The organism is Fontibacillus forbon (genome assembly GCF_046559655.1).
In the GTDB taxonomy this organism is placed as follows: Bacteria; Bacillota; Bacilli; order Paenibacillales; family Paenibacillaceae; genus Fontibacillus.
Genome location: NZ_JBKGFV010000004.1, coordinates 173,015 through 286,260 on the forward strand (window position 1 = coordinate 173,015; position 113,246 = coordinate 286,260).

A 113,246-nucleotide genomic window follows, 5' to 3' on the forward strand; every position below is an offset into this window, starting at 1 on the left:
AGATGTCGAATGGAATCAGCAAACCAAGACGGTAACCATTGGCGCTGTCAAAGCTACGGAAAAGCCGGTAAACTTGGACCAGTTTAATCTTAATAGCGGCTCTTCCAACTGGACCTGGAGCAAACTGCTTGACTCCGTGGCTGTGCAAGAAGAAAGAAAACAACCGTCCGTCAACTTGCTGACGACAAGTACCGGTCAGGAAGAAGCGAAGGCCGTTTATCAATTGAACGGGGAGTACGAAGAGTTGAAGGGTAATTTTGCAGTAACCAATTTCAATTCGCAAGGGCTTACTTATGGGGCAAACTTTATTATTAAAGGCGACGGAAAGAATTTATTCGAATCCTATAATGTTACCAAAGAAACGAAGCCGTCAGAATTCAAAATCAACGTCAGCGGTATTCAAAAACTCGAGATCATTGTAGCCAAGACTTCATCGGGAACAACTTATCCGTCTACGGCGCTATGGGACGTAGTTTTGACGCCAATGAAATAATAAGTAAAGAGCCTGCAAACGCAGGCTCTTTAGCTTTTGCCCTCGTTGTCCGGGCCACTGTTGAGTGAATAAGGAATCAGACCTCTGATCGCGGTCAACTCATTCTCCAGCTTAATCCTTCGGCTATGCAATTCCTCTTCCTGCTGCCTCAGATCATTCACATGCGCTGTTAACTTGTCATAGACCTGCGTAATAAAATTCTGATCGCCACAATGAAATGCCCGCTTCAGATCAAACAAAATCTGAATGTCCTTCAGGGATAAGCCATACTCCTTTAGTTCGATAATGACGCCGAAATCCGAGATTTCCTTTTCCCCGTATTCCCTATAATTGTTGGACCATGCGGGGGTAAGCAAATTCAGTTCTTCATAGTGACGGACCGTATCTTTGGTCGTATGCAGCAACGTTACGAATTCACCGATTTTCATCTTATTCTCCCCTAAAAAAGACATTGACGCGGGGTTTACCCCACGCCCTTTAATGGATTCATGACTTATTAATTCTGAGAGGGTGGATCAAATGACTTTATTTTGGGTAGCCGGTGCAGCTTTGGCCGTGATTTATGGACTATTGTGCGGATTCAGCGGTATCATTCAGATGAAAAAAAGAGAGATCGCCTTGTGGTCTGCTGCAGGCATGATGATCTCGGGAGCTAGTGTTGCGTTTTTTGCCCTATTACTAAATCGGTATCCACAATTATTGGCGCTGCTCATTGGATGCCTATTGTCGATTCACATTCTAACCATAATTAACGGACTCCATTTGTACAATAAAATTAATATCAAACATCATCTAGTCCGGTTCATAATTTCAGCTGTAATCATAGTCTTACTGCTAATAAGTTAGTCGAAAAAGCTATCGGCCACTGCTCCAGGCTCTATACTTCATCGTCAGGAAAGACCAGATGCAGCTGATCTTCCGATACCACTTTAAATCCCTCTTTTTTAAGCAAAGCAGCCGTAACTCCATTGCCAGCGATTACGCCGTTTGCAAAGCTTCCTTCATAGATCCGGGAACTTCCGCAGGAAGGACTGGACTCTTTTAGGACGATAGCCGTCGCTCCTGCTTCTTTCGCGATTTTCAAGGCTTCATAAGCTCCTTGGATGAACTGATGACTGACATCCTCACCGGAGCGGTTCACGACTCTTGCTTTTCCCAGGAGCACATCCTCCCCGGTCCCGCCGACAATTTCGGCCGGCTCCCGCGGCGTGGCAAGACCGCCTAAAAGTTCCGGGCAAACGGTGATCGCCTTCTTCTCGGCAACCCATTTCGCGATACTTTCATCCAGGCAGTCCTTACCATTGTAACGTACCTTCATTCCTGCCAGGCAAGAGCTGACAATAATCATGTTACGCCTCCTCATGCAGTTGAATTGCCGCCGTTCCCCCTATTATGTCAGCTCTCCGCAAAAATGGGCAAGGCTTTTCCATATAGTTCTTTGGGATTATTCCCCAATTTTTTGATTGACTAATTAAAATTTGCAGTATAACATACGCATTAGCTTAACTACGTAACTCCTCTCTAAAACCGCTCCAGTATGGAATCTTGCTTTCCCTTTTGCGCAAACGTTTGCTCTACGATTTGAACTGCAAAATATGAATCGCTACGGTTATTGGCTGCCCTCCGGCGACGGATCCATCTTGCAATTGTTCAACATCTATGGCGCCTAGCTTCTTGAACGAACAAGCCTGCAGACGGATTGGCCCATAATCGCTCTAATATCCTCCAAAGCAGTCACGCCTTGGCGAGAACAATGATCTTCCCAGTAAAACAACTATATTCGGAAAGGAGGGACCAGGATTTATACAAAATCATTATTGAAAGCGCATTATATGTAATTAAGCCCAATAAGAGGAGTGATGACGCGCAATGAAATTCAGAAAAGCATGGTTTGGCATATTCATGGCTTTCATTCTTGTTTTATCAACCTTCACCCCCTCCTTCGCCGATCCGGCCGATCCAGTCGATCAGTCGATCACCGCATCGAATGAAGCAGCGGCGTCGGCTAGTTTAAAGGTGCATTTCAAAAAACCTGGAGGCTGGGGCACTCCCCAACTTTATTACTACCAAACCAGTCCAAGCGTCACCGAGCCCGCCTGGCAATCATCTCCGGCCATGAATGCGGAACAAGGAGACTGGTATGGTTACACCATTGAGGGAGTCGCCAGTGCGAGGGTGATTTTTAAAGACAGCAACGGCAATCAGACGCCGGGGAGCGGCCAGCCCGGTATGTTTAGGGACAAAGAAGGATGGTATGACGGAAATAATTGGAGCGATAGCAACCCCGATGCCGCAGATACGGTCCCCCCGGATGTACCCTCCGGCTTGACGAGCACGACCAAAACGGACACCACCGTAACGCTCTCGTGGGCTCCCGCCTCGGATAATGCCGGAGGCAGCGGCTTGTCCGGTTATCTGGTCTACAGGAACGGGTCGCAAGTCGGCTCGGAAACAGCCGCTGCCACCTTTACGGACACCGCGCTTAGCCCCGAGACGGATTACGTCTACACGGTTAAAGCGAAAGACAAAGCGGGAAACGTGTCCGCCGAAAGCAATGCTTTATCGGTGACTACCAATCCCGCGGGGAGTTCAAACCAAGTAACCATTTACTACAAAATCGGTTATGCAACGCCTTACATCCATTACCGGCCTGCTGGCGGCAGTTGGACGGCAGTCCCGGGCATCAAAATGGAGAATGCCGAAATGCCGGGATATGCCAAATCGATTATCGATATTGGAGCCGCGGCCCGGCTTGAGGCCTGTTTCAACAACGGAAGCGGGCAATGGGACAGCAACAACGGCAACAATTACTTTTTCAATCCCGGAACCTGGACTTACTCCGCTGGAGTAATCACCCCCGGCGCTCCTTCCGGCGGTTCGACGGACACCACGCCTCCCGCCGTGCCGGCCAATTTGGCCGTGACGGGCAAGACCTCTTCGACAGTGGCAATATCGTGGTCCCAAAGCTCGGATAATGAAGGCGGAAGCGGCCTTCAAGGGTACGAGGTTTACCGGGACGATACCCTGGTGGATGCCAATGTAACAGCGACATCTTATACATTTAATGGACTGACGGCCTCTACCGCTTATTCGTTTACGGTACTGGCCAAAGACAAAGCGGGGAATAAATCCTCCCAGTCCTCCCCTCTTTCCGTGACAACTTCAGAAGCGGGCGCCGGGAATCAGGCTATCGTCTACTATTACACCAAGACGCGAGCCTGGTCGCAGGTCAACATTCACTACTCCCCTGCCGGAGCCGCATGGACGACTCCTCCGGGAGTGAAAATGGCGGAAGAAGCCTGCAGCGATTGGACCAAAATCACGATCGATCTTGGGGAAGCAACCAGCATGAAGGCCACGTTTAACAACGGTTCGGTTTGGGACAATAACAACGGCCAGAATTATGTTATCGGTACGGGAATTACCACCGTCAAGGACGGTGTAGTTACTTCCAATACGATCAGCCCGTGCGCCCCTTTGCCCGAAGACAAACTGCCCCCTTCCGTACCGGAAAACGTGAATGCGGTTGCAAAAGACCTTAGCGTTACCTTGACTTGGAGTCCTTCGGTCGACAATGAGAACGGAAGAGGCGTAGCCGGGTATGAAATCACGCGCACAGGCGGGACTCAAGGCCAAAAGGTGTATACGACTACCCGGACCGATTTCACGGAAACGAAACTTGAAGCGCAAACGACGTACACCTATACGGTAAAAGCTTTTGATAAGGCGGTCCCTTCCAACAAGTCGGCTGCCAGCCAGCCGGTCTCCGCCAAGACGGGCGATGCTCCGCTTCCTCCAGTCGGCGGGACGCCGCTTGGAGGCGATGCCCGCGAAGATTCTATTTACTTTGTCATGACCGCCCGCTTTTACGACGGTGACTCCTCGAATAACCGCGGCGGGCAGTATAATGTACCTTCGGGAAATGCGGCCAACAATGACCCTATGTTCCGGGGCGATTTTAAGGGATTGATGGAAAAACTCGATTATATCAAAGCTCTCGGATTCTCGGCGATCTGGATTACGCCCGTCGTGCTGAACCGCTCGGATTATGATTTCCACGGTTATCACGGTTACGACTTCTACCGGGTAGATCCTCGTCTGGAGTCGAGCGGCGCAAGTTATCAGGATCTGATCAACGAAGCCCATAACAAGGGAATCAAGATCATTCAGGATGTCGTATACAATCACTCCAGCCGGTGGGGAGCAAAGGACTTGTTCACGCCTACCGTTTTTGGTATTCGCGATGCGCAGTGGAGCTGGTATTACGACGAGAAAATTCCTGGCCTGGAGTATGACGGCCTTTATCCGAATGACGTTTCCGCCAAAGCTTACAACGGCGATATTTGGTCAACGGAGGAGCCTGCCGGGAACACCTGTCAGAATTGGGGAACGCCTACACAGTTCTACAGCAAGGAAGGTTATCGTATTTACAACTGCCAGTGGCCTAATGCAACTTCCGGTATGTTCCCTACCGAATACTATCATCCATGCTGGATCGGTAACTGGGAAGGCGAAGATTCCCGCAGTTGCTGGCTCCACGAGGATCTGGCCGACTTCAACACGGAAAGCAAGCCTGTGCAGGATTATCTGATTGGAGCCTATAACAACTTCATCGATATGGGCGTGGACGGTTTCCGGATCGATACCGCCGTCCACATACCGCGGGTGACGTGGAACCGACATTTCCTTCCTGCCGCCCAGGAGCACTCCGCTGCGAAATTCGGCGATAAGGGAGAAAACTTCTTCATGTTCGGCGAGGTCGGGGCGTTCGTCAACGACAAGTGGAATCGCGGCTCGGTCAACCATTCCGCCCAATTCTTCACCTGGAAAGAGCGCAAAGAATATAGCGCCAACGATGAAGTCGCGGCTTTAGAGCAATTCAATTACGAAAATCAGCTCGGGACGGCCAATCAGCCTACCTCGGACAATGCTTTCCTCAGAGGAAACAATTATCATGAGCCCGACCACAGCAAGTTCTCCGGCATGAACATCATCGACATGCGGATGCACATGAATTTCAGCGAAGCGGTCAATGCCTTCCATAACGGCAAGGATTCGGACGATTCGACCAATGACGCCACCTATAACGTGGTGTACGTCAGCAGTCACGACTTCGGTCCGAACAAATCGAGCACGGCCTACAATGGGGGAACCGGCACTTGGGCGGAAAACATGAGCTTGATGTGGACGTTCCGGGGCATTCCGACCATCATGTACGGCGATGAAATCGAATTCCAGGCGGGTGAAAAAATCGACTGTGGGCCGACCTGCCCGCTCGAAGAAACGCGCCGCGCCTATTTCGGCGATGAAATTGAAGGAACCGTGGTGGCAAGCGACTTCGGCAAGGTGGCTTCCGCTTCCGGCAAGGTCGCCGATACGCTGCAAAAACCGCTGGTCAAGCACTTGCAGCGGTTGAACCAAATCCGTAGGCAGATTCCTGCATTACAGAAAGGCCAGTATTCAACCGAAGGCATTACGGGAAAAATGGCGTTTAAACGCCGATACACGAATGCCGCCGAAGGCGTCGACAGCTTTGCGCTTGTGGCGATCAGCGAATCCGCGACCTTCAACGGTATTCCGAACGGCACTTATAAAGACGCCATTACAGGCGACGTGAAAACCGTGACGAACGGTAATTTGTCCGTTTCCTTATCCGGTATTGGCAACCTTCGCGTCTACGTGCTGGATCTGCCGGGCAACCCGGCTCCGGGTAAGATCGGCGAAAACGGTCCGTATCTGAAATAGCCCGAAGGATATAAACAAAAGCGAGGTCTCCGTGAAGATCGGAGGCCTCGCTTCTTATGCCCATTTTTTGGAATACTTCTATTAATACGCGGTCCAGCCGGCATCGGCCGTAATCACTGTTCCGTTCACGAAACCGGAGTCGTCCGACGCAAGGAACAAGGCCACCTTGGCAATCTCTTCGGGCTTGCCCACACGCGGATTAATTGCCATGCCGAGTTGCTGTTTACCGAAGCCGAATTGGCTAGTACCTTGCATGGAGGCCCCGATGTTCGTTTCCACGCCGCCCGGAGCGATCGCATTACAACGAATACCTTCGGTAGCATACATATAACCCGTGTTTTTGGTGAAACCGACAACGGCATGTTTCGAAGCCGTATAAGCTGCGCCTGCACGAGCACCATTAAGTCCGCCTGCCGAAGCCACGTTGACGATGACCCCTTTTTTCTTCTCAAGGAAAATCGGCAGCACTTTACGGGTAGAACGCATCACGCTGGTCGTGTTAATCGCAAAAACTCTTTCCCATTTATCATCGTTAATTTCACCAGCCGGCTCCATGCCGTCCATAATTCCGGCGTTGTTGACAAGAATATCAACGGTGCCAAAATTTTGTACTGTCGTATCAATCAAATTCTGAATGTCTTCTTCAACGGCCACGTTTGTCTTAATGGCAAACGCCGTGCCGCCCTGGGATTTGATTTCTTCTACCGTAGCCTGAGCTCCTTCCAGGTTCAAATCCGAAACCGCCACTTTCGCTCCTTCTTTGGCAAAAAGCAGAGCAATTTGTTTACCCATACCTGAAGCTGCACCGGTTACTACCGCTACTTGGTTTTGAAGTTTCACTCTCAAATACCTCCCGAAATATTCACAATTCATAGGTTAGACTGTGAATAATGTTATTGCGTTATGCATCTTCAGTATAGATAAAGCCTAATTCCTCCACAATCATTAATCGCTCAATAAATGTTCATTAACAGACATCATATGATGGTTTGTACATTATCTTTTATTAATTTTGGTGGAAGTCGGCTTCCAGTTAATCATTCGGACCAACTGATCCTGCATATAATCCGGCGAATAATTGAATCCATTCTCAATCCAGTGGAAGACAAGGCCTAACAGGGCATTCATCGAGTAGATCAAAAGGAATTCCCGGTTAATCGAATCATGGGTATAGTCCAAATCCTCCGCGGCGATCTGCATTAGCGAGGCGAATATCTTCTCTTTGAACTTAGTCAATACCTCGCTTTTAAACAAGATCGTATAAACGGAAGAGTTCCGATAGAAATGTTCAAATATTTTCACCGAATTCGCAGGCAACTCGTCGATCCGGAATATTTCCGCTTCCTCGTACGGCGCGCGGAAGGACTGCTTCAGTTCATCGATCAATTTCGAAAAAACATCGTCCAGCAGCATTTCTTTGCTTTCATAGTGGGCGTAAAACGTTCCCCGGTTATATCCCGCCATCTCGACGATTTCCTTGACCGAAATGGCATGAAAAGCTTTGATCGACATCAGATCCAATAAGGCTTGTCTAAGCGCGGCCGTGCTTCGGGAAATGCGTTTATCTGTTTTTGCATCACTCATGGACGTAACCCCCTTTATATCTCACTCATCTCATTCTATACAAAAAACGCGGCCCCCGGAAATTCCGGAAGCCGCGCCGTGCTTGAATCTTTAAGATGCTGATGAAGGGATTCGAACCCCCGACCTACGCATTACGAATGCGTAGAGATATATTTCCCTTAGGTTCCCCATATCCCCGCAACGCTTCTTTTTTAGTTTTTCCAGCAACCATCATCCCCCTATCAGTTCCTAGTGTTTCCCGATATGGGTAGAAGATTTGGTAGAAAGAATATCCTTAGTAGGCTACCGTTGTTATGAGTTTTTGAGTGAGATCTTATTTTAGCAGTTTTGTTATAAACCGAGCAACTAATAACTGGTCCAATAGCTGGTGTTTCCACCCTTCCGCTCAGCAGTCGATTTCGCCATGGTTGTATCCCTTTCCCACGCCTCCAAGATGACGATCGTATCCAGCACCGGCTTGTCTGGCCAGAATATGTATTCCTTTTCTACCAGGCCTGTCAAACCATGCTCGATATCTTTGTACCTCCGCCCGATCATTCGTTCTAGCTCTGCCTTCGCTGGTATTCGATTGGTTCGAAGATTGAAGTTCGCCAATACTCGGAGTAGCTTTCTTTCTAGATCGCTAAGCATTCTATACACCTCAAAAGTAAGAACATTTGTTTGTATTATATACGAACTTGCGTTCTTAACTCAACAGTAAGCATCTTTAAATTAACATTTTCATTCTTTCTTGAGATAAAATTTTACAGAATATATCTAATAAGGAGGATAATTGTATAAACTCATCGAAAATTGTACTACCACTTTAGTCTGGTGCGGACAGGTCTTTAGTGGGATCCGCGATAACGCTCGCCAGTGCACAGCGGACGTATTCCATAGATATTTTGATTAACAGGAGTGTTCGCCGTGGAGTTAATCCGCATGATTGAAGAGCTCCGGTTGGAATTGAATAAACTCGCTGTGTACAAACGCCTGGCCGACCGGGAAATATTAATCCTAAGCCAAAAACTTGATCGACTATTAAACGAGTATCATCAAGAAGCTAAAGAAGTAAAATGAAACAAAATAGGGAGTCGCGAAAGCGGCTCCTTTAAGAAGGAGTTGTGAACTTTGTATAGAAGTTTAGTAAAGGCAATAAAAGCTGACCAGGAAGTCATCTTTTCGTTGTTAGATGGATCCAAGATTTCCGGGTTTCCGAGCTGGGGTGTGGATCGGAGCAGAGTGCGGATAAAGTTGGCAGACACAACGGTTTGGGTGCCGCTAGATGAGGTAGAACATGTAACTATCGTACATAACTTAAACGCAAAAAAGACCACTGACCATATAGGTTAGTGGGCCTTTCTTTAATTGAGTGTTTTTCGTTAAACCCAACCAAACGCTTTGGCAATAGCCACCCCAGCAGATGAAGCTTGGACAGTTTTTGTAAGCAGATCAAACAGAGTCTTAGCAGTGTTCATTTGGCCTTTTTTAGCATTTTCCTTAATAGACTCTATAGACTTTAAATCTCTTTCATCGGAATTATCTAATGCAAATCGATGCAAATCTTTGAAAAGCCTTTCCATTTCAATTTCACTTAATCCATTTACTTTTTGTTGGATATTCCCGTGATCACCAAAGTTAAAGTTTTGATTATTTCCAGACAATCCACTTATATTAAAATTTCTATTATCGATGACGACCACTCCTTGTTCTGGGTCAAATATTTTAAACATCTCTTCAATTATAAGATCCTTTATACTCTTTGTGGAATCAAAGTTTTCTTTTGGCCTCTCAAAGGCAACCGTGATTGGACTTTTTTTTTAACATCTTCGATGAACTCTTTGTTAAAGTTAAAAACAATGAAACTATGATCTAAATCATTTAATATTTCCTTACCACAAATATGGCAGCGGGGAAGATCGAACTCGTCTATCTCCTCTTCCAAATCAGACAGGTAAGCTTTGTGATTTTCAGAGCATAAATAGATTCTACCCGCACTAATTTCAAACCCTTCTTTAGACATTAAGAACCTTAATACGTAGTCATAGGTTGCTTCGTACTTTATAGCATAAAGTACATTTTCAACGGTGAAATCAATTACAGGAGGTGTCAAAGTAGCCCAGGACTCCAGCAAATCATTAATTATTGCAATTGGTTTGCCCACAAAGACACCTCCTGTCTAATGTTTATATTATCAATTCTTCTGCCTCATTTTTATCAAGAGTAGCTTGCTTGTTTAAAAAACACACAGTAACTATGGCATCAAAGACATGATCAATTACTGATTGTGTAACTAATGATTTAAATTTAATACTACCCGATTTTATATTTATGTCAAAGGTCACAGGAAATGTTATTTTTGTAGTTCTGTCTTCAAATTCATCCAGGTGACATGTGACATCCATGCGATCGTCTGATGGAAGCTGATTCTCTTCAAAAAACTTTCGAATCTTTATGGCCAATTCATCATTTTCAAGATCGTAAGTTCCTCTTGAGCTATTAAGTCTAACACTCCCGACTGTAGAAGGAAGAGCTATGTGCTCAGAAGAGTAATTTGCCTGAAGTAATGTTTTAATTGCATTGGCATCAGTAGTTGTAACTTTTGTTAATGTCTCACACTCGATATTGCTATCTTCTTTGTATTCAAGAAGATCTAATACAAATTTTTTAACATTTGCATAATAAGTTGGAGTTGTGCGATATTCAATAATTGAATTTGAGAAATGGATTGCAACTGGTATGATATCAGCATAAGAGTTTGTGGTTGAGCCATTCCACCCACTTTTTACGCTTGTATATTTCCTCTGTACTGTGTTTAAATATATGACATCTCCTACATGGAGTATGCCACAGATTCTTACGTTATCGTCATATTGAAGTTCCCAATTTAATTTACTTAATGAATCGGTGGAGATCTTTTCTCTTTCAAGTAATAGCTTAATAAACTTTTCTGGAGTGTTGGCCTCTTCTGGAAAGGGCTCTAGCATTCTTTCGATAATTAATCCACAACTACTCTTGGTAAAAGCAAATTCGGTGGCCAAATAATCTAAGTCATTCTTGTGACCAGATTGAATAAGATCGTCAATTATTTCTTCCTTAGATTTGCCGTTTAATTTCTTTAAATTCTTTGCTTTAGCCAGTTTTCTGACAATAGTTTGAGGTACCTTATCATACGGATCCATTTACTTGCCTCCAATTTTAGTTGAAGACCCTAAAAAAAAAGTATATAATAAATTTACGGATAGACTAGGGCCTATGGTTCTGGTCTTTTTTTTATTTTATACCAGATTATAGGAAAAATCTAAACTTATATTTCCAATTCCTTAAATTGTATAGGCAGATTTACCTATATGCATCTACTAATAATCAACCTTCTTCTACAATTTTGTTTTGCTTGTTTCTTATTAAGCGAAATCGAATATTTGAGAGCACTTTCCTTTTCTATAGAATTACTATCAAAAGCCCCAAGAGTTATTTACCTCTCGGGGCTTCTACCGATGCCTTCGGATTTATTATCAGAAGTTATTTAAAAGATTCAAGTGTATCGAAACGCTGTCTACAGGTTATATCCGGAGCTGTCCGGCTTAGTAGGGTTACTGATAATGCCAAGAGTGGCCAGCAGACCTAGTACTACGTTTACGATCGTCAAGATGTCCTGCTTCAGCACATCGGTGATTTCAAACAGATTAGTCAAATGACCGAGTAACTGTAGGAGCAGCAGCCCCTGGGAAACGATACTGATCCATAACGCATAGTTCCGCCATCTTTGTTTTTTCATAATACTTTCCCCTATTCGATTGGAATTCCTGCAGCCCGCCGCAGGTGATTTGCGTTTGCGTTAAATTGATTGGCCAGTGCCGTATTGCCATCGGCCTTGGCTTTAAACCAGCCTGGGGACAGCCACCGGAAGATGATCTCCTGAGCATTGCTCTTGTGGAGCTTTTGTAACGGTAGCGCTGCTTTACCAGGAAGCAACGGAATACCTGCAGCCATCCGGAGGTTGTTGGCCAGATTATGAAAGTGCGTCTTGCCGACCTCATCCCCTGCTCGCTGCGATTCATACCAAGCCGGGGAAATATACGTGTCAATCAAATGCTGTGCCACCACTGCCGGCAGTTTTACAAAGTCAGGGACCACTATCGGAGCGACCAGCTCAGCCGCAACATCGTTGATCAGGTCCTTAAGCGTCTTTCCGGCGGAAGCCAACGCCTGCTCACAATCTGATTTTCGGCCCGGGTCCAGCTGCTTATGGCTGGCAATGTGTATGGAGGGGTTCTTGCCCCACTTGTCACAGCAGTAAGCCAGGTACCATACAAAGCGTTTGTACGCCTCAGAAAAATTGATCGCTTTGCCCTTGCTGTTGGTCCCATAGCACAGCTCCACACCAAGCGCAGCGTCATTGGCATCGTATCCAAAGCGATCGTTATCTGTTGTGACGTTATAAATGACATGGTGTGCCTTTTCTGTCGGTTCCGAACCTGTACCTGTAGGAATAATCTCCAGGATCTTTGTATCATCGATAAACACCTGCGCAGATGCCGAACGGTCCGTCAGTTTGTTAAAATATGTGTAATGATTGTCGGCCGTCGCACCGGGGTTCCCGGTATCATGGGCAACAAAAAAGGCCGGGCTGCCCGTTTTAAGTCGGGTGCCTGGCCTTACATTCGGACGTTTATTGATATAGCGCCGTTCAATCGGATATTTGTTCTTGTCCAACTTGATCCTCTCCCTTCTTGTCGACCCTCCGCAAAAACAGGAATAGGTCATACCGCTTCCGCCATGTCAGCCAGGCCAACGAGGCTAGGCCGGCAGTTGTGCCAATCTGGGCAGCCGTCCATCCATAAAGTAGCCACTCATCTAGCTGCGGCGAATTAAACCTAAACGCGATGGCTGAACGCATCAAGAGCACGATCATCATCTTGAACGTATATGCTGCCAAAAAAAAGAGCATCGCCAGCATAAACACGCTGACAACGCCCGACCTGAATCTTTCTTGATAGTAGGACCTGTGCCAATGGATAATAAAAACCGAGCATCCGATCGCCACAACATACAGCAACAGCAAAATGATATCAATGACCCCCATGACTATCCCCCTTATCGTAGAGCAAATACCGCGCAAACCGGTTTCTCTCTATCTCCCTTTGCAGCTCCATAGATGCATTCTGGTACCGACTGATGGATAATGACACGCTGCTGGATGCCCGGCTCAATTCAATCTCCTTGTCGCGGTGTTGGGGGAACAGGCGCTGAAACAGTTTTGTCAACATGTTCATCCTCCCCTGTCCTCGTCCTTCTTTAAGTTTTTAACCATTTCCAGCAGCGGTGCCATAAATCCTTCCCGCTCTTTGTCCAAGATCGCCTGCAGGCGGTCCCGATCATCCTCTGCTTTATCCAGTAGACTCCGCGGTACTAGGTCCCCCTTGATGATCATCTTGACCAACACAGCCAGGATAACCAGTAGGATAAAAGTAAGCACCACCGCCAGACCGTATTTTTCGGCGAGCGGCAAGAACTCCTTGACCCCATTGATCTCTTCTTGTCCCATCACCTCGCTCCCCTCTCTCTGTTTAGCCTTTATCTGTATTTGCTTGATCGGACTGATCGGTTTGCTGTTCCTGTGATCTTTCCAACTGCGCCACCGCCATACCAACCTCCTCGTCGATCTGGCGCAAGATTTCAATCTCTCGGCCGGGGTACATGCTCAGAATTAACGTAATAACGTCAATTACTTCCTGAGCCGGCTGCTTCAAGTCCAGTGAAACGTCTATCTTTGTTATTAATGCCAAGGATCTTCCTCCTTTCTGGCAAAACAAAAGAGCCTGCGGGGATCGCAGACTCCTATCTTTTGCTATTTAACTTTATTGATTTTTAAGCGCCTCCAGAGCTTCATTCACCAACCGTAGTTCCTCAGTCGCCTTTTCAATGAGGGCGTCGTATTCGGCGAGTTGGTTTTCTTTAATAAGACAATTAGTTTTTTTCAATTATTAATAAAGGCTCACATCAAGCATTCTTTATTACTAACCGGCTTGTGTTTTTATTGACATACACCTTATCAATATCAGCCACATAATTATTCAATAACCGCTGAGATTGTATAACCTGAGAGGGTGTACTATACCCTGTTTGCCCTAGAAACTCAGTTAATTTTTCTACTAATCTTCCATTTCCTAACTCATCCTCAAAATCCTCAGAATTTAATAAAAATGTGTAGGATAAATTATCAGCTTGAGGAAAATACCGTTGAAATTCAAGGGTGATAGAACTTATTGCATAGAATTCAATTTCCCCATTTAAATTGATTCCCCCAAAAGCCAGTATTGCTTTGTAACCTGACTGCTTCAAAGCAACTTGATTCTGAGCTAAAATCAGTTTTATTTTCTCTAACCAAAAGGTATAATCTTCTTTTTCTCCTTCATAATGCTTGAAGTTATTGGCAATAGACTCACAAATGTGTCGCGTTCCAGCATAGGCTATAAAAGACTTTTTCCCTATTCTTACGAACTTCTGATAGTCTTCTTCTAGAACCTCGTCTTCTAAACCTACGACTCTTCCGTCGCACATAACTGTAAGAAAACTTTTAGAACCAACTACTGAAACAAAGCTCACTATTCCCTCCTCCTATCAAAATCACTTAATCGATTTTATCTGTGCTTCAAGTTGCTTAATTTCAGCTTCGGCGGCTTTGATTTTAGCTTGCAGATCGTCAATGGCCGTTTCGGCTTCAATTAATTTCGTTTGGGAACCGGTTGTTGTCATTGTAGGAGCGTCAGCAGGTTTAGTTGCATTCCAATCAATCGCTTCCTCGATGGATTTTCGCGCTTGAGCGGCAGTTTCTTCATATCCCACTAAAGACGCTTTCCAAAACGTAATACTCCCACGCAATATGCTAATTTGATTTTCAATTTTCAATTCTCTTACTACTTCATCCTCAGTGCGATTAATTGTCTCAGGTGCTGTCAATATAACCTCTCCCTTCCCTACTTTTACAGAGTAACCGGAGGCTTCAGAGAAACTTCGTACGGGGGCGTAAGTTGTTCCGTCAATAACCACTGCATCCTTAACTTGTTTCCCATCTACCTTTACAGAGACAACGGACTGCACCTTTTTCCCGATTAAAGAGTTTGTCGCTGCCGAAACTCCCACTGCTAATGATCCCAAAAGTAATAACGAAATAATTGACGAATAAACAATCTTTTTCATGAATTTACCTCCATCGACATGTTTACCGGTAGTATACCTTATATATAATCACTTTGGGATATTAACTATAGCTAATGTGTCTCCGGTTATACTGTAAAGTTTTAAGTTTCTGGTTGTAGGGTCGAATGTCATATTTTTAGCTGTTTCGCTTCTATTAGGTTTATCATTTACTAGCGACCTTATGTTTGATAACTCCGTTTGAAGTCCAGAAATACTAGACATTCCAATTCCACTTACACTGCTATTGAACTGAACGCTGTCTCTGAAATACGTACTTCCTTGCACTTGGACATTCCCGCCTAAAGATGCTAAAAATAATGTTCCAAAAGATTCAAGTGTTAGGCCAATATCGGTACCATTAATTGTTCCAGACCCACTGCCATTAGATTTATTGAAATTAATTGCATTCATCCCGTACGAGTTATTTATGGAAATACTAATTCTTTCACGGTTATTCGAGTCATAGGTATGCCATCCGGACGAATCCGCTTCGAATCGAGCCCCGCTTACTGCGGTTCTGAACAAAGCCCCTGTAATTGTGCCCCCAGAGAACAGTCCACCTTCTGCATAAGCGTACCCCGCCTTACTTACAATAAATTTCCCGTTCCCCACGTTGATGGATGAGCCAAGAATTTCGCCATCGGAGAAATTTGAGCTCTTGATCTGTGCCGAATTGGCCGTCAACTTGTTTGCAATCAGGTTCCCCTTCATATCGACGCGAAACGGAGCGCTGTTGAAGTCAGCGTGGCCGGCTGCTATGCCCTTCGTATTGATCTGAGTGACGTCATTTCCGCTTCCAATCAACATCGATACAAATGCACCGAGCTGACCAATTACAGTTTCAGCCAGTACCCCACGGGCGGTAATTGCGGATCTGATTGTCTTCCAGCCATCTGTCGATATTCCGAGTCCCTTGGAGGTCAAACGGACTTGTTCTAGTGGATTCGTCTTCTCCTGGGCGAGGATACCGCCCTCTGGCGGATAAATTAATTCAGTCTTACTGTTATCGATGTCGATTATAGCTTGCCGGGCGAATGCCTCAAATACGTCCGTGCGGATACGGCCGCCGGAAAGAAGATTCTCCATCACCTTTCGCGATTTCTCTAAATCTGCGAGTAGATCAATGTCATCCTTCAATGCAAAGTTGGCCAGCGTGACCTTCGAGTGCTGGTCAATGGAGTACGGGTACTCGGTCAATTCCACGATCCGGACAGCGATCCGGTGCATTTCCATCTCCGGATCGTAAACTGTCGCTGCATCACCCAGATCCGGAGGTCGCTCGTCTCGGTCGATTTTGTGTAGATCGGCTGCGCTAAGGTTGATCTCCAACTCCGGCATTTCCTTCTTACGCAGTTCTTCCCGGGTAGATTTCAGGAGCTCCACCGGATCCTCAATGTCCTGCTGGATGTTTTCACCGGCGAAAAACGGAACGCTGTCACTGCCCCAGTAATTAACGTAAGGGGAAAGAAGGTAATTGACCATGACCTTCCCGTTCTGGATCGCGCCTGGGATGGACTGGAGCAAGCTGCGTTCCTCGGCCGTAAGATTGTCAGCGGACATCCCGACCCATGTCCGGCCATCTTTCATCTGAGCATGCATTTTGGTAACAAGCCCGGTCCCGTCGTCTTTGAACGAATCGGAAATGATGTTCTTTTTTGTCCGGAATTCGTACCTCTCCGTTTGAGAGCCGGTCTTTTTGTGGATATGAATCACGAAGTTATCCGGGCGGATCTCCGCTTTGTATGTGTTTATCACTTGGTTAAGCGCGGCAAGTACAGTCGTCCGGCCAAAATCTTTAATGTCCCAAAGGTCAAACGTGTCATGCACCTGGAATGTGAACCGTCCTCCGGTCCACGCGCTGATTTTGTTCAGCAACGTCGATATATGGACACCATATGCCTCCGTGATGTAATCATCATACGGTACCTTGTAATCGTTCATCTTGAACATAACATGCGTGGCCGTAATCATAGCCGTCAGGGTTTTCTTCGATCGATCCCGCTTCCGGCTGTTAATCACGTAAAACTGGCCGCGCTCGTCTTGGAAATGACCTTTCATCTGGATTTTCTCCAGATAATCATCTGAGGTCATAGGTACTAAAAAAGACAGCTCATAATCGGAATTGAGCCGTCTTCTTCGTTCGATGCTATAAGCATCAATCAGAGTACCGGTGCGCTTGAAATTTTTATCGAATACTTGCATTGTTTTAGGCATCTTTTCAGCCCCTTAATACAGAAACTTATCCCGGTGAGTAATCCGGAATAGGATTGTCCGCCCAGTGGCAGGATCAGTCCAGGTCAAATTGTTGGTGCCGAGGTTCAGGTCAAAAAAGCCCCCTTCATATAGATGGGAGACGTTCTGGCCGTTCCGGGTTATCTTTAATTTCCCGCTGTCTATGATAATCACATCACCAGGCTTAAAGGTATCCGTGAACTCGATGTAATCTACATGGTACTTCGTTGCTTCCGCCCTTAAACGTCCTTCCCCAGATAATCGGGCCGAATGCCTGATCTCCCGGATAAAGGAAGCTGATAACCGACCTTCACCGGACATCCGCTCTGGATCCAGGGAATATTCCCGGATGTATTCAGCAGTTATCCGGCCATCGCCAGACAGGTGGGCCGTCGCGGCCATTTCCATTGAAAACTTATCAACCAACACTCGGCCCTCTCCGGATAAGCGGGCTTCCATATCCACGATGTTTACCGCATCCTCTGTAGCTGAGTTAAAGGCTAAATCATTAAAGTTTCCGCCAAACATCTCCCCCCTCCTTTCAGGTAAGGAAAATTTTCCTTTGCATCATTAAGCCTTATAATCCTTGCCAGTGATTACCTTGAACTCCGATGCTGAAATGGTTCCAAACTGAACATAGAGCTTGAGTTGTACATCGGAAACCCACTTTTTTTCGTAAAAATAAGACAAACGTTCGAAGTCACTATTAAACATTCACTTCGCCCCCTGTTCCATTTGCTAAGAGCTTTAATTCTAGTGCCGCCAGCATTTGCCCGAGAACCTGATTTTGCATGTACAAATCGAGGATCGATATATCCTTTTTGACCAGTTCAGCACCGAGTACACCGTTCTGCTGTTTGAGGTCAAGGGTCGATAGATCCTGCTTAATTTGCTCCATTCCCAGCGTGCCGATTGTCTGCTGCTGTTCTTCACTCTCCGACTTCACTTGCTCCAGTTCCAATCCTGCGCTGTCGATTGCTTTCTGCTGCTGCTCGTTTTGCTGCCGTATGTCCGAGACTTCCGTTTGCAACTGCTCAAACTCGGTCGGCTCCTGTGGTGGATGCAGTGCTTCGATCTCCTCCGGTGTCAAACCTTCGGCCCATAACTCAGGCTGAGCTGGTGCAATATATACCGGTGGCTCCCCGCGCTCATCCTCGGGTTGCGAGGACCATTCGGCATATGCAGCTTGATATTCGTCGTTTGCCTCGGCAATAGCATCCTGATACGCCAGCCATCCCACCAAGTCAAAGCGCGGCAGATACAGTCCGGACGGAACCGGCACTCCGACAATATAACCGGCTGGCTCCCTCTCCTCTTCCGGCTGCTCTTCCGCCGCATCTTCATCGGTTTCAGGCGACAAGTCAGGTTCCGGTGCAGGTGGATCGGCATAAAAAGGGACGATACCTGAAAAGGCATCGTCCACGATTACGTCCTCGATATAAAGGCCGTCCATGTTTATTTTAGGAACTGCTTTCAATTTGAACCCTCCTTATTGTTCGGCCGAAAATGTAGGGATACATAATGACAGATATCCGTTATTGGCTCCCCTAAGTATATTTACTTCTCCGAGAGGCGTAACAACCAGGAACGTCGAGCTAACTGTGAGTCCGTCAATTGATCCCATGGCTTGCAATGCTTTATGTTTCTTTGGGCGGTATCCTTCAGGTAATCGAAACAAGACTGTTCCTGGTGTAACTGCACCACCACCTATCATTCCTCTAAGATGGACCTCCCCAAAAGAATCCTTGTAAAAACCGACAGGATCATATTGGCTTAAATCATAATTGATCCACCCGTTAAGCAGCGTCGGCGTGATCCATACCGGAGCCGGAGAGTCCTTCTCCGCCTTCTTCTGTTCGACAACGGAAACGCGCTGTAACGCCTCGGCCACTCCCGCCGTCAGGTCGCTGATCTGCGCCTTTTCATTCGTGGCCAGGCTACCAGTGATCGACTGGATCGGAGATTTGTCGAGTTTGGTGTATGTGACGGAGTATGCGGCGAAAGGATCAAAATTTGCAGCAAGAATAACCGCTGATACAGCCCCGTAAGAATACGGAGATACCGCTGCAATGTTCCATTTAAAGTCTTGTCTAGAATCCCTATAAACGGCTAATATCTTACCGGTTTTAGATTCTAGCTGATTTGCCAAAGATGTTAGGCTATCTACGATATTTATCCAGTATTGGTTTGTACCACTTTCTAGCTTCGGATTCGCCCGTTCCCTTAGCACAATCACCGTCCCGACTTCAATTAGGTTTCCGCCTTCATTCAACCGGAGCGCACCCTCGGAAACGACAGGTTCGACGGTTTCCTTTGCGAGACGGTAGAGGAGTTGGTAAGGCGTGTATCCGTCTTTATTGGGCGCTTGATCTGTAGGTACTGTTGTTCGATTGTATTGGGCATCGTATGCGTCGTTAATTCGCGTAATTGGATACCAATTCTTTGTGCCAGTCCCATTATACGGGTCGATCCGGCTACCCCCGGCAACGCACATTTTCCAGCCCATAAAATACGCCTTAATCTCGTCTGCTGTAGGTATATAATCAACACCCCACCCACTTTCAGAGTTAGATATAGAAATCCACAAATCTCCCGCATTTATTTGCCATAAGTCTGCAACTTTCCAAGACAAGCCGACCGACCCAAACAAATTTCCCATCCTTACCCCATTCCACTTAACAAGCGTTCCTTGGCCCTGAGCATTCAATGCGTTAGTTGCATAGGATGGAGATCGCAATACTTTTGCGTCTGTTAAATTTAAGGAGTGAATCCAGTTCAGCGAACCGTCCAGTGTGTTTCTTTTCCACTTAGCCAGTTTGAAATATTGCCCTTCACGCTCGAACAATACATCAGGCTCGCTGCCGTCCGCCGGATTCGCGTATAACTCCGTTTGTAGCGCGAGCATCGTGTTCCGCTGCGGCTTAAATGGTTTCAGCTCGGAACCTATGACGAGCATCGGATTCTTAATCCTATATTCTCCTGCGACTCCGCCGGACGCCCCACCGTCCACGAAACCTATATTTATCGCTGTAGCATCGCCTGAGTTGAACGTAACATAACCAGCTCTTACATTGGAAGCTATAGTTCCCTTTCCTGGAGCGTGTATATTCAGCCCGGCGTTATGCTCTGCGGAAAAAGTGTATGTTGTATTCCTCAAAACTGGATATGATGGGAGATGTACGAACTCTTGAGCGGTTCCGGATGTTCTTAATACAATTTCATAGTCAGATATAATCGACAAACTTGCGTTTGTGGATGCGGCCCATGAATCATAGAACGGTGGCAGCAAGTTCTCCCCGTAACCGATGGCATACGGATTTTCGACGCCGACGATGCCGGACCCTGTGTACGGGTATTTAGCCGCGACCTGCTCGGCTGTCATGCTATCGATTTCAGCGTATTGTGTTGCGTTAATTTCATAAATACGGATCTCGTCGCCGTAAACGTATTGCCCTGCCGCACCATTAGCAATAACTGCCACACTCACGCCGGATGCCGAAAAACCTGTAACTTTGCGATAGACGAAGTTGAACTTCGTCGTATCAGTTACAACACTCGTTTTTGTCGCATCAATGTTGGCTTGACTTCCTGAAATAGCAAGCGCTCCGCTGGTTGCGGTCCCATTTTTAATCCATCCGCAAATTAAATAGTGTTTACTTGTGCTCATATCAAAAAGCATGTTAGTTCTAGCAGACCCAATTGTCGTTGATGCTCCAATTGTAACTTTTATGCTACTACTACCACTCACCTTGTTGTTCGTGTCTACTACGACAATTGCCGGGTTTGCCGCTGTCCAAAATGAAGCTGATTCGCAGTCCCCAGCATTCCCCAACAGATTAATCAGCGTCCGGCCTTTAATCTCACCCAGCCGGAACCGAGCGTCCCGTTCAGCATGGATCACCTGTAAGCCTGGCTGAAGCGTTACCGGGTCAGTGTTCGCGATGTCGAGCCGGTCTGAGAGCGCCGTGATGTCCGTATCATGCTTCTCAATGTTCGCCTTAAAAGTATTATGGTCGTAGGCCGTGAAGTTTCGAGCCAGCCTGGTCCCTGTCGCCCAAGGCTTTGCAGTCCCCTGAAATCCCCGGATACAGCCCTTAAGGACATTACCATCCACTTCGGTGTATCTGATGGTTTCTGCGCCTTCGCCATTTCCGATAACTGCCAGACCTTCAGGCTGGAGTAATACGGATGAATCGGATACTTCGATTTCAGTGTCAACTTCGGTGATCGCCACAACCAGCTCTGTCTTCGGAGAGTTTACAACGGCTTCAAACATTTTTTGCATGGTCAATCACCCCTCATCGATTACAAGTTGTCCGGCTAAAAAGCGAATCAAGTCGTTCTCCAGGATAGTCCGCGGTTTTTTAACAGCTCCGTGATAGAGCAATTTTCCGCCCGTGGCTGCGTCACGGATACCGACAAAGGACGCAATCCCTTGATCGCCGGTAGCAACCGGGAACGCCACATCCGCTGTATTACTGGTTACAGCTCTACGAGCTACGATGGTTGGAGCACTGAATACAACTTCCGCCCTGGCATATCCCCCGCCAGTGATTTCTTGCCCTGTATCAGCATCTGTTGGGTCGGATGTGTAAAGAGAAATGTAGACCTTGGATGGAGGCGTAAACGGTGTGCCTCTAAGTGCCGCATTCAGACAGGCCGTTTTCCAATAATTCGATTTAGATAGCAAAATTTCGTCTGCCATGATTGATCCTCCTATTCGGTTTTATATTTCGGTTTTATATTCGTTTTTGATGGTAAAACCATTTAGCGTTGTTGAGCCGACATTGGTCAGTACAATGATCGGGCTGGCCCGCTCATCACCAAGAGATTGGACGGATACCACCTGCGGTGATCTTGTGATTTCCAGTTCTTCGATCCTCTCATCACTCTCTGGAAACGGGTCGTACATTTTAAGCGGGATATCGATCACCCGGTTCCCGGTCGATTCGTCCCAACTCATGGAACCGCGGTATTGAGCAAAATAATGTTTCTTTGGCCGATCAGAAAAGACTATATCTAGCACGCCTCTCCGGATGTTGAATTTTCGCATAAGTAGCGAGACGGTAGAATCATAGTCACCGACAATAAAAAAGCCCAGGCCTACTGGCCGGGCTCCATACGTGCTACCGAAATCAATCTCTCCATCTCGCTCAGCAACCTCCACCGTGTTATCCTTGGTCTCCGGAAGCCCTGGGATACTTCGGCTAACCAGTACCGCCCCAGTAATCTCAGAGATCCATTCACCATTAACCGATACATCAAAGTCTTCCATCTACTTCCCGCCTCCTATCGTCGCAAGGCGACGTGCTGTCCGCTCGCGTTCGGTGTACAAAATTTGAGCATCCGGCTGGTCTTCGATCTGTACCGTACCGACTGACATATCAAAGTGGTTTTCGATATGTTGCTGAACAGGTGTAGCCGGCTGGCTCAATGCCGGAGAAGCGATGGGCGCCGTCAACCGGCGGAACATGTTTTCAAACTGGCTAGGGTTTGTGATAATCTCCCCGCCGTGAATGATCGCCTGCATCGGTGCTCCGATCGGACCGGGGACCACACCGCCCACATCAAAACTCGGGAGCTTTCCAGTATCCTTTTCAATACCATATAGCTTCCGTATCTCCTCATTCCGAGCCGTCAATCGGGCCATTTCGGTCTTGTCTCCGCGCGCCTTCGCTGCATCCCAGGCGTCCTTATTGGCATTGTACTCTGCAAGATCAAGGGAAGCCTGGGAAGATGACGGACCAACACTGCCAGAGCCACCGGTCCCTGTGACTGCGGAAATCGAAACAATTTCTGACATCCGGCTCCGGTATTCAGAAACGAATAGATCCAGATCGGACAGGATCTGAGTATTGGCTTCTTGATTCGCACCAATACGGAAATTCTTAATAGCCGACTCGATGAACTCGATATCATCCTGGTGTTCTTGTAACGCCTCGGTCAGCGCATCATAACGTGCCTCTGTGAGTCGTTTCTCTTCATCGTAGGCATCTTCTTTTTCGTCCTTCTCTTCCTCAAGTTTGTCCTTTTGGTCTTGGAGGTCACGTTTCCGTAGCTCGCGGCTATGTTCGAGTTGCATGCGCTCAATCTCGGCGATAAGGTCAGCCAGTTCCTTTCGGCCTTCCGGGGATACTGCGGTACTGAGCAATTCCTTACGAGCCACTTTTTCAGCAAGGAGGGTCTCATAGTCAGCGTCTGCATTGAGTTCTTCTTCCTTCTTGATCAGAGCATCGATCGCTGCAATCTTTTCGTCCTGAGCAGCTACGTATTCCTTCTTCCGCTTATCGATTGCATCCAGTTCAGCCTTTTTCGCCTTGTCGATAGCCTTGAGTTCAGATTTAAGGAGGTCGTCGTTCTGCTTCTGGTATTCCTTAACGCGCTCCTCCCGAGCTTTAGTCGCTTCTTTCTCGGCCTGCTCCTGAAGCTTGACCAGATCCTTTCGAGCTCGATATAACGCTTCGTCAGCCTGTTTATACTGCTCGCTGTCCTTGGCGTACCGATCCCGCACTCGGGTCCATGCATCGATCTTCATTTGAGCGATCTCGATCTCCGTCTTCCCGGACTCCTCCATTCGACGCTCTTCCTTGGTGATCCACTCGCTCGAAAAGTCATACCGAGATTTAATGCTATCCTCCTGCAGGCGTTTGATCTGAAGATTTAACTGCCGCTCGTCTTCAAGAGTTTCCTTCAGGTGCTGCTTGTGTTGCTTCCGTATCTTTTCATAAGCGGCAATCTGCTGCTCTGCTGTCCAATCGTACATTTCAGCCTGATATTGCACCGTGGCAATGGCAGCGTCGTATGCATCTTTCCTGAGGTCAGCTGCTGTCTTCCCTTTCTTATCCTTTTTCTTCTTATCGTTTTCCTCAAACAAACTCCCACTCCCGCTTGATGGGAGGAAGGAATCAAGACCGCTTGAATCCAACGAACTTGCAATTTTCCTTAATTCAAGTTGAGCCTTGGCGTATTCATTATGTTCATCGTACAATTCATTTAACTTGTCCTTCGTCGGCTGAAGATTGTCTTTTGCATATTTTTCAGTGTAATTCCCCAAGAGAGGATTCGCCTGTTTGAGAAGCGATGTACTAGACTTTGAGCCGGACACAGCCTGCATAGCTTGCAATAGTTTCTCGTAATTCTTAATCTGCGTTTCAACGGAAACTCGCTGTGCGTCCGCCATCTTCTGCAGGTTGGTGATGTAAGCCTTTGCCGAATCGACAGAGCCCTGAATCAGTCCTCTTTCAACGCCGATCTGTTCTTCAATGTAATCGATGTTTTTGATCCGGATCTGGCCTTCTTTGTCCATAAGGGCATGTAGGTCTGGATACTCTGATTTGAGCTGATTGGTAATGCTGATCAATTCGGTTTTCTGAGTCTGATCCAGCTTTTGTACCCCGCTCAGCTCATTGTATCGAGTAACCAACTTCTCCATTGAAGAAATTTTCTGATTCTTGGCGGCGAGGTCTTGCAACTCAGCTCGCTTCATATCGATTAAGGCAGGGACGGCTCCGTCCATTTGCTTCTTTAAATCCGCCAGCACTTTGTTGGCTTTATCAGGCGTCTCGGCACCGAACACTTTCAGATCATCATTGATGTCCTCCAGTTTCGTTTGGAGCTCCGTTAATTCGCTCATTCGTTTTTGGAGATCTGAGTTCATTCCTCGGGCCTGACCTGCACCTTGAAGGCCGATTTGCTTCTTCAGGATCTCTTCCTCGAGCTTGGCGCGTTCCTCCAATAACTTATTAAGCGTGTCATAATCTGCTTGAAGATTCTTGACGTCCTGTTGAGACCTATTTAACGGGGACTCAGCTAATTTTTTGTTGAGTTCTTCTTGGCTCTGCGCAAATTTCCATACAGAGCCTGAAGCAGCATCAGCTGCTTGGCTGTATGCTATCGTCCCAGCTGCAACAGCACCGATTGCCATTAGGATCCATCCTACTGGACCCATAGCTGCATTGAGCATGAGAAACGCTGCCGAGAGTGCTCCGACGACTGCAATTAGTGCAGTAATCGCAATGGCTGCGGCTCCCATTCCTGCAACAACTTCCTTGTTTTCACTCGTCCACTCGGTAAACCCCTTAACCATCGGCACGATTTCTTCCGTAATTTTCTGGATCACAGGAAGGAACGCCTCACCTAGTTCTACCCGAGCCATCTGCATGGTCTGGTTAAATGTCGCTTGCGTTCCGGTGTAACCTGTCATTGCTGAATCAGCATTCCCGGCAAAGATTGCTCCTTCTTGGAGCATGCCGTTGTAAACCGCCTGTATTTTTCCGGCTTCCGTCAGCTTCCCCGCCGTCGTCCCAATAGACTTGGCGAAACGATCATACATTACAGAAAGATTCGTCGTGATACCGGCTGCGTCAGTCAAATTGGAGTTCCCTGATTTGATACCTTCAGCAACTTGCTTAATCGCTTCATCCCAAGATAAATGAGCTTGCCTATTGTACGCTGCGGCATCTGCTGTGGCCGTGATGAGCTTTTCAGTATCTGCAAGAGTGAGGTTCATGCTCAAATACGTTTTTACAGTGTCCGCCAGGGTAGCTTTATTCAGGCCCCAGCGATCGGCCAATTTATCAGCCAATTCAACAGACTCTTGTGAATCAACATTGAATTTGTCGGATACAACAGAAAGACCTCTGTAAGAGTTGGCCAATTGATTAGTTTCATTCGCCAACGATTTCATGACATTCGCAAGTTTTACCGTTGCGGCACCGGCTCCTAGTGAAGCAAGGCCAGAAGCTAACCCGCTGATACCTTGTTTTGTCTTATAGGCCTCTTGCTCAGACTCACGTAGTTCATTTGTGATTTTTTCAATCTGCTTGCTGTCAACCCCAAGCTTTCTAAGGGCAGCACTTAATTCATCCAGTTGACGATCGAGTTTTGCCGGATCCGCTTCATCAAGATGCCTCTTTATGGTTTTGATTTGATCTGCGTTAAGTCCAATTCCTTTCAGGGCATCATCAAGTGTATTCAATTGAGCCGCTACTTGCTGACCACCTGCGCCGGCCTGATTCAAGCTATCCTCCAAAGCCCAAATTTTCTGGGCAGTTTGATCAGACGTTTGGGTAAGCCGGATCAATACACCTTCTGTGTTTACGATTTGCTCTTGCAGCTTACTCTTTTTCGCCTCATCGAAGGTCGCTTCATAGGATTGTTTGAGTTCGGCGAGTTTTCTCTGTTGGATCTCAATTTTCGCATTCACGTTTTCCAGTACAGACGTGAGGCGGTTGATTTGATCTTTGTTATTCCCCAACTGTCCAAGAGACGAGTTCAAATTATCAATGTCATCGGCTGTCTTTTTCCCTTGCTCTCCTAAATCGGAAAAATCTTTCTTCGTCGCTCTTATTTCAGCCTTGAGTTCTTGAGCTTCTGCAGTCATTCGTGCCCGAAGTTCACCAATTTCAACAGCCATAACCTCACCGTCCTTTCATCCGCGCCAGTTGCGCTTGGTATTGATCCTCTGCCGACTTCGGCGGCTCTACCGGCGGTTTCGGGAGCGGACTCGTAATCCGCTTGATTATAGCCTCCCTATCTTTCTTTTCAGTAAGATGAGGGAAGGTAGCAATATCAATATTCTCCAGCAACTCCGATGCTCTGATCTGGTCCTTCAGCATGAGCAGTTCTGGCAGGTCCACAAAATTGTATTCATTCTCAACTTCATGCTGCGTCTTCCCGAGCACAGCACAGCACCGGAGCACAAAATCATCATGTGTGATTACTTTTCGGCCCGATTCATCCGACTGACGATGCTCTGGACGAACTGTTGAGCCACCGGAGGAATCAGGCCGCCTAAGTTTTTTAGGGCTTCATTCATATCGTTCTTCTCCCAAGCAAGCCGAAGAAACTCGGTACATTCCGAAAATGCAGCATGCTCATCCAAGTATTCGATAGGTAGATCGCTCAGGAGCGAAGTTAATTCGTAAATTTCATCTATGGAAACGTCCGCAGCCGCCACAATAAACACCGCACGATCTTTCTCAGGAGTCAGGAATAACTTTACGAGGTAGTCGCCGATCGATCCGATGTGATCGGTCAATTTCTTCAATCGGTTTCTGGTCAGTTTAGGAACCTGAACACGTTTAGTGCCGAGCATTACAACGTCTTTTTTACCAAGGTTGAACATTTTCATCATTCCTTCCAAGGAAATAAGAAAAGGAGAAGGCACGAGCCCTCCCCTTGTTCAGTGAATTGAATTTATATTATACCGTAGCTGTGATATCTCCCCATGTGTAAAGCAGCCCGCGCGGTGTTGCGCTGAGATCCGGATACGCCGTCGCGTTGATTGTAAACTTCTGGTTGTCATCAAGTTGGTAGTTCGCGTTAGCGTCGAACTTCACACCACAAGACTCGATATAAATAAATCGAGAAGGGTCTGTTACTCCCTGCGGCTGAATCATTGCCCGTTTCCGAGGCAACTCCTTGCCGGCAAGTCCAGTGACTTGGTATTTCACCTTATCCGGATTCGTAGCATCCGTAACCTTGGAAGCGTTGGCGTTAAACTTTACGACTTTCTCAAAATCAGTATCAGGGGTATCAAACTCTACTCTACCCACAGTCCCGGTCGTGAATGACTTCACCGGCGCCGTCCCGGTTTGGTCGGTCGTTGGTTCAAAATACGTTGTTTCCGTAAAGAACCGGATGCCGCCTTGTGTCAGGTCGAAAACAACAGCATCGACATCTAGTGTGCCGTCCTCCTTAACCCCCCAAGTAAAAATACCAGGACCTGCATAAATCTTATCTACGTCTGCCATCTTTATTTTTCCTCCTTCGTATAAAACATAAAATTGGTCGAATACGTCGGCCTATCCTTATCGTCCAGACCAAGTGGAATCGGCTGCTGCATGGCTTTGCTCGAAAACACATGAGTTTGGCCGATCTTATAATTTGGCTTGCGGTGAAGAAGTTTGACCAGGCTTTTCGCAAGCTTCTCCGCTGCTGCTATGTTCGCCGGCAACGTTTTGTAAGACTTCCCCTTAACGATGACTTGGAAGGTCGGCCGCTCGGTCGGCACATAATCATGCGGAGCAAAGCCACCGCTGCCAAACACAAAGAGACAAGGTAGCTTCGTCTCCGGTAGGTCCGCCGGGATAAAGTTCGCATCCGGATAAACGGTAAATCCCGCCCCGGTCAGAAATTTGATCAAGTCATCTGCAAGCACGCATCACCCCTCCAGTACCTTGGAGAGTTCTTCCAAAATGAGCTCTTCGTTCATTTTCAAAGCGTTCTCCAGATATTTTTTCCCCGGCATGTAACCACCGTGAGCAGGTTTACTCATAGTCTTCGGACCAGGCGTCATTTCGACGAGCTTGCCGCCCTTCGTTTTTCGGAAGCCCTCATGCTGCACGACGGCGTAGTCGTCGACTTCCGGGCTCGTTCCGAGATCGATGTACATGCCAGCAATGGTCTGCATTACCTCACCGACTATGAGAGCTGCTTCAAGATCACCCTCGTCGATCGGTGCCAACTTCTTAGCATCAGCAATTACCTTTAACGCTAAACTAGTGAGCGTTTCTTCGAGACGGCGATCCAGATCATCCTCCAGCCGATCCAAACGATCGATCATAGCCTCAATCCCCTCGAGGCTGAAGCTAAATATTTTGTGGTCGGCCATAAACGATCACCTTCTTCACGTCGTCGGTGCCGAGGTATTTCTTCACTTCGAAATGAGCGACATCGCAGCGGATCTCAAGACCAAGAGCATTGGTATAAAAAAAGTAGTCATCGAAGCCGATCGGAATAGCACCTTCCACATGGATTTCGTAGGCGATCTGAACCTCTTCACCCTTGGCATTCTTGATCAATTTCTGTTCTTCATCGACCTTGGCAGCCCTAGCGGTGCTGGTAGGCGGCAACGGCCGCCCCCAATCATCCACCTCAGAGTGGTAATGAATAACCGTCGCCGGATACCCAAACAGGCTCATATCAATGCACCGCCATACTGCGGCTGTAACGCCCCCGCGACTTCTTCCTCGGCCAACTCATCAGCAGTAGGGCCAAGCAATTGCCGAACATCCGGGGCAACGACATCACGGGGCACATCCCTAAAATTGACCTGTTCACCCTCGTCTGTGACGCTTTTGACGCCCTGTTTCTGGTATTTGAGCGCCGGATCAATGCCCTGCAGTTCCCAGACCGCTTGAAACGCTACGATGGAAACGGCCATAGGTTGGATATCCGGATACCAGATAGCGAGATTTCGCTCGGCCTGGACGACAGCGACAGCCTGCTTTTGTTCGGAAGCCCGGTCCCAAGCATCTGTATCCAGCATGTTGGCGGCGATCCAGTCAGCAACTTCTTGCCTTTCCACATCAATCACCTACTTTTGCTCAGCAGCCTTGATTTCAGCGGCCAGCGTTTCGGCATCCTTATCCTCGACACCCTCGATACCGAGTTCAGCGGCTTTCTTGCGGAGGTTCTTAAGCTGCTTGTCGGCTTCTTTCTTCGCCTTTTCTTCTGCGGTTTTCCGCTCAGCCTCTTCCGCTTCTGCTTTTGCCTTTTCAGCTGCCGCTTCTTCCGCCGCGATCTGATCAGGAGTCTTTTCTACCTTGATGCCGGCACTGATCTCGATGATGCGCTCGCCTTCCACCTCACCCAAGCCAGAAATGACATCATTCGGGCCGTACCATTTGCCGTTATGCTTTACGGTACCGGTTACTTTGATATCCACTTCATTCACCCTTTCCGTTTTAGTAAAAAGAAAAGGAGCCCTCGAAAAAAGAGCTCCTACAATACTTTTGCCGATACGACCGAATCAGCCCAGGCAAACGCCGGGAAGTTCAGAGCAACACCAGCGGTCCGCAGACGGATCGGGTTCTTGGTGACGTCGCGGAAGACGAACAAACCCATGTCGCCGGTTTGCTCCGCCTCGATTTCGGCCATCATTTCCTCCGTCGTCTTAGCCCACAGGTAGTTACCCAACGGACCCTCTGGAAGAAGGATAAAGCGATCTTCTGGCACCATGCGGATCGTCGTAAGGGAAAGCTTGCCGCCGGTCAGAGCGCGGTCCTCGGTGCGGGCCTGCGCATCGTATGCGACAAGCGTCGGGAATTCCATGGAATCAAATACCGTATCCAGTTGGGCCTTAGTAAGCTGTGGCGGTTGTGCGCTACCACTTGGATCGCCGTGGTATGCCTTCCGGACCGACAAGTTCCGGCGAAGCAGCGTGATAATCTTCTGGGATGTCATCGCGCGGCGGAGACGGATGCCCTTAGCTCTCCATTGATCGACCCAAAGTTGAATATCATCCAACGGCGTAGAGTTGGTGATGTCGCTCCATAGATCGGTGCCGGACAGGACCGGCTTTTGGTCGGAAGTATAGCCGAAGTCGACATCTACCTTTACGTTGCCTTCGGTATAGACCACCTTGCCGCTCCAAATGGATGTCATGGCGATCCATTCACGGCGAGCGCGGATTGCGTCAACGGCATACTGAGCATCGTTCAGTTGCCGGGTGCGGAGCTGGTTACGCTCCTCATTACGGAGACCAAAGCTTTGGGACGCCTGCAAGGCTAAACGGACCAGCTTTTCGTCCATATAACGACCGCGCTGAATCTTCGGAATCTCGATTCGAGATCCCTTCAAGCCTTCCCGGGAACCGTACTCGACTTCAGTACCAAGCTCGGCAATTTGGGCCATGACCGGCAGCCGCGGCGACTCTTCCTGAATGACATCGACCGTCAGCTCTGCCGTTTCGTGCGGAGGAAACAGAAGCGGATGCAGATATTCATTCGAAGTCTCGAGGTTGCGAGAGTAGACCAACAAGTCGTCACCGGTCAGTGCCTCCTCAAGCGTCAGATCAATGGGATCGTCCGCAAATGTTTGGAGATCCAGCTTAAAGCGAAACTTCGGAGTCCCGCCGAGTGCTAAAATAATATGTTTCTCTGTCATTTATTTTTCATCCTTTCTTAGTTCATTGATTAGGCAAATACAATGTGCGGCATCTTGCCGCGCAAAGTGTTATCAACGGTGACGGGGATCCGCTCGGTAATGACCTTGGCCACTTCGTAGCCGCCAACTACATGATCCCCGTCTTTAACGTTGACCGTGTGTTTCAGGATGACGGTCGGGTTCTGGCTGCCGTCAGTGCCGGCCGAATTGTATGGAACAAACTTACCGCTAGCAGTCAGCTTCGCCATTGGCATGCCTTTTTTGATAATCTTGTCTCCGTTTGCGTCAGCCGTAACAGCAGCAGAATCAATCGTGATGCCGTTCGTAACCTCCCGGATCACTTCGAACGATGCCAGGATTTCCGGCTCGTCCTGTACAACAACACGTGGTCTTGGTTGCAATCTCATAGATTCTTTCCCTCCTTAGTTTTTCGCCCAAGGGTCATTTACGGCTTGTCCGCCGATTGTCCCGCGGCTTTTAGCTAAATTAATCATTTCTTCTTGGCGTTTCTTTTTGTCCCCGGGCGCTCCGCCGCCGATATCAGCGCCGAACCGACCGCCGCCCTGCCGCGATTTGAGCAGATGTGGCTTAATCTTAGCCAGAGTTTCGAGAGCTTCCTTCACGCCCTCCAGCTCGCCCTTGTCGTTTTCCTTCACTGCGGTCAGATCGGCCAGGGCCCGGGCATCCTCCCAATCAGCGAATCCGAGTTCATTCGCCAATACCTTTACCTCGGCATTAAGCAAGCGGTTGAAGGTCTTTTGGTTCTGTTCCTTTTCCCGCTCCTTGATTCGCTCGTCTAATAATTTCTCGACATCAGCAGGGTCAAGTTTCCCATCATCCTTCTTGTCGCTTCCATTGTCCTTCTTCAAGGCGGCCTGCATGGCATCGACCGAATCAAAGCCCAGTTCCTTTGCCAGTGCCTTCTGTGCGGCCTTTTCAGCTCGCGGCAGGCGTTGTTGGAACATAGCGTCAACTTCAGATTGGGTAAACGTCTTGCCGCCTCCGCCATCGCCACCATTACCGCCATTATCACCGCCATCGCCCCCTTCTCCTCCTTCGCCGCCTTCAGCAAACAATTGCAGGTTTAATGGGTAACGAAAAGGGAAATGCAATGATTTTTCGATATATTTGCTCATCTTTATCCTCCTGTTTGAGTCCGGGTGGACTGCCTACCGCAGCTTTTATAACGTCATCACGGTGTTTTGGACAAAAGAAAAAGCCGCCTATTCGGCGACTTCATAGTTCAACACCCCTTTCAGCAAACAAAAAGCGCCTCACACATGTGAAGGGCGCTTCAGTAGCTGTATTCAGTTTGATCAACAGTAACGACCCGATCCCGCAGGTTCACCGACATTTTACCTGCGGCGATCCGCGGCAGATGCCACCACCACCGCTGCGGGGGATGCTCCGCAAAGATGATATCCGGATCCCCGTATTTAGCAACGAAAGCTCTGACCTCGAGAGCTCGGCTGAGGAACTGTTCGTCCAGCAATTCTACCTGCTCACGGTCAACTGGTGCCAATGAGGCGGTGTACAATGAATCCCGACTCACAAGTGAAACCTGAAACTCCGGCATGCTCAGTAACTCGCCTGTGGCCGCGTCCTCATAATCTTCAAACTCCTTTTTCAACACTTTCTTCCACCTCCTTCAGAGTTCCCAGGTATGTGTATCCTTTGTCAACGGTCAGATAATTTCGGTAATTCGCCGGTGAGTCGTGCGGGAAAGCCGTCTCCATCTTCCCGTCCTGTCCAAGGATTGCAATCCACTTGTCGCCGTCTCCGAAAACATAATAATTCTGTTCAAAACCTTCCTGATGGTACCGATAGACTTGACTGGATGGATTAGTGATTAACTGCGTGATTTTTCCATCATACTCTCGCATTGTCCAATCTTGTGGAACATGCTTTCTCTTTATGCGTTTGGCTAGATGCGATTCTGCCAGTCCTTGCCGCTTCCACTGCAGCCCTGTCGATGCGACTGAACTCTTCACCATTATAACATTTCGGCCAAAATTTTTAATCGCCACATTGTTCTTGGGCAAGAGCATCTCCTTGTTTATTACGTTGGCCTTACGGTAAAATTCCTGCAGGTTCTTGAATGTCTGACCGTCTCTTGCCTTTAAACTGGCGAATGTACGAAGATCCGGAGTATCATTCGGCAGTACCGCCTTGTACCGCATCCATTGCTTCCTGGTCTCGTTCTTCCGGGCCTTGTCCCGCTGGATATCGTTATACTTTCGGATGTTCGCTTCCGTCCGGTTGTCCGTAAAGGGTCGGTTAGATGTCGCGATCATTCGTTCTACCTCTTCCGGTGGCTGGTACTCCTCGATCCAAGTACTGATTGAATGAACGCAATGTGCATGGTACGGCGGACGAATATCAAGCTTCGGGAAACGAGGATCCGCCCCGCTGATGCTGTAAACGCGCCCTTGGTACTTGGCACAGTATTCGCAAGTAATTCCGACAAAGTTCACATAGACCAGGTCGAGCCCGTTCTGCTTGATCGTGTTCTCGGCCCCGGTGACATGCGCTTTACGCAGGTTGTACTGGACAACACCGTTCATGTACTTGTCCGCCGGAATCCGCGCGCCATTTCTGGCCACAATCCCGGTGATTCCTTGTTCCGTCATGCGGGCAACGGCTTCCTTTGTCGCCTGCCGCCGGTTGAAACCCTCCGTTAGCATTCGCTCCGTAGCCGTTCGGACCCTTTCCTCAATCCGCCGCTTAACGTCCTGGGACATGTTGTCGGTAGCTTCGAGGATCCGGAAAAATGTATCATCCATTATGGCCTGAACTGCCTGCTGGTGTATCAGCGGTTCCAGTACAGTGTTAATCCGTTCTTCAGGCACACCTTGAGCCGAGATACTGTCCGCCGCTTCGCTGACACCTTCCTTGTACGCTTGGGAGATCAGTTCAGACATGCTCTGAGCCGCCCCGTCGGTCAGCCCGGCCAGTATCTCGTCCACTTCCTTCAGGAGACTTTCCTTGCGCCTTCGGCTGTAATTCCCTTCCTCCAGCGATCTTATGAGCTCAAGTAACCGTTCACCGGCCCGAGTATAAAGCGCGATTAGATTCTCAGCGTCCGCCATTAGCTACCACCCAGGTTCACTCGGGGCGGCTGCGTATAGGTTGGGTTCAAGCTGCCTGTTGCCTGTTCGTCCTGAATCTTCTGGATTTCAGCCGTGATCGCCTCCTCTGACCAATCCGGATGCATCCGGCGAACTGTAGTCTCAAGCGATTGAACGCCATCAGCGTAATTTTTCCGCTCTTCGTCGTTCTTTTCAGATTCAGCCTTCGGCAGCATATCTCCCCATTCAATCACTGGATTCTCCGCCTTAAGTCCGCCAGACCCGAGTGCGTTCTCCAACAGCATGCACTTACGGATGGCGTCCTTAATCGCTGCATCGAATTTCGACTGGATCGCTTCGGCTTTAATAACTGATTGAATCCAGAGATACAGCAGCGCAACACCGGAGTCTCCTTTGCCTTCTTCCAGCCCGGCTGCCTGCGGGGATGTTTTACTGATTGCCAGCATGTATTGGATCAGCCTGGTAACATGTTCAAAGGACTGGGCTGTCTTGGCGTCCCAGGTGATGTATTGCGGCACTGCCCCGGTCTTCTCATCAAAGGAAACGACCTCAAGGTCAGAACTCCGAACAAAACGGCCGCCATAATCCCGATGGTTCTGATTGGCAACTGTGTCCCATAGCCCCTTTGGTATAGCTAATTTCGGCTTTCCATGCTTTTCAAAGACAATAGAATCCCGGGTGATCGTCCAGTTGATCTCCTCCTGCAGCACGTCAATATTCCTAAGAGCTGACCGGCCCCGGGGATGGAGTAGGGTGTCATCGTTGGTAATTGCACCGCAAAGCAGCTCGTTGACGCCAGTGAGCAGAGTATCCTCAGGAATCTCAAGACCATGATCGGTGGCGTAAGGCTCGATCTCCATCTCATCCGCAACATTGTCGCCTTCCATTTTAAAGACGAGCTGTTGAATCGCGAGCCCACCAGATTCAAGCCGTTGCCGTTCGACACGGAGGAACCGATCTTTCCGGTCGTTATCACCCCATTCTTCGATCCAAGCGATGTCCGCGCCGCGCCCATCATCATGTGGAAGATACTTGTCGCCAAGGATCCATTCAAACCATACGGCGCCGGATTCATCCCGCCGTACTCGGTAAGCGACTATGCCGTCGACCTGGTGCTGCGAGACCGCCGCCCAAATTTTCTCGTTCGGCTTGCTGGCCGTCACAACGGAAGAAATAAATTCTAGTTCCGGCCCTTCTTCCACGTCCGCCGAGATATTCCCGAGCGATCGGTTGAGCAGATCCGCTGGGACCTCGGCAACCAGGCTGCTGAAGTTGGCGACGATGTACTGGTTGTCGGCGCTGAACACTTTCTCGACTTGGCGCCAAGATCGGACGCCAACACGTCGCCGAACCAACCGCCGCTCCTTCGTAACCGTCTGAGCCCGCGGAAAGATTTCGGAGTGATCTCCCTCGTAGAGCAGCCGGTAATACTGCATCATACCGATCTCTTGGTCGTAGGGCGGCGGCGGAAAGCTCCTATTCGAATATACGATTGTCACGTCCATCACCTTCTTTCAGAGCAAATAAAAAAAGTCGCTCATTTAAGCGACTTCGTGAGTTTCTTGTTAATAATTTGGATTTGCTAGCTCAAGTTTCACAGCTTCCCATAAGGAATCCGCAAATTCACGATTAAATTGAATGCAGTCATATTGAATACAGTCGCTGATAAATTGCCACGTCCTCGATCTGCTCAAAATATATTGGATCATTTGTCCAATGGAGAGAAGCGGCTCGCATTTCTGTTTAGGAATAAGTTCTCCAATTGATTCAATCCCTTCATCTGACGCAGCTTCCACAATTAATACAAGATTACGATCTGTGAAAAAGAACAAATCTCCTCGAATAGGGTTCCACCACTCTAGCATTCTTCGCTTCTGAACATCATCTAGTTCAGAATATTGCTGAATATCGATATTCTGCTTCATCTGATCACTCCTTTCCTCCATATTACCATACTACCAGCCCGCAGGCCGTTGATTGCTGTATACCATTTCCGGCTCGGTTACAAATGACAAAATGACCGCATCGGCTCGGTCTGGAGAATCAAGCCCACGCTTCTTCATGTCTTCCTTACGTTCCAGCGCAAGCCGTCCTTTGCTTGTCATCCGGTATTTCCGTTGAGTGAGCTGTGTAACAAGACGCTCATCAGACGGCAGCTCAATACTGACTGGTTCGCCCTGCAAATGTTTCGAAAAGGCTTCTTGGAGCAAGTCCCGCATGATGGCCCAGGCTTCAGTCCCTCGGTTCTCATAATGTTCCTCGCTGTCATCTGATGGCCGGCTTCCGTTATTAACCGGAATTACCCTCCACCCGATCAACCTTTCCTCTTGGATGACCTCGTTCAGTCGGTCTGTTACTCCGCCGCCAACGCCGCTATCGTCGACTTTGATCTCAACAAAATGCAAGTTTGGATCCTCAGCCTGCATTTCCTTACCCGCCGCTACTATACGCCCAACAGTCGCCATTGTGTCTTGCTTGTTATAGCAAAGCAACTGAAATACTTTCATACCAACACGTGGTGCTATGACAGTTTCATCGTCACCGAAGCGTGCAACGTCAACACCGAGATGAAGAGTATCGCCACGAGGTTGCACCGTTGCATTAGCGGCTAGTTCGGCCAACTCCAACGCAATGAAAGCGTCGGCCTCAGCCTTTGGAAACTCCCCATATACCCGGACGCGAACAACATCACTCTCAGCTCCATACTTGTCAATGAGCATTTGGATGTTCGTTTTACTAGTTCGCTTGCTGTCACGGCTATCGACTTTGTGCGTCCGGAAGCGGCTGCGATCCCGGTTGTGTGAATCGTAAAAAACCCCGCTCGTTCGAGTGGGGTTACCGCACATCAATAGTTTGTTTTCGTCACCTGACAACGTACCAAGAATAGCCTCCATGATCGGATCAGTTACGCCGGAAGCCTCGTCCACGATGAACAACATGTAGTCTTCGTGAAAGCCCTGCATATTCTCGGGCTTTGTGGCTGTTCTGGCCGTTGCAAACCAGCGTTTTTCATGGCCGATCATATATACTTTAGTCTTAGTCCATTTGAGCAGGTTCTTTACCATAGAATTCTCTAACCATTTTGCCACTTCAGCCCAAAGCACATCGTTGAGCTGTTGCTTGGTAGGTGCAGTACAGACAACACGACAATTTGGCCGGCAACACAGATACCAAATTACCAACACTGCTTCGAAACCAGTTTTCCCAACCCCTTGCCCGGACCGCACACTGGTCAGCGGATAATTGGCCACATCCATCATGGCTGCCCGCTGCCATTCGTCTGCTTCAAAGCCGAGCATGTCCTCTCCAAATGAAACCGGGTCATCCCAATATAAGTCAAGGAGCTGCACAATATCTGCAACGACATTATAAGGCTTACTCATTTGTGACCACCTCAGAACGGCGTGTTTTACGCCGCTCGGCGATTTCCTTCAGGGCATCGGTCCAGCTTTGCGTTGCACCGGCTCCACCTTGAAGTTGTTGCAGCTCTATCTGAAGGATGGCTGTCCGGACCCGCTTTTCCTCATCGATTGCCACAAGCTTATTCTTCAGATCGATCGCCTTCAGCTTTTTGTCCTGGACACGGGTCAGAGCTTCTTCTAAGGATATGATATCTTCAATAGCCCGGTAGGAAGTCTCTTCGATCTGTGATTCTACCAGGTCGTTCCTTGTAACAGGGATCGTCTTGGTTATGCCGGTCTTCTCATCATGTACCGTCATAACTTCCTTGATCGCCTTCAATTCATACAATACTCGCCGTTGCTTCTCCGTCAGACCGTTCATCAACTTACTGATACGTTGTAGCATACGTCGTTCTCGGATCGTCAGCAGCTTAATAGCCTCATCGGCCTGTTGGACCGGATCCGTATCAATCTGGTCAACCAGCTCCTGTTCATCTTCTTCTAGCGCGTCCATCCAGATCGTCTCATATTCACCGGTAGTGACCGCCTTCTTGTTACCATAGGGCCCGCCTGCCCCGCCGCTGTTCCCCTTCGCATTTTGATTGCCCGGAGGAGCACCGCCGCGGTTACCGACAGCATTTTTGTTCCCTTTAGGAGCTCCACGACGTGGAGCGCTCCCTTTGGATTCAAGTGGAGCGCTCCCTTTCAGTTCAGCTTTCCAATTGTCCAGTGCCTTCCACTTTCGGACCTTGCTATCCGCAATAAAAAGAGCAGTAGCGATGTCCTTAAGCTTCATCGTCCCGCCGCTCTCCAACCACATTTGTTTTGCCTTATCCCGTTCAGGGCTACGCTCTCTGGCCATTACATGTATCACCACCCCCGTAAATGTTAATATTTCGCTTCATATACACCGATATAATCATAAAAATAATGGAGGATAAACATATGTCATATACTAGAATTTACAAAATTGAAGAGGAACTGAGATCGATAAAAGTAGTTGCCCCAGATGATATTGAAGATGCAAAAATCAAGTTGCAGAATTATTTAAACCACAATCAAATCAGTAAGGAAGAACTGAAAAATACGAAAATAAAATATCAGAGCCAGTTAGTCACCCCGCCTGCATTATCAAATTCATTAGCGATCACTGCCATCGTCCTCTCTTTCGCAATAGTATCATTTAGTTTAAGTACAATTGATAAGGGTACCCTAGCGATAGTTTACTTAATCCTCTTGCTAAGCATCACAGGATTGTTGACTATTTTTCTTAATATTAATAGCAAGGTCTATAAACAGTGTGCTACATACACAATCATCATAAATCTCATTGATGAAGTATTAGAATAATAGAATTCTTACGGTCAAAGTTCATCCTTCTGCAGCTCGATATCTATCTCGATAAGCTTCTTCAGGTCATCCACCGTCTTGATCTCAATACGGCCGTCCTGAAAGTCCTTGACCCACTTGGCAATTCCCGCCTTAATGATCTTGCGGTACTGCGCCTTCGACTCCAGTATTCCTTCCATCACCGCAAGTTCATGCTGCAGCAGGATGTCCTTTTCTTCTGGTGTTCCCATTGTCGTTCCCCTCGGCTTTCCGTTATGATGGAATGCGAGATAGCGGATGTCTGGAAATGCCACGCGTGGCGCGCCGCTATCTCAGCCGGGGGATACCCTGGATGAATGGGAGGACGTTCGCGCGTCCTCCTTTTATTTTGGATAAGGTTTATGCAGATGACGAATCTTCTTACGCATTTTTTTGTTCATCGGCATGAGGTACTTGTGCTTGCCGACTGTGATATATATTTCTGCATTGGGGTCCAAATTGTTCCGGATCCACTCTATCCTTTGGCTCCCCTTACCGTATTTTGAATGGATCGACTTCGGGTGAGTTTTCTTACCTTTGATGATGAAATAATGCTCGCCATCGGTTTTTCCCTCATAGATCCAGTTAGTCGCCTGATAAATGCCGCCGTGATGGTTTTGTTCAACATCAGCGTAGCTTACGATCAACTGAACGTTGGGGGATTGCTCCTTAAGGAACTTAATAGCCTTGGCCAAAATCTCCGAAACAAACGACTTATGGTTTGTTAATGCAACCCGCGTCAGCTCGCAGCATTCTTTTTGCGTCAGGCCATATGGTGAACCAATATGTTGCGTAGCACCCCTGCTGAAGATCACCACGCCGATAAATTGACCATCCTCCCAAGCCCCGACCTTTACGGATTTCCCTGCGGGCAAAGACTTGCTGTAGTGGAAGTGTTCGCACGCGAACTTCGCCGCCTCATGCGTTGCCCAAGCAACTTTTAACTCGGTCATTCCCGTTCAAACTCCTCTCCGCAATGCGGGCAAGTTACCAGTTTGGAACTCAAAACCCCCAAGTCTCCTTGGTCATCCGCCGTTCCTTCATTGAAATTCGGGACCTCAATTTCACCAAGCACCTGCTTCAATTCCACCTCATCAAATCCAGATAAATCAATGTCGGCGCCGTATTCTCGTAGTTCCGAAAGTAATTGAACCAATGCATCTTCGTCCCAACGGCCGGAAACCTTGTTCAAGGCAATATTCAGCAGCCGTTCCTGCTGATCGTCCAGGTCAACGACACTGACAGCCAGCTCCGTATGTCCTTGCTCGTTGACCATGATTTTATACCGCTGATGCCCGCCGACCATGTTGCCGGTCCTCTCATTCCAGACAATCGGCTCCACGTAGCCGAACGAAAGGATAGATTGCTTAAGCTTCTCATATTCCGGATCTCCAGGCTGAAGGTCAATCCGAGGGTTATAAGTTGCTGCGTTGATTTGATCGATAGGTATGATTCTGATGTTCATTTGTACCTCCAAATATTTTATTAACTGTCCTTAAATCTCCCACTAACGGCTCGTATAAAAATTACGAGAGAGTTTGCAACTAAAAGCCATCTCATTCCGATAGTTACACCGAATAAACAGAGAGAGGAGGAATCGAACATGACGACCGCAATGGTTCTCTTTTTCGCAATGTTCGTCTACGCAACTCTGCTAGCCAAGAACAACAAGTAAAAATCACATTGAGAAAGTGAGGTGTTCCTCGTGCGTGACCCACCTTAACATTGAGTTGAGTCGGTTTTCGTATACGGGTATGCAAAAACAGGGCCGTACGGCTTCGCCGTGGCCCCTGCCTGCCCTTCTATGATATTCCTGCTACATTCGAACACCCAGAACGAAAATGCCTGTATTAAGCTTGTAGTTCGATTATTTGAGCAAAGAAAAAGCACCCTCAGGTGCTCGACAAAAATAGTTTACATTTCTTCATTCCAATTAATATTTATACTTTTTCAACAGTTTTTCTAGTTCATTAGATTTCTCTTCACCAAATGACGTTATTTTTTCACGATATTTATCAAAGAAACCAGCAAGTTGACCAGGTGCGAAAATAGTTCTACCGTTACCTTCATTTAGATCAAGATGCCAAATATTTAAGTCTAACCAAGACTTCACTGCTAGGAAATCCTTGTAAATTTCTTGAGGGATGTAATCATCATTAATATTATTTAAGCTAGCCAGGCATAGCCGAAGGGAGCTGAGTTGATGATTGATCTGCTCCTCCTTAAACTCTCCCTCCTCCATGTCCATTAACTTTAAAACAACCCCCAATAGTGCAGCGGCGTTTGATAATTGAATATCAATAACATAATAGCTTTTTACAAAGTTCTGTAATTCATTTCTTCTGATTCGTTTAGCATCAAGTTTTGCTTGTCTTTTGAATAGAAATATAGCTATTCCACCAGCAAGAAAACCACCAATAATTCCTCCGAGTGTCTGAATCCATGCATTTGCATCAATACTATTGAAAAAAATCGCCAAACCTATCCCTCCTTAACAAGTCACATTTCGACATCAGGAAGGATTTCCCTGCTTTACACATCGCTGTTTATTGCAGAATTGCTTCGTCCCGGTCCACGAACCCCACACGCATCTTTTGCACTTCGTAGGCGGTTTCGGGAGGTCCTTGAGTGAGAGGTATATGTTATTCTTCTTTTCCGCCATAATCAGTTCCCTTCCCCTGATAAAAATGAATGTTTCTGCTTGTTACGAACTGAGGCATTGATCCCGAATCAAGAGCCTCCTGAATGTTCTTCTCCCACGCTTCCGATCCAATGTTGCCTATTTTCCGGAACAATTCCGGCCTTGTCTTGGTAAGCAATGTCAAAGTCGTGGTCTTAAGCGATTTGCATATATCGCCGATGATCGCGCTGTTGTTGTCATTCAACATATACGCGAGCAGTCGCTGTTCCTTATTATTGAGAGCATGCCGTTTCGCAAGATAAGAAGCGACGCTTTCGCATAACAACTGTTTATAATGGTCATTCACACGAGATCCACCCTTTCGTGCAAATTAAAAAGCCGCTCCTGGAAGGAACGACTTCGACTTATGTATTGTACTGTTCTGCAAAGAGATCTGACGGATCACTGCGACCGTGCCGGCCGCCGCAAAAACGCTGCGCTCTTTGCTTAAAAGAATACGTACCTAGTAACTAGATATGTATGACAAGACCATTATATTGATCGTTGAAGAGCAAGGTCAAAAGCCGAAATCACTGAATCCCTAAGTTTATCCCCGCTCGCGTGAAGGAATCTCCTTTTTACTCACTATTTCATTATCCAACCTGGCTTTTCTTCATGTAACGACATTTTGGAAAGCTGCTGCAACCATAAAACTGACCTTTTGCGCTGTTCCGAAGGATCAATTTATTCCCGCATTTAGGACAAGTCATCGCGTCCACCGGTGCCGCCGCCATTACCGCTTTTGGTGTCGGTGCGGATCCAGGATTCATAGTAAGGATCATTTCGACAAGCGCTTCACGATTTATTAAGCGGACCCGATTCGACTTTGCAAGGTCATAAGCAGCTGCAGTAAAATCACTATTTGTGACCACCCAAGCTTCTGCAGCTCCGTAGTGAGCAATAGCGGCCTGTGCCTCTTGTACCGCCTTGATCCCGACGTTCTTGCTATACCTTTTCGCCTGAACGACTATCTTGCTGCTCGACTTTTGAAGAATTAAATCCGCGCCAAAGTCGCCTGCAGCCTTTGTCACCTGAGTCTTATATCCCTGTGCCTGAAATAAATGGCCCAGGTATTGTTCAAACTGAACTCCCTCCATCTTATCGATGTCTGCAATCCCGGATCGCTTTAAGCGTTCAGTTCGCTTCATACCAATCATGATAAGTACAGCTATGAACACGGCCACGGCCAGACCAGTGACGATAATGGTAGCCTGAAACGATTTCGTCAGACCAAATGTCCCGAAAATTGATGCGAACATAAGAAGACCGAATAACGCCTGGATAAACTCCTCTTGCTGCTTTGCCTTGCTCTTTCTTCTTGCCATTTGAAAATCCCCCATCGAGTATTATGCCTCAATATTCGACATATGGGACTTTATTCCTGCAAGAAGACAGAAAAGGCGAGAAGAGTTACGCCCCGGTTTCAATGCCGCATTCATGCGGCCGTGCGTGTCATTCCCGCCTTTTTCTATACTTACATCTTATCATTAGAAAACCGTCAAATGGTGCTCAACATAAAGTCAGATTAAGTCCAAATAGCGCTCGTTTTTAGGTCATAAAATCCGTTGGTCCTAAACCTTAATTGCCTCATGGTAAATCACTTTCTAAATTGAGAGGGCTTGTAAAGTTGCCTGCCAGTTCCCCTTAGAGACGAGAGGGGAATGCCCTCATCATTCTATAGAAAGTAGTGGTTTTAAATGAAAAAAATTATGGTTTGGTGTATTCAGAAAATGTTGTTACATTATGATGAGATTGTGGAATTATTCGTAGACTTAGCCACCTCCGAGGGAATGCCTTGGGTCGTGGCTATTTCTTTGCTCAAATTTGTATGCATGGTTTGGTTAAACGAGCGGGTAAAGTAAAACCCGCTCTTAAAACTCTGAAATATCTTGCTCAAAGAATCCGATTAATTTCAACGTATTCGCAATACTCACTACTCCATCATCAATCTTTCTACGGATTGTGCTGTCACTCATACTGTGCCGAAAAAACAACAAAGTCTCCTTGCGAGAATACCCCTGTATATATCTATAATCAATCGCCCGCTTCTCTTCAAAATCTAAAATAAGCCCCCAGGCCCGCCGCAGCTGCTGTGTATAGAACTTATATTGTTGATACACCCAGCGTTGTTTTTCGATCAGGATTGCCGCGTTCGCAGTCTTATCCGCATGGAGGTCTTCCTGATCGATCCGGCGCGCCGTTTCCCCATCGACTGCCGTTTGCTTCAGTTCCTCTTCATAATTTTCAAAATCCTGCATCAGAATAGTCATTTCTTTATATTTCATGAGCAGGAACTTTGTACGTTGGATCTCCTGTTTTGAAGCTTTTGGAAAGAGTTCCCCTTGTCCCCATGCCATCGCCATTCCTCTCAATCCCCTTTATGGTATAATTTATTGAGAGGAATTAATTACCGATTGACCCCTGCCCCGGCCAAGGTTATGGGGGTCTTTGTTTTTATTGAATAACTTATGGAATAATTTCAGGTAAATTTGACAATCAATACTCTCCGCCCCGTTTGTGGTACCGGCCACTCTTCATGGCCATTTGCGGTGCCGTCGTATCCAATCGGCTACTAACAACTATGACCGGCGGTTTATCCGCTCCAATCCGCTTGCAATGCTCCTCGATTTGCTCTTGAGTCCAAAATTCTCGCTTCATGTTTTTGTCCAGCATCGAATCTCCCCATTGCGCTATTTTTTCGTACTGTGTAGTAGTTTGGAAAAGTTATACACCACCTGCTACAATAAAAGAAAAAAGGTGGCGCAGTTTATGAGTTCGTATCTAGAGAACGATGTGAAAGCACTAGGATATACCGATGAAGAAATTATGGCCATTAAATACCGGATTTCGTTAAGGTTATCCTATGAAGAATGGAAGTCCTTTGTAATTCAAGACGAAGGGTTTATCTATGATCCCTATGATGATGAGTATTTAAGACTCCCTACGGGAAGAGTGATCCTCATTCCATATGATATTTACAGTAGGGATATTCTCGGCCAAGTTTATTAGTAAGGATCAAATTGTTCATTAACTTATTTCCCACAACGACTTTTGTTCTGTCGGATACCGCTCTGCCATTACCTTTTGGTCTTGTTGGAGTATTCCTGCCATTCTTTCGTGCCTGAGTCTCACCGATCACCTTCCAGCCTGCCGCCCTGAGGCTCGTTCCTGGTTCGCTCTTGAGCGTGTAGGTAATCATCGGTTATAAGCCCATAGCGCGCGCTGACCTCCAAGCAGCTGCGTAAAGCTTCGAACAGGCGTCCTTGTATCCATCCAGACGCAGCAATGCGTAACCTCTAGCAATCTTCTTACTGGCGTGGATCTCCAGCTCCCCGTGGTGCTTCGTGGCCAGCTTCGAGTTTCAAACTGCTTCTCACCAAGTGCGACAGCGTCGCCCAGGGCTGGGTAATCGTTATGGCTTTCATGGTGTCTCATCCCCAATTGGTACCAACGCTCTGGCTGCAATTTTCTTCATCGTGATTGCTGAACTGCCTATGATATCCATCCCTGCAATACGTTCCAATGCTTCCCTAAACCGTGCTATCTCCGCATCCTTCTCCGCCACCGCATCGAATCCGACAACTTGCAGTTCCCTTGGGCCGTTTCCCTTCTTGATATATCCTTTTCTAACGAGCTGCTCCAAGACATTAAAAGCAGTTGAAGAAGATAGCAGATTCATTCCATCCGCTAACTCTCGGATAGAAGGAGGATAGCCTTTGTTGGCCACGAATGACTTTACAAAATCAAGTGCCTCACTCTGGCGTCTTGTTAATGGTTTGGTTCCCACGTTTCAGCCTCTCCCTTTTGTCGTTCAATTTCCATTGGTACAGCTTCTCAATAGTATCCAGTTCCTTTCTTAAACGATCGGCCGGGATGCCTTTCAGTTGATCAAAGATATCCCGGTAATCGATAATGATGGCCATTGTTAGTCCTATACTGCTTCTTGTTGCTGACGATAGGCCTGCCGGTTATGCTCCTGGAAGAACCTCTGCACATGCTCCGTCACGTCCTGACCAGGAAGGAGCTCAGCAAGATCCGTCGCCACGAATCGGACAACCGTCTGCAGGAGAGAAAATAACTCTCGCATGATCCGTTCTCGATCTAAGCCGGCAGATTCGAAGGTTTCGCCCAGTGCATCAAGCCCGTGATACACATTCAAACGTTCTCGTATAGGATCAGTGCCGGTAATTATAGGAACATGCAATGAAACCGAGGATCCGAACATCGGCGCCACAACCTTGCTTGCCTGACCAACATTTGAAAGTTCCAACTTCAAGCGAGTATTCTCCTCTTCCAGCTCCGAGAGGCGGGCACCGGCTTGATTAGCAATGACAGTAGCTCCGGACATAGCTTCTTTTAATCGAGAGATCTCCGCAGCCTGTTCCTCCGACACGGCCATAAACCGACTATGCACATTCTCAGCATTTTCACGAGCCTTCCCCAGTTCACTTTCAAGATCTGCAATATATTCGCCCTTGCGTTCAGCATCGTTCTTCCAAAGCGCCAAAGCCGCCTGCAACGACGCCAATTCTTGCTCCTGATTGGTGACTGGATTTTCCTCGATAGGAGGTTCAGATGCCGGCTTCGCAGGTGCTAGCAGTTCCATCTCGCGCTCCTCAGCATCAATCTCTTTAATGCCCCATTCTTTGAGCAATTTATAAAAGGCTGCCGATCCCCCGCCCACACTCTTCATAATTTGAGTCCTGGCTTTTCCGCTCAAGCGCTCTTGCAGGTACTGCTCTTTGGTCATATTGATTTCACTTTTTATCCCTTTGGTCATCCCCATTTTCTCCTCTCGGGAATAAATATTCATATAGCGCTCACCGACTTTTAAAAGAAGCTGCCACACTCGGGTTCTGGATACCCCCATAAAAGTTCCTATTTCGGAATATGTGTATCCTTCCATACGCATTCGGGCTGCAGTCTGCTGATTCGGTTTTAGTCGGCATATAAATTCCTCTGTGAGTACTCCACTCAAATCATCTTCAATCATCGCAAGCGCCTCATGTGTCGTATCCGGATCTATTTCACCTGCTTTGTTTCGAAGTGGCTTATCAAGTGAAATGGTTGTTCGCCGGTGTAAATACTGGATAGCAGACTCAACTTGCTCAACAGATTCGCCCACGATTTCTGCAATTTCTTCCGGTTCAAGACCAGTCAATTCTTGCTTTTTGATTCTATTGCCAAGAAGCACAATATTAGCTGGGTATCGAATTGGGCTACCTCTCCTATCAAGAAAACTTTGCAGATAACCCGATATAGTCGTGAAAGCGAATGTACTAAATGCGAACCCCTTGGCAGAATCAAATCGCTCGTATGCCTTGCATAACCCTATATTTGCTTCACTCAGCAGATCTTCATAGCCGATGGCAGGATCACGTACTTGACTAAAGTATTTGATAACCAGTTTATGGACCATTCCCCTATGTTTTTCGATATCCTCATTGGTTATTTCTGCGATATTCATGCCTTCGTCCCCCCTTCCTATCTATGAATCAAAAACCTATATTTACCGTAATACTAATAGAGGTGATTTCATGAACATAAGAAAAATGAAGCGTGGGCTCGAATTACTTTTGGATTAATCTTCATTATTTTTGTATTAGCCTTTTTTGGAATTTTTGGACTAATGCTATATTTGGCATTTATCGATGATCAGGTTGTCACAAATACAGCAATAATGAATAGATTTGCACTGATCCTTGCAGGACTATCTTTGCCTGGTTTCATAATCCAGTTCTTATCCCTACTCACAATTAATGAGAAGAAAACCTATACCTTGACCACTAAGTGCTACAAGTGCAAGCACCTAGGAGACTTCAAGCTCACAGAAGACTAAAAGAATAAGATCATATGTTTGGTCAAACGGGTGAGCGATGCCCCACCCCATCCGTTTGACCCGGGTATGGAAGGAAGCGGCTTAGGCCGCTCCTCCGTCTTTCATGATCTTTTTCACGTGATCCTTATACTTTCTGAATTTAGCGTTTAGTTGGCTGCTTGGAATCCCGATCTCCTTTGAAATTCCCATCCAAGTGTCTCCGCTTCGGCGCTTTTCCAACAATGCAGGGAAGTCGAGATCAGTCTCCAAGTCCGGACATGTTGGGCGGTTCGCAAGGATAAACTCCTCTAACGCCTCTTTGCTGATCTCAACATCACCAGCAACATCCTGCGTCCCTTCTGGTTGATCCCCCGAAGATTCGCCCATAATCTCTTGTTCGTAGTCAGTCAATTCTCCTTCGGAATCACTCGGCTCCTGAGAGCCGCCATCTTCCGTGAAGTCCATTTCTCCCTCACCATCAACACCCTTCATCCAGTCCGGGACTTCCTCATCCAATCCAGAGCCAGATTGATTTGGATTGGAGTCATCATCACCTTCAGGCTCACCGGCGGCGGAATCCCCCTCCTGTTCTGGATTTTGGTCAAACAACGTTTGCTGGTTCTCGTCTTCCTCATGTCCATCCGGCTTTTCGACTCTGGTCACGATGCCGGAACTATCAGTCGTCACAAAACGACCGGTTAGTTTCTGATACATTGGATCCTCGTCACCAAAATCAAAAGATACTTGCGGATCCCCCAAGAACACGTTCACCTTCTCACCTTGATTGCTGCTCAGAAAAATCAAATGCTCTTGAGCCGACTTCAGCGGAATAAGAAGCTTCAGCTCAACATTGGATTCCTTGATATTGATACCTTTTGCGATTTCTGCTGTGAATTTTGCATGGTCCTTCATAGTTACGCCACCCCTTTAATAAATTTTTGATGATAAGCCCAACATAATGCGACAGCATCCGATGGATCAAAGAGTCGTTCTTTGACATCCCCAACCTTGTATTTCCCTTTAGGATCATCTTGTTTATATAAGACCGGCACAGCAATTTCGTCGTAATCCAAGTCGAACAACATCTGCATTTCCATAGCAACTGTTTCCTTATCCGCATTCCCCTTGCCGGTCTGCATTTTAAGCTCGGACGGTCGAATTTCAGCTATTTTTATCCCAATGTGAAGTGCAGCCAATGTCACCATTGAGTAGGCTCCCACAAGGGCAATGACACTGTTTGCATTCTTGAAATGTACAGGACGTTCCAAAACGATTATTTGGGGACGATGCTGTTTGATCAGTCCAATTGTGTCCTGGTAAATTGCATCAAGCACAGACGGCATTTTTATTTTGCTATAATCACGAAGGCCAAACTCTAGCGGCTTCCCTCGCTCCATAATTGCCCATCCTGCGAAATTTGTTCCGTGGTCTATTCCCATAATCCTCATGTTGTGGCATTGCCTCCTTTCTCGCTGTTCCCAGCAGCACATAAACCTCACCGATCTGTTTGCCGTTATCGTCGTAAATCAAGTCCCAAGGAACGTCTTGATAATAGGGATCTATCGCGACTTGTTCTCTCATGACGCCCAATTCCCCCTATGCATGTCCGGAATTTGTTTCGCTGGCGCCGGTGGTTCCGGTCCCCGGTTTTCGTGGTGCCGATCATAATCAACAAACTTATTAAAATTCTTCAGGAAGACGAGTTCCACAGTTCCGACCGGCCCATTCCGCTGCTTGGCAACGATGATCTCGATAATGTTTTTCTTCTCGGATTCCTGGTTATAGTAATCGTCCCTGTAAAGGAACGCTACGATATCAGCGTCTTGCTCGATTGAACCGGATTCCCGAAGGTCCGACATCATCGGACGTTTATCCTGCCGCTGTTCTACGCCCCGGCTGAGTTGAGAAAGAGCAATTACCGGTACATCCAGTTCGCGTGCCAAATGTTTCAACATCCGTGATATTTCGGATACTTCCTGCTGCCGGTTCTCCTCCCGGCGGCCATTGCTTCGACCGGCTATCAGCTGAAGGTAATCAATCACGATCAGTCCCAATCCTTCTTGTTTCTTTAATCGGCGGCATTTGGCGCGGATGTCATGAACCGTGATTCCTGGAGAATCGTCGATAAAAATATTCGAAGCTCCGAGAACACCAGCAGCTTCAGCAAGTTTTGTCCAGTCTTCTTCTCCCATATCCCCAATACGCAGCCGGCTCGATTCCAGATTCCCTTCCGCACTTACCATCCGGGTAACAAGTTGGGGCGCTGACATCTCTAAGCTGAAGATCGCAACCGGTTCTTTGCTACGAATGGCCACATTCTGTGCTACGTTAAGTGCAAACGCCGTTTTTCCGACCGATGGCCGGGCCGCGACGATGATCAAATCGCTTTTTTGCAACCCTGCAGTTATGCCATCCAGGTCAGTAAAGCCTGTCTCTAACCCCGTTACCTTTCCGGTTTTGTAAGACTCTGACTTGGTTTCTGTTGTCTCGATTACCTCAACCACAACATCCTTAATTCGCTTAAAATCTTGCTTTGGTGCCACACGGTCTGCCAATGTCGACGCAGCTTGTTGTGCCGCTTCCACCAGCCCTTTGATATCTGTTCCCGCAGCGGCCGCTTGGATACCGGCCATGTTAGAGCGTATATATTCCCTGATAACAAACTTGTTTTGCAGAGAAGAAACGTATGACTCTATGTTTGCAGTACTGGGGACGGATTTAGCGAGTTTCGCCAGATAACTTACTCCGCCAATATCTTCGATTTCCTTGCGGTCCTGTAGTCGAGTTGTCAGAGTAACCAAATCTATCGGCTGCTCCTCATCGACCAGTTCACGGATTCGACTGAAAATTACTTGATGTTCAGCACGATAAAAAGCTTGTACCGGTATTCCCTCTGTGTATTCGATGGTCTCAGGCTGTATTAAAATCGCACCCAGTACTGAACATTCGGCGGCAAGATCATTAGGCAAATCCATCATCAAACCTTCAAGAGAAACCGAGCTTTGCATAAAGTTCCTCCTTCCAGCCAAGTGGCGGCGGGCAAGCATTCTTTGCTGCTTCTTCCCGGGCCGCGAAGTATTCAGCTGTCGCTGCCTTCATCCGGTCCCGCTCCATTTGCTCACCAACGCTTCCGCGGATCTCAGCAATGTTCGGTGGATATTTACTTGTCCGGATATGCTCGTCTAAGTTTCGAATTGCCTTGTCAAACGGGAAATCGTGTAGGTATTTTAGATGCCGCTCGACATTTTCGTTGCTAACATCGAAATTCGGATAATTCTCCTTGATCTCAATTAGCAGATCAAACACTTCTGCTTTCTCCACGTTGTCGTTCCTCCTTCGCACGCCTGCGCAAGTCCTCCAGCTCGCGCTGCTGCTTGGTCATTCGTTTCTGCCGCTCTGGCGTTCCCGGGGCGACTCCAGCCATCGACGGACTGGCAGTTTGGGAATTGTGCCAAGCTTCTTCGATCCCGTCCACGTAGTACAAAAAGCTGGTCGGGTATTTAAAGCCTTCACCCTCCCGCTCACGCTTTGCCTGAAGCAGGCCCTCCATAGTTCGGATGGTAAAGGGTACCGGCATCCCCCCGGCGACCATCTTACCCATGGCTTCGCGCTCTTTTGGCCTAACATGGAAATCGAGTTTTTGGTTTAAACGACAATAAGCATTCAAGATCCCAATCATTCCATCTTCCTGTGGATCGGGTTCAACTCTTTCTGACAGATCCCAGTCCTCAGTAGTAGTAGTGATAGTAGTAAGATCTTTAATATCTTTTAGATCAGACATTTCTGTCCGATCACTCGGCGGAATTTCGCTGTGATCGGACATTTTTGTCTGTTCACTACCTGACTGATCGGATATTTTTGTCTGATCAGAGTCGAGGTGATCGGACATATGTGTCTTATCACTTTCAAGTGATTGGACATTTTTGTCCGGATGCTTCTTAGAATTTCTGACCCAAAGGATCAACCCTCTCGGAGCCCTGGTCACTCGTATGTAGTGATGTTCCTCTAAGGTGTCCAACCAGCGGCTCACGGTCTTATCGTTGACTCCAAACCTTTCGGATATCTCTGATAGTTTCATAGGCTTATTCCCAAGGACGATGCCCCAAGTCGTACCTTCTTCCACTGTCTCCTTTGTTGTGGAGCTTACGCACCAAAGGAAAAGCCATATCGCGCTGCCTATTTGATTGTAGTGTTCTGGCTCCAACAATCCGGAATAAATCGGAAAAGGGTAACTGCCTCCAGGCATCAAATCATCTCCCACGAAACATGCTAATCACGAACGATCTTAATAAATGTTCCTTTTACACCTTTATGAGTGGCTGCCATCTGCAGGCCATCTGTGAGTGATTCCATCACTGTCCCTAGCATCGGGCCATAGCCCTGTGGCTTAAGATCAAAACCAATTATCGAGCCAAGAGTGTGTGCAACTGATGTAATGAAATGAGCATGTTGTTCTTCCCCGGCTTCTCTTGCCTCTTCATTCTTGTTTGTTAAAAAATCAACAATTTCATTTGTGCGTCGGAATAATTCTTCAGTGGTCATGCTCATATGCTCCGCTCCCTCATCGTTTTATCTTTCCAAGCTTTGTCCCCTAAACATTGCTCCGTCACTCATTACGCCCCCTATCGTCCCTTAAAAATACTATCGGGTAGTCTACCCGGACCACCGTCCAGCCCGGGTAGGCTTTGGCGAAATATTGCCGCGTCTCCCGTTTAAAGGCCTCCCGATCTGTCCGCATAAGCCTCCATATCCGGTTACCCATCATACTTTGTAACAGCGGTTGGCCAAATTCATCGTTCATGCCACGAAAACTTCAACTCCGCCATCGGCATTATCGAAACGGATCACCTGATCGAAGGCAGCCTGCGCATCTTCGATATGCGTGATGACCAGGACTCTCTTAAACCGGTTAGAAACCGATTTGATAGATTCAAGAACAAGAGCACGGTGCTCGGCGTCCTGGGATCCAAGACCCTCATCGATCGTAAGCCATTCAACCTTGCTGCCGGCACGTTGAGCGAGAAGTTCAGCCAGAGCGAAACGAATAGCATAGTCGATCCGGAGCTGCTCACCGCCTGAGAACGTCTCATATGGTCGCTCTGCGGTCCAATCTCCGATCATGATGTCAAGCGTTTCCGCAACGCCATCCCGAGATTTGAGCTCCCGTTGAGTCTCAAAACGGATATAATGCTTGCCTTTAGACATCTGTCCAAGGATCTCGTTTGCGATCCTTTCGAGCTGCGGTACTGCGTTTTCAATGATCAGCGCCGGGATTCCGTCACGGCCGAATGCCTTGATTAACGTTTGATACTGTGTCCACCGCTTCGACTTCGGTTCAAGATCAGTGGCCAGCCGGTCACGTTCCTGCTGATCGGCCTCGAGCGCGGCCAACACCGCCTTGATGCCACCGATTTGCTCGGCCAGTGCAGTGAGCTGCCGACGCCGATCTTGTAATACGACCTTCAATTGGTCCAGATCACGATACAACCTTTCATAATCAAGCGTGTCAATGACCAGGCTGTTTTTCTCGTTCTCCAAACCATCTTTACGGACACGTTTTCCGATGACTTCCCGGTCAATGGTGGCAATCCGCTCTTTGGCGTTCGCTGCAGCCTCTCGGGCCGCAGGAATCTGGTCTTTGAGCCTTGCCCAGCGTTCAAGGTCGATAGCCTTCGCCGATAACTCTGACAACGGCACCAGTGCTGTCTCAAGATCGATCGTTTGTAATTGAAGTTCATCCCATCGATGCCTTGCCGACTGCATACTCTCCATTTTTTCGCGCTGTTGCTGCTCCAATTGCTGTAGTAGTTCATCCTTGCCAGCAAGTTGAGCGTACCGAGATGATGCTTGTTTTAATTCGTCTACTCTTGCCTTACAGGTCCGATGTGCAGCATTGTCATATTCTAAATTGGCTTGGCCGGCCTCTAATCCAGTAATCTTTGCTGTGAGCCCAATAAGAACACTCCATTCTAGTTCTTCCAACTGCTGCCGCAATGATGGCAATTCCGCGACAGCTACTGCTGCAGCCTGCTGAAATTTGCAAGTCGGAAGGCAACCGCTGTCGTGGATATGTGCCTCTTGCTGCTCAAGAGCAGTGATTTTATCGGTTAAACGTTGCTCTTCGAACTTAAGACGAGACTCTTCACGCTGATGCTGAGATTGAAGCCCTATAAGCTCCGTAGCTATCAAGTTCCACTTCTCCGCTTTCTCCTCGAAGGAGAGAAGGCGTTGCGCCTCAGTCTCGTAATCCTCAGCCTGCTGCCGTAACGAATCCCGCCCAGCAAGTTGGTGCTGTAAATCGGTTATGCGCTCGCTTAACCGGTCTGAGTCGTCCTGCAATTGGTATAATTCCAGTTGTGTAGCAGTGAGATCTCGTTGTAATCGGTCAAGTTCCGGTTTCCTGGCCTCCAAAACTGCTAACTGATGCTTGATATGTTCCAGTTCGATTGCCTTTTCCGTAATGCCAGTTTCATTGGCCAAGATCTTCTCAGCTCGCTCTAAGCGTTCAAAATGGCCGGCCTTCTCTTTACGAAGTGCTGCCAGCTCGTCATCAATAGCCGATGTATCGATGTCAATCTGCAAAATACGGGATCGTTTCACTTCGAGTACAGCGAGTTGCGCCTCACTTTCCCGCACGGCCCGCTCATCTTCAATCACATTGGCCTGAATCATATCATGCTGGCTTTCTATCCTTTGGAGCTCTTCGTTCTTCGCAGACCTACCTTTCAGGCGTTCATCCAACATTAAAAGCTTGTCCTTGTCCTTCTCAATCTTGATATTCAACAATCCTGCCCGCTGCCAGGCTTGTTCCTGCAGGTTCTCATAAATGTTAAGACCAAGGATTTGCGATAGAATTTCTTTTCGTTTGCCTGCCGTTGCGCCGGTGAATGCGTTAGCCTGTCCCTGCAAGATCATGCTGCTAGCCGTAAATGTATCGTCGTCGAGGTTGAGTAAGGTTCGGATCTTGGCCTCCGTGTCACCGATTTTCTCGGCCGACCGGCTCTCCCACTGACCGCTAACCTGCTGCTGCAGCTCGAGCGTGGATTTACCCTTGCCCTTTGTCGACCGCGTCCGGATGACCCGGTAAATACTCCCCTGATGCTCGAATTCAAAGATAATAGCCATTTCTTGAGCACCGCGGCGGACCAAATCGTCCAAGCTGACACTTTTGATCACATCACCGAATAGAGCGAAACGCGGCGCCAACGTGAAGGCCGATGATTTGCCAGCGCCGTTCCTTCCGGCAATTGCTGCCAACGTCACAGCCGACAAATCAATGTCGGCATGTTCTATTGCTCTGAAATTATTAATGATTAAGCGTAAAGGAATCATTTTGCACCTACCCTTCGTAATAGGAACCGAATTCTCGAATCATGTTCCGAAGTACAAGATAATGAATTGACTCGTGATCCTCTTTTTGAATAATCGCTCCAAAAAAGACGTTCCAAGCTTGTTCCTTGGTCAAACTCGGGTTTACTGAGGAACGCGGTTCTTCTGAGATTTCATCAGATGTACCGGTCGAATCCATATGAAATAGGAGAAAATTCTTTGACTCGCCAGCAGTTGATGATTCTGTCAATTCAGCCATCAGATCCCCTCCATCAGTTCACTCGTCATAGCCTGAAGCTCGACGATCTCCATTTCCTTAATCTCTTGATTACTTCCCCAGGCGGCTAATGCCGTCAGTGGATTCAGACCCTCGGTCACCTCGGCATCCCGGATCCGCTCCGAACGTTCAACTTCCGCTCGGATCTCGGCAACAAAGTAAGCCCCGGCGTCGTACAAAGCCCTTTCTAATGACCTCCGATCGAATCGCTTTTGCAATTCTTCCGAACAAGAATATCGAACCCGGACGATTGCATCCTTGATGCCCGCAAAATCGTCCACCTGACCATCCAGCCAGGCTTCGATGTCCATGTCGCACCAGTCGATAGTGCGGAAATGACGGCTAGGCGTTTCGATGAATGTCGACCCTGCCCACAACGATGAGCCGATATCCGTATCATGAATCCAAAAACCGGTTGCCGTATGCTCGTCACCGAAGTTATGTCGCTCTGGAGCGCCGGAATAAAACACGTTGGTTCCGGCTCGCTGCGGGCGGTGTATGTGGCCAAGACAAACGAGATCAAACATGGTTGCCGCCTCGTCCGTCAGAATAGGCTCGTTCTGCAATAAAGCATCCTCAAAGCCAGTATCAGCCAAGTCATAGGTCAGGTGAGACATGAGGATAATCGGTCCGGCCAATCCTTTGCGGAGCTCACGGCACGTTTCTGTGATCCAGTCGGTCATTTTGGAATGAAACTCGTGCGGTGGTAGGCCGGCGAACTCATCCTGTTGAGCGAACGACGAACGATTCATTCCCGGAAGGCAGGCTATCAGCGGCCCACCCTCGCTGGGGAGCGAAGCAATCCCTGGCTCAGTGAAAACCTGAACGCCGGGGATCCGCATCTCCCGAATTAAATGGTAGGCGCTGATCGCGTCATGTGACGGTGTACCGCTAATGACAACAACCTCGATGCCCGCTTCCGATAGCCGGCGAAGCCATGAAACAAAAGCCTTAATCTCCGCCGTCGCCCGGTCAATAAACACCCGGGCATCTTTAAAGGCGTCGCCGGCGAACAAAACCAGTTCACAACCTTCAGCAATAATCCGATCTGCAGCCCAGTCCATAGTCCTTGTAATATCTTCGAAGCGAGCTCCCGGATTGGGGCCCGGATATCCGAAGCCCCAATGTGAATCAGCAATATGTGCAATTTTCATCTCATATCCTCCGGAAGGTCATTGAAGTCAATTCCGCCTGGATCGCTTCCACCAGCTCCATATTGTTCAAGATAGTCCGCAACTTGCTTCCATTCATTATCAGCTACGTCCTGGACTACCTTCGCAATCGGGCGACCTAATGCTTCAACGGCACGTTCAGTTAGCCATTTCCAATCCATAGTCCCACCATTGAACTGCTTGGCCTGATCAAATGCACGATTCTTGTCTGAAAACGAATTAGAACCTCCAGATTGTCGACTTGTTGTGCTCCTGCTGGTCTGTGTAGATTGTGAAGCCTTGCGAGTAGTTACATGACCTTCCTGGTCCCCAGCTTCTGGATCATTCCCATTCAAATAAGCATTGAGCTCATCTTCCGTCTGAGAGAAAATACCGCTTGATCTTGTTGCCGACAAAACCGCATCAACGAGGGCTCTCTTCTTCGCCATCTTAAGCACCGTGTTCCAAATCGAATGCATATCGTCATTCTCCATCCGGTACATGGTGTACGTATTTCCAGTCTTGCGACCATTTTTCCACTCATCTCGCTCTTCTTTAAAAAGCGTTGATTTGTCGATGCCTTTTGGTAACTTATATTCCGAATACCAACGCCAACGATAACGACTCTCGTAAGTATTGGCATGCCCAACACCTTCGGCAATGATCGAGCCTGTCCCGCGATGAATAAGCCTGATTGTGATGTCAATGGCATAATAGCCAGTCTCGTGATTTTTATCCTCGACCTTGCTTGCTACCGTTGGTGCTAGATTGTAAAATTCACAAAGTCCTTCAGCCCCTGGCTTGTACAGTGTCGGCTTGTCTGTACCTGGGATCGTCCCGTAATCAACGCCTTCCTGCATGACTTCGCGGAAGAACTCTTTCGTAAGGTTCAATTTTTGTTTCATAGCATCCAGTTTCCTCCGAAGGTCAGCGGCACTGCCGAACTCAAGATCGACGATCGCCCCTCCCCCGGCGTTTCCGCCGGAAGGTTGGGGCATTACTGTTAAATTTCCTTCGCTCAATTACGCCACCCCCTGAAGGAGGCTGGCTGCGGCTTGTAATGCCCTGAGTTCGTCCTTCAGTTTCCCCAGCCTTACGGCAGCGTTCTTCAATTTCAGTTCAGCTTCAGAAAGGTCTTCACGTTCCAACTCCGTATGTTGCCTCATCTGAGCCGCTCGGATTTCAGCGTTTTTACCGTCGATCAGGTTGCCAAGTAACACATCGTCTTCTTTCTGTTGCAGAACTTCCTTTGCTTTAACCAATTGATTATTTGCTTCAAGAACTACATCCTCAGCCACCGAAATCTCTCCAGGCAGCTGCAACAAACGATTTGCGATTTCAATTTTAGTCATGCGCTCTCCTCCTTAATGGATTGGTTACTTTCATGGTGCAAAATGGCTTGCTGGCTCGGTGATTCTGGATAACGGATCCCATTCAGGTAGGTCCGAAGAGCAAACTCAATCTCGGCTAAATGTTCGTTATCAGCAAATAATTGAAATGCTCCAAAACTCCCACGTAATGAGAATCCTGCTGAACAATACTTAGTTGCTGGAAAAACATCGACTTCAATGTTTTGCCCGCTCACATCTGCAGAATAAGCTGTACCCATCCAAAGCCCTCCCTCTTGTCTGTTTGGCCCCATTTTGGTACGATAGGGGCAAGAAAATTAATTAAGTCCCAGATACGACCTGTTCCCGCAGGTCGTTTTCTTTTTCATCGTGAACAATGATTGTTTTCCAATCCACGATGACAGGGCAGTTCTCGATGCTAGCGATAAGATGACCATTTTCGTCTTGAACATGAAACTCGGAAAACATCCCGCCATCGTGCTCATAGCCGACCTGTTTGATCTCAATGACTTCGCGGCCTTCGATCACCGTTCCAACTTCAAATATTCGGGTTGGGTTGCTAACTACCGTCAGCCGTTGAATAACCGGATACATGGCTTGTCCTCCTTTCGATATTGTTTGATGCGTCAGCCGCATCTCTCGACGCCGAACGGAGAAGGTTATGAAACCGTCCGACGCCGGGAGACAGGGCCAAAGCTCTGTCTTATTCGATTGATTTAAGGTGTTCGTAAAATGGAAGTTGAATCTTTACCGGAAGAATATCAATCGTTTCAACGAATAATTTATATTGAGACAAGGTTCTTTCTCGGCGCATATAGATTTGATGAAAGCTCTTTTGGTCAAGATTTGCGGAATCCGCTGCAGAGTATTCCTCTCGAGCTTTGTCATTGTCGCTCATTGTTTGTTTGTATCTAACTGCCAATGCCTTAGCAAATTCATTGATTTCTTGAGTGGACATTTCATTTGCAGATGTATCCTTGACCGTCTCCGTGGCCTCCTTGGCCCCGTTCCAATATGCGTCTTTGATCAGCCTAGCGAATGATTCCCGAGATTCACTATCCCATCCATTGATCCAGGTTATGTGTCTATGTTCCCTTTCCGTTAAGGGCCGGCCAATCAGGTTTTTAATCCCTTCCACATCGATCATCTGGCAGTTCCCTCCTTGCCCTTTTGCCGTTCATCGGCTAAAATAGACAGCAGAAGAGACTTTAACCGAGTTCTCAGACCAAGCGTCCGGCCTGCCCGCCGGGCGTTTTTTTGTGCTTTCAGATCGGCTTTATGCAAGCGGATCATCATTTCGAGGTAAGTGATGTTGTGCTTCAGTTTTTCCGAGTTCACAATTTCCGGATTCTGTCGGATCGTCCGGAGGTTACGAGATGCGTTCCGTGCTATGAACCGTGCTTCTTCTTCCAACGTCATATTGATTTTCATTTCAATCCCTCAATTCAGATATTTTTTAGCTTTCAGTTCGGCGCGGTGTTCTTTCCATATTCCGAGCCAACTGAACTTGTTCTCTTTACATAGAACAGCTACGTGATGTGTGAGTGCAGTTATCGCTTCGACGCATTCCATAATTGTTTTTTTGATCACTTCACGATCGCCGTTTGTCATCTGATCAAGTCGTTTCATTAATGGAGCTGCCTTCATGGCTGCCTTAGCTTCTTCCATCTCTTCAAGAGTTTTGATGTGTGTTGCAGCCCTATGTAAATCTGCATTGTCCAGGTAAGGGACACTGGCCCCATCAGTAACTTCTTCCTGAGCAGCGAGATACAGACGCGGGTCATCGAATGTAATGGCTGCTTGACGTATAAGGCTTTTCGGCGCTTGCCGCTTGCCGGATTCAACCTTAGCAATCGATGAACGATCAATTAGGACTTGTTCGGCGAATTCTTCTTGAGTCATCCCTTGCTCTTTTCGATACTTGTGAATTACGTTTCCGATCGACATTTCCTCATCTCCTCCTTGTTTGGAACAACGGGGAGGATGAAATGGACAAATTGGCTCATTAACTTCATAGATTTGTGGCAAGCATGTAAGTTAGAATTTAGTTATTAAGTCAATACTTTTCCCCTTCATCCCCTCATCCGCCGGCGGCCGGTACCGTCCCGGCGGGTTTCTTCTATCCTTTTCAATTCTTCCTTTGCTTCCTTCAGGATTCGTTTTCTCTCCAACTGAGACAAACCTTCTGGATTGGCGGAGTAGTTTGGCAACGATAACTCCAACGCTGCTTCCATATCCATCCCTTTAATGATGTTTCGAGTGACAACTGCTGAAATGAGCCCTGCTCTAGAGGATTGATGTTTCCAACGGAACCTTTTCATGTCAAGTCCCCGAAGCTTTCTTGAATCGTTTTTTATACCATTCCAGAAACTCACCCCAGATTACCCGATTTCCTCCACCAGAGTTGTAAACGGGGCAATCTGGCTCATCCACCATGTCGTAAGCGGTTTGTTTGCGAATCTTAAGACGTCTCCGGAGTTCTGGAATTGTGATTACGTCTGTTTCTGAATATGGATCTTGAATTTGATTCATTTTGAGGCACCTCCTAATCAAATTTAATGAGTACGTACCGACTGCGGCTCGGCTCATGGCTGATGTAGTTGATCAACCATCCCTCTTTCAGTAGCCGACTGACCTCTTCTGGATCTCGAGATTCACATACATCCTTGATGTCCTGCGGGTTGTGGTCCACCTTAACCTACCTCCTTTCTCTCTGATTTTGCAGATTTCCCCACATTCAACTTTACGTGGATATTTTCATCAAAAAAAATAGCAACAGGTTCGCCAAGTGCTTTAGCAATCGCCTCCAATTCGAATGTTTTGATTGGACGCTTTCCATTTTCCTTCATGTTATAGTTGGAAATTGTCATCCCTAACTCAGTAGCAACAAATGTTTGTGTTACTCCTTTAAATTGACGGATAATTCTAATCCTTTCGAACAGTTCCAAATGATTCACCTCAATTCCACGTAAAGTTGATTTATGGTTTGATTATAATTCCACGAAAAGTGAAAGTCAACTCATTTTTTAACTTTTCGTGTAATTTCTTTAACGTATGGTGAATAACTGTTATTCTTTAGGTAAGAAAATATGAGGCGGTTTTAAATATGAGTTTAGGAAGTCGTTTAAGGGAATTACGTGAAAAAAGAGGCTGGTCTCAAATGTACGTTGCCGAGAGATTAGGGATTACTAATACCGTTCTATCAAATTACGAACGAGACTATCGAGACCCAGATACCAGTATGCTGTCGAAAATTGCGGACCTTTATGACACTGAAACTGATTATTTATTGGGCCGCACTAATAAACCCCGTTCTACGAGAACAACTACAGATTTTGATCCTAAAGAACAAGCTGCATTCGAAGCTTTTATTAATAATCCGGAACATGGGATATTCTTTAAGGACTATCTGAGTGCTCCAGAAGAGAGAAAAGAAGAAATGCGGAAGATATTCCGGATCTTACAGGAGAGAGAAAAGGACCGTAAGCCTGGGGATCGCCAAGATTAGCATGCAGTTATATAGCCAATAACTCAACCTATGAGGATGAAATGGAGAATTTACCGTGGATATCCAATGTAGTATAGTAGTTTGTTCAAAAAAAGCACTTGAAAATGGATACTGTGAGGATCACCAGGCATTTGCACCAGAAAATGCTGATATTTTAGAGGGTGGAAAGCATCTTAAGCTGCTTTTAGAAAAAGTGCGTAGAGACGACATTATCGAATTTGCAAAGGGAGTCAATGGGCTTGTAGCTGTTACCAGCTCAAATGTGTACATTGTTCGTGGGACTACTATCGAGAGAAAAATTATAAAATCATACTCTATCAAAAGTATTTCATCCATTGAACTTAAAAAGCCCGGACTAATGATGAATGGGCATCTCCAAGTTATAACTAGCGGGAACAATGATCGTACAAACCGATTCAACACAGCATTCGACTATGCAAAAGATGAAAATACAGTAATGATAAGTAAGTTAAGTGGAGATTACGATAAATTTGTTTCAATAGAGAATTTGATTTATAAACTGCGTGATAACTTGAATACAAGACCCGCAGCGGCTTCTTCAAAAACAAATGATATATTTGAACAAATAAAGAAGCTTGGTGAATTAAGGGATTTAAAACTAATTACTGAAGAAGATTATGAAATCAAAAAAATAGAATTGTTATCTAAAATTTAGCCCCCCGGGCTATATTTTTTAAACAAAACCCGAACATACATTCTTTTAGTGGAGGAATATTATATGATTAGATTTGGAGTTTTTTCGGGACCAATTCGTAATTCAAAGCCCGAGCCTTTAATAATAAAAACGAATGGTGTTGAGGTTAAACCAGAATTTGCGTCTAAGATAGCCACTTCACCCAAAAAAAAACAAATCAAAAACAGTCCTGAATAATCATATTTTGAGAATCTTCATTTGCCGGCAACGGCTTTTATTTTCAACATAAAACCGAACATATATTCCCTTATTGGAGGCTGTCATCATGATTAAACATTATCAAATGACGATCTTGGAAGAGTTTGTAGAGAAGCTATATTCCCGATTTAAGATTACTGAACCTAAGCAAATTACCGTCAGGGAGTTGTCCAAACGTCTTAATGTCTGGGTGCACTACGAGGAAGTCACTAGCCGTGCTTTAGAAGCCGTTTCTGGGATGTACAGTATGTTCTTAGACAGTAGACTGCCGGTTGAACAACAACGCATTGACTTTCTTCATGAACTCTGTCACCTTCTCCGCCATGCTGGAAACCAGTTTCTAATGCCTGAATCCTTTACACGGATGCAAGAATTGGAAGCTGAGCAGTTTGTTACATATGCGGCCATGCCGATTTCTATGATTTCTCGCTTAGTTATTCCTACAGATCATTATCAAGCTAAGTGCCTACTTATGGAAGAATTTAAGGTTTCTTCTCATCTCGCTGAAAAGAGAATTTCCCAAATTCATCGAAGGATCAATCAAAGTATGATGACTGCCACTTTAAAAGACCGAGGTGACAATCAAAACTATCAGTTGCCTTGTTGGTCACCCGAAACAAAACGAATCCTTAAGCAACTAGATCGTCAATTAATTGCAAGGGGGTTGCCTCGTTATGAAGATAAGGGCCTTATTTGATTTATCCTGAACTATTATGGCTTGAAAAGTCTGATGTTGAAGCAGTTTTGAAATTCGCTTGGTAGGAGGGCATTATGAAAGGTCATATTGCTAAAAAGGGTAACAAGTACTACATAGTGGTTGATATGAAGGATGAAGCGGGGAATCGAAAAAGGAAATGGCTTTCGGGACCTGATGGAGGATTTGAAAAGAAACGCCAAGCGGAGCTCGCAATGCCTGACATCCTCAAAGCCCTGCACAATGAAACTTTCGTCGAACCTACACGAAAAAGCTTTGGTGAGTTGATGGCCGAGTGGCTTAGAGATAAAAAGCCAGTCGTAAAGTACAACACCTGGAAAAGCTACGAGTGGCTCGTTAATACACATATTATCCCCAACCTAGGGAAAGTTCAGGCCATTAAATTAAAGCCTCAGCAATTGCAAGATTTTTACCATAAGAAGTTGCTAACAACTCTATCGGTCGGCTCCATAAAAAAAGCTCACTCCATAATTTATGATGCACTTAACCGTGCGGTTGTCTGGGGACTTATACCACAGAATGTCGCTCAGTTTGTGACTCTCCCACAAGGCAAGAAAGTGAAATTCGAGGTGTGGAATGAAGAACAACTAAAAACTTTTCTGGATTACGCTTCGTATGAGCAATATTACTTGGCATTTGAACTAGCCGCCTCTACCGGAATGCGCCAGAGCGAGATCCTTGCCCTCCGCTGGGTGGATGTAGACCTAGTTAATCAAACGATCTCGGTGCGGCAAGCTTACACACTTGCCGAAGTTGGCCACGATTTCGGCGATACAAAGAATGATAGCAGCGTCAGATCAATTGCCCTCTTCGAGAATACAGTTCGTTTGCTAAAGGATCATATAAACTCCCAAGAGGAACAAAAGAAAACAAACAAACTCTATACCGATTCCGGATTAGTCATTCAGACAAGCGTAGGGACCCCCTTAGGGCCACGAAATTTGTCCAGGCAATATTATCAGATAATTGAGAATATTCAGAAAGAACATCCCAACTTCCCCCGGATCAGATTCCACGATCTAAGGCATACCCATGCTACGCTCCTGCTCAAAGCCGGAGTACATCCTAAGATCGTTCAAGAGCGACTAGGGCATAGTTCAATTAATGTCACTCTAGATACCTACTCGCACGTCCTCCCTAACCTTCAAAAGCAAGTCCTAAAGAATATTGGAGACTCAATAACAGGTAGTCAAACCAGCCAAATTATTACTGAAAAACCCACTTTACTTAACTAAAGGGTAGAAAAATGGTAGAAACATCACGAATTGAACAAAAAAGCGCGGCCCCGGAAAATCTCAGAGACCGCGCCGCGCTTGACTTGTTAAGGATGCTGATGAAGGGATTCGAACCCCCGACCTACGCATTACGAATGCGTTGCTCTACCAGCTGAGCTACATCAGCAGATTCACTTTTAAAGTGAAACAAAAATTATTATACTCCGTTTTGGGAATAATGCAAGGGCTAATCTTTGGAAAATCGGTCAGCACCCAGCTACTGCGACTTTATTCCGGATTTGCCGTTACAAGCCTAGCTTATCCTGAACCGACCGGAGCTTCTGCTCGGACGAGCCAACTTTGTCCCTGCGGTCATCGATTTTGACCGATGTGGATACCCGCTTGGCATCGGACTGAAACGGCGCCTCGTGGATCGCCCGGATCGCGGCAAAAATATCATCCAGCGGACCTTCAATAATGGTACTCATCGAGGTGAGCGTGTACTTGATACCCTTTTGCTGTTCGAGTACACGTTGCAGCTCGGCAACATAGGAACTGAGACTGGTGGACCCTGTACCGATGGGAATAACCGTTACTTCCGCAATCGCCATAATTAAGCGCCTCCCTGATCATAACGTGTCTTGCCTTCACTTATTGTAGCAAGATTCGCTCCGGAATATCAAACCATAGAAATGAACTGTATGATCGGGGGCGCTGCGGCTGTAGCCTGCGTGAGCCGAAAGCTGCCCCGAACAGCGCCTCCTTCCAAACCCTTAAGCCGATTGGTCTCCAAGCTCCTCCAGGTCGTCCTCTACCGGAAGCGAAAGACTCTTCTTTAGCAGCCCCTTGATGATATTGGCAGACTTCACCTTGATATCCAAGGCCGGCGAAACTTCGATCCGGTAGGCTCCCTCCCGAATCAATGTCTTGAGCTCCTCTACGGTTTCAAAGTTCCGGTCAAACTCATTCAGGACGCAACCGTACTGCATGAACTGGTGCGTGTCGCTTCCGGCGACCACGGGGCGGCCGAGTCGTTTTGCGAACTCTCCGATTTTGGCGCGGTAAGCTTCGAGTCCCTGGGCATAGACGTCTTTGCCGTTCAGATCAAAGGCATCCAGGCGGCGCAACAATTCATCGGGCAAATGATGAAGCGGCGTCCCCTCCCGGAACGGATGAGCTCCGATTCTCAAGAACTCTCCCTCTTCGCTCCAGTCGAGCAAGGTACGGAAGTCGACGAACCGCCCTTTTTCCGTATGCGGTTCAAGGCAGCTTCTAAGCTCAAGCACGTTTTCCCGCCGGCCGATGATCAGAATGTGTCCCGTCTCTTTAATGTCGACCTCGATGCCCGGGAACACCTTGATTCCCTCAGCCAGATAATAGCCGTGCTCATAGGTATAATTGCGGTCCAGCATCTCGTAAATATCCTCATAGCGCAAAGTATTGAAGTGCTCCGTCATCGCGATGGCGTCCAGCCCGTTCCCTTTCGCTTCGGCCATCATCTCCTTGAAATAAGCGGGACTGAATTCACTTTTCTTGGAAAGCTTCACATGGGTGTGCAGATCGATTTTCATAAGTGTTCTCCTTTATTAGAGGTTAAATTGTACGGCCAGAATATACAGTGTAGCCACATAGAACGCTGAGACGGCCAGGAATAAGGCGTCGCGGAGCGTGAATTTCATATACGACAACTTGATCCGCTTGACCCGGGGCGACTGGTAGGCATAGGAGAAACCTTTGGTCTCCAGGGCTTCCACCGTAGTGCGCGTTCTTTTGGCGATGCTCAGTATTAACGGGTAAAAAGAAAGTACGGCAATTTTCAGAAAATAAACGATGCTCCGTAGATATAAAAAACCGTGCCGCTCCGGTGCCCTTCCGCGCAACCGGAACGAAAGGAAAATGTGATGGTACTCCTCCAGCAAGCTGGGGAGCATCCGGTAACCGTAAGCAATGCCGAATGAAACCTGCTTCGGCACTCCGATGCTAAGCAGGCCGTCGCTCAGTTTCTCGGGGTCCATCGAACAGAACACGGTAATGCTGGCCAGTGAAATGACGGACAATTTCAGCGTCAGCTTCAGCAGCGGCAGGATGCTTTCCCCGCCTCCCCCGAACAACCAGGATACGATCAGCAGATACCCGGCCTGACTCAACAGCCCGAGGCACAAAATCCCTATAATAAGCGGACTCACCCGCGACATCATCGTCGTTAATGCCATGAGGAAAAACAAGCCGAACAACAAAATCACATTATGGATGAACCACGGGGCGATTCCGAAATACAAATACCACAGGAACAAAGTCCGCGGGTCCAGCTTGGCGAGGAAAGTATCGCCGTTGCCGTAGGCCGTGTTAAGCAATTCTATTTTGACGCCTTCGACCGATACCCGGTCCATAAGCTTACGTACATATTCCATGAACCAACGCCTCCTTTCTTCCTATAGCCTTCCAGCGCTGGGCGAATTCATCTACCGTGTAACAAAGCTGCGGCAAGCCAAGATTCCGGCACAGCTCCAAAATTTGCGGCGCCGTCAACCCGGCCAGCTCCAGCAGGTCGGCATCGGCAAACACCGACTCCCGCGTCCCGTTCCGGATCATCCGGCCTTGATGCATGACGATGACGCGATTGGCCCACTCCGCAACAAGCTGCATATCATGGGTCGCTACGATCACCGTTTCCACGTGGCGGTTCAATTGCTGCAGCAAGCGCGTAATATCCTTGCGGGTGGCAATATCGAGATTGGCCGTCGGCTCATCCAGCAAAATGACCGATGGATTCATAGCCACCCCGATCGCCAGCGAGGCGCGACGCTGCTGTCCGCCGCTTAGCAGGCGTCCGTCGCGGTGCTGAAGCTCCGTTAGCCCGAAGCTGTCCAGAATGTCATCCACCTTCTGTTCGTAGCCGATCACGCGGCGGGCCTTCAAGAAGAACTCCACATCCTTGCGAATCGAGTCTTCAATGAACATTTCTTCGGGATTTTGATAAATGTAAGTCACCATATCGGCAAGCTGCTCCGGCGGAGTTCGCAGCGTGTCTATGCCTTTCACCCGGACATATCCAGCCTCCGGCTTCGTCACTCCGGTGACCAGCTTCAGGAAAGAAGACTTCCCGGCCCCATTATTCCCTACCAGGGCAACCAGATCGCCCGGGTTGAACGTTACGCTGACATCGTCCAGCACCACCTTTCGCTCCCTCGTGACCGTCCGGTAGGAGAAACGGGCATGCTTGACTTCGATAACGGGATTCACGGCGTTTGAGGAGTCAATCGAACCGGCAAGTCCCGCTGAATCGCTTGTGCCCAGGGAGTCGGTGGGATCCAAAACTCCCTCCTCATATCGCTCCTCCTGGAGTCGGCCAAAATACTGCACGGCTTCCTCCAGGGTAACCGGGTACCGGTGCCCCCCTGCCCCTGCTTCTTCTCCGGTCCCTCTAGCATCAAGCCCCATGCCGGACTCGAACACTTTCGCAGCGGCCTGCGTGACTTGGGGCGGGTAAATATGACTCGCCTCCAGTTGGCCCAGCTCGCGCAGCGCTTCCTTTACCGGCTTGGACCAGAGAACCCGCCCCGCATCCATAAGCACCACCGTCTTGCAGTACTCGGCGATAAACTCGGTATGATGCTCGATCACGATAATGGTTTTTCCATGGCACTCGTTCAAATTCCGTAACAGATCATAAATCTTCCCGGCATGGCTTGGGTCAAGCTGCGCAACCGGCTCGTCGATGATCAGGATGTCGGGATCGAGCGAGATCGCACCGGCCAAGGCGAGCTGATGCTTTTGCCCGCCGCTGAGCTGCCAGATGAATTCCTTCGGATCGCATTGCAGATCAACCAGCCGGAGCGCCCGGCGTCCGCGCTCCTTATAGTCTTCGAAGCCATAATTAAGCGGGGCGAATCCCGCGTCGTCCAATACCGTCGGACGGATCAATTGATTTTCAAAATCCTGGTACACGTAACCGACATGACGGGACAGCTGTGCCACGTTATGCTTGAGCGTATCCAGCCCGTTCACTTGAACGCTGCCCTCGTAATCTCCCACATAATAGTGCGGTATCAATCCGTTCAGCGTTTTACACAACGTGGATTTACCGCTACCGTTTCCGCCGATCACGGCGACAAAATCGCCGCGCTTGATCTCCAGGGAAACTCCGTTCAGCACCGGGTGCTCGGCACCCGGATATGTAAAATTGACCCCTTCCATGACAACGATATTGTTTTCGTTCCCCATTAAACCTGACCGCTCCCATCCATATGTTGCGGCATTTTTTTGCCTTTGCGAATCAGCAGCAGAATCGTGATCAGCGCCACGATCGCCGCCGCACCGATACTGACCCAGATGAACCATCCGCCGATGCTCTCCAGGAAATCCGCATCCCAGTCGATCAACGCCATATCCGACTCAGCCAGAAACTCTGCGCCTACCGCTACAAGAGCCAGAACAATCGAGATAACGATCAGTCGCGGAGCTATGATTTCACCCAACGAATATTTCACCCGGTTATCGCGCGGTTTCATGCCGAGCAAAGGTTCGATTTTGCCGTACAATCGGGGCACCAGATACAAGGTCGGCAACAGAGCGAACAGAATACCGGAGAACAAGACGTCATTCAGAAAAGAAACCCCTTCTACGACCACTACGCTTTGCGCCAAGCCCGGTACGGCTTCAAATTCCTCTACCCCCACCCATACCTTGGCAATGTCTACCGCGCTGCTGATAAACTGGTGGATGACAACCCCGGTAATCGCGGCAATCCCGACCTGCCTGCGATTTCGCGGATCATTGACGAGACTCCCGGCAATGAACATAGCTAGAGAAAATCCGATAAATTTCTCCAGCTCCCCGAGACCGCCGAACTGGCCGAGCATGATCTCGCCGAAAATCACTTCGCCCAGCGCCGCGCCGACGGCGGCATAAAACGGATGGAACAGAATGCATAGCGTCAACGGAATAAAAGCGAAGTACTCCACCGAAAATTCCACCGGACCGAGCCGCAGGGATGGAATCAGCTCCGTAATCATGTTGGACAAGCCGTACAGGGACATAGACAAAATAAACACCATCATTTTTTGCGATTGCGTAAGCACATATCTTTTTTGGGACCGAATCACTTGCTTCCCCTCCTTGAATTAAGTTGTTCAAACGCCCTTGCTTCAGGCTAATCCCAATATAGAATCCAATTATTAAATTCGATGTCCGGGAACGTTAAAATCATGTAAATAAAATTACATAAATTATAATAATGAAAAAATACACGTCATCATCAACGCGCCCCTTGTTTCTCCGATTGGATACGTATCGCTTTTGCCCTTATTAAATCCGGTATGTTAATCTATTTCTATCAAGCACCAGACAAAGAAAGTGAGGGCATATCTCGTGAAGCTGGACTGGAATACCGAGGCCCTGTCACCGGGCCAGTTTAAAATTGCGGATTATATCCAAAAAAACTCGCAAACCGTCCTGTTCTCCACCGAACAGGAAATTGCCGACGCGCTGGGGCTGAGCATTGCCTCGGTCTCGCGGTTTTGGCGCACGGTCGGTTTCAAAAATATAAAAGATTTCAAAACCAAGCTGAGGAGTCAACTCGATGTGACGCCTGCGGCAAAAATGAAAAACATTATGGACAAAGCGGACGCCAGCCCGCTCCCCCAGCAGTTTCTCGCAACAAGCATGAGGCATCTCGAAGAAACGCTGACCCACTACTCTGCCGATTCCTTCGAAGCCGCCGTCACCGCCCTGACCTCGGCAAGGCGCATCTACATCTATGGTCCGGGCCCTTCGGCCGGGCTCACGGAGCTGCTTCATTACAGGCTCGGCCGATTCGGCCTGTCTCTCCATCGCTTGGACCGCGGCGGGAGCGAGTTGTTTGAGGATCTTCTTCACCTGACAGGGGAAGATCTCGTGGTCCTGTTCGGGTTCGTCCGGCTGCTGCCGGAAGCGAAGGTGATCGTCGATCATGCCAAAGAGACCGGTTACCGGACTTTGCTCATCACGGACCGGCTCGTTGCCGACTTTTCCGATCAATGCGATATCACGCTGTTTGCCAGCCGGGGAGAAACGTGGGAATTCCACTCCATGATTGCCCCTACGTTTATAGTAGAAAATTTGATTGTCGCGGTAGGAATGAGGAATCCGGAGGATCATCTGCACAAGTTGAACGAGTTGAATCAGCTAAGAAAAAAATACGCCCAGGAGCTTCCAAGATAATCCATGGGACAAACCTGGTTTCGGAATTTTCGGACTAAAAATTTCAAAAAAATTTTTCATCCCCGCTGGACCGCACTGCGGTTGCTTTCAGGGGATTTTTCATTTTTTTCAGCCGTTCAATTTAAGCTAGGCCCATTTACAAACACAATATATGGGGTTAATATATTTACAAGACAACAAAATATAGTGTGAACGGGTGGTCCGGCGCCCTAGACGCCGGGTCTTAAAAGGGAAGGCGGTGCGAATCCGCTGCGGTCCCGCCACTGTAATCGGAGCGCTTGGGAATCTCTTGTGATCATCCCAAGGCAATTCGCCGGCATAATGCCACTAAGGGAGTTCTATAACTCCCCCGGGAAGGCGCCGGCGCATGACCGAAAGCCAGGAGACCTGCCCGTTTGGAAGACACCGCGCTAACCTGCGAGGAACAGGGAGGTGTCCGATGCAGCTCTTACATAGCTTTGATTTTGACTTCATGGTTCCGCCTTCCTACAGCTATCATTCTGGAGACATTCGGGCATTTTCGGCCTTGCCGGGTTGGAAATGCTTTTTATATGGGATTTTACCTAGTTATCGGGGAGGAGAACTATTACATGGCATTAATGAATCGGATCGATACGGAAACAAACCGGGAGCAAATGATGGAAGAGGTTATCCGCCTTGGCGAAGAAATCGTCGAGAGCTCGAATTTGGAGGTCTTGCGGGAAAACGCCAACTTGAACGGGGAAAGCTTCTCCGGCAAAATGAGCAAATTCGGCAGCGAGTACTCGAAATGGTATGCAAACCATTTTGTCATGCCGCCCCGGGTCGTCCAGGCGATCAAGGACAATGTAGTCTATGTGCATGACCTCGATCAATACGCGATCGGCACGACGAATTGCATTTTCATTCCGTTTGCCAAACTGCTGCGCGAAGGCTTCAACACCGGCAACGGCAGCGTCCGTCCGCCGAACTCGATCATGACCGCGATGGCGCTCGTCGCGATTATTTTCCAATCCCAGCAAAACTCCCAATACGGCGGCGTATCGGCCAACATGCTTGATTACGACCTGGCTCCTTACGTGGCAAAATCCTTCGCCAAATACTTCCGCAAAGGACTGGAGTATTTCGAGGAAGGCAATGGCGAGGCGGACTTTGGCGGTGTAATCGACATGAGCCGCAGCGACCTTCAAGCCCAATATCCGAAATCTTTTAAATATGCGTTAAAAGAAACCGAAAGCGAGACACTGCAAGGCGCGGAGAGTCTGATTCACAACCTGAATACGATGTCCAGCCGCGCGGGAGGACAAATTCCGTTCACCAGCATCAACTACGGCACCTGCACGTCGCCGGAAGGCCAACTCGTCATCAGCTCCCTGCTGACGGCTACGATGCGCGGACTCGGCAGCGGAGAAACGCCGATCTTCCCGATCCAGATTTTCAAATGCAAGCAAGGCGTCAACCAAAACCCGGGCGAGCCGAACTATCATCTCTTTTTGAAGTCGGCGGAATGCTCGGCCAAGCGGCTGTATCCGAACTTCGCCAACCTGGATGCCCCGTTGAATCTCATGCACTACGATCCAACCGATCCGGATACCGAATTCGCTACGATGGGCTGCCGCACGCGGGTGCTGAGCGACCGCTTCGGACGCAATCACCTGTCCGGAAAAGGCAATCTTTCCTTTAATACGCTAAACCTCGTCAAGCTCGGACTTGAGCACGGGATCGCGTTGGGACGGAGAAACGTTGCGGATGAGCGCGGCTTCTACCATGAACTCGACCATTACCTCGACATCGCGCTGGAAGGACTGCTTCATCGCTTCAAAATCCAAGCCGCGCAAAAAGCGAAAGCGTCCGATTTCATGATGCGCGAAGGCGTTTGGGAAGGCGGCGAGAAGCTGGACCCGGAGGAAAACGTCGGCGAATTGATCAAACACGGCTCCCTGTCCATCGGATTCATCGGGCTGGCGGAATGCATGAAGGCCATGTACGGCAAGCATCATGGCGAAGACGAACAGGTTTACCAAAAAGCTTACGATCTGATTGCCTATATGCGCGACTACTGCGACAGACAAGGCGAATTGCACAACCTGAACATCACGTTATTCGCCACGCCGGCGGAAGGGTTGTCCGGCAAATTCACCAAGCGTGACCGGGCTTTCTACGGCACGGTGCCGGGTGTCGTCGACCGGGAGTATTACACAAATTCTTTCCACATCCCTGTGTACTACAAGATTAGCGCCGCGAAAAAGATTCGGCTGGAAGCCGCGTTCCACGGACTGTGCAATGCGGGAGCCATCTCTTATATCGAGTTGAACGGAAACGCCCGCAGCAATCCGGCGGCATTCCTGCAAATCGTTCAATATGCATTGTCGCAGCAGGTCAGCTACTTTAGCATCAACCATCCGATCGACCGCTGCTCCGCGTGCGGGTTTGAGGGCATCATCGGGGCCACCTGCCCTTCCTGCAATAGCCACGAGAAGGACGTTTATATCCGCCGGTTGCGCCGCGTGACCGGGTATCTGACAGGTGATTTTCAGACCCGTTTCAATGCCGCGAAGCAGGCCGAAGTCCGCGACCGGGTGAAACACGATTCATGAACATATGCGGCTACTACCCGGAATCCATCAATGAAGGCGAAGGCCTTCGTGCCGCCATCTTCGTCAGCGGCTGCCGGCATTACTGCAAAGGCTGCTTCAGTGCAGCCACCTGGAACTTCAATTACGGCGAGCTGCTGACGCCGGAGCGCGAACTGGAAATCATCACCGACATCAAAAACAACCCGCTGCTCAGCGGGGTCAGCATTTTGGGCGGGGATCCGTTTTTCTCCGCCGCCGAGGTCGGCGCCTTTGTCGATCACTTGCGCCTCGAGGCCGGGCAGCCCATACCCATCTGGATTTACAGCGGGTATACGTACGAAGAATTGACCGAACACCGGGATTCGCCGGAATTTCGATTGCTCGAACGCTGCCAAGTGCTGGTAGACGGACGTTTCGTCGAAGAACTGCGGGACCCCTCCCTGCTCTACAGAGGCAGCTCCAACCAGCGTCTCATCGATATTGCGGCCAGCCTGTCGCAAGATCAACCGGCCCTTTGGGAGCCAACTTTCTCTTTCTAGCTTTCCGACTTTCTAGTATAATTGATAATCTGTGATGCTTTTCATAGCGAAAAGAAAAATCACCGCTGGCGTCTATTCCGAGGGCGCCCCTTTTTCCTTGATTATTCTCAATTTGAGAATTGAAAATTTATAGATTCGACCGGCATTCGAAACCTTCAAACCGGTCCGGTCCATCACATCCCATGCCATGAAAGCGAGGAATTCTACATGCCACAACTCGTCACCAAGCCTAACAACCGTCAACTTGCGTTCGATAACGATCGTCTCGGCGTTTACGCCGATCGCATTCTGGACGGATTACATACACTGGACAAGGAGCGCCTGCTGCGCGGCGTAAACGCCAAGCTTAGACGCGACGAAGTAACCGGAGAGGAAATCAGCAGCGCATTCACGATGTCGGCGCTAGAACTCGTCACGAAAGAAGAGCCGGACTGGAAGTTTGCGGCAGCACGTTCTTTGCTGACCTCCCTCTACAAAAAAGCGGCCGTCAACCGCCGCTACAAAGCCTATCCGGAAGAACCTTACGGTTCGTTCTATCATCTGATCACCGATTTGTGCAAAATCGGCATCTACCGCGAGGAATTGCTGGAGTACTACACCAAGGAGCAAATCGAGGAATTGGGCCAATGCATCGATCCTTCCCGCGACCTGCTGTTTGACTACATCGGCCTTCTGACTTTGACCGAGCGCTATTTGGCGACCGATTTCGAAGGCCGGATCATGGAGCTCCCGCAAGAACGTTATATGGTCATCGCCATGTACCTCATGCACCGGGAGCCTGCGGAAACTCGCCTTGAGCTCGTTAAGGAAGCTTATTGGGCGATGAGCAATATCTATATGACGGCTGCCACCCCGACGATGTCCAATGCGGGCAAAAAAGTCGCCGGCCAGCTCTCCAGCTGCTTCATCGATACGGTGGACGACTCGCTGGAAGGCATTTTCGACTCCAATACCGACGTGGCCCGGCTCAGCAAAATGGGCGGCGGGATCGGCGTCTACCTCGGCAAAGTGCGCGCCCGCGGCTCCGATATCCGCGGCCACAAAAATACCAGCTCCGGCGTCATCCCGTGGATTCGCCAGCTGAACAACACGGCCGTCAGCGTCGACCAGCTCGGCACGCGCAAAGGCGCGATCGCCGTTTACCTGGACGTGTTTCATAAAGACATTCTCGCCTTCCTCGACCTTAAGCTGAACAACGGCGACGAGCGGATGCGCGCCCATGACGTGTTCCACGGCGTCTGCCTGCCGGACTTGTTCATGGAAGCCGTAGAAGCGCGCGGCGAATGGAATCTGTTCTGCCCGCACGAAGTGAAGAAAACGATGGGCTGGAAAGATGCAAGCGGCCGTCCGCTCGGCCTGGAAGACTTTTATGATAACGAATTCGGCAATGGCCAGTTCCGCGAAAAATATGCCGAAGCGGTCAATCACCCGACCTTGTCCCGCATCACGATGCCGGCGATCGATATCATGAAACGGATCATGAAATCGCAGCTGGAGACGGGAACGCCGTACATGTTCTACCGCGATACGGTCAACCGCGCCAACCCGAACCGGGCGCACGGCATGATCTACTCGTCCAACCTGTGCACGGAAATTATGCAGAACCAGTCGCCGACCGTGGTCGAGCAAGAAGAACTCGTGACGAAGGACGGACAAACCCGGATCGTCGTCTCGAAAATCCCCGGCGATTTCGTGGTCTGCAACCTGAACTCGATCCATCTGGCCCGGGCCGTACCGGCCGGCGTACTCGACCGGCTTGTGCCGATCCAGACGCGCATGCTCGACAACGTCATCGACATCAACAATATCGAAGTCCTGCAAGCGCAGTATACGAACAGCCAGTACCGGGCCATCGGCCTTGGCACGTTCGGCTTGCACCACCTGCTCGCGCTCGAAGGCATCCGTTGGGAATCCGACGAAGCCGTCGCCTATAACGATGCGCTTTACGAGAAGATCAACTACCTGCTGGTCAAATCCAGCATGGAACTGGCCATCGAAAAGGGCCGCTATCCGAAGTTCGCCGGCTCCGACTGGGAGAACGGGCAGTACTTCACTTATCGCGGATACACGGACGGCTCCCGCGAGGGCAAATTCGTAACGACGGAACAATGGAAAGAACTTGCCGAACAAGTCAGCAAGAACGGCGTCCGCAACGCCTGGATGTTCGCGATCGCGCCGAACGGCTCGACCTCGATCATCGCCGGTTCTACCGCTAGTATTGACCCGCTCTATGAGCTGCTCTCTTATGAAGAGAAAACGACGTACAAAATCGCCAACCCGGCACCGGATCTGTCCGAGAAAACGATTTGGTACTACAAGACGGCATTCCTGGTCGACCAGCATGCGTCCATTAACATGGCGTCGGCTCGCCAACGTCACGTGGACCAGGCGCAAAGCTTCAACTTCTATGTGCGCCCGGACATCAAAGCAAGCGAGTTCCTGGAACTCCATTTGCACGCCTGGAAGGCCGGCCTGAAATCGACCTACTATGTGCGCAGCCGGGCATTGACCATTGAAGAGTGCGAGTCCTGCGCTTCGTAAATTCCGACTCGGTGCTATTTCAACACCTGCTGCTCCTTGCGCCAGAAATAGCGGACTTTTAGGGCGCTATTTCCCTGGCCTGAACGATTTTGACCAGAATAGCGGACTTTTAGGGCGCTATTCTGGCTGAGAGAGGCCTTTGTGAACGCTATCCCCTTTTTCGCCGAAATAGCGCCCCGAAAGTCCGCTATTGGGATGAAAGTTACTAAATTGGGGCCAATAAGGCCCTGAAAGTCCGCTATTGCGGATATAACGAGCGGGTGCTTATCGCTTAGTGTCTTCGAACACACACTTCCACACCTAGCACAATCGGCCAGCCGGCCGATCGTACTGCACGAACGGACTACGACTGATTAATCAAGGAGATGAAATCCATGCAACTGCAAACGATTTTTAACACGGAGGCACCGAATAAATCTACACGGATCATTGGCGGCGAGTGCTCTGGGATTCTGAACTGGAACGACATCCGTATGCCGCATATGTATAAACTGTACAAAGTACTGCTCCTCAACCACTGGATCGCCGACGAAATTCCGATGAACAAGGATGCCCAGCAGTTCGTCCAGCTTGATTCCGAGGAACAGCGCACCTTTAAAATCAACATCTCGCTGCTCGCGGTACTGGATTCGATGCAGACGATGTTCGTCGGCGACGTGAAGCGGTACTTTACCGACTCCTCGCTGGAGGCCATTTCGGCGATTATCGGGCAGCAAGAAGTCGTGCACAACCAGTCGTATTCCTACGTGCTCTCCTCCATCGTTTCCGATCAAGAGCAAAAGGAGATATTCGAATACTGGAAGCATGACCCGGTACTGCTGGAACGCAACAAGTTCATTTCCGACATCTATCAAAACTTCCGCGACGATGCTACTCCGCAATCCTTTTTCGAGGCGCTAGTGGCGGATCTCATCCTGGAAGGCATTTTCTTCTACAGTACATTTGCTTTCTTCTACAACCTGGCCCGCGACCAAAAAATGATGGGCACGAGTCAAATGATCTCCTACATTCAACGCGACGAGAACCAGCACTGCTACTTCTTCGCCGAAGTGTTCAAGCAGTTGCTGATCGACTATCCGGAGCTGAACACCAAAGAGAATATCGACTATGTATACCGCACCATCGACCGTGCCGTTGAGTTGGAAACGAACTGGGCCCATTATACGCTGAAAGAGGTTCGCGGCATCGATCTGAACGAGCTGTCCGACTACATCAAATACATTGCCAATAAACGCCTCACCTTGATGGGTCTGGAAAAAGGCTACCAAGGCGTCGACGTCAACTGCATGCCGTGGATCAAGCCGTTCTCCGACGAAGCACTCAACGCGACGAAGACCGACTTCTTCGAGGCCAAATCCCGCAACTACGGCAAAGTCGGCGACGATAACGGGTTCGACGATCTGTAAACTAAAAAATATCGCTATTCTCCGGCGCCTTGCGTCACCATGGAGGATAGCGATTTTTTTATGGTTAGCCTTTTCTTCTGACCGGAATCCAGACCTCGCTCTTTGAATCCACTTGTCGTTCGTCCAGCCAGTAGTATTTTTCGATGCACGGTCCCTCTGCCTGCTCGAAATTGGCCGAGGGAAACCATTCGGCATAAATTCGTTTCCATACGTCTATAATCCCAGTTCCGATCTCAATATCTTCCGTGATCGCCTCGTAACCTTCAAAGACCGCATATGTTTGCTGCGGCAGCTCCAAAACGGTGAGGCCGTTGGGAACTTCACGGTCCCCGGGTAGCTCGCAGCCCATTAAGTAACGTTTGCCTCCGTCTTCGCCGAAATCGTAATGGTAACCGAAAAGCAGCGAACCCGCTTCCCTGCCGACAGCCTCATTGATCGCGTCATGCGTGCCGTCCTTCCAAATTTGCTCCACAAACCGCGGCACTTCTTCTTGAGGATCGCTGTGAACGATAACCTCCTTGCCGATGACGGTACAGCCCTTTTCCTCCGTAATGCGGTAGTTCATTTCCGTTACCCCTCTAATTTGAATTTGAAAAGAGAGCGGCGGAAACGACTTCAGCTTCACGTCTTTTTTCCTGGCTATGGACGGCGATACGCCATGCAGCCGGGTAAATGCTTTGGTGAACGCCTCCGGGCTGTCATAGCCATATTTCAGCGCGGTATCGATCACCTTGCGGTCGCCTCCAGCCAACTCCTCCGCAGCCAGCGTCAGCCGCCGGTTCCGGATGTACTCGGTTACGGTAAAACCGGTCAGGGCATGGAACATGCGCTGAAAATGATATCTCGAGGACAGCGCCGTCTTGGCCACATCATCGATCTCGATTTCACTCTGCAAATGCGCTTCGATATAGTCGATGGCGTCACGCAACAACCTCAGTGTTTCCATTATACTCATCTCCTTTCAAACTCAGTGTACCGGGGAATGAACATTCCTGCCTGTCAGCGGATGCGCCATGTTGTCCGAATCCGCTTCATTGATAATTACTGGCGTGCCGATATCTAACGGTGCCCAATACCGCCTAACTCCAACTCCTGCTGCAAAAACCGATAGACTTTGGCTGCCGTCAGGGTCAACGGGGCTTCCGGCCCCCTGCTTAAAAGACCGATGCTCATATTGATCGGCACATCCATTTGTCGTGCCGTGGTTCCGGCAGGAACTAGGCTCAGACCGATTTCAGGAACAAGCGCGATTCCCAGTCCCGCAGCAACATAATACTGGAGCGCCGTCATACCGCCGATTTCCATCGTATCCAGCGGAGTAACCGCCGCTTCCTTGAGCGCCATTTCCAGTTTTCTGCGGTACGGGCAAGCGGCCGATGTGATAAGCAAGCGATGGCCCTGAAAGTCGGCCGGAGCCAGGGTTGACCGGCTGGCCAGAACATGGTCTTCAGGTAGGAGGACGACGAACTTTTCTTGAAACAGCGGCTCGAAATATAGCCCGGTTGTGAGATCAGGGGCCGAACAAAGCGCAAAACCCAATTCCCCTTTAAGGATCTGCTCGCTCATATTCACGCTGCTTCCAATGTCCACGGACAGTTTTATTTTCGGAAACATGGCTTGGAAACGGCCCAATAATCCCGGCAAGCGGTAGCTTGCGGTCGGCTCCGTCACGCCGAGGCGAACATGCCCCGCTTCGCCCGACTGAATATCCGCCAGATTGCTTTTCAATTGCTCCAGCCTGTTCACGATTTGCAAACTTTGCCCGTAAAACAGTCGCCCCGCCTCTGTTAGCGCGATGGTTTTGCCTCGTTCGAGCAGTTCCACGCCCAGTTCGGATTCAAGCCTCTGCATCTGCATCGTGACCGTGGACTGCGCATAGTTCATTTCTTCGGCGGCCCGTATAAAGCTTCCGTATTTTACGATCAAGTGGAACGTCTTCAAGTTTTTCATATCCATACTTTTATCACCGGATTTCAAATTCAATATTTTCGAACTGTTTAATCATTTAATTCAATTATACAAATAATTGATAGAAAGATAAAATACGTTGTATCACACAGATTACGAGGAGGTTTATCCATGAACCTGAACAATAAAGTAGTGCTTGTCACCGGGGGCGGAACAGGAATCGGCCGGGCGATTAGTTTGGCGTTGGCTGAACGCGGTGCTGCCGTAGGGGTCAATTATTCCCGCTCCAAGGACGAGGCGGAAGATACAGTTCGAACGATTGTCAGCCAGGGGGGCCGCGCCGTCGCCATCCAAGCTAATGTCGCCAATGAGGCGGAAGTCCGGAATATGGCCGATCAATTGGCCGCACGATTCGGGTCGATTGATTTGCTGGTGAATAATGCCGGAATCACTAAGCATATTCCACTGAACGATCTGGAGGGTGCAAATGAGGCCGTATGGGATGATCTTTACGCTGTGAATGTAAAGGGGATGTTTTTCTGCGCGCGGGCTGCGGCTCCCTGGATGATGAAAAACAAGACCGGAGCCATCGTCAACCTTGGCAGTATAGCAGGCCTAACCGGATCGGGCTCCTCGCTACCTTATGCCGTATCCAAAGCCGCGGTTCACGGCTTGACCAAATCGCTGGCCCGGGCTTTAGCCCCGGATATCACGGTTAACTGCATCGTGCCCGGAGCGGTGGCCACCCGCTGGTGGGAAGGCAAAGAGGAACAAATGCATCAGCTTGCCCCGCACCTGCTCCTACAGCGCATCGCCGCACCCGAGGATATCGCCCGCATGGTGTGCGCCGCCCTGGAGCAAGAGGCGATGACCGGCCAAATCATCACCGTGGACAGCGGACAGAACTTGTAGGCGATGATGATCAATAACCTTTAACCCGCCTTTGTGAGCGCGTGGTTGTCTAAAGCTGATTAAAGTGGGATTAATGGGCTACTTTTGGGAGATCGGAGGCTACCGGGGGTTATCAAGGGCACCGGAGAGTACGGGGGCTACGGAGGCTAAAGGGGAGTACTTGGAGTACTTGGAGTACTTGGAGTACTTGGAGTACTTGGAGTACTTGGAGTACTTGGAGTTACTGCGGATTATTGCGGACTATTGCGGACTACTGCAACCTACTGCAACCTACTGCAACCTACTGCAACCTACTGCAACCTACTGCAGATTAAATTAACTGGATTTCCTCCAGTTAATTTGCCGTTTTCCTTCATCTTTTCGAAATTAGCTGGAAAACCTCCAGCTATTTAGGCGATACTCGGCCCATAAGCCCATTAATCGCTGAATTAACTGGAGGTTTTCCATTTAAATATGAGTTCCGGCTAAATACACGAAAATTACCTGTAGATTTTCCAGTTAAGTTCACGCGTTCCCGCCGCAATGTCTTCTTGGTTAGCCCTTCGTACCACGTACTTGTTGGTGTGTCGATGTGCCTGTACTACATGCCTTGCTGGGCGTATCGATGCGTGTCCGTACTACGTACTGCCTGTTGATGTGTTGTTGAGTGCCTGTTCTACGTGCCTACTGGGCGTGTCGATCCGTACCTACCCGTGCTCGTGCCTGTTGGTGTGTTCTTGTATGCCAGTGCCGGTCCCTGTGTCACTCGTAATCCTTCCTAAATGCACATCCCGCCCCTGCACCTCACCGCTGCGCCTTGTCTACGTATCCATGCTGATGTCATTCCAGGCTTCATCCCGGTAGCCAATCATCCAGAACAAAGCCCGGCGGCGCTCGAGCACGACGCTTTCGTTCAAGCCTGCCGGGGCTTCTTGGCCCTTAATCCGCGCGTTGACGCACGCCCAGTGGAGGCGGTAGATTTTATCCGCTTCATCCAAAATGTCCTCCGGACGGCGCATTGACGTTTTATCCATAAACTCGGCAAAGGAGTCGCAGCTGGACACCACGTTTATCGCATATTCGCAATCACACGTGTCATCGGGAAAATCCAGCTCTTCCAGCAGACCAAGCCCCCATAGGAGGCCCCAATAGGCTTCATATTGCCACACCAGATTGATGGCGTCCCGACGATCCGGCTCCGGTTGCTCCAACAGATCCCGTTCAAATTCGGTCAGTTCATCCGTCACTCCGAATTTGTCCAGCATATCCATCACGAACCCTTTGGATTCCTGCAAATCTTCACCCTGATTCACATCGCAGGCATATTGAATGACGATCAGCAGGGCAACCGCCCTGCGGGCGATCTGCTCCCGCGATTTCACCGCCAGCTCTCCCAGAGGAGGAAGCTCCGGTAAAGTTTCAAGATACGGAACCTCCCGTTCCTTCAGGTATTCCATGCTTCTCTGCTTTCTTTGCCCGCCTTCGGGAGAGAATTTGTCTTCTCCCCTGATCTTTTTCGTGCAGGCATAGGGTCTAAAATCGGAAGGACCGGATTTTCCGTCAGCCGTTACGATCACCTTGCCCGTCCCATCCAAAAGCATGCCGTCGGGAAGAAAGCAGATCCCGTTTAATTTTCCAGCCAATGCAACAAACAATTCCAGATAGTCTTGGCTGTATTCCTTCTCGGTCTCGATCGCCAGCATCGTATTGATAACGGAAATCTGCGTCAGGACCCGGTATTGCAAATCTTCATCCTCGAACGGAATGCGCTGGTAAAACCCCATCATCCCCGGGACATTGTTCTCAAAATAATCCGGATCACTGTCCTCGGAGGCTACCCGGATCGTTATTTTGTTTTTATTAAACCAACCCTTCGGCTGAATCACCATTTCACGGGACGGTCCACTCACCTTGAATCCGCCACTGAAAACCTCAAGAATTAGAGCCGTGATATCCTTAGTATCGTTTCGCGAAGCAAATATCGTGAAGTACGGCATACGTCTTCCTCCTATATAAACAGATATAATTTCATCACATCAATCATTTACGCGTTAAAATAAAAAAGCGATGCTCCCTGCTTGTCACAAATCCATCCTGGTTCAAGCTTTCCTGCAGCTTGCAGAGTTGTCCGAAACAACGATCCACCGAAAATCCGGGGAACTCCCATTCGATGATTTTAGCAAAGTACACCAACGCACCGATATCAAAAAACTGTACCTCAGAAAAACACTCCCGTTGTTCCAACACCGTAAAGCCGGCTTGTTCCAACTTTCGAACACTATGATCTAAGTCGAATTCCGCATCGGTGATCATCACATCCCCGCCCAGCAAAAATCGCGACAGTTCACGGTTGTTCAACCCGCCCACCTGCTGGGTTACAAACATCCCTCCCGGTTTCAAAACCCGGTAGACTTCCTCCACCGTAAACGCCTCATGCCGGTTGATTACGAGGTCGAACATACTGCTTTCAAACGGCAAATCATCGTCATCCTCAACCAGCTTAACCTCTATGCCATAAGGCGGAAGCTTGTCGCGGCACAAGTCATAGTTGGGAAGGTAAGCTTCTGTTGCATACGTCCTCCCACCCGGAGGCGACAGGGATAACAGAAACTCACCGCCGCCGGTGCCCATATCCAGCATGATGGTATGATCACTCATGTATTTTGAGACAGCCTCTTTATAGTCCCAAGGCAATGCCTCCTCCGCCATGCGACCGTTCAAATAAGAAAAGTCCCAACCCTGAAACCCCTTCGCCTCTTCCGATTTCCAATCCTCTTTCAATATCTTGTTATTCATAGATTTGTACCCCTCTCTCCCTTTTTCGTTTGCAAAAGATAGAGTAGGTGCAGCCGCCTGATAACGCCAACCTTTAAGCCCGGTACATTCGGTTATCAGTGGAATGCAACTGCACCGGGCAGATACCGTATTTAATCACCTTTAACATATACATTTTCATCGTCAACTCACCTCATGCTTTCGAATAATTGTTCGATCTTCAGCTCTAATTCATCATTGTGTATGTAATAGTGGCCGCTCGTACTGCCCGGAGTAAAAGACAGCTTCGCTTCCTCGTGCTCGTATAAAGTGACGGCATACAAATAACCCACCCGGTCTTCCTGATTAGGGTCGGGGACAAACTCAAGGTGACGTACTTCGCTTATCCAATCCCCGATTACTGCCGGATCCGAAACTTTCACTAGCTCCCCGGTTGATCCGCTACGGATTTCGATGTAGTCGACATTTCCGATATCCCCGGAATACAATTCATCCAGTCGTAGGGTCGTCAACTCCGGCTCAGGTTCATGTCTGTCGCATCCGCCCAGCACGAACAATAGCGAAAGCAGCAGAACCATCACAGCCAACAGTACCGGCCTTCCTGTTTTCAGTGTTTTCCGGTTCATTTTTTGCCCCCCTGCTCTTCCTGCTCTTCCTCCTACTCCAACAGCTCCCGCAGCATTTTGTCGCGGTTATTCATGAATTCCTTCATGATCACGAAATGATCCGTCTCCTCCAAATTTACCGTGCGGACGCCCTCGGGCGTCAACTGATAAATCAGGCTGTCCGGGTAAGCCATCAGAATCGGGGAGTGCGTCGATATGATGAATTGGGAGCGCTGGCCCACCAGTTCATGAATGCGCGCCAGCATCGCCATTTGCCGGAACGGGGACAGCGCCGCCTCCGGCTCGTCCAGAATATACAGTCCCCTGCCGCCGAAACGGTTCATGAATGTGGCAAAAAAAGACTCCCCGTGCGACATCATATGCAAGGATTTCCCGCCGTAGGATTCGACGATCGGCGTGCCGAGGTTGAGCGTCCGGTGCTCCCGGTCGATCGCATCGATCTCCGTTGCCAGATTGTAATAACTCTCCGCTCGAAAAAAGAAACCGTCCCTGGGCTTCTGCGGCCCCCGGATCGGCCGGAGGTAGCGATACAACTCCGAATGCGTGGACGCCGTAGAAAAGGTGAAGTTCAGCGTGCCCCCTTCCGGGTTAAACCCGAGGGCTACGGCGACCGCCTCCAGCAGCGTCGATTTTCCCATCCCGTTTTCCCCGACGATATACGTTACTTTGGGATGAAAATCCAGCCGTTCCATGGTGGCCACCGCCGGCAATTCAAACGGGTACCGCTTAAAAGAGGGGACCTCCTCCCTAAGCAAAGCCATGCTTCGCAAATATCCCTGCGCTCCGAATACGTCCAATTGGCTTACCTCCCCGGCCCGGTTTCCGAATCCTCGAAATGTCCTTGATACAACTCGCTATAAAAACCGCCCTGCCTCAGCAGCGAGTCATGGTCTCCCTGCTCGATCAGCCGCCCTTCCCGAAGCACCAAAATCTTGTCGGCCTGCCGGATCGTATTCAGCCGGTGGGCGATCACGAAACTCGTTCGTCCCTGCATCAGCCGCTGCAGTCCCTCCTGGATCTTGATCTCGGTCACCGTATCGATGCTGCTGGTCGCCTCGTCGAGCACCAGAATGGACGGATCCGCCAAAATCGCCCGCGCAATCGCCAGCAACTGCTTCTGGCCCTGGCTGATTCCGTCGCCGCCCACGCCAAGCTTTTTATCGTAGCCGTCCGCAAGACGGGTGATGAAAGAATGGGCATTGGCGAGTTTGGCTGCCTCCTCCACTTCAGCATCGGTCGCATCCAGTCTGCCGAAGCGGATATTTTCCCGGATCGTCCCCTGAAACAAAAATGAATCCTGAAGCACGAAGGCCATGTGGCTGCGCAGACTGTCCCGGGTAATGACGGTAATATCGCGGCCATCGAGCGTAATCGTTCCCTTGTCAGGGTCGTAAAACCGGGAAAGCAGCTGGATCAGCGTCGTTTTCCCCGCTCCGGTCGGCCCTACGAGCGCAACCATTTCACCGGGTTCGGCCATAAACGTGATATCCTCCAGCGTGTCGCCTTCGCCTTTGCCCTCTTTTTCATAGGAAAACGTAACATTCTCAAAAGCGACCGCGCCTTTTACCTCCAGCAAGGCCACGGCCTCCGCTTCATCCCCGGATTCCTCCTCCTCATCAAGCACTTCAAATACGCGCTCCGCCCCGGCAATCGCCGAAAGCAGCGTATTCCACTGGTTCGCGAGGTCGTTCAGCGGCCGCGTAAACTGCCTGGCGTACTCGACGAACACGATGATCACCCCGATGGTTACCGTGCCCCGGATAGCCAGCACGCCGCCGATCCCGGCGACGAGCGCGAAGCTGAGGTTATTGAGCGCATTCATCAGCTTCGGAATGAAGCCGGAGATGGTTTGCGCCCAGAAGCCGGACTGCCGGATCGCGTCATTGCGCTCCCTGAACTCGCGAATGACCCTCTCCTCCTGGGAAAACGCCTTGATAATCCTCTGTCCGGATAACGTCTCCTCTATATAGCCGTTCAGGTTGCCGAGATCGCGCTGCCGCTGTTTATACAGCGGCCCCGTCCGCCGGGTGATCCAGCGCATGCCGATCGCCATCAGCGGGACGACGAGAAACGTCAGCAGCGTCAGCAGCGGGCTGAGCAACAGCATCACGGTCACCGTACCCGCCAGCGTCAGGACACTGGAGAAAATCTGGATCGCCGAACTGTTCAAGGTCGAGCTGACGTTCTCGATGTCGTTCGTCACCCGGCTCATGATTTCGCCCTGCTGCCTTTTCCCGTAAAAAGGAATCGGCAGGCGGTGAAGCTTGGAAAACAAGTCGCTCCGCAAGCGGTATACCGTTTCCTGGGCAATTTCGATCATCCATATATTTTGCAGCCAGCTGATCAGCGACGAACCGGCATAAACAAGGCCGAGGCCGGTCAAAAAGAGCAACCACGGCCGGCCGCCGCTCCCCTCCAGATAATCGTCGACAGCCACGCCCAACAGATAAGGTCCCAACAGCGCCAAACCCGAGCTGAACACGACCATCAGAAGCACCAACGTAAGCTTGGCTTTGCGCCGGGCGAGATACTGCCAGAGCCGGCCCAGCGTGCCGGACCAGTTCTTGGCTTTCGCTTTTGTCTTACGTCCCGCTCCGCCCCCTTGATGGATCACGGACCGGGGATACGGATGCCGGAAAGGCTCAAGCAGTGCCTTAAACATGTTTCTCCACCTCCCTCTGCTGGGACTCGACGATGCGCCGGTACAGCGGAGAATCTCCCAGCAGCTCGGCATGCTTGCCTGAGGCGATCAGTTCCCCGTCATCCAGCAGCAGTACAAGGTCCGCCGAAACCGTGGCACTGATTTTTTGCGTGATCAGGAAGGTGGTGCACGACAGCGTGTCCAGTGCTTGGAGCAGAGCGGTCTCGGTACGGGTATCCAGCGCGCTCGTACTGTCGTCCAGAATGAGGATGGACGGCTTTCTTACGAGCGCGCGGGCGATCGAGAGCCGCTGTTTCTGGCCGCCGGACAGGTTGACGCCGCGCTGGCCAAGCATCGTATCGTAACCGTGCGGCAGCGCCTTCACCGTCTCATGAATCTGCGCCTGCCGGGCGGCTTCCCTGATCTCCTCCAGCGTCGCATCCTCCCGTCCCCAGGCGATATTGTCCCGCACCGTGCCGGAGAACAGAATCACCTCTTGCGGCACGTAGCCGATCGATTCCCGAAGCCGGGAGCTCTCCAACTCGGCGATGTCTTGTCCATCGATCGAGATTCTTCCCGCCGTCGGTTCCTGCAACCGGAGAAGGAGCTGAACGAGCGACGATTTCCCGGAACCCGTTGAACCCAAAATCGTCACCCTTTGCCCTGCCTGAACGGCAAAGGAGATATCCCGCAATACGGCCAAATCGCTGTCGGGATAAGTGAATCCTACCCCGGAAAATTCAACCCGGCCCGAAAGTTTGGTGCTGGCGCTTGTGTTGGTGTTAGTGCCGGTGTTAGTGCCAATGTTGACGCCGGTATTGCCGTCCGGGTTATTCCCGCTCAAGTTTCCGGCTGCGGCGTCCCCGGTGTTCAACACTTCCCCGACCCGCTGCGCCGAAGCGGAGGCGCGGGAATAAGAGGTCATGATCCAGGAGAGAGCCGATAATGCGCCGATGGTTCGCAGCGAATAATTCGCCACCGCGACCACTTCCCCGACCGATGCGCTGCCGGCGGCGATGTCGATCCGGCCGAACCAGAGAACGGCCAGAATGCCCGCATTCATAATCAGCAAAGCGAACGGCATCGTCGTTTCGGCTAGCCGAAGCGCCGAAACCGTTCCGTTCATCAGCTCTTTGCTCCGCTCTTCGAAGCGGCCTGTCTCATGATCCCGGCGCACAAACACACGGATCAGCCGCATGCCCGTCAAATTCTCCTGGATGACGCCGTTAAGCTTGTCCAGCCGTTGCTGAACGGCCCGAAACCCCTTCGAGGTCATCTTGATCATCCAAAACACGAACACCAACAAAACCGGGACAAGCACGGTCAGCATCAGCCCGAGCTTCACATGGACTACCAGCGCCATAATGATACTGCCTAGCACGACAAGCGGAACACGCGTCGCAAACCGCAAGCTCATGAACACCATATCCTGCAACTGGGTAATATCGCCCGTCAGCCGCGTAATCAAGGAAGACGTGGCGAAACGGCTGAATACGGGATAGGAGAATTTCTCCACCTTCTCGTACAGCTTGTCCCGCAGGTCATAACCGAACCCCTGGCTGGCATGGGACGCAAAAAAAGAACTCGTGATACCCGCTGCGAACGCCACGATCGCGCTCGCCAACAATACGCCCCCCCATATCCAGGCGACAGAAAGCTGCTGCTGCCGGATGCCATCATCAATGATCCTGGAAATGATCATCGGCTGCGTCAATTCCACGGCAAGCTCGATCAGCATCATGCAAAATGCCGAAATGGCGGCGATTCGGTATTTTTTTAAATATGTAAAAATAATAGCCATGAACATCCCTCCTGCTGCACTGGCTCTTGCCCGGCGTTCATTGCCTCGCGACCCGAGCCTTACGTCATAGATGGCAGTTTCATAACGACCTTTGTAAACGTTTGGAAAACCCTATGGTTTTATTATAAAACAGATGCCAGAAATTGTGTAAAGGTTTGGAAGCCTCTCTGAAACTTGAGCGGGATCAAGGTATCCTGAGCAAATTCGCCTTATGCTTTAAACAAATAAGAAAGCCAATCCAAAACTGGAGGATAAAAACGATGAAAAAACTGGTGTTTGGCCTGGAGCCCCTCTCCTGCCCCTCATGCATTAAAAAAATCGAAACTGCGCTGAATAACACGGCCGGAGTGGACGAAGCAAAGGTTCTGTTTCATGCGGGCAAAGTTCGCATCAAGTACCATGAGGAAAAGGTACAGCCGGAAGCGCTGAGAAAAGTAATCTCCGGTCTTGGATATCCCGTCATTTCGCAAAACGTTTCTTGAAGAAAGGAGGTGTTAAGCATGAATGCCAGACAAACTTCTTTTATTACAGCCGCCGCCGGACTATTGCTTCTCGCCGCCTCCGCTCTTTATCTCTCGGGCTTACACGAATGGCGGCAAGCGGCGCTGCTGACCGCAACGGTTATCGCCGGTTTTCCGATTGCCCTCAAAGCATTCCAAGCCTTACGCATGCGGGCCTTCAGCATCGAACTTCTCGTGATCATTGCCGTGATCGGAGCCCTGTACCTTGGAGAATACGTAGAATCTTCCGCAGTCACCTTTTTATTTCTGTTCGGAGCCTTTCTGGAGTCCCGTACCCTGGAAAAGACGCGTTCTTCGCTGAAATCGCTGATTGATTTGGCTCCTCTTGAAGCTACGATCCTAGTGGAAAAGGAAATGATAACTGTTCCGGTTCAAAACCTTGCCGAAGGCGACCGCGTTGTCATCCGCTCCGGAGAGCGGGTCGCGGTTGACGGCTTCATCGCGGCGGGCGGAGCCGCCATGAACGAAGCCGCAATCACCGGAGAGCCCATTCCGGCAACCAAATCGGTTGGCGATCCTGTTTTTTGCGGTACGATCGTGGACAACGGGTTCATTGAAGTCATTGCGGAAAAGGTCGGGGAAAATACGGCGTTTGCCAGAATGATCGAGCTCGTGGAAGAAGCTCAGGAATCCAAGTCCAAGACCCAGAAATTTCTTGACCGCTTTGCCCGGATTTATACCCCCTCTGCCGTAGCGTTGTCCATACTCGTATTCTTATTAACCGGCAAACTGGACATGGCAATCACTTTTCTGGTCATCGCCTGTCCCGGCGCACTGGTGATCGGCGCCCCGGTGTCCATCGTATCCGGAATCGGAAACGGCGCAAGGCACGGCGTACTGATCAAGGGCGGGGAAGCCATGGAAAGCCTTGCGAAAATCGACGTCGCGGTCTTCGACAAGACGGGAACGTTAACGCGCGGGCGGCCGGAAATTACGGATATCCGTGACTTTTCCGGAGATGCCGACGAATTGCTCCGCTTGGCCGCCGAGGTGGAGACCGCCTCCGAACATCCCCTGGGGCTTACCCTCGTGAAGGAAGCGCAAAAAAGGAATCTCCGGCTTGAAGCTCAGTTGGAGCAGACAACCGTGACCAAGGGCAGAGGAATCCGGGCGGTGAACCGCGGGCATATCGTCGTCATCGGGAACCGAAAAGAAATGGAAGCCGAAGGGATCCACATTTCCATGGAAGATGAAGCTTATGCGGCTAACCGCGAAAAACTGGGGAATACCGTCATCTATATCGGGATTGACGATAAACTGGCCGGCATGATCTGCATCGCCGATCAAATCCGCCCGGAAGCGGAGCGGGCAATCACGCAATTGCGTAAAGCGGGCGTACGAAGGGTGATTATGCTTACCGGAGATAACCGCCATGCAGCGGAATTGGTGAGACGCCGGCTTGGACTGGACGAGGCGCACGCCGAAATGCTCCCGGAAGGCAAGGCCTCTTTCATTAAAGAATTGAAAAGCGCCGGCCATCGCGTAGCCATGGCCGGTGACGGCATCAACGATGCCCCCGCGATTGCCACGGCCGATATCGGTCTGGCCATGGGCGAAGGAGGCACGGACATCTCCATGGAAACGGCCGACGTTGTGCTGATGGCCGATTCTCTGGACCAATTTTCACACGCTTATTCCCTTGCCAAATCCACCGTCCGCAACATGAAACAAAACACATTCTTGGCTGTAGGTACCGTAGCCCTACTTCTCTCCGGAGTTCTGTTCGGAAAAGTGTTCCTGGCTTCCGGCATGTTCATCCATGAGCTTAGCGTGTTGCTCGTCATCCTCAACGCCATCCGGCTCAACCGGTTCCACTCGAAAAAGAGCACGGTACAGCAATTAGATGCACAACCGGCACCGGGACAAATAGGTTAATATATGACAAGGGAGGATGAGTAAAGTGAGTGAAGAAAAAACCTGTAATCACCATGGCTCGAATAAATACTGCATTTCGATCGTCCCGCTCTTCAATCATCTGAGTAACGCCGAGCTTGAAGAAATCGTCCAGGCCGCACACTCGGTCTCTTATCCGCGCGGCCAGATGATCTACCGCTCCGGCGAGCCTTCGGAGGGACTATATATCGTGCATAAAGGCAGCATGAAAATCTATCGCTTGTCCGGCAACGGCAAAGAGCAGCTTGTGCGGATTCTCGGGCCGGGGGAATTCACCGGGGAATTGTCCCTGTTCGCCGAATCGCTTCATGAAGCCTACGCCGAATCCCTCGAGCCCTTGGAGCTATGCGTAATGAGCCGTGAAGCCCTGCAAAGCTTTTTGCTGAAATATCCGCAAATCGCGCTTAAAATGCTGTCGGAGTTTTCCTCCCGTTTGGCTACCAGCGAAAAACAGGCGGCACGAATCGCCACCGAAACCGTGGAATCCAGAATTGCCATGTATCTTTCAGGTCAGGTAGAAGCCCAAAAGCAGAGCACGATCCAGCTGCCGATGAGCCGCAAAGACCTCGCTTCCCATTTAGGCACCACACCGGAAACCATCAGCCGCAAGCTTGGAGATTTTCAAGCCGCGGGCTGGATCCTGCAACAGGGTCAACGCGAGATCGAGATTATTGATTTGGATGCATTGCTGCTTGTTTGAGCATCAATTGGCCAGATGTAGGATTCATCATTCACAAAATGTTCACTTACACGAATTCTTTTGTTTCTGCATAATGATCACATCTCAAATTTGAAAGGTTGAACACAGATGCCGACAACAAAGAAAGAAAGTTTTTATTTTGGAATGATGATGTGCTTCTTCATGGTGACGATGATGACGATCTACAATCTGCTCCTAAACGGATTGATCGGAAAAATAGGATGGGGTACCATAGCTGCCGAGTTTCTGATCGGTTTTATGATAGCACTCGCCTTGGATTTATTCATTGTAGGACCGGCCGCCAAAAAAATCGCTTTTAAACTCCCGATAAATAAATCAAAAAAACTCCATGTAGTTCTTGCGATTTCAACGTGCATGGTGCTGGGCATGGCCTTCTTTATGTCTTTTTACGGACTGATCGCCTCGATCCTGGGTCACGGTCATTCGGAAGATTCCATCCTCAAAAGTTACATCCTCATTTTCTTGAAAAATTTCGTCGTGGCCTATCCCTTGCAAGTGTTATTGGCAGGTCCGGTGGTTCGCAGCTTATTTACATCATTGTTCAACAAACCGAACAAACCGGCGAATTCATATTAAGAGTGAAGAGGCTCCCCCACTTCTTAATAGAAACAAAAAAGAGCATTCCAAACGGAACGCTCTTTTTGTATATTCAAATCTTGTCGCTACTCCCCGGCTACGAACCGGAACACGCTGTCGGCCTTTTCCTCGGTCAGTTCGCCGCTGTTGTCGAATACGAGGATGGAGGATTGCGGGATATCCCAATGGATCTCCGGTACGAACTGGACGCGGTGTTTAAAATCGTCCCAGTGCTCCAGCTTCCAGGTGTCGCGCTCGGTCTGTCTGTCGATGATGCGCTCTTTTTGCGTTTCCATGTCCTTCAGGGCGACCACGATCACTTTGACATCAACTTCCTGTTTGGACCTGCCGGCAGACGCCAACACTTCTTCGATCCAGGCTTTGTTTTTCAATTCCGCCGTAAACGGCGAAATCATGAACACGTTCTGGCCCGCCGCCAGATTCTCGATGCAGAGGTCTTTCGTCGTGTCGTACTCCAGGTCTCTCAGGTGTTTCTTATAAAAATCGGAGTCACGGTCATTCACGTCGAGCCCGTTCATCTCCAGAATTTTTTCAACAAAACGTCCTCCGACCGTATCCCGGTCCAAAAAAGCAGCCTGCATACGTTCCGCCAGTTTGCGGGCTACCGTCGTTTTGCCGGTCCCGGCGACTCCTACAAAAAACACTAATTTTTGCATATCTTTCGTGGATCCCCCTTTGTTTGTTTTCGCAACTTTCCTCATTGTACTATCCGCGCCGCTCCATTCCAACCGTCTACATAGAAAAAAGCGGGCTTTCGGAACGTTGGTTTGTCCCGACAGCCCGTCTCGGCATCGACAAAAATCTTATTAAGCAAGTTCAGCAGAAGCAATCCGTCGCCGGGTCTCCTGTGCTAATTCCTGAAGATTGTCTTCCAATCTTCCTTTCAACTCCTCGGCGATGTCGAATCCGCCTTGATCATTCCGGGCCACTTGGGAATCGACCGTATACACGCCGCCCAAAATATGACGCGCGCCGAGCGCGGACAATACCGGTTTCAGAGAATAGTCGATCGACAACAGATGCGCCAAGCTCCCTCCGATAAAGAGCGGGAGAATAATTTTGCCGGCCAGTCCTTTTTGCGGAATCAGATCCAAAAACGTTTTGAGCACGCCCGTATAGGAGGCTTTGTATACCGGACTGGCTACGATTACGGCGTCCGCCTCGGCAACAAGCGCGTTAGCCTTGACGATAGCCTCGCTCTCAAACTTGGTATGTATCAGGTCCTCCGGCGGGAGCTCTCCAACATTCACGTGCTGCACTTGAAATCCTTCCTTAACAAGCAATTCCTCCGCCAACGAAACCACTGCCGTCAACCGCGATCCGGGCGTCGGAGTCCCGTTAACGATCGTAACTTTTGCCATATGGGCCACTCTCCTTATCTCTAGGAATTAATTCCGATAAAATCAGTATGCTTTAAATTAATGCTATCAATATTTTAATAAAAAGTCAATCAAAGTATACCGGACATTCAGGTGGTTTTCACTTCATCCGGGCACCCATTACTAGGCGATCGCATAGTGATGAATCATGAGATATTTAGTGGACCATGTCCAGGGAGGAGCTTGTAAAATCAAATGATCCCCGTATACCCTTATTTCGGCCAGGAAACGGTATGTAACGAACAGTCCATCGCATTCCCGCCGCAGCATCAGCCCGTTCAACCCGGTTTGGAAAGTCTGATGCATCCCCGGCCGATTTCGGAAAATCCGGAGTACCGCGGCAGCTGCAAATTGAAAGGCAAAGTCGCCATCATCACCGGTGGTGACAGCGGCATCGGACGCGCGACGGCGATCGCTTTTGCCAAGGAGGGAGCCGACCTCGTCATTCCTTATCTCTGGGAAACTTCCGACGCGCTCGCCACCAAACAGCGGATCGAGGAATTGGGTCAACGCTGCTTGCTCATGAAAATAGACCTTCGATGGAAACAAAACTGCGAATGCGTCGTTCGGGAGACCGTCACCTGCTTCGGCCGGCTTGACGTCCTGGTAAACAACCATGGAGTCCAGTATCCGCAAAAGAGCATTGCGGACATCACCGAAGCCCAGTTATATCAGACGTTCCAGACCAATATTTTCCCGTTTTTCTTCATGGTTCAGGCGGCCCTGCCCCACTTAAAATGCGGCAGCACGATCATCAACACCGCCTCGATTACCGCTTATCAAGGACATAAAACGCTCATCGACTATTCGTCGACTAAAGGGGCGATCGTGTCCTTCACCCGTTCCCTGGCGCTCTCCCTGATCGACTGCGGCATTCGCGTTAACGCGGTAGCCCCGGGTTCCGTGTGGACGCCGCTAATCCCATCCAGCTTTTCCGCGGAGGAAGTAGCCGTCTTCGGTACGGACGCTCCCATCAAGCGCGCCGGCCAGCCTTTCGAGCTCGCCCCCGCCTACGTCTACCTCGCAAGCGACGACTCCTCCTTTGCAACAGGCGAAGTATTGCACGTCAACGGCGGAGCTATGGTCACTACGTAATATCGTTGGTAAGCGGTTCAAGACTTTACATTGCAGCAATCCGGGAGAGACTTTGGCGCGAGTAAGCCGGATTGAACGCATACACCTGGCTATTGGCTTACGCTTGATTGGAATAAATCCAACCATCTGGCGTTCAAAAGCGAATTGGCAGGCCTCATTGGATAAACTCCAATCAATCATCGCCATAATTACGCTTTTCGGCCAGCAGTACGCCATTTCATTGGATTTCATCCAACCGCGTACCCTTAAAGTAATCCAACTATTGTTTTCATTGGAGATATTCCAACCAAGCCAAGCTGCAGGGGCTCAACAAAAACTTACAAAACCGCAAAAGTTACTCTGCACAGCCAATAGTTGCTTTACCCAACCAGTATATGTTCGCTTAACTAACACAAATTAGCCACCCCGCTACCAAGCAAACCAAACGATACCTTTATTTCGCTCAATCGACCAAGAATCGATTTAACCGGGGATCACCAAGTAAACCGAATTAGGAATGTTACTCGACCATAACTTCAACTTTTTCCTGTGTATGCAACTGTATGCTCTTGAAGAATAACTGCCGAAGAGAATAAAAAAAACAGAATGATCCATTAACTGGAAAACATGCAGTTAATTATCGGAAAGCGAACTGTTCAGGGAGAATAACTGGAAAACCTCCAGTTATTTTTCTTTATAAGCAGCATTAGCCTGCTCAAAGCCGAAAATAGATGGATGTTTTCCAGTTAATCTGGGGAAATCCCGGCAAACGGCATAATTAGCTGGATAAAATCCATCTAATTGACCACTAAGGGTGCGCCCGGGGCGCCAGGCGCGAGCTACCAAGCCTCTTTTGCTGCTAGCCTAGAGGGCTTCAATAATGTCACCGGCCAGCAGCGAGGCCGGATTGGCGCGGCCGGCGGCGGCTTGTTCACCGGCCAAGCCGTGCAGGTACACACCGAGCACGGCCGCCTGGACCTCGTCCAGGCCCTGCGCCAGCAGTCCGGCGATGACGCCGGTCAGGACATCGCCGGACCCGCCCGTCGCCATGCCGGGATGGCCGGTGACGTTCACGAAGACGCGGCCGTCCGGGGACGCGATCACGGTACGCGCGCCCTTCAGGACGAGCGTCACTCTGTGTTCGGCGGCGAACCGGCGGGCGACGCCGATCCGGTCCCGCTGGACCTCGGCCGTTCCGAGGCCGGTCAAGCGGGCCATCTCGCCGGGATGCGGCGTCAGCACCGTCGCTGCATCCCGGCGCCGCCACGCCGCGGGGCCTCCGGCCGCGGCGAGGATGTTCAGGGCGTCCGCGTCCACGACCAGGGGACGCGAAGCGCCCTCCCATAAGGCGCGCAAGAACGATGCCTCGCCCGGGAAGCGGCCCAGCCCCGGGCCGACGGCGAGCACATCGCGCGCCTCCAGCAGCCGCAGCACCTCGCCCGCTGCGGCTTCGTTCCAGGCGCCGGTCCCGCCGTCCTCGGCCGGCGCCAGCATCAGCTCGGGCACCGCCCCGAGCATCCGCGGCAGCAGTGCCGCCGGCAGCGCCCACGTGGCGAGGCCGCAGCCGGCGCGAAGCGCGGCCTTTGCGGCCAGCAGGCCGGCGCCGCTCATGGCCAAGCTGCCTGCGGCAAGCAGCACGTGCCCGTATGTGCCCTTATGACCGTCACCCTCGCGTGGCCGGTCAATCTCGACGCCGAGCTCCGCTCGCAGCGTCTCCTCCGTCACAACCTCGCCTGCCGCCTCCAAGCCCGGCGGCAGCGTGCGCGGGATGCCGATATAGCGCACGATGACTTCCCCTGCCGCCTTAACTCCCGGATACTGCGTCAGCCCTGCCTTCAGAAAGGCGAGGCTCACCGTAATCCGGGCCTGCATGCAGGGATCATGGACTGCGCCCGTATCGGCGTCCAGCCCGCTCGGGATGTCTGCCGAAATCACCGGCAGACCGCTGTCGTTCGCTTCCCGGATCAGGGAAGCGTAGGCGCCGCGCGGCGCCCCTTTGCTTCCGGTGCCGAGCAGCGCATCCACGAGACCGGTGACCCTCCGCTCTCGTCCCCCGCTTCCCCTCAGCATGGGAAGCCCACCCGCTTCCGGGTCGTACACCACGCCCGGCAGTCCGAGCGCTTTCGCGATCTCGTACTGGGCCAAAGCTTCGCCGCGTAAATTCTCCGGCGGCTCCGCATAGACCAGGGTCACCGCGACGCCCGCGTCCGCCAAGTGACGGGCGCAAACCAAACCATCGCCGCCGTTATTTCCTTTGCCGACAAGAATGAGCCAATGCTCCCCGGTAAGTCCGGCACCGCCGCCCCCATGCTCCTCAATATACAGCTCCCCCGGCTTACGTCCCGTCAGTCTTCCAGCCTGTTGCGGCTCCGTCACCAATCGGCCGCCTGCGGAACTTCGCGACGAGCAAAACCGCAGCACCTCTTCCGCGATGCTTCGTCCCGCATTTTCCATTAATGACATCGCCGGCAGACCCAACTCCTCGATCGTATAACGGTCGACTTCCCTCATTTGCTCCGACGTCAAAAATTTCATCCCTTCCCCTCCTCTTCCCGACCCTGCAACATTTTAATGCCGTCATTATAAACAACCCCACCAAAATCAGTGGGGTCTGAATACGTTATTTTCATACATTTAATCTACTCCAAAAAACTTGTTCTTGTACACTCCTATCCCTATTCCCCACAAACGTTTTCGTTGACCATGTCCGCTTAATACGCCACCGTAAAACGAGCCTGGATGAATTGCGGATCTTCCACTTCGTCCAACATCGCCACGGCGTAATCCTCCACCGAAATCCGGCTTTGCTCCCGTTCGTCGGTAACCAGCTGATTCATCCCGATCCTGAACATGCCGGTCCGTTTGCCCGGCTCGATCACGGCGGCGGGACTCAGCACGGTCCAGACGATATCACAGTCCCGGTAAATGTTAAACGCATCCTCATGAGCACGAGCCAGCGGAGCAATCTCTTCCGGAAAATCAGGCGTTTCCAGCAGCCGGACGCCCGGCGCCACTTCCAGACCTCCGGCGCCCCCGACGGCGATCAATCGTCGGACTCCGCCCCGGCGTACGCCTTCGATCAGGGAACGCGTCGCCTCGGATAGCTCATTCTCCGCACCGAAGCGCGGTCCGTAAGCACTAATCACCACATCGCTGCCTTCAACCGAACCCGCTACGGACTCCGGCATCAAAATATCTCCCGTAACCACCCGAAGCTTTTCCCTGCCGGCCAAGTCATTCAGTTTATTGATATCACGCACCACAGCCGTAACCTCGTGTCCCCTCCGCAGGGCTTCCTCCAAAACGGCTTTTCCTATAGTTCCCGTACTTCCGAATATCGTAATTTTCATTTAATAAACTCCTTCCGCTTCGGGATGAATTTCCATCCCAATAGTATGCGCCAATGCAAAGATACTCTTGCGCCCGGTCTTTACTTCTATTACCCTGCCCAACCCGTTTTCTCGCCGATTCGGCATTTTCCAACCTGAATTATTTTGAGCGCGGTTTCCGGAAAGAGCCTTGTTTGTATTTTAAAATATACAGCCCCTCCCCCTCCTTCCATTCCGCATAAGCCGCATCCTCCACCCGGTTGCAATTCTGCTCTTTCAATTTCTCGCGCAGCCAAGCTTCGTTTTTTTCGATCAGTTCCAGACTTTCGGAATGGATCTCCCCGTCCTCAATCAGGCAATAGGACAGATGGACAGGCTTGGATTGAATCCCAAGGTCCCGCCGTTTCACTGTTTCTTCGTCCGGCTTCTTCATCACGCTGAGCGATCCGTTGGCTTCAAATATAGCATAAGCGACCTCGCGAATAAAAAAAACGTCATGCTGCCGGAGCAGCATGCGCAGCTGGTCGAAGTCAAGGCTGTTCTTCTTCAGTTCCTTCAGATCCACTTCTCCGTCCCGAATCAGAATGGAGGGCTTACCGTCAAGTGCTCCCCGTGCCCGCCGCGCATGCTGCGTTACTTTTTCAAACAAATAGGATAGAAATCCCCACAAAAATAACGCATACAGAAGATGGATGAACCGGACATCCTTCTGATACACCGTATTCCCCACCAGTTCGCTTAACATCAGCGAAGAAACAAAATCAAAAGGGGTCAGTTGGGAAATCTCTTTTTTACCAAGTAGACGGGTCAGCAGCCACAATCCGATAAATCCGATGACGAGCTTCAACGCAATCTGGCCAAAATCCATGCGGTATCCCTCCTGCTACGTAGTACCATCAACTATTTACCCATTTTCAATGGATAGCGAATATCCTCCGGTAAAGCGGAGCTTCCGCGCGTTGACAAGACTTAACTCCTTTTTATGTGAAAAAGAGGGCGTATTCCTCCGAGGCGCTTGAAATACGCCATGAACGTATGCAATAGTGGAAGGAGGAATATCGAAAGGGTGATATCGGTGTCACTGTCGGAATGGATAATCTGGCTGCATCAGCACGATTCCGTCTCCTTAACCGCTTTTCTGGCGCTGGGGCTTTTCCTCGGCTTATACGGAGCAACCGAGTGGTCGATGAGGCTTAGAGAGCGCTCCCGGCTTCACCGGATCAGCACAAGCTTGGAACTATACGCCGCCGCGGAAAGCCCGCTGATTCAAGCGGACGGACGGAGTGAACTTTCCCGGGCGGAAGAGCAGTTGATGATGGACCGGCTGTTGGCCTGCCGGGCGGCGCCTTACATTACAGCGGACGGGCTTGCGCAGATTTCCGCCTACGCCGGAGACCGGGACGCCGCCCGTCTGCCGTTGCTGCTTAAAACGCTGGAACGTGAAACCGAACGTTTATGCGAAGAACGGGACAAGCTGCTTCGGCGGACGGAAAGTCCTGGGTGGGGCTATGCATTATGGAAACAAATACGCCCGGCCTTGCCCTTTTTGTTTGCAGCGGCGCTGCTCTATGAGATAAGCTGGCTGATGCGTATGCTGAGCGGAGAAATACCTGTCACGGGTGGCAGTTTCGAGGAATATTTGAATATCTGGACTCAATTTGCATCGGCGATTTTCTCGCTGTTGCTCCTGTATCCTGCCCTCTTGGGCGGGTACCGCCTTGGCGCGGGATATGTGCTGCAACGGCTTTGGTCCGTGTTCATTGCGGCCCTGTTTCTTCTCCAATTGCTGGACCCTGCATTTGCCCCGTATATTCTGGCGATTCAGGTTTTGCTGTTCCTTGCAGGCTTTCGCTTCACCGGTAGCAAGCCGCGTAAATCGCGTCCGTATGTTGGACACTTCGGCAACGATCAAGACGAGCCAGGGGAAACCGTTGACGAATGGTCCGGGCTCACCGGGAACAATCCAGAACAGCCATCAAACAGTCCGGAAGGCAAATAGCCGATAGTAATTTCACACCGTAAGCCGCAAGACGCGATCACAAGTTAAATAGCTAAACGGGTTCTCCTTCCGGAATAAAAAAGAAGCCTCCGTCCCATTCATCCCCGGGCGGAGGCTTCCTATTTATCGGGATTCGGTTTTTCGCAGAGGTTTGGCTGCATGGCGGGAAACACTGGCCGATTTCGCCGGACTTGCGGCACCCAGTTCATACCGTTTTCGTTCGGTCCGCTCGACTTGGACGATCTGCCCCTCGTGAACAACGATGTTCAACGATCCGAACTCCATTTCATTCAACAGCCCCGCGATTCGTTCCAACCAGACACCATCTACCTTTAACGGTTTTGCCATGGATGCAGCCCTCCTATTCTTATCCTGGTTTACCTTAATTCTTACTTACTTTGTTAGTCAGCTATGATGCTGACTCTTGCGCGTAAACCAGCTTTTCAGCAACAAAGTAACAAGCGCCAGCAGCAGCAGCAAGGAAGCTACGGCGAACGATGCGGAAAACTGATACTCGTTATACAGAATTTCCACATGCAGCGGCAGCGTATTAGTCTCTCCCCGGATGTGTCCGGATACGACGGAAACCGCACCGAACTCTCCCATCGCTCTGGCATTACACAAAATAATTCCGTACAGCAATCCCCATTTGATATTCGGCAGCGTCACTTTCCAGAAAATCCGGAAGCCGCGCGCCCCAAGCGTCACCGCCGCTTCTTCCTCTTGTTGCCCCTGATCCTCCATCAACGGAATCAGCTCCCGCGCAACGAACGGAAAGGTAACGAACAGGGTTGCCAAAATAATTCCCGGAAGGGCGAATATCACTTTCAGATCATGTTCCTGAAGCCAAGGGCCAAACCAGCCATGAGCACCATATACAAGTACGTAGATGAGACCGCCGATAACGGGCGAAACGGCAAAAGGCAAATCAATCAGCGTCACCAACACCTGCTTGCCGCGGAAATTGAACTTCGTAATGGCCCAGGCCGCGGCCACCCCGAATATCGTATTCAGCGGCACCGTAACGACGGCCACCAGCAAAGTCAATTTCAAAGCGGACATGGCGTCGGGATCGCGAATCGCTTCCACGTAAACGCCGAGCCCTTTTTTCAAAGATTCGATAATAACAACAGCCAGCGGCAAAACGATCAGCCAAATCAATACAAGTAAAGCCGCGCCGATCAAAATCCATTTGACGGCCCCGGTCGACCGCGTCGACTGGTTTCTGGACGTCGAAGGTTTTGTGGATGTCAAAGGTACGGAACCGGCCATTTGCTAAAACCCCTTTCTCCGGTATTCTTTCTCATTCGGATATCGTACAAACTCTCCCGCCCATTAACGCGCCGTTTTGCGAACCCTGCGCTGCAGCGAATTAATGAGCAACATCAGAATGAACGAGATCAGCAGCAGCAGCAAGGCGACCGCCGTAGCACCGGCATAATCGAACTGCTCCAGCTTCGACATGATGAGGAGCGGAGCGATCTCCGTCTTCATCGGCATGTTGCCGGAAATAAAGACGACCGACCCGTACTCTCCGATGCCGCGTGAGAAAGCAAGCGCGAAGCCCGTCAACAGCGGCGGCAGCAATTCCGGAAGAACCACGGAGCGGAAGGTGCGGAACCGGCTCGCTCCCAGCGTAGCCGCTGCTTCCTCCACCTCCGCATCCAGGTCCTGCAGCACCGGCTGCACCGTCCTGACGACGAAAGGAATACCGATAAACATAAGGGCAAGCGTAATTCCGATGGGTGAAAAGGCCAGGCGGATGCCCAACGGTTCAAACAGCGAGCCGATCCAGCCGTTTTGGGAATAAATCGCCGTCAACGACACCCCGGCTACCGCAGTAGGAAGCGCAAACGGCAGGTCGATCATGGCGTCAAACAGCCTTTTCCCGGGAAAATCATATCTGACCAGAACCCAGGCCAGCAGCAATCCGAGCACCGTATCGATGAGTCCGGCGGCGGCTGCGGTCAAGAAACTGATTTTGTAGGAAGCCAGCACCCGAGGGTCGGTGGCCACATCCCAAAACTTCTCCCAGGTCAGTCCCGTCGAGTTCAGCAGCAGCGCGGATAACGGAATCAGCACTACAAGACTGAGATAAAGCACACTGTAGCCCATGGTGAGCCCGAAACCGGGCAGCACCCCGCGCTTGGAAGCGCTAGTTTGCATGAACCTTCATCCTTTCTTCCGCGTTCCGGTACGGATAAACCTTACTGTGCCGGAACGCGCCTCCGTTGGTTACGGTCGGTTATTTAGGCGTGTAAATCTGGCTAAAGATTCCTCCGTCATTGAAATGCTTCGGCTGCGCTTCGTCCCAGCCTCCGAATACTTCATCAATCGTAAACAGTTTGATTTCCGGGAATTGATCGGCAAATTTCGTCTTTACGCTCTCCAGCGTCGGACGGTAATAATTCTCTGCCGCGATCGTTTGGCCTTCCTCGGAATACAAATACTCCAGATAAGCTTCCGCGACTTCGCGCGTCCCGTTCTTGTCGACATTTTTATCGACAACGGCTACAGGCGGTTCGGCCAGGATGCTTTCGGATGGATAGACGATATCGAATTTGTCCGGTCCGAGTTCTTTTACGGACAACCAGGCTTCATTTTCCCAAGCAAGCAGAACGTCGCCAAGTCCCCGTTCTACGAACGTAGTAGTCGCTCCGCGGGCCCCGCTGTCTAATACCGGCACATGCTGGAACAGCTCTTTGACAAACTCTTGCGCCTTGGCTTCATCGTTGTTGTTTTGATGCAAGGCATAGCCCCATGCCGCCAAATAGTTCCACCGGGCACCGCCCGACGTTTGCGGATTTGGCGTAATGACTTCCACGCCGTCCTTAATTAGATCATTCCAATCTTTAATTCCTTTCGGATTCCCTTTCCGTACCAGGAACACGATTGTCGAGGTATACGGCGAGCTGTTCAAATCATATTTCTGCTGCCAGTCCTCAGCGATCAGTCCGGTTTCCTTTATGGCGTCGATGTCGTAACCCAGCGCCAGCGTAACCACATCGGCTTCCAGACCGTCGATGACCGCCCGGCCCTGCTTGCCAGAGCCGCCGTGCGACTGCTTGATCGTCACCTTTTGGCCTTTTTCCTGTTCCCAATATGCCGCGAACGCCTCATTGTATTTTTCGTATAATTCCCGTGTCGGATCGTAGGATACGTTTAGCAGCTCTACGCTTTTCTTGCCCCCGTCGTTCTTCGCCCCGTTCTTTGCTTCGGTGTCCGACCCGCAAGCCGCGAGCACCGCCGCCATGGTCAGAGCCAACCCGATCAGAACCCCTTTTTTCAATCTTTTGCTCATCCGTATCACTCCTGTCTCTTCTCTTTTTCATCCCGGTTAGGACAGCTCTAACTGTAAAAAAACGGAGAAACGCCCCTGCACCGGTCGGTCAGACCGAGCCGCTACCCGTGTCTGCTTTGGTTAGTAGAGCGTTCCTCCGTCCGTACGGCTAGAACTTATCTTGGATTATTCCTACCTGTTTAGTATGTTATGGTGTTATTTTAAATGCCCATGATGTAGTTGTCAAACCTTTTTTATAAAATAAATTTGTCTCCTAGGCGTTCCACAATAAGCTCGTCCCAACCGTAAAAATCCTTAGCCGCAGCTTCATTGGATATTTCCACTCGGTTAAGCAGGAGAACACGATATCTAAGATCTCCATTGGATAATTCCAATGGAATTACGGATGGACTTCTTCCTGAGAAAATCCGGATGAATTTCATTGGAAATATCCAGTGAAGCCCTCGGATCTAAGCCGATCAGGGGAGGCTCGTTGGATTTATCCAAGGAAGCAATCAATCTGCTTTGCACCATTTCGGAAGGATCACGGATGTTCCAAACGATGCTATCGGATCTGTGCATTCCGAAAATCCCAAGGATATCCAACAGAGTTACCGCTGCCGCTGTTGTACATGTCCTCGGGTTTAAGTGGAACTATCTCTATCGATTGAACTCCAATAACACCTAACGGTCCCCTTACCCGCTCGGCATTCACGCCCTTCCTTGGAAAATATCCAACGAACGCTCGTACCGGATACCGTTAAAGGTGCTTCATTGGAAGAATTCCAACGAATCGTCCGTATTTCCCCCGTTTAGGCCTGTATTCTTAAGTCTTGGTTGGATTTTATCCAATCAAGGCTGAGGGCCAGGCTTTATAGCTGCCAATAGGCTGGATTATATCCAACGAACGGACGAAACTAGCAGCATAAGAGACACGGGCATGAAATAAAAATCGGACAACAAACAAAAAACCGCGAGGCCCAGGGCCCTGCGGTAATCATGCAGCAACTATTTCGATTTTTATTTTGCAACCAGCACCGGTTCGACACAGGAAGGCTGCTTGATAGCCAGCTCTTGCCCGATTGCAGTCAGGCTGCCGGTTTCCGCATCCCTGCTGAAGACAACCACATTATCGCTATTCTGATTCGCAACGATCACATAGTCCTCCAAGACGGCGAAATTGCGTGGCCAACTCCCGCCGGTTCCCGTCCATTCCGGCTCGCTGAGCGTCCCGGCGGCGGCATCGACCGCAAACCGGACGATGCTGTCATGTCCGCGATTGGAACCGTACAAGTAACGGCCATCCGCGGAAAGGTGTATATCCGCAGGATAGCTCTCCCCCGCAAAATCCTCAGGAATCGTCGCAATATGCTGCAGGATTTCCAGATGTCCCTGTACCGGATTATAGGCAAAGACCGTAACCGTATTGTTCAATTCATTAATCCCGTAAGCGTGATATCCGTCCGGGTGAAAAACAAAATGCCGCGGTCCAGCCCCCGGGGGCAGCTTTATTTCGCCTTGAGTCGTCAGTTTGCCTTCTTCCACCCGATAGTAGACGATTTGGTCAAGACCGAGATCGGACACATAAACATAATCCCCGGCTTCGTTGGGAACTACGCTGTGCGCATGCGCGGCTTCCTGCCGGTCCTGGCGGAACCCCTGCCCGACATGCTGCACGAGGGCGGTCAATTCGCCGAGCGCTCCTTGCTCGTCAAGCGAAAAGCGATCTACATGCCCGCTGGAGTAATTGGCGGCCAGCAGGCTGCCATCGCGGGACAGCGACAAGTGGCAAGGATCCGCGCCTTTCGTCGGCAGCGAATTCAGTTTTCTCAAACTGCCATCCCCGAGAACAACCTCATAACTGACAACCGCCCCTTCCCCTTGTTCGCTCACCGCGTACAGCCGGGATGCGTCATCATTCAAAATGAGGAAGGACGGATTTTTGATGCCACGAGTACTATAAACCAAGCGGAGTTCCCCCGTCTGCCGGTTCAAACCGCAAAGGTGAATCCCCTCATCCTCTTCCGATGCATAAGTACCTACATAAAACAGCGTTTCGTCTTTAGCGCTCAATACACTCATTCCCTGCTCCTCCCCCATCCGTCCGGCCGTCTTCCGTATCGCGTTTCCGGAGCAGACGATGCACGTCGGATAATGTAATTTCACTGAAATAAGATTCCAGCCGCTCTTCGCCGCCGTTAAAAATAAGCTCCATAACGGAATGGATATTGGATGAAACCAGGCAAGGCGATTGCTCGCTGCCCGAGCACCATCCGCGGTGCAGCGAACCGCGGGCAAAAAGCCGGTACAGATCTCCCAAAGTAACCTCATCCATCTGAACGTTCAAGTGGTAACCGCCGCCTACCCCTTCTTTTGTAGCCACATAACCCTGCTTGCGCAGCAGGCTTAGCACCTTCCGGACGCGTGCCGGATGGGTTGATACACTGCAGGCAATTTGTTCGCTGTTTGCCATCTTTTCCTCGCGGGTGTACAGGAACAGCAGGCAGTGTGTGGCGATGTTAAAGTCGCTATTCATTTACTTTCCCCCTTGAGTGGCATAATTGAAACAGCCTACTGTACAGAAACCTTGAATTTTTGGCAAACTTAAGGATATGGTATAATATTCTCGCTCGTCTATTAGATATTAAGCAATGAAAGGATATCCCTTATTATGAATAGTCTGATTAACTCTTCTTATATCCAATGGGTCGTAACCATCGGCGCCGCCTTGATGGCGGTCTCCGTGCTCATTATCCGGCTGAAGGCCAGCCGCAAGCCCGTGACGATCAAGAAAATCATCATCCCGCCGCTCGGCATGGCCACGGGATTCGCGATGTTCATTGCACCGGAGATGCACATTCCCCTTAGCTGGGCACTGATTGCTTTCGTGGTAGGGGCGCTGCTTTTCTCCTATCCGTTAATCCGGACCACGCATTTCGAAATCGTCGGCGGTGAAGTGTTTGCCAAACGTTCCCCCGGCTTCGCCTACATTCTGATCGGGCTTCTGGTTATCCGGCTGGCGCTTCACGAAGTGGTGGAGCAATACATCTCCGTCCTGCAAACGGGCTCGGTCTTCTTCTTGCTTGCCTTTGGCATGATTCTCCGCTGGAGATTGTTTATGCTAAAAGAGTACCGCGCGATCACCGGCATTACCGATCCGCCGGCTCAAGCTTAGGCTCCGGCTGCCGGTGCTCCCGGGTCCATCCCTTAACGACGCAACGGTTGCGTCCCCCGTTCTTCGCTTCGTACAGACACTTATCGGCCAAGGAAATGAATCCGTCTTCGTTAATCTTGTGAAACGGCGGTATACAAAACCCGCCGATACTGACGGTCACTTCCCGAGTGGCCGATGAACCGGCATGGGGGATCTGCAAATTTTCCACGGCCAGCCTGATCCCTTCCGCAACGTCATAGGTGCCCCGGGCATCCAGCCCGGACAGCAGAATGGCAAACTCTTCTCCTCCATACCTCGCGGCAAATCCGAAAAACGGCTTAACTTCCGCGGAAATGGTTTTGGCAATCGTTTTCAACACCTGATCGCCCCCCAAATGCCCGTAATGATCGTTATATGCTTTAAAGGAGTCCACATCCAGAATCAATAACGATAGCGGGGTCTGCCTCTCTTCCGGAGCAACCAGTTCCCAGCTCATGATTTCATTCAACCGTCTTCGGTTCGGAATCTCTGTCAATCCGTCAAGACTGGACAAGCGAACAAGTTCCTCGTTTGCCTTCTCGAGCTGTTTGCCGGATTGCAAGAGCTGCTTATGCTGGTCCGAGAGCCGGATAAACAGCCGGTTCACCTCGTTAACTACCGAGCATAGCACCACCGTTGCGGCGATAACCGAATTGATTCTGGCCAGATACCAGCCTAGACTGTAACGATTTCCCGCAAACAGCGTGAGGAGAATATCGAACAACAGAGCAAGCAAGGCTATGGAAATCCACAGATGCAGTACGCCGCGTCCGCGGAAGCGGACCGCCACCATCAGAAGCGCGGCCAGATTAATGAGCCCTACGACTGGACCGACACCGGAAGCCAACACATTCCAGTACCCTTCCGATTCAACCAGCACCGGAAACAAATGACTCCACGAAGTAGACAATTTGAACAATAAAAATACAACCATAAAAGTAAGTACTAAGCTCAATGCCGCGTACGCTGAAATTTCACTTTTGGATGAAATCGGCTTAGGGAACCGCTTCCCTACATATAAATATAACAAAATTCCAACGGGAAATCCCCCGTGCCAATAAATCCACAGCCAGGCCGCCGTCTGGTTGTCGGCCCCTAGCATTCCTTCCTCCGAGAACACTCCCGGAAAAGACAGGATGTGCAATGCAGTAATTAACCCCGTAAAGAGATAGGTGCAGGACATCACCAGGAGAGACGGAACCCCGGAAGCACGATATTGGTTAAACAAAATAAAGGCGGTTAACAGATCGCCAAAAATAAACCAGGAAATAAAAATCGGCAGAAAAGGCCCGAAGGCAGGAAGGGCTTTCATTCCAAAAGGAAGCGCCGCCGCGGATATTATTACTATGAGAAGGGCGAGCAGCAGAGCGAATCTCCTCTGGCTCTTGCTGGAGGGGATTTCAAGAATCTGGGATCCCACCTTGAAGTTACTATACACGGGGAATTCCCTCCTATTGTTTGCAGTAGCATCGTTGTCCATAATATTTCAAAGATATTAGATTTCACAATTTGATGCAATCCTTTTCTACGAGTTACTCATTCCCGAAATCAAAAAAGCTGCCCGGAGTGCTGAATGCAGCACCCTAGGCAGCTTTACTATTATTCTAAGGCAGGCCCGGATCGGTTAACGATCCGCTTTCATGGAGTTGGTGTTAATGAGTTGCGGAAGCATCTTTGTTTCTTTAACCATTTCAGAGGAACACAGCGGACATACCGGAATGTAATCAAACGCAAAGTTATCCCTCATCCATCCGTTGCAATCCTCGCTCATGCAAGACCATACCGGCGTGTTCTCCTCAGGAATTTCTTCTATCGTTTTTTTACGGTAGTTCATGATTACCTCCTATAGTGTTCTTTTGCTCAGGCGAACTGTATTCATAAAAAAACAAAAACTGCCCTTAACGCACGCGTTAAGAGCAGTTATGCCTGCATTACAGTTTTACGACGTTCTCGGCTTGCGGTCCGCGGTTGCCTTGAACAACGTTGAATTGTACACGTTGGCCTTCGTCAAGCGTTTTGAAGCCTTCGCCTGTGATTGCGCTGAAATGAACGAAAACGTCATTTCCGCCTTCAACTTCGATAAAACCGAAGCCTTTTTCAGCGTTGAACCATTTTACTGTTCCTGTTTCCATGAAAGATTACCTCCTGTTTAAAGATTAACATGCTCCTTTTTTACATAAAAAAATTCACATATTGAAAAAAGTTCATTTTTAGAAATTGACACTCTTTTCAATATCTGAATATCACTTCTCAAAACTTCAATTGTTTTCATTATACTCCGCCGGGAAGTAAAAAGCAAATCAAAAACCAACCTCTTGCTGGACATAAAATTGATGCCGGACTATAATAACTAGTGTAATCCGCAGTTTATAGTTCAGGGGAGCTGGAAATCGGCCGGCTGAGATTGTGTCCCGCAAAGACACTGACCCTTTAACCTGATCTGGGTAATGCCAGCGTAGGAAGAATGTTTAGCATGGACATATTTATTCATTGCCATGAACCTACGCGTCCCGATCCGGGGCGCTTTTTTTGTATCCTCATCCCCCGGGACGCTGTCGCCATTCAGAATCGCTTCAGGACATGAACGAACGAGAAACTGCGGAAATTCATTATCCGAAAAGGAGAGAATTTCTGTGAAGCAACCAAAATGGACACTACTCTTGTTGTGCGGAATGCTCTTGACAGTCCTAACGGCCTGCGGCCAAAACAACGAAAAAGCAAACAACCCTGCCGGAAACGAACCCGCAGCCTCCGACAAAGAAATCCACGCTACATTAAAGAACGTAAAAGTCGTCCTGGACTGGAGTCCCAACACGAACCACACCGGACTTTATGCAGCCAAGGAACAGGGTTTCTACAAGGAGGAAGGCCTGAATGTCGATATCGTCCTCCCGGGATCCGGCGGTGCGGACGCTATGGTCGCCTCGGGTGAAGTTCCTTTCGGCGTCAGTTACCAGGAGAGCGTGACCCAGGGCCGAACCCAAGGCGTCCCGCTCGTATCGATCGCCGCAGTGATTCAGCATAACACCTCCGGCTTTGCGGCTCCGGTAGACCGGGGCATCAAATCCCCTAAAGATTATGAGGGCAAAACCTACGGCGGCTGGGGCTCTCCCGTGGAAGAAGCGATCCTGAAGTCGGTAATGGATCTTTCCGGAGCCGATGTGAGCAAAGTGAAATTCATTAATATGGGTGAAGCCGACTATTTCACGGCGGTTAAGCGGGACATCGATTTCGCCTGGATTTTTTATGCCTGGACAGGCATCGAGGCCGAACTGCGCGGCGAACCGCTGGACATGCAATATGTTAAAGACTATTCGGATAAACTGGATTATTATACCCCGGTCCTGGTCACGAATGAAAAAACGATCGAAAGTGACCCAGAGCTCGTTAAAGCCTTTTTGCGTGCCACGTCGAAAGGTTATCAGTATGCAATTGACCATCCGGAAGAATCGGCGGACATCCTGCTGAAGGCCGTTCCCGAATTGGACAAGGATTTGGTCGTGGCCAGCCAGAAATGGCTTAGCCCGAAATATCAGGACGATGCCGTACGCTGGGGCGAGCAAAAACGCGAAGTCTGGCAAAATTACTCGGATTGGATGCATGAACGCAAGCTGATCGAAACACCGCTCGACACCGACAAAGCCTTTACGAATGATTTTTTGCCTGAGCAATAAGAAGCCATGCCATTCCTAATCTAAATTGAGAGGATGAACTACAACCATGCCAAACGCACTTTTAAGCATTCAGATTATACCGAAAACGCCGAACGGCGAAGACGTAATCCCTTATGTCGACCGTGCCATCGAGGTTATTCAGGCATCCGGGGTCAAGTACCAGGTCAATCCGCTGGAAACGACGATGGAAGGCGATCTGGAGGAACTGCTGGCCATCGTCAAGCAGATGAACGAAGCGGTAATGGAATTCGGCAGCACGGGGATCATCTCGCAAATCAAAATTTCTTACAATCCCAAGGGCGTCAGTATGGACAAGCTGACCGAGAAATATCGTCCATGAAACTCCGCCAGCTTTGGAACAGCGTATGGCCGCCCTTAGTGGCGGTCATCCTGTTTCTGATCCTTTGGCAAGCCGCGACCTCGCTTTTTCATATTGAAAAGTGGATCCTCCCGAGTCCCGCCGATATCGCCAAGGAAGCATCGGCCGGCGCCGCCGGCTTGTGGGAGCACACCTTGGCTACGCTGCGCCTTTTGCTGATGGGATTCGCTATCGGTACGGCTTTCGGACTGCTCGTGGCCTTTGCGCTGCATATTGTCCCGTTCCTGAAATCATCGCTCTATCCTTTGATTATCCTTAGCCAAAACGTGCCGACGATCGCACTCGCTCCCTTGCTCATGATCTGGTTCGGGTTCGGCATTCTTCCGAAAATCATCGTGATCACGCTCGTCTGCTTTTTTCCGGTAGCCGTGGCGGCGATGGACGGGCTAAGCCGGGCCGACCGCGTCATGCTGGATTATATGAGAATGGCCGGGGCCTCCAAAGCCCAGATCTTCACCAAGCTGGAGATTCCGCACGCGCTTCCCTCCATTCTGTCGGGGGTCAAGATTGCGGCTACATACAGCGTTATGGGCGCGGTCATCGCCGAATGGATCGGTGCCGACAAAGGCATCGGTTACTACATGATGCTGCAGAAGTCTTCCTTTCGCACGGACAAAATTTTTCTCGCCATCGCCATTATCGTCACCATCAGCCTGGCCATGTTCGGGCTAATCGCTCTGCTGGAAAAATGGCTGATCCGTTATAAACCGGCGAAGGACGACAAATAGAAGGGAGGTTTTTGACTATCATGCATACGGAATCATCCCCTATCTCCCCTCCGGCATCATTGGAAATTCGGGGAATCAGCCTGGCCTTTCGCGAACGCCGCCAACATCTGCCGGTGCTGAACGACGTTTCATTATCTCTCCCCGCCGGTAAATTCGTTTCCATTATCGGCCCTTCCGGTTGCGGCAAGAGCACGCTCTTTCATGTGATCGGCGGTTTACTGAAGCCGGACCGGGGAACCATCCTTATGGGAGGAGAGAACGTTACCGGCCAGCGCGGGCTCATCAGCTACGTGCCGCAAAAGCCGGCCCTGTTCCCCTGGCGGAACACGCTGGACAATGTGTTGCTTGCCCGTGAAATTACAGGCGGAGCAAGTGAGGCTGCGCGCGAAGAAGCACGCGCATGGATGAACCGGGCCGGGCTGGGCGGCTTTGAGAAAGCTTTCCCGCACATGCTGTCGGGAGGCATGCAACAGCGGGCCTCCTTTCTTCGGGGACTGCTCGCACCGCAGGAAGTGATCTGTCTTGATGAGCCGTTCAGCTCTCTGGACGAATTGACGCGGAGCGACATGCAGCGCTGGCTGCTCGATCTTTGGGAGGACAGCCGCCGGTCGGTGATTCTCATCACGCACAGTGTCGATGAGGCGCTGATTCTGTCCGATACGATCTATTTGTTATCGGGCCGACCGGCCACCGTGCTTCACCGGGTGGATGTGCCTTTTGCCCGGCCCCGGCGAGAAGACCTGACGGAGGATCCCGGCTTCTTGGAGCTTAAACGTGAGATCGGAGCGCGGATGAAAGAAGAACAACGCAAAAAGCCAATCTGACAGGCGGTTCCTCCGCCTGCCGGATTGGCTTCTTAAACATGGATAAGCGTTATTTACAATGAATAAATATCCAATGTCTGTTCAGGCAGTATCATCATGGCATGAACGACCTCCGGATCAAACTGGGTGCCTGCATGGCGAATCAGCTCCAGTCTGGCCTCGCTCAATTTGATTCTCCGGCGGTAAATTTTGTTCGAGGTCATCGAGTCAAAGGCATCGATGACCGCACAAATCCGGGCTCCAAGCGGTATTTCTTCCTCGCTTAGCCCCTCGGGATAGCCCCTTCCGTCCCACCGCTCATGATGATATCTTACAATGTCGACAATTTCCTGCCCGAATCCGGGATTGCTTTCCGCCATACGTGCTCCGATGACCGCATGGTGCTTGAGCATTTCCCATTGCTCATTCGTCAAAGGATCGCGCTGGGTGATAAGCTCGCGCGGAATAAGCGTTTTGCCGATATCATGCAAAAAGCAGCCTCTGACCAATTGCTCGGTTTGCTGCTCCGATAATCCCAGCGGTACCGCTATCTTCTCGGCCAGCATGGCTACTCTTGAAGAATGATAATAAATTTCCGGATGTACGTCCCGCAACGCCTTAAGCCATTGTCCGGCATCCGGATCCTGGTCCAGTTTCAGTTGTCCTATTTCAATTCTTGAAGCAACCACCGGCCCCTGCCTCCTAATGCCCAAGTCTGACTACATTTGCAAATTCCGAAAGCGCAAAAATTGGTAGTTTTGTAATGGAACTCTTTAACATTATAGGTCAAAAGTTATGAAAATGCATAGGGATATTTGACGAATTTTGGTGAATTCAAAGAGATCCTTGAGGAAATATACCTAAGCAGAAGGAGTGAAACAACCTTATGAACCCCCGTATCAAGTCTAATTCGGATTCCTTCTTCCCTTTGATCGACGCTCATATCCATCTCGATCACTACGAGGAAGAAGCCAGACACCGGATCCTGCAAAATGCAGAGGAATACGGATTAAATGCATTGATCGGCGTGTCGATGAATCTGGCTTCCTCTCAAACCAATCTGGAGCTGGCGGCACAATATCCTGGGCTCGTTATTCCGGCATTCGGCTACCATCCCGAACAGTCTGTGCCTTCTCCCGAGGAAACGCGAGCGTTGCTGGATTGGATGAAATCTCAAGCTTCCAGCATGGCTGCCGTAGGCGAAATCGGGCTGCCTTATTACAACAGGCTAGAGGCGGAGAAGCAAGGCAAGCCCTTTGACCTTGAGCCTTATATCGCCTTACTGAATCAGCTTCTGGAGCTTGCGAAGAACCTTGGCAAACCCGTAGTACTTCATGCCGTCTATGAAGACGCAGACCTGGTTTGCGATCTCTTGGAACGTCATGGAATCGGGCAAGCTCATTTTCACTGGTTCAAGGGTTCGCAGCACACCGTGCGCCGCATGGCGGAGCGCGGTTATTACGTCTCCTTCACCCCGGACCTGGTCTACGAGCCGGAAATCATGGAACTGGCACGCAGCTATCCCGCTGACCTCGTCATGGCGGAGACCGACGGCCCTTGGCCATTCGAAGGTCCCTTTGCCGGGCAGGCTACCCATCCCGCCATGGTCCGTGACGTCGCGGCGGCATGGGCCCGGCTGCACGGGTTAACTCATGAGGAAGGATGCCATATCCTGTTTAACAACGCCCGGCGATTCTACGGCCTTTAACGGAGGCCCTGCTACAGGAAGGCAGCCTGCGGGTTTGCGGCCGCAGTTCCTTTCCGGTTTTGCGGATTCGAGTGCAGTTCACTGACTGGGAACCGCGGTGTCCACCACTAGCCATGAACTGAACTTCGTACTGCCGTTTGTGGCCA

At 49.7% G+C, this 113,246-nt stretch carries 127 protein-coding genes, 1 tRNA gene and 2 riboswitches (1 of these 130 cut by a window edge); of the genes, 29 read left to right on the plus strand and 99 right to left on the minus strand.

Translation table 11 applies throughout. The features are described from left to right. A protein-coding gene (locus tag ACLB09_RS16465) for an NPCBM/NEW2 domain-containing protein (protein ID WP_410770946.1) crosses the window boundary here: on the plus strand, positions 1-493 show its 3' portion. It extends 254 nt beyond the left edge of the window; the window shows 493 of its 747 coding nt (coding positions 255-747); its start codon lies off the left edge, out of view; the stop codon is at positions 491-493. Between the two features lie 29 nt (positions 494-522). Here the strand turns inward: ACLB09_RS16465 and ACLB09_RS16470 are convergent, their stop codons facing one another. Together ACLB09_RS16470 and ACLB09_RS16475 are read right to left on the minus strand one after the other, a co-directional pair. Next, positions 523-921, minus strand: a complete 399-nt coding sequence (locus ACLB09_RS16470; RefSeq protein WP_410770947.1) for a MerR family transcriptional regulator — start codon at positions 919-921, stop codon at positions 523-525. 449 nt (positions 922-1,370) lie between these two features. Next, a complete protein-coding gene (locus tag ACLB09_RS16475; protein ID WP_410770948.1) occupies positions 1,371-1,841 on the minus strand; it encodes a 2-thiouracil desulfurase family protein in 471 nt (156 codons plus the stop codon). 521 nt (positions 1,842-2,362) lie between these two features. On the opposite strand from ACLB09_RS16475, the gene ACLB09_RS16480 reads away from it, so the two are divergent. Beyond that, a complete protein-coding gene (locus ACLB09_RS16480; protein WP_410770949.1) occupies positions 2,363-6,238 on the plus strand; it encodes a carbohydrate binding domain-containing protein in 3,876 nt (1,291 codons plus the stop codon). Positions 6,239-6,319: 81 nt separating this feature from the next. Here ACLB09_RS16480 and ACLB09_RS16485 read toward each other — a convergent pair whose 3' ends face one another. The 3 genes from ACLB09_RS16485 to ACLB09_RS16495 all read right to left on the minus strand — a co-directional run bounded on the left by ACLB09_RS16485 (position 6,320) and on the right by ACLB09_RS16495 (position 8,359). Beyond that, complete coding sequence (locus ACLB09_RS16485) at positions 6,320-7,078, minus strand: SDR family oxidoreductase (protein WP_410770950.1); 759 nt, start codon at positions 7,076-7,078, stop codon at positions 6,320-6,322. A gap of 156 nt (positions 7,079-7,234) precedes the next feature. Beyond that, the gene (locus ACLB09_RS16490; protein WP_410770951.1) at positions 7,235-7,822 is read right to left on the minus strand and encodes a TetR/AcrR family transcriptional regulator; all 588 of its coding nucleotides are present in this window, start codon (positions 7,820-7,822) and stop codon (positions 7,235-7,237) included. Between the two features lie 345 nt (positions 7,823-8,167). Further along, complete coding sequence (locus tag ACLB09_RS16495; RefSeq protein ID WP_410770952.1) at positions 8,168-8,359, minus strand: hypothetical protein; 192 nt, start codon at positions 8,357-8,359, stop codon at positions 8,168-8,170. 369 nt (positions 8,360-8,728) lie between these two features. On the opposite strand from ACLB09_RS16495, the gene ACLB09_RS16500 reads away from it, so the two are divergent. After that, a complete protein-coding gene (locus ACLB09_RS16500; RefSeq protein ID WP_410770953.1) occupies positions 8,729-8,881 on the plus strand; it encodes an aspartyl-phosphate phosphatase Spo0E family protein in 153 nt (50 codons plus the stop codon). Between the two features lie 302 nt (positions 8,882-9,183). Here ACLB09_RS16500 and ACLB09_RS16505 read toward each other — a convergent pair whose 3' ends face one another. From ACLB09_RS16505 to terS, 36 genes are all read right to left on the minus strand, one after another. Then, on the minus strand, positions 9,184-9,534 hold the full coding sequence (locus ACLB09_RS16505; protein ID WP_410770954.1) for a hypothetical protein: 351 nt from the start codon (positions 9,532-9,534) through the stop codon (positions 9,184-9,186). Between the two features lie 20 nt (positions 9,535-9,554). Then, a complete protein-coding gene (locus tag ACLB09_RS16510; protein ID WP_410770955.1) occupies positions 9,555-9,965 on the minus strand; it encodes a hypothetical protein in 411 nt (136 codons plus the stop codon). Between the two features lie 22 nt (positions 9,966-9,987). Then, positions 9,988-10,983: a hypothetical protein gene (locus ACLB09_RS16515; RefSeq protein ID WP_410770956.1), complete on the minus strand. Its 996-nt coding sequence runs from the start codon at positions 10,981-10,983 to the stop codon at positions 9,988-9,990. Positions 10,984-11,357: 374 nt separating this feature from the next. After that, positions 11,358-11,579, minus strand: a complete 222-nt coding sequence (locus tag ACLB09_RS16520) for a phage holin (protein ID WP_410770957.1) — start codon at positions 11,577-11,579, stop codon at positions 11,358-11,360. Between the two features lie 11 nt (positions 11,580-11,590). Continuing rightward, positions 11,591-12,517, minus strand: coding sequence for a peptidoglycan recognition protein family protein (locus ACLB09_RS16525; RefSeq protein ID WP_410770958.1), 927 nt, complete (start codon positions 12,515-12,517; stop codon positions 11,591-11,593). Further along, the gene (locus tag ACLB09_RS16530; RefSeq protein ID WP_410770959.1) at positions 12,492-12,887 is read right to left on the minus strand and encodes a hypothetical protein; all 396 of its coding nucleotides are present in this window, start codon (positions 12,885-12,887) and stop codon (positions 12,492-12,494) included. Before ACLB09_RS16530 ends, ACLB09_RS16525 begins: the two co-directional genes overlap by 26 nt. Then, complete coding sequence (locus ACLB09_RS16535) at positions 12,874-13,071, minus strand: hypothetical protein (protein WP_410770960.1); 198 nt, start codon at positions 13,069-13,071, stop codon at positions 12,874-12,876. The genes ACLB09_RS16530 and ACLB09_RS16535 overlap by 14 nt, the downstream gene beginning before the upstream one ends. Before the next feature lie 2 nt (positions 13,072-13,073). Next, positions 13,074-13,349, minus strand: a complete 276-nt coding sequence (locus tag ACLB09_RS16540; protein ID WP_410770961.1) for a hypothetical protein — start codon at positions 13,347-13,349, stop codon at positions 13,074-13,076. 22 nt (positions 13,350-13,371) lie between these two features. Beyond that, the gene (locus tag ACLB09_RS16545; RefSeq protein ID WP_410770962.1) at positions 13,372-13,590 is read right to left on the minus strand and encodes a hypothetical protein; all 219 of its coding nucleotides are present in this window, start codon (positions 13,588-13,590) and stop codon (positions 13,372-13,374) included. Between the two features lie 214 nt (positions 13,591-13,804). Next, positions 13,805-14,410, minus strand: a complete 606-nt coding sequence (locus ACLB09_RS16550; RefSeq protein WP_410770963.1) for a hypothetical protein — start codon at positions 14,408-14,410, stop codon at positions 13,805-13,807. Between the two features lie 21 nt (positions 14,411-14,431). Continuing rightward, complete coding sequence (locus ACLB09_RS16555; protein ID WP_410770964.1) at positions 14,432-15,004, minus strand: hypothetical protein; 573 nt, start codon at positions 15,002-15,004, stop codon at positions 14,432-14,434. A 48-nt stretch (positions 15,005-15,052) separates the two neighbouring features. Then, entirely contained in the window at positions 15,053-17,218 is a 2,166-nt protein-coding gene (locus ACLB09_RS16560; protein ID WP_410770965.1) for a phage tail protein, read from the minus strand. A 12-nt stretch (positions 17,219-17,230) separates the two neighbouring features. After that, positions 17,231-17,764 (minus strand): phage distal tail protein, encoded by a 534-nt coding sequence (locus tag ACLB09_RS16565; RefSeq protein ID WP_410770966.1) that lies wholly within the window; start codon positions 17,762-17,764, stop codon positions 17,231-17,233. A 42-nt stretch (positions 17,765-17,806) separates the two neighbouring features. Further along, the gene (locus tag ACLB09_RS16570) at positions 17,807-17,950 is read right to left on the minus strand and encodes an XkdX family protein (protein ID WP_211021786.1); all 144 of its coding nucleotides are present in this window, start codon (positions 17,948-17,950) and stop codon (positions 17,807-17,809) included. Beyond that, on the minus strand, positions 17,943-18,713 hold the full coding sequence (locus ACLB09_RS16575; RefSeq protein WP_410770967.1) for a hypothetical protein: 771 nt from the start codon (positions 18,711-18,713) through the stop codon (positions 17,943-17,945). Before ACLB09_RS16575 ends, ACLB09_RS16570 begins: the two co-directional genes overlap by 8 nt. Before the next feature lie 12 nt (positions 18,714-18,725). After that, positions 18,726-21,521, minus strand: a complete 2,796-nt coding sequence (locus ACLB09_RS16580; RefSeq protein WP_410770968.1) for a hypothetical protein — start codon at positions 21,519-21,521, stop codon at positions 18,726-18,728. 6 nt (positions 21,522-21,527) lie between these two features. After that, a complete protein-coding gene (locus ACLB09_RS16585) occupies positions 21,528-21,941 on the minus strand; it encodes a phage tail fiber protein (RefSeq protein WP_410770969.1) in 414 nt (137 codons plus the stop codon). 21 nt (positions 21,942-21,962) lie between these two features. Further along, positions 21,963-22,511 (minus strand): phage tail domain-containing protein, encoded by a 549-nt coding sequence (locus ACLB09_RS16590; RefSeq protein ID WP_410770970.1) that lies wholly within the window; start codon positions 22,509-22,511, stop codon positions 21,963-21,965. Beyond that, entirely contained in the window at positions 22,512-26,651 is a 4,140-nt protein-coding gene (locus ACLB09_RS16595) for a hypothetical protein (RefSeq protein WP_410770971.1), read from the minus strand. Positions 26,652-26,655: 4 nt separating this feature from the next. Then, on the minus strand, positions 26,656-26,919 hold the full coding sequence (locus tag ACLB09_RS16600; RefSeq protein WP_410770972.1) for a hypothetical protein: 264 nt from the start codon (positions 26,917-26,919) through the stop codon (positions 26,656-26,658). 35 nt (positions 26,920-26,954) lie between these two features. Next, complete coding sequence (locus ACLB09_RS16605) at positions 26,955-27,404, minus strand: hypothetical protein (protein ID WP_410770973.1); 450 nt, start codon at positions 27,402-27,404, stop codon at positions 26,955-26,957. A gap of 34 nt (positions 27,405-27,438) precedes the next feature. Continuing rightward, the gene (locus ACLB09_RS16610) at positions 27,439-27,990 is read right to left on the minus strand and encodes a hypothetical protein (protein WP_410770974.1); all 552 of its coding nucleotides are present in this window, start codon (positions 27,988-27,990) and stop codon (positions 27,439-27,441) included. 2 nt (positions 27,991-27,992) lie between these two features. Next, positions 27,993-28,397 (minus strand): minor capsid protein, encoded by a 405-nt coding sequence (locus ACLB09_RS16615; protein ID WP_410770975.1) that lies wholly within the window; start codon positions 28,395-28,397, stop codon positions 27,993-27,995. A 3-nt stretch (positions 28,398-28,400) separates the two neighbouring features. Then, positions 28,401-28,802 carry an HK97 gp10 family phage protein gene (locus ACLB09_RS16620; protein ID WP_410770976.1) on the minus strand — a complete coding sequence of 134 codons (402 nt, stop codon included), beginning with the start codon at positions 28,800-28,802 and terminating at the stop codon, positions 28,401-28,403. 25 nt (positions 28,803-28,827) lie between these two features. Then, positions 28,828-29,160, minus strand: a complete 333-nt coding sequence (locus tag ACLB09_RS16625; protein ID WP_410770977.1) for a hypothetical protein — start codon at positions 29,158-29,160, stop codon at positions 28,828-28,830. Next, positions 29,157-29,546: a hypothetical protein gene (locus ACLB09_RS16630; RefSeq protein ID WP_410770978.1), complete on the minus strand. Its 390-nt coding sequence runs from the start codon at positions 29,544-29,546 to the stop codon at positions 29,157-29,159. The genes ACLB09_RS16625 and ACLB09_RS16630 overlap by 4 nt, the downstream gene beginning before the upstream one ends. A gap of 9 nt (positions 29,547-29,555) precedes the next feature. After that, positions 29,556-29,906, minus strand: a complete 351-nt coding sequence (locus ACLB09_RS16635) for a hypothetical protein (RefSeq protein WP_410770979.1) — start codon at positions 29,904-29,906, stop codon at positions 29,556-29,558. A 56-nt stretch (positions 29,907-29,962) separates the two neighbouring features. Next, complete coding sequence (locus ACLB09_RS16640) at positions 29,963-31,126, minus strand: major capsid protein (protein ID WP_410770980.1); 1,164 nt, start codon at positions 31,124-31,126, stop codon at positions 29,963-29,965. Positions 31,127-31,155: 29 nt separating this feature from the next. Further along, on the minus strand, positions 31,156-31,533 hold the full coding sequence (locus ACLB09_RS16645) for a head decoration protein (protein ID WP_410770981.1): 378 nt from the start codon (positions 31,531-31,533) through the stop codon (positions 31,156-31,158). Positions 31,534-31,548: 15 nt separating this feature from the next. Continuing rightward, on the minus strand, positions 31,549-32,262 hold the full coding sequence (locus tag ACLB09_RS16650; protein ID WP_410770982.1) for a scaffolding protein: 714 nt from the start codon (positions 32,260-32,262) through the stop codon (positions 31,549-31,551). Between the two features lie 158 nt (positions 32,263-32,420). Then, on the minus strand, positions 32,421-32,759 hold the full coding sequence (locus tag ACLB09_RS16655) for a hypothetical protein (RefSeq protein ID WP_410770983.1): 339 nt from the start codon (positions 32,757-32,759) through the stop codon (positions 32,421-32,423). After that, on the minus strand, positions 32,740-34,215 hold the full coding sequence (locus ACLB09_RS16660) for a phage minor capsid protein (RefSeq protein WP_410770984.1): 1,476 nt from the start codon (positions 34,213-34,215) through the stop codon (positions 32,740-32,742). The genes ACLB09_RS16655 and ACLB09_RS16660 overlap by 20 nt, the downstream gene beginning before the upstream one ends. After that, positions 34,215-35,720 carry a phage portal protein gene (locus tag ACLB09_RS16665; protein WP_410770985.1) on the minus strand — a complete coding sequence of 502 codons (1,506 nt, stop codon included), beginning with the start codon at positions 35,718-35,720 and terminating at the stop codon, positions 34,215-34,217. Before ACLB09_RS16665 ends, ACLB09_RS16660 begins: the two co-directional genes overlap by 1 nt. Positions 35,721-35,780: 60 nt before the next feature. Next, positions 35,781-36,140 carry a hypothetical protein gene (locus ACLB09_RS16670; protein ID WP_410770986.1) on the minus strand — a complete coding sequence of 120 codons (360 nt, stop codon included), beginning with the start codon at positions 36,138-36,140 and terminating at the stop codon, positions 35,781-35,783. Between the two features lie 30 nt (positions 36,141-36,170). Then, positions 36,171-37,598: a DEAD/DEAH box helicase family protein gene (locus ACLB09_RS16675; protein ID WP_410770987.1), complete on the minus strand. Its 1,428-nt coding sequence runs from the start codon at positions 37,596-37,598 to the stop codon at positions 36,171-36,173. Next, positions 37,591-38,478, minus strand: coding sequence for a phage terminase small subunit (terS, locus tag ACLB09_RS16680; RefSeq protein WP_410770988.1), 888 nt, complete (start codon positions 38,476-38,478; stop codon positions 37,591-37,593). The genes ACLB09_RS16675 and terS overlap by 8 nt, the downstream gene beginning before the upstream one ends. 83 nt (positions 38,479-38,561) lie before the next feature. Here terS and ACLB09_RS16685 point away from each other — a divergent pair, with 83 nt between their 5' ends. Continuing rightward, positions 38,562-38,966, plus strand: coding sequence for a hypothetical protein (locus tag ACLB09_RS16685; protein ID WP_410770989.1), 405 nt, complete (start codon positions 38,562-38,564; stop codon positions 38,964-38,966). 14 nt (positions 38,967-38,980) lie between these two features. Here the strand turns inward: ACLB09_RS16685 and ACLB09_RS16690 are convergent, their stop codons facing one another. From ACLB09_RS16690 to ACLB09_RS16725, 8 genes are all read right to left on the minus strand, one after another. Beyond that, a complete protein-coding gene (locus tag ACLB09_RS16690; RefSeq protein WP_410770990.1) occupies positions 38,981-39,196 on the minus strand; it encodes a hypothetical protein in 216 nt (71 codons plus the stop codon). A 132-nt stretch (positions 39,197-39,328) separates the two neighbouring features. Continuing rightward, the gene (locus ACLB09_RS16695) at positions 39,329-39,937 is read right to left on the minus strand and encodes a Mom family adenine methylcarbamoylation protein (RefSeq protein ID WP_410770991.1); all 609 of its coding nucleotides are present in this window, start codon (positions 39,935-39,937) and stop codon (positions 39,329-39,331) included. Further along, on the minus strand, positions 39,934-40,449 hold the full coding sequence (locus ACLB09_RS16700) for a ParB N-terminal domain-containing protein (RefSeq protein WP_410770992.1): 516 nt from the start codon (positions 40,447-40,449) through the stop codon (positions 39,934-39,936). Before ACLB09_RS16700 ends, ACLB09_RS16695 begins: the two co-directional genes overlap by 4 nt. Before the next feature lie 468 nt (positions 40,450-40,917). Then, positions 40,918-41,463: a hypothetical protein gene (locus ACLB09_RS16705; protein ID WP_410770993.1), complete on the minus strand. Its 546-nt coding sequence runs from the start codon at positions 41,461-41,463 to the stop codon at positions 40,918-40,920. A gap of 163 nt (positions 41,464-41,626) precedes the next feature. Beyond that, a complete protein-coding gene (locus ACLB09_RS16710) occupies positions 41,627-41,971 on the minus strand; it encodes a hypothetical protein (protein ID WP_410770994.1) in 345 nt (114 codons plus the stop codon). Between the two features lie 286 nt (positions 41,972-42,257). After that, positions 42,258-42,989: a restriction endonuclease gene (locus tag ACLB09_RS16715; protein ID WP_410770995.1), complete on the minus strand. Its 732-nt coding sequence runs from the start codon at positions 42,987-42,989 to the stop codon at positions 42,258-42,260. A 546-nt stretch (positions 42,990-43,535) separates the two neighbouring features. Then, positions 43,536-44,027, minus strand: coding sequence for a hypothetical protein (locus ACLB09_RS16720; RefSeq protein WP_410770996.1), 492 nt, complete (start codon positions 44,025-44,027; stop codon positions 43,536-43,538). A gap of 133 nt (positions 44,028-44,160) precedes the next feature. Further along, a complete protein-coding gene (locus ACLB09_RS16725; RefSeq protein WP_410770997.1) occupies positions 44,161-44,337 on the minus strand; it encodes a hypothetical protein in 177 nt (58 codons plus the stop codon). Positions 44,338-44,433: 96 nt separating this feature from the next. On the opposite strand from ACLB09_RS16725, the gene ACLB09_RS16730 reads away from it, so the two are divergent. Then, positions 44,434-44,673 (plus strand): hypothetical protein, encoded by a 240-nt coding sequence (locus tag ACLB09_RS16730; protein WP_410770998.1) that lies wholly within the window; start codon positions 44,434-44,436, stop codon positions 44,671-44,673. 412 nt (positions 44,674-45,085) lie between these two features. Here the strand turns inward: ACLB09_RS16730 and ACLB09_RS16735 are convergent, their stop codons facing one another. The 21 genes from ACLB09_RS16735 to ACLB09_RS16835 form a co-directional block, all read right to left on the minus strand. After that, entirely contained in the window at positions 45,086-45,451 is a 366-nt protein-coding gene (locus ACLB09_RS16735; RefSeq protein ID WP_410770999.1) for a LexA family protein, read from the minus strand. Positions 45,452-45,595: 144 nt separating this feature from the next. Continuing rightward, entirely contained in the window at positions 45,596-47,131 is a 1,536-nt protein-coding gene (locus ACLB09_RS16740; protein WP_410771000.1) for a sigma-70 family RNA polymerase sigma factor, read from the minus strand. A 453-nt stretch (positions 47,132-47,584) separates the two neighbouring features. Then, the gene (locus ACLB09_RS16745) at positions 47,585-48,394 is read right to left on the minus strand and encodes an ICP22 family protein (protein ID WP_410771001.1); all 810 of its coding nucleotides are present in this window, start codon (positions 48,392-48,394) and stop codon (positions 47,585-47,587) included. A gap of 2 nt (positions 48,395-48,396) precedes the next feature. Next, positions 48,397-48,930 carry a crossover junction endodeoxyribonuclease RuvC gene (locus tag ACLB09_RS16750; RefSeq protein ID WP_410771002.1) on the minus strand — a complete coding sequence of 178 codons (534 nt, stop codon included), beginning with the start codon at positions 48,928-48,930 and terminating at the stop codon, positions 48,397-48,399. 129 nt (positions 48,931-49,059) lie between these two features. Continuing rightward, the gene (dnaB, locus tag ACLB09_RS16755) at positions 49,060-50,490 is read right to left on the minus strand and encodes a replicative DNA helicase (RefSeq protein WP_410771003.1); all 1,431 of its coding nucleotides are present in this window, start codon (positions 50,488-50,490) and stop codon (positions 49,060-49,062) included. After that, on the minus strand, positions 50,468-50,803 hold the full coding sequence (locus tag ACLB09_RS16760) for a hypothetical protein (protein ID WP_410771004.1): 336 nt from the start codon (positions 50,801-50,803) through the stop codon (positions 50,468-50,470). The genes dnaB and ACLB09_RS16760 overlap by 23 nt, the downstream gene beginning before the upstream one ends. Then, positions 50,781-51,728, minus strand: coding sequence for a winged helix-turn-helix domain-containing protein (locus ACLB09_RS16765; RefSeq protein WP_410771005.1), 948 nt, complete (start codon positions 51,726-51,728; stop codon positions 50,781-50,783). The genes ACLB09_RS16760 and ACLB09_RS16765 overlap by 23 nt, the downstream gene beginning before the upstream one ends. A gap of 23 nt (positions 51,729-51,751) precedes the next feature. Next, complete coding sequence (locus ACLB09_RS16770; protein ID WP_410771006.1) at positions 51,752-52,030, minus strand: hypothetical protein; 279 nt, start codon at positions 52,028-52,030, stop codon at positions 51,752-51,754. Positions 52,031-52,279: 249 nt separating this feature from the next. Beyond that, entirely contained in the window at positions 52,280-54,814 is a 2,535-nt protein-coding gene (locus ACLB09_RS16775) for a sbcc family protein (RefSeq protein ID WP_410771007.1), read from the minus strand. A 7-nt stretch (positions 54,815-54,821) separates the two neighbouring features. After that, positions 54,822-55,070 carry a hypothetical protein gene (locus ACLB09_RS16780; RefSeq protein WP_410771008.1) on the minus strand — a complete coding sequence of 83 codons (249 nt, stop codon included), beginning with the start codon at positions 55,068-55,070 and terminating at the stop codon, positions 54,822-54,824. Continuing rightward, entirely contained in the window at positions 55,070-56,242 is a 1,173-nt protein-coding gene (locus tag ACLB09_RS16785; RefSeq protein ID WP_410771009.1) for a metallophosphoesterase family protein, read from the minus strand. The genes ACLB09_RS16780 and ACLB09_RS16785 overlap by 1 nt, the downstream gene beginning before the upstream one ends. Continuing rightward, a complete protein-coding gene (locus ACLB09_RS16790) occupies positions 56,239-57,261 on the minus strand; it encodes a hypothetical protein (protein ID WP_410771010.1) in 1,023 nt (340 codons plus the stop codon). Before ACLB09_RS16790 ends, ACLB09_RS16785 begins: the two co-directional genes overlap by 4 nt. Then, positions 57,262-57,591 carry a hypothetical protein gene (locus ACLB09_RS16795; protein ID WP_410771011.1) on the minus strand — a complete coding sequence of 110 codons (330 nt, stop codon included), beginning with the start codon at positions 57,589-57,591 and terminating at the stop codon, positions 57,262-57,264. After that, entirely contained in the window at positions 57,588-57,848 is a 261-nt protein-coding gene (locus tag ACLB09_RS16800; protein ID WP_410771012.1) for a hypothetical protein, read from the minus strand. The genes ACLB09_RS16795 and ACLB09_RS16800 overlap by 4 nt, the downstream gene beginning before the upstream one ends. A gap of 61 nt (positions 57,849-57,909) precedes the next feature. Next, complete coding sequence (locus ACLB09_RS16805) at positions 57,910-58,182, minus strand: hypothetical protein (RefSeq protein ID WP_410771013.1); 273 nt, start codon at positions 58,180-58,182, stop codon at positions 57,910-57,912. Between the two features lie 109 nt (positions 58,183-58,291). Next, positions 58,292-58,735: a hypothetical protein gene (locus ACLB09_RS16810; protein WP_410771014.1), complete on the minus strand. Its 444-nt coding sequence runs from the start codon at positions 58,733-58,735 to the stop codon at positions 58,292-58,294. Further along, entirely contained in the window at positions 58,732-59,019 is a 288-nt protein-coding gene (locus ACLB09_RS16815; RefSeq protein ID WP_410771015.1) for a hypothetical protein, read from the minus strand. The genes ACLB09_RS16810 and ACLB09_RS16815 overlap by 4 nt, the downstream gene beginning before the upstream one ends. Positions 59,020-59,028: 9 nt before the next feature. After that, on the minus strand, positions 59,029-59,535 hold the full coding sequence (locus ACLB09_RS16820) for a helix-turn-helix transcriptional regulator (protein ID WP_410771016.1): 507 nt from the start codon (positions 59,533-59,535) through the stop codon (positions 59,029-59,031). 125 nt (positions 59,536-59,660) lie between these two features. Further along, positions 59,661-59,909: a hypothetical protein gene (locus tag ACLB09_RS16825; protein WP_410771017.1), complete on the minus strand. Its 249-nt coding sequence runs from the start codon at positions 59,907-59,909 to the stop codon at positions 59,661-59,663. 1 nt (position 59,910) lies between these two features. Then, positions 59,911-60,120 carry a helix-turn-helix transcriptional regulator gene (locus ACLB09_RS16830; RefSeq protein WP_410771018.1) on the minus strand — a complete coding sequence of 70 codons (210 nt, stop codon included), beginning with the start codon at positions 60,118-60,120 and terminating at the stop codon, positions 59,911-59,913. A 161-nt stretch (positions 60,121-60,281) separates the two neighbouring features. Continuing rightward, complete coding sequence (locus ACLB09_RS16835; protein WP_410771019.1) at positions 60,282-60,545, minus strand: helix-turn-helix domain-containing protein; 264 nt, start codon at positions 60,543-60,545, stop codon at positions 60,282-60,284. 149 nt (positions 60,546-60,694) lie between these two features. Here ACLB09_RS16835 and ACLB09_RS16840 point away from each other — a divergent pair, with 149 nt between their 5' ends. The 5 genes from ACLB09_RS16840 (at position 60,695) to ACLB09_RS16860 (ending at position 63,959) form a co-directional block, all read left to right on the plus strand. After that, a complete protein-coding gene (locus ACLB09_RS16840) occupies positions 60,695-61,096 on the plus strand; it encodes a helix-turn-helix domain-containing protein (RefSeq protein ID WP_410771020.1) in 402 nt (133 codons plus the stop codon). A 55-nt stretch (positions 61,097-61,151) separates the two neighbouring features. Further along, positions 61,152-61,772: an SHOCT domain-containing protein gene (locus ACLB09_RS16845; RefSeq protein ID WP_410771021.1), complete on the plus strand. Its 621-nt coding sequence runs from the start codon at positions 61,152-61,154 to the stop codon at positions 61,770-61,772. 63 nt (positions 61,773-61,835) lie between these two features. After that, positions 61,836-61,988: a hypothetical protein gene (locus ACLB09_RS16850; protein ID WP_410771022.1), complete on the plus strand. Its 153-nt coding sequence runs from the start codon at positions 61,836-61,838 to the stop codon at positions 61,986-61,988. Positions 61,989-62,076: 88 nt separating this feature from the next. Then, positions 62,077-62,706, plus strand: a complete 630-nt coding sequence (locus tag ACLB09_RS16855) for an ImmA/IrrE family metallo-endopeptidase (protein ID WP_410771023.1) — start codon at positions 62,077-62,079, stop codon at positions 62,704-62,706. 74 nt (positions 62,707-62,780) lie between these two features. Next, complete coding sequence (locus tag ACLB09_RS16860; RefSeq protein WP_410771024.1) at positions 62,781-63,959, plus strand: tyrosine-type recombinase/integrase; 1,179 nt, start codon at positions 62,781-62,783, stop codon at positions 63,957-63,959. A 93-nt stretch (positions 63,960-64,052) separates the two neighbouring features. On the opposite strand, the gene ACLB09_RS16865 is transcribed toward ACLB09_RS16860, so the two are convergent. From ACLB09_RS16865 to ACLB09_RS16890, 6 genes are all read right to left on the minus strand, one after another. After that, positions 64,053-64,125, minus strand: a tRNA-Thr gene (locus ACLB09_RS16865). 118 nt (positions 64,126-64,243) lie between these two features. Then, a complete protein-coding gene (locus ACLB09_RS16870) occupies positions 64,244-64,549 on the minus strand; it encodes an MTH1187 family thiamine-binding protein (protein ID WP_410771025.1) in 306 nt (101 codons plus the stop codon). A gap of 162 nt (positions 64,550-64,711) precedes the next feature. Continuing rightward, the gene (locus tag ACLB09_RS16875) at positions 64,712-65,509 is read right to left on the minus strand and encodes a PHP domain-containing protein (protein ID WP_410771026.1); all 798 of its coding nucleotides are present in this window, start codon (positions 65,507-65,509) and stop codon (positions 64,712-64,714) included. Positions 65,510-65,524: 15 nt separating this feature from the next. Next, positions 65,525-66,349, minus strand: a complete 825-nt coding sequence (locus ACLB09_RS16880; protein ID WP_410771027.1) for an energy-coupling factor transporter transmembrane component T family protein — start codon at positions 66,347-66,349, stop codon at positions 65,525-65,527. Next, positions 66,333-68,162: an ABC transporter ATP-binding protein gene (locus ACLB09_RS16885; RefSeq protein ID WP_410771028.1), complete on the minus strand. Its 1,830-nt coding sequence runs from the start codon at positions 68,160-68,162 to the stop codon at positions 66,333-66,335. The genes ACLB09_RS16880 and ACLB09_RS16885 overlap by 17 nt, the downstream gene beginning before the upstream one ends. Further along, entirely contained in the window at positions 68,162-69,043 is an 882-nt protein-coding gene (locus ACLB09_RS16890) for a cell division protein FtsQ (RefSeq protein ID WP_410771029.1), read from the minus strand. Before ACLB09_RS16890 ends, ACLB09_RS16885 begins: the two co-directional genes overlap by 1 nt. Before the next feature lie 265 nt (positions 69,044-69,308). On the opposite strand from ACLB09_RS16890, the gene ACLB09_RS16895 reads away from it, so the two are divergent. The 5 genes from ACLB09_RS16895 (at position 69,309) to ACLB09_RS16915 (ending at position 77,180) form a co-directional block, all read left to right on the plus strand. Further along, entirely contained in the window at positions 69,309-70,139 is an 831-nt protein-coding gene (locus ACLB09_RS16895) for a MurR/RpiR family transcriptional regulator (RefSeq protein ID WP_410771030.1), read from the plus strand. A gap of 177 nt (positions 70,140-70,316) precedes the next feature. Beyond that, a riboswitch (cobalamin riboswitch) is annotated at positions 70,317-70,548 on the plus strand. 181 nt (positions 70,549-70,729) lie between these two features. After that, positions 70,730-72,715: an anaerobic ribonucleoside triphosphate reductase gene (locus ACLB09_RS16900; protein WP_410771031.1), complete on the plus strand. Its 1,986-nt coding sequence runs from the start codon at positions 70,730-70,732 to the stop codon at positions 72,713-72,715. Further along, positions 72,712-73,233, plus strand: a complete 522-nt coding sequence (gene nrdG, locus ACLB09_RS16905; RefSeq protein WP_410771032.1) for an anaerobic ribonucleoside-triphosphate reductase activating protein — start codon at positions 72,712-72,714, stop codon at positions 73,231-73,233. Before ACLB09_RS16900 ends, nrdG begins: the two co-directional genes overlap by 4 nt. A gap of 207 nt (positions 73,234-73,440) precedes the next feature. Next, positions 73,441-75,774, plus strand: a complete 2,334-nt coding sequence (locus ACLB09_RS16910) for a ribonucleoside-diphosphate reductase subunit alpha (protein WP_410771033.1) — start codon at positions 73,441-73,443, stop codon at positions 75,772-75,774. A gap of 374 nt (positions 75,775-76,148) precedes the next feature. Then, on the plus strand, positions 76,149-77,180 hold the full coding sequence (locus ACLB09_RS16915) for a ribonucleotide-diphosphate reductase subunit beta (protein ID WP_114497587.1): 1,032 nt from the start codon (positions 76,149-76,151) through the stop codon (positions 77,178-77,180). A gap of 64 nt (positions 77,181-77,244) precedes the next feature. Here the strand turns inward: ACLB09_RS16915 and ACLB09_RS16920 are convergent, their stop codons facing one another. Both ACLB09_RS16920 and ACLB09_RS16925 read right to left on the minus strand, forming a co-directional pair. Next, positions 77,245-78,126, minus strand: coding sequence for an AraC family transcriptional regulator (locus ACLB09_RS16920; protein ID WP_410771034.1), 882 nt, complete (start codon positions 78,124-78,126; stop codon positions 77,245-77,247). 113 nt (positions 78,127-78,239) lie between these two features. Further along, positions 78,240-79,136 (minus strand): LysR family transcriptional regulator, encoded by an 897-nt coding sequence (locus tag ACLB09_RS16925; protein ID WP_410771035.1) that lies wholly within the window; start codon positions 79,134-79,136, stop codon positions 78,240-78,242. Between the two features lie 123 nt (positions 79,137-79,259). Here ACLB09_RS16925 and ACLB09_RS16930 point away from each other — a divergent pair, with 123 nt between their 5' ends. Both ACLB09_RS16930 and ACLB09_RS16935 read left to right on the plus strand, forming a co-directional pair. After that, entirely contained in the window at positions 79,260-80,000 is a 741-nt protein-coding gene (locus ACLB09_RS16930) for an SDR family NAD(P)-dependent oxidoreductase (protein ID WP_410771036.1), read from the plus strand. Positions 80,001-80,073: 73 nt separating this feature from the next. Further along, the gene (locus ACLB09_RS16935; RefSeq protein ID WP_410771037.1) at positions 80,074-80,319 is read left to right on the plus strand and encodes a hypothetical protein; all 246 of its coding nucleotides are present in this window, start codon (positions 80,074-80,076) and stop codon (positions 80,317-80,319) included. A 481-nt stretch (positions 80,320-80,800) separates the two neighbouring features. Here the strand turns inward: ACLB09_RS16935 and ACLB09_RS16940 are convergent, their stop codons facing one another. The 6 genes from ACLB09_RS16940 to ACLB09_RS16965 form a co-directional block, all read right to left on the minus strand. Then, positions 80,801-81,976 (minus strand): DUF4272 domain-containing protein, encoded by a 1,176-nt coding sequence (locus ACLB09_RS16940; protein ID WP_410771038.1) that lies wholly within the window; start codon positions 81,974-81,976, stop codon positions 80,801-80,803. 43 nt (positions 81,977-82,019) lie between these two features. Next, on the minus strand, positions 82,020-82,775 hold the full coding sequence (locus ACLB09_RS16945) for a class I SAM-dependent methyltransferase (protein ID WP_410771039.1): 756 nt from the start codon (positions 82,773-82,775) through the stop codon (positions 82,020-82,022). Positions 82,776-82,942: 167 nt separating this feature from the next. Beyond that, positions 82,943-83,380 (minus strand): hypothetical protein, encoded by a 438-nt coding sequence (locus ACLB09_RS16950; protein WP_410771040.1) that lies wholly within the window; start codon positions 83,378-83,380, stop codon positions 82,943-82,945. 32 nt (positions 83,381-83,412) lie between these two features. Continuing rightward, positions 83,413-84,141 (minus strand): AAA family ATPase, encoded by a 729-nt coding sequence (locus tag ACLB09_RS16955; protein ID WP_410771399.1) that lies wholly within the window; start codon positions 84,139-84,141, stop codon positions 83,413-83,415. A 41-nt stretch (positions 84,142-84,182) separates the two neighbouring features. Continuing rightward, the gene (locus ACLB09_RS16960) at positions 84,183-86,042 is read right to left on the minus strand and encodes an ABC transporter ATP-binding protein (RefSeq protein ID WP_410771041.1); all 1,860 of its coding nucleotides are present in this window, start codon (positions 86,040-86,042) and stop codon (positions 84,183-84,185) included. Further along, on the minus strand, positions 86,035-87,822 hold the full coding sequence (locus ACLB09_RS16965; protein ID WP_410771042.1) for an ABC transporter ATP-binding protein: 1,788 nt from the start codon (positions 87,820-87,822) through the stop codon (positions 86,035-86,037). The genes ACLB09_RS16960 and ACLB09_RS16965 overlap by 8 nt, the downstream gene beginning before the upstream one ends. Positions 87,823-88,082: 260 nt before the next feature. Between ACLB09_RS16965 and ACLB09_RS16970 the strand changes: the two genes are divergently transcribed. From ACLB09_RS16970 to ACLB09_RS16985, 4 genes are all read left to right on the plus strand, one after another. Beyond that, positions 88,083-88,304 carry a heavy-metal-associated domain-containing protein gene (locus ACLB09_RS16970; protein WP_410771043.1) on the plus strand — a complete coding sequence of 74 codons (222 nt, stop codon included), beginning with the start codon at positions 88,083-88,085 and terminating at the stop codon, positions 88,302-88,304. Positions 88,305-88,322: 18 nt separating this feature from the next. Continuing rightward, a complete protein-coding gene (locus ACLB09_RS16975) occupies positions 88,323-90,218 on the plus strand; it encodes a heavy metal translocating P-type ATPase (protein ID WP_410771044.1) in 1,896 nt (631 codons plus the stop codon). 16 nt (positions 90,219-90,234) lie between these two features. Then, positions 90,235-90,936 carry a Crp/Fnr family transcriptional regulator gene (locus ACLB09_RS16980; RefSeq protein ID WP_410771045.1) on the plus strand — a complete coding sequence of 234 codons (702 nt, stop codon included), beginning with the start codon at positions 90,235-90,237 and terminating at the stop codon, positions 90,934-90,936. A 108-nt stretch (positions 90,937-91,044) separates the two neighbouring features. After that, positions 91,045-91,533 (plus strand): DUF2798 domain-containing protein, encoded by a 489-nt coding sequence (locus ACLB09_RS16985; protein WP_410771046.1) that lies wholly within the window; start codon positions 91,045-91,047, stop codon positions 91,531-91,533. Positions 91,534-91,619: 86 nt separating this feature from the next. On the opposite strand, the gene ACLB09_RS16990 is transcribed toward ACLB09_RS16985, so the two are convergent. Beyond that, a complete protein-coding gene (locus ACLB09_RS16990; protein WP_410771047.1) occupies positions 91,620-92,210 on the minus strand; it encodes a P-loop nucleotide/nucleoside kinase family protein in 591 nt (196 codons plus the stop codon). Positions 92,211-92,360: 150 nt separating this feature from the next. Beyond that, positions 92,361-92,915 (minus strand): NADPH-dependent FMN reductase, encoded by a 555-nt coding sequence (ssuE, locus tag ACLB09_RS16995; RefSeq protein WP_410771048.1) that lies wholly within the window; start codon positions 92,913-92,915, stop codon positions 92,361-92,363. Between the two features lie 213 nt (positions 92,916-93,128). Between ssuE and ACLB09_RS17000 the strand changes: the two genes are divergently transcribed. Continuing rightward, a complete protein-coding gene (locus ACLB09_RS17000) occupies positions 93,129-94,028 on the plus strand; it encodes an SDR family oxidoreductase (protein WP_410771049.1) in 900 nt (299 codons plus the stop codon). Between the two features lie 843 nt (positions 94,029-94,871). Here ACLB09_RS17000 and ACLB09_RS17005 read toward each other — a convergent pair. The 3 genes from ACLB09_RS17005 to ACLB09_RS17015 all read right to left on the minus strand — a co-directional run bounded on the left by ACLB09_RS17005 (position 94,872) and on the right by ACLB09_RS17015 (position 98,204). Then, positions 94,872-96,542 carry an NAD(P)H-hydrate dehydratase gene (locus ACLB09_RS17005; RefSeq protein ID WP_410771050.1) on the minus strand — a complete coding sequence of 557 codons (1,671 nt, stop codon included), beginning with the start codon at positions 96,540-96,542 and terminating at the stop codon, positions 94,872-94,874. A gap of 176 nt (positions 96,543-96,718) precedes the next feature. Further along, positions 96,719-97,357 (minus strand): NAD(P)-dependent oxidoreductase, encoded by a 639-nt coding sequence (locus ACLB09_RS17010; protein WP_410771051.1) that lies wholly within the window; start codon positions 97,355-97,357, stop codon positions 96,719-96,721. Positions 97,358-97,496: 139 nt separating this feature from the next. Continuing rightward, the gene (locus ACLB09_RS17015) at positions 97,497-98,204 is read right to left on the minus strand and encodes a DUF421 domain-containing protein (protein WP_410771052.1); all 708 of its coding nucleotides are present in this window, start codon (positions 98,202-98,204) and stop codon (positions 97,497-97,499) included. Between the two features lie 198 nt (positions 98,205-98,402). Here ACLB09_RS17015 and ACLB09_RS17020 point away from each other — a divergent pair, with 198 nt between their 5' ends. Continuing rightward, positions 98,403-99,335: a hypothetical protein gene (locus ACLB09_RS17020; RefSeq protein ID WP_410771053.1), complete on the plus strand. Its 933-nt coding sequence runs from the start codon at positions 98,403-98,405 to the stop codon at positions 99,333-99,335. Between the two features lie 123 nt (positions 99,336-99,458). On the opposite strand, the gene ACLB09_RS17025 is transcribed toward ACLB09_RS17020, so the two are convergent. From ACLB09_RS17025 to ACLB09_RS17050, 6 genes are all read right to left on the minus strand, one after another. After that, the gene (locus tag ACLB09_RS17025) at positions 99,459-99,683 is read right to left on the minus strand and encodes a YezD family protein (protein WP_114497605.1); all 225 of its coding nucleotides are present in this window, start codon (positions 99,681-99,683) and stop codon (positions 99,459-99,461) included. 57 nt (positions 99,684-99,740) lie between these two features. Continuing rightward, complete coding sequence (cysW, locus tag ACLB09_RS17030) at positions 99,741-100,607, minus strand: sulfate ABC transporter permease subunit CysW (RefSeq protein WP_410771054.1); 867 nt, start codon at positions 100,605-100,607, stop codon at positions 99,741-99,743. Between the two features lie 63 nt (positions 100,608-100,670). After that, positions 100,671-101,501: a sulfate ABC transporter permease subunit CysT gene (cysT, locus tag ACLB09_RS17035; protein WP_410771055.1), complete on the minus strand. Its 831-nt coding sequence runs from the start codon at positions 101,499-101,501 to the stop codon at positions 100,671-100,673. 79 nt (positions 101,502-101,580) lie between these two features. Further along, positions 101,581-102,636, minus strand: coding sequence for a sulfate ABC transporter substrate-binding protein (locus tag ACLB09_RS17040; RefSeq protein WP_410771056.1), 1,056 nt, complete (start codon positions 102,634-102,636; stop codon positions 101,581-101,583). Between the two features lie 999 nt (positions 102,637-103,635). Beyond that, positions 103,636-104,697: a lactonase family protein gene (locus tag ACLB09_RS17045; RefSeq protein WP_410771057.1), complete on the minus strand. Its 1,062-nt coding sequence runs from the start codon at positions 104,695-104,697 to the stop codon at positions 103,636-103,638. After that, the gene (locus tag ACLB09_RS17050; protein WP_410771058.1) at positions 104,678-105,151 is read right to left on the minus strand and encodes an Rrf2 family transcriptional regulator; all 474 of its coding nucleotides are present in this window, start codon (positions 105,149-105,151) and stop codon (positions 104,678-104,680) included. The genes ACLB09_RS17045 and ACLB09_RS17050 overlap by 20 nt, the downstream gene beginning before the upstream one ends. 135 nt (positions 105,152-105,286) lie before the next feature. Between ACLB09_RS17050 and ACLB09_RS17055 the strand changes: the two genes are divergently transcribed. Then, positions 105,287-105,790, plus strand: coding sequence for a CcdC family protein (locus tag ACLB09_RS17055; protein ID WP_410771059.1), 504 nt, complete (start codon positions 105,287-105,289; stop codon positions 105,788-105,790). Here ACLB09_RS17055 and ACLB09_RS17060 read toward each other — a convergent pair. The 3 genes from ACLB09_RS17060 to ACLB09_RS17070 all read right to left on the minus strand — a co-directional run bounded on the left by ACLB09_RS17060 (position 105,765) and on the right by ACLB09_RS17070 (position 107,940). Then, entirely contained in the window at positions 105,765-107,246 is a 1,482-nt protein-coding gene (locus tag ACLB09_RS17060; RefSeq protein WP_410771060.1) for a sensor domain-containing diguanylate cyclase, read from the minus strand. The genes ACLB09_RS17055 and ACLB09_RS17060 overlap by 26 nt on opposite strands. 186 nt (positions 107,247-107,432) lie before the next feature. Next, entirely contained in the window at positions 107,433-107,642 is a 210-nt protein-coding gene (locus tag ACLB09_RS17065) for a cold-shock protein (RefSeq protein WP_410771061.1), read from the minus strand. Between the two features lie 97 nt (positions 107,643-107,739). Then, on the minus strand, positions 107,740-107,940 hold the full coding sequence (locus ACLB09_RS17070; protein ID WP_009223993.1) for a cold-shock protein: 201 nt from the start codon (positions 107,938-107,940) through the stop codon (positions 107,740-107,742). 234 nt (positions 107,941-108,174) lie between these two features. Further along, positions 108,175-108,287: riboswitch (TPP riboswitch) on the plus strand. Positions 108,288-108,480: 193 nt separating this feature from the next. Here ACLB09_RS17070 and ACLB09_RS17075 point away from each other — a divergent pair. Genes ACLB09_RS17075 through ACLB09_RS17090 form a run of 4 tightly spaced genes read left to right on the plus strand, consistent with a single transcriptional unit; the run spans position 108,481 to position 111,413 of the window. After that, positions 108,481-109,482, plus strand: a complete 1,002-nt coding sequence (locus ACLB09_RS17075; RefSeq protein WP_410771400.1) for an ABC transporter substrate-binding protein — start codon at positions 108,481-108,483, stop codon at positions 109,480-109,482. A gap of 46 nt (positions 109,483-109,528) precedes the next feature. Then, positions 109,529-109,822: an MTH1187 family thiamine-binding protein gene (locus ACLB09_RS17080; protein ID WP_410771062.1), complete on the plus strand. Its 294-nt coding sequence runs from the start codon at positions 109,529-109,531 to the stop codon at positions 109,820-109,822. Then, entirely contained in the window at positions 109,819-110,589 is a 771-nt protein-coding gene (locus tag ACLB09_RS17085; protein WP_410771063.1) for an ABC transporter permease, read from the plus strand. Before ACLB09_RS17080 ends, ACLB09_RS17085 begins: the two co-directional genes overlap by 4 nt. Before the next feature lie 20 nt (positions 110,590-110,609). Next, positions 110,610-111,413 carry an ABC transporter ATP-binding protein gene (locus ACLB09_RS17090; protein WP_410771064.1) on the plus strand — a complete coding sequence of 268 codons (804 nt, stop codon included), beginning with the start codon at positions 110,610-110,612 and terminating at the stop codon, positions 111,411-111,413. A gap of 53 nt (positions 111,414-111,466) precedes the next feature. Here the strand turns inward: ACLB09_RS17090 and ACLB09_RS17095 are convergent, their stop codons facing one another. Then, the gene (locus ACLB09_RS17095; protein WP_410771065.1) at positions 111,467-112,081 is read right to left on the minus strand and encodes an HD-GYP domain-containing protein; all 615 of its coding nucleotides are present in this window, start codon (positions 112,079-112,081) and stop codon (positions 111,467-111,469) included. Between the two features lie 197 nt (positions 112,082-112,278). On the opposite strand from ACLB09_RS17095, the gene ACLB09_RS17100 reads away from it, so the two are divergent. Next, positions 112,279-113,100 (plus strand): TatD family hydrolase, encoded by an 822-nt coding sequence (locus tag ACLB09_RS17100; RefSeq protein ID WP_410771066.1) that lies wholly within the window; start codon positions 112,279-112,281, stop codon positions 113,098-113,100. The last annotated feature ends 146 nt before the right edge of the window (positions 113,101-113,246 follow it).

Bases quoted from the DNA above. Each gene is read 5' to 3' on its own strand.
- ACLB09_RS16920 (WP_410771034.1), bottom strand. From the start codon at position 78,126: ATGGAAACACTGAGGTTGTTGCGTGACGCCATCGACTATATCGAAGCG.
- ACLB09_RS17000 (WP_410771049.1), top strand. From the start codon at position 93,129: ATGATCCCCGTATACCCTTATTTCGGCCAGGAAACGGTATGTAACGAA.
- ACLB09_RS16795 (WP_410771011.1), bottom strand. From the start codon at position 57,591: ATGACTAAAATTGAAATCGCAAATCGTTTGTTGCAGCTGCCTGGAGAG.
- ACLB09_RS16870 (WP_410771025.1), bottom strand. From the start codon at position 64,549: ATGGCGATTGCGGAAGTAACGGTTATTCCCATCGGTACAGGGTCCACC.
- ACLB09_RS16930 (WP_410771036.1), top strand. From the start codon at position 79,260: ATGAACCTGAACAATAAAGTAGTGCTTGTCACCGGGGGCGGAACAGGA.
- ACLB09_RS16620 (WP_410770976.1), bottom strand. From the start codon at position 28,802: ATGATCGATCGTTTGGATCGGCTGGAGGATGATCTGGATCGCCGTCTC.
- ACLB09_RS16840 (WP_410771020.1), top strand. From the start codon at position 60,695: ATGAGTTTAGGAAGTCGTTTAAGGGAATTACGTGAAAAAAGAGGCTGG.
- ACLB09_RS16980 (WP_410771045.1), top strand. From the start codon at position 90,235: ATGAGTAAAGTGAGTGAAGAAAAAACCTGTAATCACCATGGCTCGAAT.
- ACLB09_RS17075 (WP_410771400.1), top strand. From the start codon at position 108,481: ATGCTCTTGACAGTCCTAACGGCCTGCGGCCAAAACAACGAAAAAGCA.
- ACLB09_RS16745 (WP_410771001.1), bottom strand. From the start codon at position 48,394: ATGAAGGACCATGCAAAATTCACAGCAGAAATCGCAAAAGGTATCAAT.
- ACLB09_RS16700 (WP_410770992.1), bottom strand. From the start codon at position 40,449: ATGAACATCAGAATCATACCTATCGATCAAATCAACGCAGCAACTTAT.
- ACLB09_RS16590 (WP_410770970.1), bottom strand. From the start codon at position 22,511: ATGGAAGACTTTGATGTATCGGTTAATGGTGAATGGATCTCTGAGATT.
- ACLB09_RS17070 (WP_009223993.1), bottom strand. From the start codon at position 107,940: ATGGAAACAGGAACAGTAAAATGGTTCAACGCTGAAAAAGGCTTCGGT.
- ACLB09_RS17015 (WP_410771052.1), bottom strand. From the start codon at position 98,204: ATGGATTTTGGCCAGATTGCGTTGAAGCTCGTCATCGGATTTATCGGA.
- ACLB09_RS16885 (WP_410771028.1), bottom strand. From the start codon at position 68,162: ATGGGGAACGAAAACAATATCGTTGTCATGGAAGGGGTCAATTTTACA.
- ACLB09_RS17050 (WP_410771058.1), bottom strand. From the start codon at position 105,151: ATGAATAGCGACTTTAACATCGCCACACACTGCCTGCTGTTCCTGTAC.
- nrdG (WP_410771032.1), top strand. From the start codon at position 72,712: ATGAACATATGCGGCTACTACCCGGAATCCATCAATGAAGGCGAAGGC.
- ACLB09_RS16520 (WP_410770957.1), bottom strand. From the start codon at position 11,579: ATGAAAAAACAAAGATGGCGGAACTATGCGTTATGGATCAGTATCGTT.
- ACLB09_RS17090 (WP_410771064.1), top strand. From the start codon at position 110,610: ATGCATACGGAATCATCCCCTATCTCCCCTCCGGCATCATTGGAAATT.
- ACLB09_RS17005 (WP_410771050.1), bottom strand. From the start codon at position 96,542: ATGAAATTTTTGACGTCGGAGCAAATGAGGGAAGTCGACCGTTATACG.
- ACLB09_RS16810 (WP_410771014.1), bottom strand. From the start codon at position 58,735: ATGATCGATGTGGAAGGGATTAAAAACCTGATTGGCCGGCCCTTAACG.
- cysT (WP_410771055.1), bottom strand. From the start codon at position 101,501: ATGCAAACTAGCGCTTCCAAGCGCGGGGTGCTGCCCGGTTTCGGGCTC.
- ACLB09_RS16825 (WP_410771017.1), bottom strand. From the start codon at position 59,909: ATGAAAAGGTTCCGTTGGAAACATCAATCCTCTAGAGCAGGGCTCATT.
- ACLB09_RS17040 (WP_410771056.1), bottom strand. From the start codon at position 102,636: ATGAGCAAAAGATTGAAAAAAGGGGTTCTGATCGGGTTGGCTCTGACC.
- ACLB09_RS16685 (WP_410770989.1), top strand. From the start codon at position 38,562: ATGTCATATACTAGAATTTACAAAATTGAAGAGGAACTGAGATCGATA.
- ACLB09_RS16495 (WP_410770952.1), bottom strand. From the start codon at position 8,359: ATGATCGGGCGGAGGTACAAAGATATCGAGCATGGTTTGACAGGCCTG.
- ACLB09_RS16675 (WP_410770987.1), bottom strand. From the start codon at position 37,598: ATGAGTAAGCCTTATAATGTCGTTGCAGATATTGTGCAGCTCCTTGAC.
- ACLB09_RS16665 (WP_410770985.1), bottom strand. From the start codon at position 35,720: ATGGACGTGACAATCGTATATTCGAATAGGAGCTTTCCGCCGCCGCCC.
- ACLB09_RS17010 (WP_410771051.1), bottom strand. From the start codon at position 97,357: ATGAAAATTACGATATTCGGAAGTACGGGAACTATAGGAAAAGCCGTT.
- ACLB09_RS16750 (WP_410771002.1), bottom strand. From the start codon at position 48,930: ATGAGGATTATGGGAATAGACCACGGAACAAATTTCGCAGGATGGGCA.
- cysW (WP_410771054.1), bottom strand. From the start codon at position 100,607: ATGGCCGGTTCCGTACCTTTGACATCCACAAAACCTTCGACGTCCAGA.
- ACLB09_RS16530 (WP_410770959.1), bottom strand. From the start codon at position 12,887: ATGGGGGTCATTGATATCATTTTGCTGTTGCTGTATGTTGTGGCGATC.
- ACLB09_RS16490 (WP_410770951.1), bottom strand. From the start codon at position 7,822: ATGAGTGATGCAAAAACAGATAAACGCATTTCCCGAAGCACGGCCGCG.
- ACLB09_RS16585 (WP_410770969.1), bottom strand. From the start codon at position 21,941: ATGGCAGACGAAATTTTGCTATCTAAATCGAATTATTGGAAAACGGCC.
- ACLB09_RS16855 (WP_410771023.1), top strand. From the start codon at position 62,077: ATGATTAAACATTATCAAATGACGATCTTGGAAGAGTTTGTAGAGAAG.
- ACLB09_RS17045 (WP_410771057.1), bottom strand. From the start codon at position 104,697: ATGAGTGTATTGAGCGCTAAAGACGAAACGCTGTTTTATGTAGGTACT.
- ACLB09_RS16940 (WP_410771038.1), bottom strand. From the start codon at position 81,976: ATGCCGTACTTCACGATATTTGCTTCGCGAAACGATACTAAGGATATC.
- ACLB09_RS16505 (WP_410770954.1), bottom strand. From the start codon at position 9,534: ATGTTTAAAATATTTGACCCAGAACAAGGAGTGGTCGTCATCGATAAT.
- ACLB09_RS16915 (WP_114497587.1), top strand. From the start codon at position 76,149: ATGCAACTGCAAACGATTTTTAACACGGAGGCACCGAATAAATCTACA.
- ACLB09_RS16640 (WP_410770980.1), bottom strand. From the start codon at position 31,126: ATGACAGAGAAACATATTATTTTAGCACTCGGCGGGACTCCGAAGTTT.
- ACLB09_RS17065 (WP_410771061.1), bottom strand. From the start codon at position 107,642: ATGAACTACCGTAAAAAAACGATAGAAGAAATTCCTGAGGAGAACACG.
- ACLB09_RS16480 (WP_410770949.1), top strand. From the start codon at position 2,363: ATGAAATTCAGAAAAGCATGGTTTGGCATATTCATGGCTTTCATTCTT.
- dnaB (WP_410771003.1), bottom strand. From the start codon at position 50,490: ATGCAAAGCTCGGTTTCTCTTGAAGGTTTGATGATGGATTTGCCTAAT.
- ACLB09_RS16875 (WP_410771026.1), bottom strand. From the start codon at position 65,509: ATGAAAATCGATCTGCACACCCATGTGAAGCTTTCCAAGAAAAGTGAA.
- ACLB09_RS16910 (WP_410771033.1), top strand. From the start codon at position 73,441: ATGCCACAACTCGTCACCAAGCCTAACAACCGTCAACTTGCGTTCGAT.
- ACLB09_RS17025 (WP_114497605.1), bottom strand. From the start codon at position 99,683: ATGGCAAAACCGTTAAAGGTAGATGGTGTCTGGTTGGAACGAATCGCG.
- ACLB09_RS16535 (WP_410770960.1), bottom strand. From the start codon at position 13,071: ATGTTGACAAAACTGTTTCAGCGCCTGTTCCCCCAACACCGCGACAAG.
- ACLB09_RS16970 (WP_410771043.1), top strand. From the start codon at position 88,083: ATGAAAAAACTGGTGTTTGGCCTGGAGCCCCTCTCCTGCCCCTCATGC.
- ACLB09_RS16960 (WP_410771041.1), bottom strand. From the start codon at position 86,042: ATGTTTAAGGCACTGCTTGAGCCTTTCCGGCATCCGTATCCCCGGTCC.
- ssuE (WP_410771048.1), bottom strand. From the start codon at position 92,915: ATGGCAAAAGTTACGATCGTTAACGGGACTCCGACGCCCGGATCGCGG.
- ACLB09_RS16955 (WP_410771399.1), bottom strand. From the start codon at position 84,141: ATGGCTTTGCTTAGGGAGGAGGTCCCCTCTTTTAAGCGGTACCCGTTT.
- ACLB09_RS17100 (WP_410771066.1), top strand. From the start codon at position 112,279: ATGAACCCCCGTATCAAGTCTAATTCGGATTCCTTCTTCCCTTTGATC.
- ACLB09_RS16785 (WP_410771009.1), bottom strand. From the start codon at position 56,242: ATGAAAATTGCACATATTGCTGATTCACATTGGGGCTTCGGATATCCG.
- ACLB09_RS16695 (WP_410770991.1), bottom strand. From the start codon at position 39,937: ATGACCGAGTTAAAAGTTGCTTGGGCAACGCATGAGGCGGCGAAGTTC.
- ACLB09_RS16470 (WP_410770947.1), bottom strand. From the start codon at position 921: ATGAAAATCGGTGAATTCGTAACGTTGCTGCATACGACCAAAGATACG.
- ACLB09_RS16775 (WP_410771007.1), bottom strand. From the start codon at position 54,814: ATGATTCCTTTACGCTTAATCATTAATAATTTCAGAGCAATAGAACAT.
- ACLB09_RS16965 (WP_410771042.1), bottom strand. From the start codon at position 87,822: ATGGCTATTATTTTTACATATTTAAAAAAATACCGAATCGCCGCCATT.
- ACLB09_RS16935 (WP_410771037.1), top strand. From the start codon at position 80,074: ATGGGCTACTTTTGGGAGATCGGAGGCTACCGGGGGTTATCAAGGGCA.
- ACLB09_RS16945 (WP_410771039.1), bottom strand. From the start codon at position 82,775: ATGAATAACAAGATATTGAAAGAGGATTGGAAATCGGAAGAGGCGAAG.
- ACLB09_RS16950 (WP_410771040.1), bottom strand. From the start codon at position 83,380: ATGAACCGGAAAACACTGAAAACAGGAAGGCCGGTACTGTTGGCTGTG.
- ACLB09_RS16990 (WP_410771047.1), bottom strand. From the start codon at position 92,210: ATGCAAAAATTAGTGTTTTTTGTAGGAGTCGCCGGGACCGGCAAAACG.
- ACLB09_RS17085 (WP_410771063.1), top strand. From the start codon at position 109,819: ATGAAACTCCGCCAGCTTTGGAACAGCGTATGGCCGCCCTTAGTGGCG.
- ACLB09_RS16805 (WP_410771013.1), bottom strand. From the start codon at position 58,182: ATGTATCCGGTTATTCAACGGCTGACGGTAGTTAGCAACCCAACCCGA.
- ACLB09_RS16720 (WP_410770996.1), bottom strand. From the start codon at position 44,027: ATGGCGATGGCATGGGGACAAGGGGAACTCTTTCCAAAAGCTTCAAAA.
- ACLB09_RS16780 (WP_410771008.1), bottom strand. From the start codon at position 55,070: ATGGCTGAATTGACAGAATCATCAACTGCTGGCGAGTCAAAGAATTTT.
- ACLB09_RS16650 (WP_410770982.1), bottom strand. From the start codon at position 32,262: ATGAGCAAATATATCGAAAAATCATTGCATTTCCCTTTTCGTTACCCA.
- ACLB09_RS16670 (WP_410770986.1), bottom strand. From the start codon at position 36,140: ATGAAGCAGAATATCGATATTCAGCAATATTCTGAACTAGATGATGTT.
- ACLB09_RS17080 (WP_410771062.1), top strand. From the start codon at position 109,529: ATGCCAAACGCACTTTTAAGCATTCAGATTATACCGAAAACGCCGAAC.
- ACLB09_RS16820 (WP_410771016.1), bottom strand. From the start codon at position 59,535: ATGTCGATCGGAAACGTAATTCACAAGTATCGAAAAGAGCAAGGGATG.
- ACLB09_RS16815 (WP_410771015.1), bottom strand. From the start codon at position 59,019: ATGAAAATCAATATGACGTTGGAAGAAGAAGCACGGTTCATAGCACGG.
- ACLB09_RS16540 (WP_410770961.1), bottom strand. From the start codon at position 13,349: ATGGGACAAGAAGAGATCAATGGGGTCAAGGAGTTCTTGCCGCTCGCC.
- ACLB09_RS16715 (WP_410770995.1), bottom strand. From the start codon at position 42,989: ATGGCAAGAAGAAAGAGCAAGGCAAAGCAGCAAGAGGAGTTTATCCAG.
- ACLB09_RS16985 (WP_410771046.1), top strand. From the start codon at position 91,045: ATGCCGACAACAAAGAAAGAAAGTTTTTATTTTGGAATGATGATGTGC.
- ACLB09_RS16800 (WP_410771012.1), bottom strand. From the start codon at position 57,848: ATGGGTACAGCTTATTCTGCAGATGTGAGCGGGCAAAACATTGAAGTC.
- ACLB09_RS16555 (WP_410770964.1), bottom strand. From the start codon at position 15,004: ATGAAAAAGATTGTTTATTCGTCAATTATTTCGTTATTACTTTTGGGA.
- ACLB09_RS16560 (WP_410770965.1), bottom strand. From the start codon at position 17,218: ATGCCTAAAACAATGCAAGTATTCGATAAAAATTTCAAGCGCACCGGT.
- ACLB09_RS16475 (WP_410770948.1), bottom strand. From the start codon at position 1,841: ATGATTATTGTCAGCTCTTGCCTGGCAGGAATGAAGGTACGTTACAAT.
- ACLB09_RS16860 (WP_410771024.1), top strand. From the start codon at position 62,781: ATGAAAGGTCATATTGCTAAAAAGGGTAACAAGTACTACATAGTGGTT.
- ACLB09_RS16740 (WP_410771000.1), bottom strand. From the start codon at position 47,131: ATGAATATCGCAGAAATAACCAATGAGGATATCGAAAAACATAGGGGA.
- ACLB09_RS16730 (WP_410770998.1), top strand. From the start codon at position 44,434: ATGAGTTCGTATCTAGAGAACGATGTGAAAGCACTAGGATATACCGAT.
- ACLB09_RS16925 (WP_410771035.1), bottom strand. From the start codon at position 79,136: ATGGATATGAAAAACTTGAAGACGTTCCACTTGATCGTAAAATACGGA.
- ACLB09_RS16625 (WP_410770977.1), bottom strand. From the start codon at position 29,160: ATGAGCCTGTTTGGGTATCCGGCGACGGTTATTCATTACCACTCTGAG.
- ACLB09_RS16770 (WP_410771006.1), bottom strand. From the start codon at position 52,030: ATGAGCATGACCACTGAAGAATTATTCCGACGCACAAATGAAATTGTT.
- ACLB09_RS16900 (WP_410771031.1), top strand. From the start codon at position 70,730: ATGGCATTAATGAATCGGATCGATACGGAAACAAACCGGGAGCAAATG.
- ACLB09_RS16610 (WP_410770974.1), bottom strand. From the start codon at position 27,990: ATGGCAGACGTAGATAAGATTTATGCAGGTCCTGGTATTTTTACTTGG.
- ACLB09_RS16515 (WP_410770956.1), bottom strand. From the start codon at position 10,983: ATGGATCCGTATGATAAGGTACCTCAAACTATTGTCAGAAAACTGGCT.
- ACLB09_RS16565 (WP_410770966.1), bottom strand. From the start codon at position 17,764: ATGTTTGGCGGAAACTTTAATGATTTAGCCTTTAACTCAGCTACAGAG.
- ACLB09_RS16660 (WP_410770984.1), bottom strand. From the start codon at position 34,215: ATGGCGGACGCTGAGAATCTAATCGCGCTTTATACTCGGGCCGGTGAA.
- ACLB09_RS16880 (WP_410771027.1), bottom strand. From the start codon at position 66,349: ATGGAATATGTACGTAAGCTTATGGACCGGGTATCGGTCGAAGGCGTC.
- ACLB09_RS16830 (WP_410771018.1), bottom strand. From the start codon at position 60,120: ATGAATCAAATTCAAGATCCATATTCAGAAACAGACGTAATCACAATT.
- ACLB09_RS16690 (WP_410770990.1), bottom strand. From the start codon at position 39,196: ATGGGAACACCAGAAGAAAAGGACATCCTGCTGCAGCATGAACTTGCG.
- ACLB09_RS16765 (WP_410771005.1), bottom strand. From the start codon at position 51,728: ATGCCTGGAGGCAGTTACCCTTTTCCGATTTATTCCGGATTGTTGGAG.
- ACLB09_RS17055 (WP_410771059.1), top strand. From the start codon at position 105,287: ATGAATAGTCTGATTAACTCTTCTTATATCCAATGGGTCGTAACCATC.
- ACLB09_RS16595 (WP_410770971.1), bottom strand. From the start codon at position 26,651: ATGGCTGTTGAAATTGGTGAACTTCGGGCACGAATGACTGCAGAAGCT.
- ACLB09_RS16850 (WP_410771022.1), top strand. From the start codon at position 61,836: ATGATTAGATTTGGAGTTTTTTCGGGACCAATTCGTAATTCAAAGCCC.
- ACLB09_RS16725 (WP_410770997.1), bottom strand. From the start codon at position 44,337: ATGCTGGACAAAAACATGAAGCGAGAATTTTGGACTCAAGAGCAAATC.
- ACLB09_RS16570 (WP_211021786.1), bottom strand. From the start codon at position 17,950: ATGTTTAATAGTGACTTCGAACGTTTGTCTTATTTTTACGAAAAAAAG.
- ACLB09_RS16580 (WP_410770968.1), bottom strand. From the start codon at position 21,521: ATGCAAAAAATGTTTGAAGCCGTTGTAAACTCTCCGAAGACAGAGCTG.
- ACLB09_RS16975 (WP_410771044.1), top strand. From the start codon at position 88,323: ATGAATGCCAGACAAACTTCTTTTATTACAGCCGCCGCCGGACTATTG.
- ACLB09_RS16645 (WP_410770981.1), bottom strand. From the start codon at position 31,533: ATGAGATTGCAACCAAGACCACGTGTTGTTGTACAGGACGAGCCGGAA.
- terS (WP_410770988.1), bottom strand. From the start codon at position 38,478: ATGGCCAGAGAGCGTAGCCCTGAACGGGATAAGGCAAAACAAATGTGG.